The 89,401-nt window shown below is 71.9% G+C and carries 89 protein-coding genes (1 of these 89 running past the window's edge); 37 read left to right on the top strand and 52 right to left on the bottom strand.

All coding sequences use genetic code 11. The annotated features are described in order from the left end of the window. Positions 1-84: 84 nt before the first annotated feature. The 3 genes from ACIRSS_RS47245 to ACIRSS_RS47235 all read right to left on the bottom strand — a co-directional run bounded on the left by ACIRSS_RS47245 (position 85) and on the right by ACIRSS_RS47235 (position 1,552). Positions 85-657: a GNAT family N-acetyltransferase gene (locus tag ACIRSS_RS47245; protein ID WP_400908166.1), complete on the bottom strand. Its 573-nt coding sequence runs from the start codon at positions 655-657 to the stop codon at positions 85-87. Positions 658-697: 40 nt separating this feature from the next. Then, positions 698-958, bottom strand: coding sequence for a hypothetical protein (locus ACIRSS_RS47240; RefSeq protein ID WP_400908164.1), 261 nt, complete (start codon positions 956-958; stop codon positions 698-700). 138 nt (positions 959-1,096) lie between these two features. Beyond that, positions 1,097-1,552, bottom strand: a complete 456-nt coding sequence (locus tag ACIRSS_RS47235; RefSeq protein WP_400908818.1) for an Lrp/AsnC family transcriptional regulator — start codon at positions 1,550-1,552, stop codon at positions 1,097-1,099. Positions 1,553-1,632: 80 nt separating this feature from the next. Here ACIRSS_RS47235 and ACIRSS_RS47230 point away from each other — a divergent pair, with 80 nt between their 5' ends. Continuing rightward, positions 1,633-2,694: a Glu/Leu/Phe/Val dehydrogenase dimerization domain-containing protein gene (locus ACIRSS_RS47230; RefSeq protein WP_400908161.1), complete on the top strand. Its 1,062-nt coding sequence runs from the start codon at positions 1,633-1,635 to the stop codon at positions 2,692-2,694. Here ACIRSS_RS47230 and ACIRSS_RS47225 read toward each other — a convergent pair. The 8 genes from ACIRSS_RS47225 to ACIRSS_RS47190 all read right to left on the bottom strand — a co-directional run bounded on the left by ACIRSS_RS47225 (position 2,636) and on the right by ACIRSS_RS47190 (position 10,203). Next, a complete protein-coding gene (locus tag ACIRSS_RS47225) occupies positions 2,636-3,886 on the bottom strand; it encodes an ABC transporter substrate-binding protein (RefSeq protein ID WP_400908159.1) in 1,251 nt (416 codons plus the stop codon). The two genes, ACIRSS_RS47230 and ACIRSS_RS47225, sit on opposite strands and share 59 nt — an antisense overlap. After that, positions 3,883-5,016 (bottom strand): branched-chain amino acid ABC transporter permease, encoded by a 1,134-nt coding sequence (locus tag ACIRSS_RS47220; protein ID WP_400908816.1) that lies wholly within the window; start codon positions 5,014-5,016, stop codon positions 3,883-3,885. Before ACIRSS_RS47220 ends, ACIRSS_RS47225 begins: the two co-directional genes overlap by 4 nt. A gap of 16 nt (positions 5,017-5,032) precedes the next feature. After that, the gene (locus ACIRSS_RS47215) at positions 5,033-5,911 is read right to left on the bottom strand and encodes a branched-chain amino acid ABC transporter permease (protein WP_400908157.1); all 879 of its coding nucleotides are present in this window, start codon (positions 5,909-5,911) and stop codon (positions 5,033-5,035) included. Continuing rightward, positions 5,908-6,681, bottom strand: coding sequence for an ABC transporter ATP-binding protein (locus ACIRSS_RS47210; protein WP_400908154.1), 774 nt, complete (start codon positions 6,679-6,681; stop codon positions 5,908-5,910). Before ACIRSS_RS47210 ends, ACIRSS_RS47215 begins: the two co-directional genes overlap by 4 nt. Continuing rightward, positions 6,678-7,487 (bottom strand): ABC transporter ATP-binding protein, encoded by an 810-nt coding sequence (locus tag ACIRSS_RS47205; protein ID WP_400908152.1) that lies wholly within the window; start codon positions 7,485-7,487, stop codon positions 6,678-6,680. Before ACIRSS_RS47205 ends, ACIRSS_RS47210 begins: the two co-directional genes overlap by 4 nt. A gap of 118 nt (positions 7,488-7,605) precedes the next feature. Continuing rightward, positions 7,606-8,421 carry a PHP domain-containing protein gene (locus ACIRSS_RS47200; protein WP_400908149.1) on the bottom strand — a complete coding sequence of 272 codons (816 nt, stop codon included), beginning with the start codon at positions 8,419-8,421 and terminating at the stop codon, positions 7,606-7,608. A 13-nt stretch (positions 8,422-8,434) separates the two neighbouring features. Continuing rightward, positions 8,435-9,067, bottom strand: a complete 633-nt coding sequence (locus tag ACIRSS_RS47195) for a response regulator (RefSeq protein ID WP_400908146.1) — start codon at positions 9,065-9,067, stop codon at positions 8,435-8,437. After that, positions 9,064-10,203 (bottom strand): GAF domain-containing protein, encoded by a 1,140-nt coding sequence (locus ACIRSS_RS47190; protein ID WP_400908144.1) that lies wholly within the window; start codon positions 10,201-10,203, stop codon positions 9,064-9,066. Before ACIRSS_RS47190 ends, ACIRSS_RS47195 begins: the two co-directional genes overlap by 4 nt. Positions 10,204-10,287: 84 nt before the next feature. Here ACIRSS_RS47190 and ACIRSS_RS47185 point away from each other — a divergent pair, with 84 nt between their 5' ends. Further along, positions 10,288-13,023, top strand: a complete 2,736-nt coding sequence (locus ACIRSS_RS47185; protein WP_400908141.1) for an FAD-binding and (Fe-S)-binding domain-containing protein — start codon at positions 10,288-10,290, stop codon at positions 13,021-13,023. Here ACIRSS_RS47185 and ACIRSS_RS47180 read toward each other — a convergent pair. From ACIRSS_RS47180 to ACIRSS_RS47160, 5 genes are read right to left on the bottom strand one after another with little or no spacing between them, the layout of a single operon-like run. Beyond that, positions 13,000-13,902, bottom strand: coding sequence for a phosphotransferase family protein (locus ACIRSS_RS47180; RefSeq protein ID WP_400908139.1), 903 nt, complete (start codon positions 13,900-13,902; stop codon positions 13,000-13,002). The two genes, ACIRSS_RS47185 and ACIRSS_RS47180, sit on opposite strands and share 24 nt — an antisense overlap. A 30-nt stretch (positions 13,903-13,932) precedes the next feature. Then, positions 13,933-14,496: a TetR family transcriptional regulator gene (locus ACIRSS_RS47175; RefSeq protein WP_400908137.1), complete on the bottom strand. Its 564-nt coding sequence runs from the start codon at positions 14,494-14,496 to the stop codon at positions 13,933-13,935. A 37-nt stretch (positions 14,497-14,533) separates the two neighbouring features. Next, the gene (locus tag ACIRSS_RS47170) at positions 14,534-14,728 is read right to left on the bottom strand and encodes a ferredoxin (protein ID WP_400908134.1); all 195 of its coding nucleotides are present in this window, start codon (positions 14,726-14,728) and stop codon (positions 14,534-14,536) included. Between the two features lie 5 nt (positions 14,729-14,733). Then, the gene (locus ACIRSS_RS47165; protein WP_400908132.1) at positions 14,734-15,948 is read right to left on the bottom strand and encodes a cytochrome P450; all 1,215 of its coding nucleotides are present in this window, start codon (positions 15,946-15,948) and stop codon (positions 14,734-14,736) included. Beyond that, complete coding sequence (locus ACIRSS_RS47160) at positions 15,945-16,454, bottom strand: PadR family transcriptional regulator (RefSeq protein ID WP_400908129.1); 510 nt, start codon at positions 16,452-16,454, stop codon at positions 15,945-15,947. Before ACIRSS_RS47160 ends, ACIRSS_RS47165 begins: the two co-directional genes overlap by 4 nt. Positions 16,455-16,567: 113 nt before the next feature. On the opposite strand from ACIRSS_RS47160, the gene ACIRSS_RS47155 reads away from it, so the two are divergent. Together ACIRSS_RS47155 and ACIRSS_RS47150 are read left to right on the top strand one after the other, a co-directional pair. Continuing rightward, positions 16,568-17,758, top strand: coding sequence for a cytochrome P450 (locus ACIRSS_RS47155; protein WP_400908127.1), 1,191 nt, complete (start codon positions 16,568-16,570; stop codon positions 17,756-17,758). Positions 17,759-17,760: 2 nt separating this feature from the next. After that, positions 17,761-17,976: a ferredoxin gene (locus ACIRSS_RS47150; RefSeq protein WP_372671020.1), complete on the top strand. Its 216-nt coding sequence runs from the start codon at positions 17,761-17,763 to the stop codon at positions 17,974-17,976. Here the strand turns inward: ACIRSS_RS47150 and mtnA are convergent. Next, positions 17,973-18,938, bottom strand: coding sequence for an S-methyl-5-thioribose-1-phosphate isomerase (gene mtnA, locus ACIRSS_RS47145; RefSeq protein ID WP_400908124.1), 966 nt, complete (start codon positions 18,936-18,938; stop codon positions 17,973-17,975). The two genes, ACIRSS_RS47150 and mtnA, sit on opposite strands and share 4 nt — an antisense overlap. Positions 18,939-18,986: 48 nt before the next feature. Here mtnA and ACIRSS_RS47140 point away from each other — a divergent pair, with 48 nt between their 5' ends. Beyond that, complete coding sequence (locus tag ACIRSS_RS47140; RefSeq protein ID WP_400908121.1) at positions 18,987-19,382, top strand: RidA family protein; 396 nt, start codon at positions 18,987-18,989, stop codon at positions 19,380-19,382. Between the two features lie 122 nt (positions 19,383-19,504). Here ACIRSS_RS47140 and ACIRSS_RS47135 read toward each other — a convergent pair whose 3' ends face one another. Next, positions 19,505-20,299: a PIG-L family deacetylase gene (locus tag ACIRSS_RS47135; protein ID WP_400908119.1), complete on the bottom strand. Its 795-nt coding sequence runs from the start codon at positions 20,297-20,299 to the stop codon at positions 19,505-19,507. Here ACIRSS_RS47135 and ACIRSS_RS47130 point away from each other — a divergent pair. Further along, positions 20,298-20,651: a DUF664 domain-containing protein gene (locus ACIRSS_RS47130; RefSeq protein ID WP_400908118.1), complete on the top strand. Its 354-nt coding sequence runs from the start codon at positions 20,298-20,300 to the stop codon at positions 20,649-20,651. The genes ACIRSS_RS47135 and ACIRSS_RS47130 overlap by 2 nt on opposite strands. Beyond that, positions 20,618-20,767: a DUF664 domain-containing protein gene (locus ACIRSS_RS47125; RefSeq protein ID WP_400908115.1), complete on the top strand. Its 150-nt coding sequence runs from the start codon at positions 20,618-20,620 to the stop codon at positions 20,765-20,767. The genes ACIRSS_RS47130 and ACIRSS_RS47125 overlap by 34 nt, the downstream gene beginning before the upstream one ends. Here the strand turns inward: ACIRSS_RS47125 and ACIRSS_RS47120 are convergent. Together ACIRSS_RS47120 and ACIRSS_RS47115 are read right to left on the bottom strand one after the other, a co-directional pair. Further along, the gene (locus ACIRSS_RS47120; protein WP_400908113.1) at positions 20,764-21,561 is read right to left on the bottom strand and encodes an Fpg/Nei family DNA glycosylase; all 798 of its coding nucleotides are present in this window, start codon (positions 21,559-21,561) and stop codon (positions 20,764-20,766) included. The genes ACIRSS_RS47125 and ACIRSS_RS47120 overlap by 4 nt on opposite strands. A gap of 37 nt (positions 21,562-21,598) precedes the next feature. Continuing rightward, a complete protein-coding gene (locus ACIRSS_RS47115) occupies positions 21,599-22,651 on the bottom strand; it encodes a helix-turn-helix domain-containing protein (protein ID WP_400908111.1) in 1,053 nt (350 codons plus the stop codon). 148 nt (positions 22,652-22,799) lie between these two features. On the opposite strand from ACIRSS_RS47115, the gene ACIRSS_RS47110 reads away from it, so the two are divergent. Continuing rightward, a complete protein-coding gene (locus ACIRSS_RS47110; protein ID WP_400908109.1) occupies positions 22,800-23,435 on the top strand; it encodes a hypothetical protein in 636 nt (211 codons plus the stop codon). Positions 23,436-23,489: 54 nt separating this feature from the next. Here the strand turns inward: ACIRSS_RS47110 and ACIRSS_RS47105 are convergent, their stop codons facing one another. Further along, positions 23,490-24,644 (bottom strand): MFS transporter, encoded by a 1,155-nt coding sequence (locus tag ACIRSS_RS47105; RefSeq protein WP_400908107.1) that lies wholly within the window; start codon positions 24,642-24,644, stop codon positions 23,490-23,492. Positions 24,645-24,691: 47 nt separating this feature from the next. Between ACIRSS_RS47105 and ACIRSS_RS47100 the strand changes: the two genes are divergently transcribed. Beyond that, positions 24,692-26,104, top strand: coding sequence for a PLP-dependent aminotransferase family protein (locus tag ACIRSS_RS47100; RefSeq protein WP_400908104.1), 1,413 nt, complete (start codon positions 24,692-24,694; stop codon positions 26,102-26,104). Here ACIRSS_RS47100 and ACIRSS_RS47095 read toward each other — a convergent pair. Next, positions 26,090-26,719 carry a glyoxalase gene (locus ACIRSS_RS47095; RefSeq protein ID WP_400908101.1) on the bottom strand — a complete coding sequence of 210 codons (630 nt, stop codon included), beginning with the start codon at positions 26,717-26,719 and terminating at the stop codon, positions 26,090-26,092. The genes ACIRSS_RS47100 and ACIRSS_RS47095 overlap by 15 nt on opposite strands. Before the next feature lie 65 nt (positions 26,720-26,784). Then, entirely contained in the window at positions 26,785-27,339 is a 555-nt protein-coding gene (locus tag ACIRSS_RS47090) for an ester cyclase (RefSeq protein ID WP_400908099.1), read from the bottom strand. A gap of 55 nt (positions 27,340-27,394) precedes the next feature. On the opposite strand from ACIRSS_RS47090, the gene ACIRSS_RS47085 reads away from it, so the two are divergent. Then, positions 27,395-28,057, top strand: a complete 663-nt coding sequence (locus ACIRSS_RS47085) for a TetR/AcrR family transcriptional regulator (protein ID WP_400908096.1) — start codon at positions 27,395-27,397, stop codon at positions 28,055-28,057. Here ACIRSS_RS47085 and ACIRSS_RS47080 read toward each other — a convergent pair. The 7 genes from ACIRSS_RS47080 to ACIRSS_RS47050 form a co-directional block, all read right to left on the bottom strand. After that, positions 28,054-28,515 (bottom strand): phage tail protein, encoded by a 462-nt coding sequence (locus ACIRSS_RS47080; RefSeq protein ID WP_400908094.1) that lies wholly within the window; start codon positions 28,513-28,515, stop codon positions 28,054-28,056. The genes ACIRSS_RS47085 and ACIRSS_RS47080 overlap by 4 nt on opposite strands. 53 nt (positions 28,516-28,568) lie before the next feature. Then, positions 28,569-29,060, bottom strand: a complete 492-nt coding sequence (locus tag ACIRSS_RS47075) for a hypothetical protein (RefSeq protein WP_400908091.1) — start codon at positions 29,058-29,060, stop codon at positions 28,569-28,571. Further along, positions 29,057-29,425, bottom strand: a complete 369-nt coding sequence (locus ACIRSS_RS47070) for a GntR family transcriptional regulator (protein WP_400908089.1) — start codon at positions 29,423-29,425, stop codon at positions 29,057-29,059. Before ACIRSS_RS47070 ends, ACIRSS_RS47075 begins: the two co-directional genes overlap by 4 nt. Positions 29,426-29,491: 66 nt before the next feature. After that, positions 29,492-30,448 carry a hypothetical protein gene (locus tag ACIRSS_RS47065; RefSeq protein WP_400908087.1) on the bottom strand — a complete coding sequence of 319 codons (957 nt, stop codon included), beginning with the start codon at positions 30,446-30,448 and terminating at the stop codon, positions 29,492-29,494. Between the two features lie 82 nt (positions 30,449-30,530). Beyond that, positions 30,531-31,247, bottom strand: coding sequence for a phosphatase PAP2 family protein (locus tag ACIRSS_RS47060; RefSeq protein ID WP_400908084.1), 717 nt, complete (start codon positions 31,245-31,247; stop codon positions 30,531-30,533). Then, positions 31,244-31,918, bottom strand: coding sequence for a dienelactone hydrolase family protein (locus tag ACIRSS_RS47055; protein ID WP_400908081.1), 675 nt, complete (start codon positions 31,916-31,918; stop codon positions 31,244-31,246). Before ACIRSS_RS47055 ends, ACIRSS_RS47060 begins: the two co-directional genes overlap by 4 nt. Further along, complete coding sequence (locus tag ACIRSS_RS47050; RefSeq protein WP_400908078.1) at positions 31,915-32,772, bottom strand: arginase family protein; 858 nt, start codon at positions 32,770-32,772, stop codon at positions 31,915-31,917. The genes ACIRSS_RS47055 and ACIRSS_RS47050 overlap by 4 nt, the downstream gene beginning before the upstream one ends. Before the next feature lie 65 nt (positions 32,773-32,837). Here ACIRSS_RS47050 and ACIRSS_RS47045 point away from each other — a divergent pair, with 65 nt between their 5' ends. Beyond that, positions 32,838-34,190 carry a TrpB-like pyridoxal phosphate-dependent enzyme gene (locus ACIRSS_RS47045; protein WP_400908076.1) on the top strand — a complete coding sequence of 451 codons (1,353 nt, stop codon included), beginning with the start codon at positions 32,838-32,840 and terminating at the stop codon, positions 34,188-34,190. A 19-nt stretch (positions 34,191-34,209) separates the two neighbouring features. Here the strand turns inward: ACIRSS_RS47045 and ACIRSS_RS47040 are convergent, their stop codons facing one another. Then, on the bottom strand, positions 34,210-35,484 hold the full coding sequence (locus tag ACIRSS_RS47040; RefSeq protein ID WP_400908073.1) for a diguanylate cyclase: 1,275 nt from the start codon (positions 35,482-35,484) through the stop codon (positions 34,210-34,212). 208 nt (positions 35,485-35,692) lie between these two features. On the opposite strand from ACIRSS_RS47040, the gene ACIRSS_RS47035 reads away from it, so the two are divergent. Beyond that, on the top strand, positions 35,693-35,950 hold the full coding sequence (locus ACIRSS_RS47035) for a hypothetical protein (protein WP_400908070.1): 258 nt from the start codon (positions 35,693-35,695) through the stop codon (positions 35,948-35,950). A 31-nt stretch (positions 35,951-35,981) separates the two neighbouring features. Here the strand turns inward: ACIRSS_RS47035 and ACIRSS_RS47030 are convergent, their stop codons facing one another. The 3 genes from ACIRSS_RS47030 to araD form a co-directional block, all read right to left on the bottom strand. Then, positions 35,982-37,181, bottom strand: coding sequence for an MFS transporter (locus tag ACIRSS_RS47030; protein WP_400908068.1), 1,200 nt, complete (start codon positions 37,179-37,181; stop codon positions 35,982-35,984). A 51-nt stretch (positions 37,182-37,232) separates the two neighbouring features. Beyond that, a complete protein-coding gene (locus ACIRSS_RS47025) occupies positions 37,233-39,014 on the bottom strand; it encodes a VanW family protein (protein ID WP_400908065.1) in 1,782 nt (593 codons plus the stop codon). An 87-nt stretch (positions 39,015-39,101) separates the two neighbouring features. Then, a complete protein-coding gene (gene araD / locus ACIRSS_RS47020) occupies positions 39,102-40,814 on the bottom strand; it encodes an L-arabinonate dehydratase (protein ID WP_400908063.1) in 1,713 nt (570 codons plus the stop codon). A gap of 77 nt (positions 40,815-40,891) precedes the next feature. Here araD and ACIRSS_RS47015 point away from each other — a divergent pair, with 77 nt between their 5' ends. The 3 genes from ACIRSS_RS47015 to ACIRSS_RS47005 are packed head-to-tail and all read left to right on the top strand — an operon-like array spanning position 40,892 to position 43,041. Next, entirely contained in the window at positions 40,892-41,545 is a 654-nt protein-coding gene (locus ACIRSS_RS47015) for a GntR family transcriptional regulator (protein WP_400908060.1), read from the top strand. Continuing rightward, positions 41,542-42,045 carry a metallophosphoesterase family protein gene (locus tag ACIRSS_RS47010; protein WP_400908057.1) on the top strand — a complete coding sequence of 168 codons (504 nt, stop codon included), beginning with the start codon at positions 41,542-41,544 and terminating at the stop codon, positions 42,043-42,045. Before ACIRSS_RS47015 ends, ACIRSS_RS47010 begins: the two co-directional genes overlap by 4 nt. 9 nt (positions 42,046-42,054) lie before the next feature. Further along, positions 42,055-43,041: a PHP domain-containing protein gene (locus tag ACIRSS_RS47005; protein ID WP_400908054.1), complete on the top strand. Its 987-nt coding sequence runs from the start codon at positions 42,055-42,057 to the stop codon at positions 43,039-43,041. Here ACIRSS_RS47005 and ACIRSS_RS47000 read toward each other — a convergent pair. The 3 genes from ACIRSS_RS47000 to ACIRSS_RS46990 form a co-directional block, all read right to left on the bottom strand. Next, on the bottom strand, positions 43,031-43,666 hold the full coding sequence (locus ACIRSS_RS47000; RefSeq protein WP_400908051.1) for a L,D-transpeptidase: 636 nt from the start codon (positions 43,664-43,666) through the stop codon (positions 43,031-43,033). The two genes, ACIRSS_RS47005 and ACIRSS_RS47000, sit on opposite strands and share 11 nt — an antisense overlap. A 33-nt stretch (positions 43,667-43,699) precedes the next feature. Continuing rightward, on the bottom strand, positions 43,700-44,554 hold the full coding sequence (locus ACIRSS_RS46995; RefSeq protein ID WP_400908048.1) for a chitosanase: 855 nt from the start codon (positions 44,552-44,554) through the stop codon (positions 43,700-43,702). A 173-nt stretch (positions 44,555-44,727) separates the two neighbouring features. Further along, the gene (locus ACIRSS_RS46990; RefSeq protein ID WP_400908045.1) at positions 44,728-45,318 is read right to left on the bottom strand and encodes a TetR/AcrR family transcriptional regulator; all 591 of its coding nucleotides are present in this window, start codon (positions 45,316-45,318) and stop codon (positions 44,728-44,730) included. 66 nt (positions 45,319-45,384) lie between these two features. On the opposite strand from ACIRSS_RS46990, the gene ACIRSS_RS46985 reads away from it, so the two are divergent. Together ACIRSS_RS46985 and ACIRSS_RS46980 are read left to right on the top strand one after the other, a co-directional pair. Next, entirely contained in the window at positions 45,385-46,863 is a 1,479-nt protein-coding gene (locus tag ACIRSS_RS46985) for a flavin-containing monooxygenase (RefSeq protein WP_400908043.1), read from the top strand. Beyond that, on the top strand, positions 46,844-47,677 hold the full coding sequence (locus ACIRSS_RS46980) for an SDR family oxidoreductase (RefSeq protein WP_400908039.1): 834 nt from the start codon (positions 46,844-46,846) through the stop codon (positions 47,675-47,677). The genes ACIRSS_RS46985 and ACIRSS_RS46980 overlap by 20 nt, the downstream gene beginning before the upstream one ends. Here the strand turns inward: ACIRSS_RS46980 and ACIRSS_RS46975 are convergent. The 4 genes from ACIRSS_RS46975 to ACIRSS_RS46960 all read right to left on the bottom strand — a co-directional run bounded on the left by ACIRSS_RS46975 (position 47,650) and on the right by ACIRSS_RS46960 (position 52,958). Further along, the gene (locus ACIRSS_RS46975) at positions 47,650-48,579 is read right to left on the bottom strand and encodes a hypothetical protein (RefSeq protein ID WP_400908036.1); all 930 of its coding nucleotides are present in this window, start codon (positions 48,577-48,579) and stop codon (positions 47,650-47,652) included. The genes ACIRSS_RS46980 and ACIRSS_RS46975 overlap by 28 nt on opposite strands. A gap of 76 nt (positions 48,580-48,655) precedes the next feature. Then, the gene (locus tag ACIRSS_RS46970; RefSeq protein WP_400908034.1) at positions 48,656-50,752 is read right to left on the bottom strand and encodes a M4 family metallopeptidase; all 2,097 of its coding nucleotides are present in this window, start codon (positions 50,750-50,752) and stop codon (positions 48,656-48,658) included. A gap of 121 nt (positions 50,753-50,873) precedes the next feature. After that, positions 50,874-52,034 (bottom strand): saccharopine dehydrogenase family protein, encoded by a 1,161-nt coding sequence (locus ACIRSS_RS46965; protein WP_400908031.1) that lies wholly within the window; start codon positions 52,032-52,034, stop codon positions 50,874-50,876. A gap of 291 nt (positions 52,035-52,325) precedes the next feature. Continuing rightward, positions 52,326-52,958 carry a GPP34 family phosphoprotein gene (locus ACIRSS_RS46960; RefSeq protein WP_400908028.1) on the bottom strand — a complete coding sequence of 211 codons (633 nt, stop codon included), beginning with the start codon at positions 52,956-52,958 and terminating at the stop codon, positions 52,326-52,328. Positions 52,959-53,131: 173 nt separating this feature from the next. Here ACIRSS_RS46960 and ACIRSS_RS46955 point away from each other — a divergent pair, with 173 nt between their 5' ends. The 5 genes from ACIRSS_RS46955 (at position 53,132) to hrpA (ending at position 60,804) form a co-directional block, all read left to right on the top strand. After that, a complete protein-coding gene (locus ACIRSS_RS46955) occupies positions 53,132-54,589 on the top strand; it encodes an APC family permease (RefSeq protein ID WP_400908025.1) in 1,458 nt (485 codons plus the stop codon). Beyond that, the gene (locus ACIRSS_RS46950; RefSeq protein ID WP_400908023.1) at positions 54,586-55,152 is read left to right on the top strand and encodes a GNAT family N-acetyltransferase; all 567 of its coding nucleotides are present in this window, start codon (positions 54,586-54,588) and stop codon (positions 55,150-55,152) included. The genes ACIRSS_RS46955 and ACIRSS_RS46950 overlap by 4 nt, the downstream gene beginning before the upstream one ends. 49 nt (positions 55,153-55,201) lie before the next feature. Beyond that, entirely contained in the window at positions 55,202-56,365 is a 1,164-nt protein-coding gene (locus ACIRSS_RS46945) for a lactate 2-monooxygenase (RefSeq protein WP_400908020.1), read from the top strand. Positions 56,366-56,470: 105 nt separating this feature from the next. Further along, entirely contained in the window at positions 56,471-56,806 is a 336-nt protein-coding gene (locus ACIRSS_RS46940; RefSeq protein WP_400908017.1) for a hypothetical protein, read from the top strand. A 113-nt stretch (positions 56,807-56,919) separates the two neighbouring features. After that, on the top strand, positions 56,920-60,804 hold the full coding sequence (hrpA, locus tag ACIRSS_RS46935; protein ID WP_400908014.1) for an ATP-dependent RNA helicase HrpA: 3,885 nt from the start codon (positions 56,920-56,922) through the stop codon (positions 60,802-60,804). On the opposite strand, the gene ACIRSS_RS46930 is transcribed toward hrpA, so the two are convergent. Next, positions 60,801-61,550 carry a maleylpyruvate isomerase family mycothiol-dependent enzyme gene (locus ACIRSS_RS46930; protein ID WP_400908011.1) on the bottom strand — a complete coding sequence of 250 codons (750 nt, stop codon included), beginning with the start codon at positions 61,548-61,550 and terminating at the stop codon, positions 60,801-60,803. The genes hrpA and ACIRSS_RS46930 overlap by 4 nt on opposite strands. Positions 61,551-61,665: 115 nt before the next feature. Between ACIRSS_RS46930 and ACIRSS_RS46925 the strand changes: the two genes are divergently transcribed. Continuing rightward, on the top strand, positions 61,666-63,426 hold the full coding sequence (locus ACIRSS_RS46925; protein ID WP_400908008.1) for an exo-alpha-sialidase: 1,761 nt from the start codon (positions 61,666-61,668) through the stop codon (positions 63,424-63,426). A gap of 40 nt (positions 63,427-63,466) precedes the next feature. Here the strand turns inward: ACIRSS_RS46925 and ACIRSS_RS46920 are convergent, their stop codons facing one another. Further along, positions 63,467-65,155: a bifunctional 3'-5' exonuclease/DNA polymerase gene (locus ACIRSS_RS46920; protein ID WP_400908005.1), complete on the bottom strand. Its 1,689-nt coding sequence runs from the start codon at positions 65,153-65,155 to the stop codon at positions 63,467-63,469. A 153-nt stretch (positions 65,156-65,308) separates the two neighbouring features. On the opposite strand from ACIRSS_RS46920, the gene ACIRSS_RS46915 reads away from it, so the two are divergent. Next, the gene (locus ACIRSS_RS46915; RefSeq protein WP_400908002.1) at positions 65,309-66,943 is read left to right on the top strand and encodes an acyl-CoA synthetase; all 1,635 of its coding nucleotides are present in this window, start codon (positions 65,309-65,311) and stop codon (positions 66,941-66,943) included. Here the strand turns inward: ACIRSS_RS46915 and ACIRSS_RS46910 are convergent. Continuing rightward, positions 66,938-67,228 (bottom strand): nuclear transport factor 2 family protein, encoded by a 291-nt coding sequence (locus ACIRSS_RS46910; protein ID WP_400908000.1) that lies wholly within the window; start codon positions 67,226-67,228, stop codon positions 66,938-66,940. The genes ACIRSS_RS46915 and ACIRSS_RS46910 overlap by 6 nt on opposite strands. Positions 67,229-67,303: 75 nt before the next feature. Between ACIRSS_RS46910 and ACIRSS_RS46905 the strand changes: the two genes are divergently transcribed. Further along, complete coding sequence (locus ACIRSS_RS46905) at positions 67,304-70,234, top strand: LuxR C-terminal-related transcriptional regulator (RefSeq protein WP_400907998.1); 2,931 nt, start codon at positions 67,304-67,306, stop codon at positions 70,232-70,234. A gap of 457 nt (positions 70,235-70,691) precedes the next feature. Here the strand turns inward: ACIRSS_RS46905 and ACIRSS_RS46900 are convergent, their stop codons facing one another. Continuing rightward, complete coding sequence (locus tag ACIRSS_RS46900) at positions 70,692-71,612, bottom strand: hypothetical protein (RefSeq protein ID WP_400907996.1); 921 nt, start codon at positions 71,610-71,612, stop codon at positions 70,692-70,694. Positions 71,613-71,980: 368 nt separating this feature from the next. Here ACIRSS_RS46900 and ACIRSS_RS46895 point away from each other — a divergent pair, with 368 nt between their 5' ends. Genes ACIRSS_RS46895 through ACIRSS_RS46880 form a run of 4 tightly spaced genes read left to right on the top strand, consistent with a single transcriptional unit; the run spans position 71,981 to position 75,364 of the window. Further along, the gene (locus ACIRSS_RS46895) at positions 71,981-72,733 is read left to right on the top strand and encodes an SDR family oxidoreductase (protein WP_400907993.1); all 753 of its coding nucleotides are present in this window, start codon (positions 71,981-71,983) and stop codon (positions 72,731-72,733) included. Continuing rightward, a complete protein-coding gene (locus ACIRSS_RS46890; RefSeq protein ID WP_400907990.1) occupies positions 72,730-73,785 on the top strand; it encodes a phosphotransferase family protein in 1,056 nt (351 codons plus the stop codon). Before ACIRSS_RS46895 ends, ACIRSS_RS46890 begins: the two co-directional genes overlap by 4 nt. Beyond that, positions 73,786-74,442 (top strand): histidine phosphatase family protein, encoded by a 657-nt coding sequence (locus tag ACIRSS_RS46885; protein WP_400907988.1) that lies wholly within the window; start codon positions 73,786-73,788, stop codon positions 74,440-74,442. Between the two features lie 10 nt (positions 74,443-74,452). Further along, positions 74,453-75,364: an SMP-30/gluconolactonase/LRE family protein gene (locus ACIRSS_RS46880; protein ID WP_400907985.1), complete on the top strand. Its 912-nt coding sequence runs from the start codon at positions 74,453-74,455 to the stop codon at positions 75,362-75,364. On the opposite strand, the gene ACIRSS_RS46875 is transcribed toward ACIRSS_RS46880, so the two are convergent. Genes ACIRSS_RS46875 through ACIRSS_RS46860 form a run of 4 tightly spaced genes read right to left on the bottom strand, consistent with a single transcriptional unit; the run spans position 75,361 to position 79,130 of the window. Continuing rightward, entirely contained in the window at positions 75,361-76,188 is an 828-nt protein-coding gene (locus ACIRSS_RS46875) for an enoyl-CoA hydratase family protein (RefSeq protein ID WP_400907982.1), read from the bottom strand. The genes ACIRSS_RS46880 and ACIRSS_RS46875 overlap by 4 nt on opposite strands. Continuing rightward, complete coding sequence (locus ACIRSS_RS46870; RefSeq protein ID WP_400907979.1) at positions 76,185-76,877, bottom strand: SDR family NAD(P)-dependent oxidoreductase; 693 nt, start codon at positions 76,875-76,877, stop codon at positions 76,185-76,187. The genes ACIRSS_RS46875 and ACIRSS_RS46870 overlap by 4 nt, the downstream gene beginning before the upstream one ends. Beyond that, positions 76,874-78,385 (bottom strand): benzoate-CoA ligase family protein, encoded by a 1,512-nt coding sequence (locus ACIRSS_RS46865; protein ID WP_400907976.1) that lies wholly within the window; start codon positions 78,383-78,385, stop codon positions 76,874-76,876. The genes ACIRSS_RS46870 and ACIRSS_RS46865 overlap by 4 nt, the downstream gene beginning before the upstream one ends. Beyond that, positions 78,378-79,130: a creatininase family protein gene (locus ACIRSS_RS46860; protein ID WP_400907973.1), complete on the bottom strand. Its 753-nt coding sequence runs from the start codon at positions 79,128-79,130 to the stop codon at positions 78,378-78,380. The genes ACIRSS_RS46865 and ACIRSS_RS46860 overlap by 8 nt, the downstream gene beginning before the upstream one ends. A 47-nt stretch (positions 79,131-79,177) precedes the next feature. Here ACIRSS_RS46860 and ACIRSS_RS46855 point away from each other — a divergent pair, with 47 nt between their 5' ends. The 5 genes from ACIRSS_RS46855 to ACIRSS_RS46835 all read left to right on the top strand — a co-directional run bounded on the left by ACIRSS_RS46855 (position 79,178) and on the right by ACIRSS_RS46835 (position 84,006). After that, the gene (locus ACIRSS_RS46855) at positions 79,178-79,993 is read left to right on the top strand and encodes a PaaX family transcriptional regulator C-terminal domain-containing protein (RefSeq protein WP_400907970.1); all 816 of its coding nucleotides are present in this window, start codon (positions 79,178-79,180) and stop codon (positions 79,991-79,993) included. Then, the gene (locus ACIRSS_RS46850; RefSeq protein WP_400907967.1) at positions 79,990-80,784 is read left to right on the top strand and encodes a tryptophan 2,3-dioxygenase; all 795 of its coding nucleotides are present in this window, start codon (positions 79,990-79,992) and stop codon (positions 80,782-80,784) included. Before ACIRSS_RS46855 ends, ACIRSS_RS46850 begins: the two co-directional genes overlap by 4 nt. After that, a complete protein-coding gene (locus ACIRSS_RS46845) occupies positions 80,781-81,974 on the top strand; it encodes a kynureninase (protein WP_400907964.1) in 1,194 nt (397 codons plus the stop codon). The genes ACIRSS_RS46850 and ACIRSS_RS46845 overlap by 4 nt, the downstream gene beginning before the upstream one ends. 158 nt (positions 81,975-82,132) lie before the next feature. Beyond that, on the top strand, positions 82,133-83,206 hold the full coding sequence (locus ACIRSS_RS46840; protein WP_400907961.1) for a Glu/Leu/Phe/Val dehydrogenase dimerization domain-containing protein: 1,074 nt from the start codon (positions 82,133-82,135) through the stop codon (positions 83,204-83,206). Next, a complete protein-coding gene (locus ACIRSS_RS46835; RefSeq protein WP_400907959.1) occupies positions 83,203-84,006 on the top strand; it encodes a serine hydrolase in 804 nt (267 codons plus the stop codon). The genes ACIRSS_RS46840 and ACIRSS_RS46835 overlap by 4 nt, the downstream gene beginning before the upstream one ends. Here ACIRSS_RS46835 and ACIRSS_RS46830 read toward each other — a convergent pair. After that, positions 83,991-84,935, bottom strand: coding sequence for a LysR substrate-binding domain-containing protein (locus tag ACIRSS_RS46830; RefSeq protein WP_400907956.1), 945 nt, complete (start codon positions 84,933-84,935; stop codon positions 83,991-83,993). The genes ACIRSS_RS46835 and ACIRSS_RS46830 overlap by 16 nt on opposite strands. Positions 84,936-85,019: 84 nt before the next feature. On the opposite strand from ACIRSS_RS46830, the gene ACIRSS_RS46825 reads away from it, so the two are divergent. Further along, positions 85,020-85,946: an MBL fold metallo-hydrolase gene (locus ACIRSS_RS46825; protein WP_400907954.1), complete on the top strand. Its 927-nt coding sequence runs from the start codon at positions 85,020-85,022 to the stop codon at positions 85,944-85,946. A gap of 49 nt (positions 85,947-85,995) precedes the next feature. Here the strand turns inward: ACIRSS_RS46825 and ACIRSS_RS46820 are convergent, their stop codons facing one another. Together ACIRSS_RS46820 and ACIRSS_RS46815 are read right to left on the bottom strand one after the other, a co-directional pair. Next, positions 85,996-86,181: a DUF5302 domain-containing protein gene (locus ACIRSS_RS46820; RefSeq protein ID WP_086858770.1), complete on the bottom strand. Its 186-nt coding sequence runs from the start codon at positions 86,179-86,181 to the stop codon at positions 85,996-85,998. Positions 86,182-86,252: 71 nt separating this feature from the next. Beyond that, a complete protein-coding gene (locus tag ACIRSS_RS46815) occupies positions 86,253-87,209 on the bottom strand; it encodes a winged helix-turn-helix transcriptional regulator (RefSeq protein WP_400907951.1) in 957 nt (318 codons plus the stop codon). Positions 87,210-87,346: 137 nt separating this feature from the next. On the opposite strand from ACIRSS_RS46815, the gene ACIRSS_RS46810 reads away from it, so the two are divergent. Together ACIRSS_RS46810 and ACIRSS_RS46805 are read left to right on the top strand one after the other, a co-directional pair. Beyond that, positions 87,347-88,819, top strand: a complete 1,473-nt coding sequence (locus ACIRSS_RS46810; RefSeq protein WP_400907949.1) for a carotenoid oxygenase family protein — start codon at positions 87,347-87,349, stop codon at positions 88,817-88,819. Beyond that, on the top strand, positions 88,816-89,401 hold the start of the coding sequence (locus tag ACIRSS_RS46805) for a class I adenylate-forming enzyme family protein (RefSeq protein ID WP_400907946.1). 1,106 nt of this gene lie beyond the right edge of the window; 586 of the gene's 1,692 nt are visible here — the first part of the coding sequence; its start codon is at positions 88,816-88,818; its stop codon lies off the right edge, out of view. The genes ACIRSS_RS46810 and ACIRSS_RS46805 overlap by 4 nt, the downstream gene beginning before the upstream one ends.

The following is an 89,401-nucleotide window of genomic DNA, read 5'->3' as shown; positions in this document are numbered from 1 at the left end:
GCGGGGGGTGATTATCTGTTCGCGTGTACGCCCGTCGCGCGGGGGGTGTGGTGTGGAACCCGGTGTTCGCCCGGGTTTGCCCACTCACGACCCGGCGGCGGCAGACCACTCGTCGCGGGTGATGGCGTACTCGACTTCGCCGTGTTCGCTGCCCGGAGCGCGTTCGTGCTCCGGGAACTCCTCGAAGTACGCGCGGACGAACGTCATCCCCAATTTCTCCATCACCCGGCGCGACCGCTTGTTCACCGTCATGGTGCACGCCGTCACGCGGGTGACCCCCAGTTCGGTGAAGCCCTTCTCGAGCAGGGCCGCCGAGCCTTCGGTTCCGTAGCCCTTGCCCCACGCCTTCCGGTGCAGCCGGTACCCCAGCTCCGGCTCGTCCGGCGGGTCTTGCGGGCGCGGGCGGAAATGGAACCACCCCAGGAAATCGCCGGTGCTCTTCTCGATCGCCGCCCAGAACCCGTAACCGGGGAAACGCTCGTAGTAACCGAGGAACGCGGGGAGGTCGAGAGTGACGATCTCGGTGCGGTCCGCCGGCCGGCCCCCATTGAGGTACTTCATCACGGCCGGGTCGTCGTAGAGCTCGAAGAGTGCGTCGGCGTCGTTCTCGGTGAACCGGCGGAAGATCAGCCGCTCGGTTTCGAGGAATACGTGCATCGGGTGATGCTGGCAGGAACCCCAGTGGGTGGCAACGCGATTACGCGGCGGCGGCGGCGAAGACCTCGCCCAGCGCCAGCGAGCCGGCTTCGGTGAGCACGGCGGCCACGCGCTCGCCGCACTTGCCGGGGTGTGCGGGTGCGATCAGGCCGAGCCGCGCGAGGCGGTGCACGGTGGACTGGTCGCAGCAGCTCAGGCCGTCGATGAACAGGTCGGGCTCGCAGCTACAGCTGATCTCGGCGTGGCCCTCGGCCACGGCTCTCAACGTGGCCCGCTCACGGTGGTTCAATTCGGTGATCATGGCGGAGCCTCCTTCCCGTCGTGACCCATTAGACCGCCCACCACCGACAGTTTTCGCCTCTCAGCGTGCGAACAGGGGTATTTCGAGGGTTTCACTTAGGGGTGTGTCGCGTCCTTTCCGGGTGATCCCCGGATACCCCTACGCGAGCGGTTCAATCGTGGTCTTGCGCAGGTGGCGGAAAACGATCGACGTGCGGAAGCCGACGATCTCCCGGCGCAACGCCAGCCGGTCGGCGAGGAACGCGTGGAGCGCGTCGATGTCCGGTGTCGTCACTTCGATCAGGAAATCGTCACTCCCCGCGGTCACGTACACCGAGAGCACCTCCGGCAGCTCCGCGATCGAACGCTGGAACTCGTCGATGACCGCCCGGCTCAACGGCCGCACCTGCGCCGCTACGAGCGCCCGGACGCCGCGGTTGAGGCTCGGCAGGTCGATGTCGGCGTGGTAGCCGCGGATGACGCCGCGTTCGCGCAGCAACCGGATGCGTTCGAGGCACGTCGAGGGCGCGATGCCGACCTTCCGGGCGATGTCGCGGTTGGTCTGCCGCGCGTCCTCCTGCAGGTGGCGCACGATCGCCGAATCAAGTTCGTCCAGCACGCCGTCCTCCGCATCGCCGCCGAATTTCGTTCGGTAGTGCCCCGGCACCGCCGATGTTCACTCTAACTTCAGTCGGCATGACCGCACATGAGCAGCTCGTGGCCCGCCGGGGCCGTCGATCCGGCGTCACCACCATGGTCGCGATCCATTCGACCGCCCTCGGCCCCGCCGTCGGCGGCTGCCGCTTCAAGCCGTACGGCACGCTCGAAGAAGCCGTCGGCGACGTCCTCCGCCTCTCCGAAGCCATGACGGCGAAGTGCGCCGTCGCCGGGCTCGCGTTCGGCGGCGGCAAGAGCGTCATCGCGCCGGAACCAGGACGCGTCCTGTCCCCCGAGGAGCGCCGGGACGTCCTGCTCGACCACGCCGACCTCGTCGCCGACTTCGGCGGCACCTACCTGGCCGGCCCGGACGTGGGCACCGGCCCGGCCGACATGCTGGTGCTGCGCGAGGTCTCGGCGTTCGCGTTCTGCACCCCCGAGTCCGCGGGCGGAACCGGGTCCTCCAGCGGCCCGACGGCGGTCGGCGTGCTCGCTGCCCTGCGGGCGGCGACCGGCGCGGCGGACCTGACCGGGCGCCGGGTGGTGATCAGCGGCTACGGCTCGGTCGGCGCCCACCTCGCGGCGAGCCTGCACGCCGGCGGCGCCGACGTCGTCGTCTCCGACATCGACCCGGCCAAGCGGGCCGAGGCCGAGAACCAGGGCTTGACCTGGGTGGAACCGGAGAAAGCGCTCACCCTGACGGCCGACGTGCTGATCCCGGCGGCGGTCGGCGGCGTGCTGAGCCCCGAGACGGTGGCCCGGCTCGACACGCCGCTCGTCGTCGGCCCGGCCAACAACCAGCTCACCGACGACAGCGTCGCCGGTGAGCTCGCGGCGCGCGGCATCCTGTGGGTCCCGGACTACGTGGCGAGCGCGGGAGGGATCCTCTACACGCTCTCACGCGAAGCGGAGGGCCTGGACCACGCCGCCGCGCTCGCCCGCGTCGAGACGATCGAGCAGACCGTCAGGGACCTCCTGAGCGCCGCGAAGGCCAACGCGACCACCCCGCTGCAGGAGGCGGCCGCGCTGGCCGGACGCCGGCTCACTTCTGGTGCGGCGCCACGTACTCCTTGGCCTCCGGTGCCTCGAACAGCGGCTTGACGTACTTGACGCCGCCCTCGGCCGAAGCGTCCGGGGTGGCCGCGTACACCTGGCGCGTCGCCGGCGTCCCCGGCTTGGAGAAGTCGAGCGCCGCGACCAGGTTGTCCGTGTTCGCCGACGTCGTCTGCTTCAAGGCCGCGGAGATGCCGTCGCGCGTGAGGTCCTTGTTGTCGCACGCCTTCTTCAGCACCGCGCCCCACACTTCGCCGACCGCGTAGCCGTAGGGGACGCCGCCGTTCGGCGTCTCCTTGTACGCGGCCTTGTACTTCGCGGCGACGTCCTTGGCCTTGGGCAGGTCGGCCGAGAACGGCACGCTGCTCGCGACGACCGTGAGCTTGTCCAGCGCGCCCGCGGCGGGGCTCTTCAGCAGCGCCGGGTCGAACGTCGGGTTGTTGCCCAGCACCGGCACGTTCAGCCCGAGCGCCTTGTTCGCCGCGACCGCCGACCCGGTCTGGGCGGGGGTGGTGGTCAGCGCGATCAGCTTGACCCCGGCGCCCTTCAGCCCGGTGACGACGTTCGTGAGGTCGCTGTCGGTCGAGGTGATCTTGACTTCCTTGACCGTCAGGTTGTGCTTCTTCGCGTAGAACTGCGAGCCGCGCAGGCCGTTCTTGCCGTACTCGCCGTCGATGTAGACGTGCCCGATCGTGTCGCCGTCCTTGAGCAGCCCCTGCTCCTGCAGGTACGAGAGGCCGTCGATCATCTCGACGTCGTAGGTGGTGCCGACGATCATCACGTACGGGTTGTCGAGCAGCTCCGAGGACCACGACGCGGGCGCGGCGACGGCCTTGTCGGACGCCAGGTTCTGCTTCAGCGCGGCCACCACCGGCGAGCCGAGCAGCTGCACGAACCCGAGCACCTTCGGCTCGATCTGCGGGTACAGCGTCTTCGCCGTGTCGGCCTTGTAGCCGTGGTCGACCTCTTCGAGCTTGACCTGCCGGCCGCAGACGCCGCCGGCGGCGTTGAAGTCCTTGGCCCACAGCTCGTTGCCCTGGGTGACGCCGAGGCCGAGGTTCTTGAAGACGCCGGACTTGTCGGTCATCACGCCGAGCGTCACCTCGCTCGCCGTGACCCCCTTGCCGGTCTTGACGCCGGAGCTGTCCGAGCCCGACGAGCCCGAGTCGCCCGCTTTCGTGCTGCACGCGGAGAGGACGAGGGCGGCCGCCAGCGCCGCCGCCAGGTGTGTGCGTTTCATGGTTCCTCCGGGGGTTGACGGCGAGAACGGGTGAGGCGGCGGCCGATCGCGGCGAGCCCGCCCGGCTCGAACAGCACGACGAGGATGATCGCGGCGCCGTAGACGAACGAGCTGACCAGGACCGGGGTCAGCGCGCCGTCGCCGGTGCCGGCGAACCAGCCCAGGTCGGCCGAGTACAGGGCGAGCACCTGCGGCAGCCCGTTGACGATGAGCGCGCCGACCAGCGCGCCGCAGACCGAGCCGAGCCCGCCGATGATGACCATCGCGAGGTAGGCGATGGACACGTTGATGCCGTACGTGCCGTATTCGCTCTCGTCCGGCTTGAGGATGTCGAACCACAGCACGGTCATCGCGCCGGCGAGGCCGCCGTAGGCCGACGACACGGCGAACGCGCCCGCCTTCGCACGCAGCACGCTGACGCCCATCACCGCGGCCGCGGCCTCGTTGTCGCGCACCGCCCGCCACGAGTGTCCGACGCGGCCGCGGACGGCGCCGCGCGCGATCACGAACGCCAGCACCGTCAGCAGCAGGAACAGGTACCACGTGCGTTCGGCCTGCCGGATCGGCACGCCGAGCACGGTGATTTCGGGCCCGTCGTTGGTGAACGGGAAGCCGAAGAGCGAGAACGGCGTCGGCGCGCGCCCGGTCGACGTCCCGCCGGTGAGCTCCTCGGCGGACTGCCCGAAGTAGAGGCCGAGGAACACCAGGGCCAGCGAGGCGACGCCGAGGTAGATCCCGCGCAGCCGCCCGGCGACCGGCGCGAAGGCCAGGCCGAGCAGGGCCGTGACGACCACCGCGCCGAGCAGCGACAGGCCCGGGTCGAGGCCGAAGCCGACGACGCGGTCGTCGCCCGTCGGCCCGGACAGCACGGTGTAGGCGGTGGCCCCCGCGAGCAGGAAGAACGCGTGGGCCAGGGAAAGCTGCCCGGCCTGCCCGACCACCAGCGTCAGCCCGATCGCGCCGACCGCGCCGATCATCATGTACTGCCCGGCCTTAAGCCAGGCTGCGTCGAGGTAGAGCGGCAGCGCGAGCAGGACGACCAGCAGGGCGAGCCAGGCCGCGGTGCGCACGAGCTTCCGCCAGTCGCGGCGCGACGGCGGCGTCGCTTCGACGGCCGGTGGGGAGTCCACTTCGGACACAGCGCTGTCAGACACGGGTTCTCTCCCTCGTGCCGAACAGCCCGGAGGGCCGCACCACCAGGACCACCAGCATCACCAGGAACACCGCGCTCTTCGAGAAGTCGAACGAGACGTACTGCGCGGACAGCGCTTCCACGATCCCCACGACCAGGCCGCCGACCACCGCGCCCGCCGTCGAGTCGAGACCGCCGAGGATCGCCGCGGGGAACGCGGCCAGCGCGATCGAGTGCGTTCCCCGCGAAAGCCCGGCGCCGGAGAAGTCCTGCGTGGCGATGAACAGCACGGCCACGCCGGCCAGCAGCCCGGCGACGAGCCACGCGGTCGCGGTGACCCGCGAACTGCGGATGCCCATCAGCGCCGCGGCTTCCCGGTTCTCCGCCTGGGCGCGCATGGCCACGCCCCAGTTCGAGAACTTGAAGGCCAGCCAGAACGCCGTGATGAGCACCGCGGCGACGACCAGCGCGACCAGGTGGGTGCGGAACAGCGTGATCCCGCCGACCTGGAACGGCTTCGCGTCCCAGGCGCCGCCGAGGAACGGCAGCGTGACGCCGAGGCGGCGCACGATCTCCTCGGTGACGATCACGTCGACGCCGATGGTGAGCAGCGCCAGGCTGTTCGCGTCGGCGTGCCGGGAGCGCGACAGCAGCAGGCGCTCGACGGCCAGGCCGAGCAGCCCGGCCGAGACGATGCCGACCAGCGACGCGCCCACCCAGCCCAGCGCGTCCCGCGTCACGACGACGAGGTAGCCGCCGAAGAGCACGAGCGAGCCGTGCGCGAAGTTGACCACCTCGGTGGCCTTGAAGATGATCACGAACCCCAGCGCGAGCAGCGCGAACACCGCGCCCTTGCCGAGGCCGTTGACCGTGAGCTGCAAGAAGGTGTTCACGCCGCCTCCGTGCCCAGGTAGGCCTTGATGACGTCCGGGTCGGACTGGACCTCCGCCGGCGTGCCGTCGGCGATGCGGCGGCCGAAGTCGAGCACCGTGACCCGGTCGGCAATGCCCATCACCAGGCCCATGTCGTGTTCCACGAGCAGGATCGAGATGCCCAGCTCGGCCCGGATCCCGCTGATCGTGCCGGCCAGCTCCGCGGTCTCCGCCGCGTTCATCCCGGCCGCGGGCTCGTCGAGCAGGAGCAGCACCGGTTCGACGGCGAGCGCGCGGGCGAGGTCGACGCGCTTGACGACGCCGTAGGGCAGCGCGCCCACGGGGGCGTCGACGACCGCGCCGAGCCCGAGGAACGCGCAGATCTCGCGGGCCCGTGCGGCGTGCCGGCGTTCGGCGCGGACCGTCCACGGCAGCCGCAGCCCGACTTCGAGGAACCCGCCGCGGGTGAGCGCGTGCCGGCCGAGCATGACGTTGTCCAGCACGGTCGAGCCGGCCGACAGCGCGGCGTTCTGGAACGACCGCCCGACGCCGAGGCGGGCGAGCTTGTGCGGCGCGAGCCCGGTGAGGTCGGTGTCCCCGAGCCGCACGCGGCCGGCGTCGGCCCGGTAGAGGCCGCTGATCACGTTGAAGCAGCTGGACTTCCCGGCGCCGTTGGGCCCGATCAGCGCGTGCAGCGACCCCGGCGCGACGGTGAAGCTCACCTCGTCGAGGGCGCGGATCCCGCCGAACCGCAGCGAGACGTCCTGGACACGCAGTTCCGGCGGCGTCATCCGGCCCACCTCGACAGCGTCCGGCCGGCCAGCTGCTTGCGCGCCTGCTCGGCTTCGGCGTCGGCGGTCTCCTGCGACTCGGCGTGCCCGCCGAGGTAGAGCCGCCGGACGTCTTGGCTGGCGGCCAGCTCGGCGGCCGTCCCGGAGAGGGCGATCCGGCCGACCTCCAGCACCACGGCGTGGTCGGCGACGGCCAGCGCCATCACGGCGTTCTGCTCGACCAGCACCACGGCCGTGCCCTGTTCGTGGATCTCGCGGATGGTCGTCCCGATCTGCTCGACGATCTTCGGCGCGAGGCCCAGCGACGGCTCGTCGAGCAGCAGCAGCTTCGGCGCGGACATCAGCGCCCGGCCGATCGCGAGCATCTGCTGTTCGCCGCCGGACAGCAGGCCGGCGCGCTGCTTGGCGCGTTCGGTGAGCACCGGGAACAAGGCGTCGACCCGCTCGCGCGCTTCGGTCCGTTCGGCGGCGGTCCGGGCGCCGATGCCACCGGCCCGCAGGTTCTCCTCGACGGTCATCCGCGCGAAGACCTGCCGCCCCTCGGGCACACCGACGACGCCCAGCCGGACGATCCGGGCGGGGTCGAGCTTGCCGAGCGCGTGGCCGTCGTAGCGGATCTCGCCGGCGTCGACGGCGCCCCGGTGCATCCGGAGCGTGCCCGAGACGGCCCGCAGCAGGGTGGACTTCCCGGCGCCGTTGCTGCCGAGCACGGCGAGGACGCCGTCGGCGGAGACGTCGAGGTCGACGCCGTGCAGGGCGGGTGTCGACCGGCCGTAGCGCACCCGCAGACCACGCACGGTCAGCACGGACTCACTCCAGGACGCAAGAGGCCTCCTCCACTCGTGTGACGTGTGTCACGGTCGGTGGCGGCCATCCTGCGATCACGCGCGGCTCTCGGACACCCCCACGTGGAGACCCCGCGGGCTACGAAACGGACACGGCGGACTGCCGGAGCGCGGCGAACACCTCGGGCGAGGTCGTGCACTCGCCGAGGCGGACCGGCTTGCGGTCGCCGTGGAAGTCACTCGACCCCGTGGTGAGCAGCCCCAGGCCCGCGGCCACCGCACGCAGCCGGGCCCGCACCTCCGGCGACTGCTCCGGGTGGTCGACCTCGACTCCGGCGAGCCCGGCTTCGGCCAACGCGGCCAGCTGCGCGTCGGAGACCGATGCGCGTCGCTTGACCGACCGCGGATGCGCCAGCACCGCGACACCCCCGGCCGCGCGCACGAGCGAGATCGCCTCCACAGTGGACAAGACGTGCTTCGGGACGTCCGCCCGGCCGCCGTCGGCGATCCAGTCCGAGGTGAAGGCGTCGGTGATGCCCGCCGCGGCCAGCGCCGCGGCGATGTGCGGACGTCCCAGCGGCGCACCGGCGGCGATCTCGCGGACCTGCGCCAGACTGATCGGCGCGCCCAGCTCCTGGCAGCGTTCGACCATCCGCACCGCGCGCCGCTCCCGGTCGGTGCGGATCAGCTCCAGCTCACCGCCCAGCTCCGCGTGCCCCGGATCGACGAAGAGGCCGAGCAGGTGCACCTCCGCGTCGTCGAGCCGGCACGAGATCTCGACGCCGGGGACCAGCTCGACGTCCGAAGCGGCGGAAGCCGCGGCCAGGCCGGCGAACGTGTCGTGGTCGGTGAGGGCCAGCACGGTCAGCCCGGCTTCGGCGGCCAGCCGGGGCAGCTGCGCGGGCGGCGTCGTCCCGTCGGAGGCGGTGCTGTGCGCGTGCAGGTCGATCGTCACCCGGCCGAGGATCTCACAGCAGCCCGGCCTCACTGGCCTTCCCGATCGCCTCGACGCGGTTGCGCGCGCCCAGCTTGTGCAGCGCCGACTGCAGGTAGGTCTTGACCGTGTTGCGCGCCAGCCCCGTCGACTCCGCGATCTCGGGGTTCGTCTGGCCCTGCGCGGCCAGCCGCAGCACCTCGTACTCGCGGCGGGTCAGGCCGCTGCGGGCCAGCGCGTCCGACCGCTGCCCGGCGTCGGGCAGGATCCGCGGGTCGACGACGCGCTCGCCGCGCAGCACGCGCCGCAGCTCGGTCACCAGCTGCGCGCCGGCGGCGTCCTTGAGCAGGCAGCCGTGCGCCCCCGACTCCAGCGCGGCCAGCACGCCCTGGTGGTCGCCGTGCGCGGTGAACACGACGATCTTGCCGTCCGGGTGCACCCGCCGCAGCTCGGTGACTACCTCCGGCGCGAGCATGTCCGGCAGGCGCAGGTCGAGCAGGATCAGGTCCGGCGCCAGCGCCGCGACCCGCTCGATCGCCAGCCGCCCGGACTCCGCGGAGCCGACCACGCTCAGGCAGGGGTCCGAGCGCAGCAGCAGCGTCACGCCGTCGCGGACCACCGGGTGGTCGTCGACGACGAACACGGTCGCGGGCGTCGTGGGGGTCACCGGCGCACCAGCGGCACCCACGCGCGCAGCGTGCAGCCGTCATCGTCGTCCCGGACCAGGCTGATCCGCCCGCCGAGCCGCAGCGCGCGTCCGCTCAGCGTCCGCAGGCCCATCCCGGTGCCGGGGACGGGCTCGCCGCCGCTGCCGTCGTCGGCGACGACCACCTGGACCCCGTCGTCGCTGGGCAGCAGGCTGACGATCACCGAGGACGCCCCGGCGTGCTTCTCGACGTTGAGCAGCCCTTCGCGGACCGCGGCGACCAGCAGCGCGGTCCGTTCGGCGTCCAGCGGCGGCACCGCCGCGAGCTGCACGAACCGCGCCGGGACGCCGCAGCGGGCCTGGAACGAGCGGCAGTGCTCGGCCAGCTCGACCGGCAGCGCGCGTTCCGGGCTCGACTCCGACAGCGCCAGCAGCGACTCCCGCAGTGCGCCGGCCGCCGCCGAGACGTCGCCCTCCAGCCGGCGCAGCCGCGCCTCCAGCCCGGGGAGCTCGCGCAGGTCCGCGTGCAGGTCGCGCACCTGGACGCCGATGGAGAACAGCAGCGCCCCGACGGAGTCGTGCAGCGCGCTCTGCATGCGCAGGCGTTCGCCGGCCACCGCGGCGGTGCGGTCGGTCTCGGCCACTTTCGCCAGGTGCAGGGCCGCGCCGGCCTGGCAGGCGACCTCCTCCATCCGCCGGACGGCGTCGTCACCGAAGTCGGCGGGCTCTCGCATGGCCGCGTAGGCGATGGCGACTGTCTCGCCGCGCGCGACGATCGGGACGGCGAGCAGCGCGGCCAGGCCCTCCCCGCGGACCTGGACGTCGAAGTGGTGGGTGATCGTCGGCGCGCTGACGTAGTCGGTGACCTTCACCGGCCGGCCCAGCGCCAGCACCCGCCCGCCGACGCCCTGACCGGTCGGCACCTCGAGGTCCTGCAGCGCGTCGGTCCGGTTGCCCGACATCCAGCGGATCACGGCCAGTCCCGGCTCGGTGAGCTCGCCGACGAACCCGGCTTTCGCGCCGACGGCGTCCCGGACCAGGCGCGCGGTCCCGTGCAGCGCGGCGACGCGGTCGAGCGTGCCGAGCAGCTTTTCCCGCTCGCGCAGCAGCTCGCCCAGCACGGCGCTGTACTCGGCGACGTGCTCCTGTGCCGTCACGCGCCCACGATCGCACACGGACTGTGGTTTCGGACATACCCGGCTGGAGAGGTACGGGAGCGTCCGGTCGACTTGAATGGGGGCGTGGAGATCCTCACCGACGCCGCCACGCTCGCGCTGTACACGACCGACGCGTCCAACTACCGCCACGTGCCCCGCGGGGTGGTGCTGCCGGAGTCCGTCGACGACGTCGTCGCGGCGGTCGCCGCCGCCCGCGATCGTGACCTGCCGGTGATCGCCCGCGGCGGCGGGACGAGCGTCGCCGGCAACGCGTGCGGGCCGGGCCTGGTGATCGACACCTCGCGCCACGTCGGCGGCGTGCTCTCCCTGGACCCCGAGACCCGGCTCGCGCGGGTGCTGCCCGGCACGGTGCTCGACGACCTGCAGGCGGTCGCGGCGCCGCACGGGCTGCGGTTCGGGCCGGACCCGTCGACGCACAGCCGCTGCACCCTCGGCGGCATGATCGGCAACAACGCGTGCGGCTCGCACTCGGTGGCGTGGGGGCGCACGGTCGACGTCGTCCGCTCGCTGGACGTGCTGCTCTACGACGGCACGCGGCTGCGGGTGGGCCGGGACGAGCCCACCGAGGGCCCGATCTTCGACGAGCTGCGCGCGCTCGTGCGCGACAACCTGGCGTTGCTGCGCAAGGAACTTTCGACGTGGCCGCGGCGGGTGTCCGGCTACGGGCTCGAACACCTGCTGCCGGAGAACGGGTTCGACGTCGCGAAGGCGCTCGTCGGCTCGGAAGGCACCTGCGTCACGATCCTCGAAGCGACGGTCGAGCTGGCCGAGCTGCCTGCTCGTCGCGTGCTGGCCGTGCTGGGCTTCCCGTCCGACATCGCCGCGGCCGACGCCGTGCCGGCGATCCTGCCGTGGTCGCCGCTGACCGTCGAAGGCGTGGACGCCGAGCTGGTCGCGATGCTGCCGGGTCGCGCGGGCGACCTGCCGCCGGGCGGCGCGTGGCTGTTCGTCGAGCTGGCGGGGGACGACCCGGCTTCGCGGGCCCGGGCACTGGCCGCGTCGCTCGACCTGACCGGGTTCGCGATCGTCGACGACCCGGCCGCGCAACGCGGGCTGTGGCGCATCCGCGAGGAGGGCGCGGGGCTCGCGACCCGGCTCGCGGACGGCTCGGAAGCCTGGCCGGGCTGGGAGGACGCGGCCGTCCCGCCCGAGCGGCTCGGCGCGTACCTGCGCGAGTTCAAGGACCTCATGCGGGCGCACGGGCGGCGCAGCGTCGTCTACGGCCACTACGGCGAGGGCTGCCTGCACATGCGGCTGGACTTCGATCTGCTGTCTTCGGGCGGCATCGCGGACTTCCGGCGCTTCCTGGAGGAGGCCGCGGACCTCGTCGCCGCGCACGGCGGATCGCTGTCCGGCGAGCACGGCGACGGCCAGGCGCGGTCCGAGCTGCTGTCCCGGATGTACAGCCCGGAGATGCTGGACGTCTTCGCCCGGTTCAAGGCGATCTTCGACCCGGCCGGCCGGATGAACCCCGGCATCCTGGTGGCGCCGCGGGTGATCGACGCGGACCTGCGCGTACGGGCCACCTCACCGTCCTTCGAGGACAGTGTCTTCCTCGGCTACCCGGAGGACCGGGGGAGTTTCGGGCAGGCGATGCGGCGCTGCGTCGGCGTCGGGAAGTGCCGCAACACCAGCGGCGGCGGCGTGATGTGCCCGAGCTACCGGGCCACCCGCGAAGAGCAGCACTCGACGCGGGGACGCGCGCACTTGCTCGCCGAGATGATCAACGGCGAGGTCATCACCGACGGCTGGCGGTCGTCCGAAGTGCACGACGCCCTGGACTTGTGCTTGTCCTGCAAGGGATGTCTGTCGGACTGCCCGGTCGACGTCGACATGGCGACGTACAAGGCGGAGTTCCTGCACCACCACTACCGGCGGCGGCTGCGGCCGGCGTCGCACTACTCGATGGGCTGGCTGCCGCTGTGGCTCCGGGTCAGCGCGCGGATGCCGCGGCTGGCCAATCTCGTGGGGCGGTCCCGCTTGGCGGGTCTGGTGAAACGGCTCGGCGGGATCGCGCCGGAGCGTTCGCTGCCTTCGTTCGCCCCTTCGCCGTTCACGTCGTCGCGGGCGGATCTCCGGCGCCGGGCGGCGGGGGAGCGTCGGGTCGTCCTGTGGCCGGATTCGTTCAACAACTACCTGACGCCGTCGGTGCTGGAGGCCGCCCACGAGGTGCTCACCGCGGCGGGTTACGACGTCGTGCTGCCCGACCGCGGAGTCTGTTGTGGACTGACGTGGGTGTCGACGGGCCAGCTCGGCATCGCGCGCCGCGTCCTGGACCGGACGCTTTCCGTGCTGGCGCCCTACCTGGAAGACGGCTACGAGGTGGCCGGGCTGGAACCGAGCTGCACGGCGCTGTTCCGCGGCGACCTGCCCGCGCTCATGCCCGGCGACGCGCGCGCGGAACTGCTGGCGTCCCGGACGTTCACGTTCGCGGAGCTGCTGGAGCGGGCGCCGATCCCGTTCGCCGCCTTGGACGTCGACGCGATCACGCAGGTGCACTGCCACCAGCACGCGGTCCTCGGCTTCGGCGCCGACGAGTCGGCCCTCGCGGCGGCGGGCGTCCGCAACACGACGTTGGACTCGGGGTGCTGCGGCCTGGCGGGCAACTTCGGCTTCGAGCGCGGGCACTACGAGGTGTCGAAGGCGGTGGCGGAGGACCGGATGCTCCCGGCGATCCGCGCGGCGTCGGCGGACACGGTGGTGGTGTCGGACGGCTTCAGCTGCCGGACCCAGATCGAGCAGGAGTCCGGCCGCCGTCCGGTGCACCTCGCGGAACTACTGCGCCGCGCGTTGCCCTGAGCCCCACCAGGCGGTCGCCAGGGCGTCCAGCGTGGGCTCCGGCGGCGCCGGCAGGACGTCGAAGTACCAGGGGAAGTTGCTGTAGACGTGCAGCAACGCGTACGCCAGACACCGGCGTGGGTCGATCGGCTGCCCGTAGCCGTCCAGGAAGCGGCGCAGCAGGTCGCTGTCCCCGCGTGAGACGAACAGGCCCACCGCGACGAAGTCGTACTCGGCCGCGCCGCGCATCGCGGGCTCGAAGTCGAACACGCCGGTGATGCGGCCGTCGGCGACCATGACGTGCTCGCGCATGAACTCCGTGTGCAGCGGCACGACCGGCGGCGTCCCGAGGTCGACCGCGTCGAGGAACGCCGGGATCTGCGCGATCCACGTGTCGTCCAGGTCGGTCTTCCGGTGGTGCTCGACGACCTTCGCGCGTTGCGCCGCCACGAACTCCGCCCAGTCCGCGGGTTCGAGGACGGCCAGCCGCGGGTCGTCGACCGCGTGCAGGGTGGCCAGGAGCCCGCCCAGCTCGCGCACCAGCCGCCCTCTGTCCTCCGTGGACAGTTCCGGCCAGGTCTCGGCGAGCGTCCGCCCGGGCAGGCGTTCCATGAGCAGCCAGCCCCAGCCGTCGCGCTCGCCCGCGTCCTTCACCGCCGGTGTCGGCAGGGTGCCGTGCAGTACTTCGAGGACGGTGCGCTCGGTCGTGCTCTCGGCGAGGTGCAGCGGCGGGTAGAGCTTGAGCACCAGGTCGTCGCCGACCGCGTACACCGGCAGCGAGCCCTCGGTGAACGGGACGACGTCGTCCCGGCCCAGCAGGGTCGTGACCGCGGGGAGCAGCGCCGCGCGGGTGAGCGCGGCGAACTCGGCTTCGGTCGCCGCGGACGGGAAGGTCGCCATGATCCCGACCGTACGGCGGGTGTCGAGCGGTTATTCCGTGCGCTCCAGCAGCGTCCTGGTCGCGGTGACCACCAGCCGGCAGATGTCGTCGGGGTCCGCGCTGGCCAGGGGTTCCTTCCCGCTGACCTCGCGGACCAGCGCGATCCCCATCAGCCAGGCGAGCGCGAGGTCCGCGCGCAGCTCGGCGTCCGGGGCGTCGGTCAGCGTGGCCAGCACCCGCGCGTACTCCTCGCCGATCTCCTGGCGGATGGCGGCCGCGACGCCGTCGCTGCCCGAGGAGCGCAGGTAGGTCTCGAGCGTCCGGTTCCGCGGCCCCTCGGGGGCCAGCATGCTGCGCAGGGAGGCGCTGAACAGCCGCTCGGGCGGCGTGCTGGCCAGCTGCTCGCGGCCGTCACGGGCGATCACCGCTTCGAACAGCGCTTCCTTGCTGCCGAAGTAGCGGAACAGCAGCGCCTGGTTGACCCCGGCCTCACCCGCGATGTCGCGCACGGTGGTCCGGTCGAAGCCGCGCTCGGCGAACAGCTTCGCCGCGGCGTCCAGCAACGCCTGCTGCGTCGCCGCCGCGTCCCGTCGCCGGCCGGCCTGTTCGGTCACTGGAGCAGGCTAACCGGCAAACGGGACACGCGCGCTGCTACCCGGTGAGCCGGATCGCCGCGGCCGGGCAGGTCAGCTCGGCCTGGCGGACCGCGTCGTCCTCTCCGGACGCCGGTTCGTCGGCGAGGAGGACGACCGTGCCGGCCTCCTCGTCCTGGTCGAACGTCCCCGGCGCGAGCAGGACGCACTGTCCGGACGCGACGCAGGCTTCGGTGTCGGCGGTGATCTTCACCGGGCTCACCACGTCACCGGAACGGCGTCGACCCCGCCGGCGACGCGGTTGACGCGCACCGGGATGTCCTCGATCCCGGCCGCCAGCCGCAGACCGGGGAACCGGCGGAACAGCTTGGGGAACACCGTCCGCAGCTCGGTGCGGGCGAGGTTGGCGCCGATGCAGACGTGCGCGCCGGTGCCGAAGGCCAGGTGGACGTTCGGCGTGCGGCTCGGGTCGAACTCGTCGGGGTCGGCGAACACCGCGGCGTCGCGGTTGGCCGCGTCGCTGGAGACGAGCACCGCGTCGCCGCGCCGGATCCGCGTGCCGGCGATCTCGACGTCCTCGTGGGCGTAGCGCAGCAGGCCGGTGCCGCTGGTCGCGGTCAGCCGCAGGATCTCCTCGACGGTCTGGTTCACCTCGCCGTCGGGATCGGCGGCGAAGCGGTCGCGCCGGGCGGTGTCGCTGAGCAGGAACAGCGTGCCCATCGCGATGCGCGTCGACGTCGTCTCGTGGCCGGCGAACAGCAGGCCGGTCGCCATCCGGGAGAGGTCGTCGTCGGTGAAGGTCGGGTCGTCAGCCTGGGCGGCGACCATGTCGGAGATGACGTCGGGCTGCTGGTCCGCGCGCTTCGCCTCGGCGAGCTTCAGCATGTAGGCCTTGAACTCGGCCATCGCCGCCTGCGCGTCCTCGCCGCCGTCCATCCTCGCGATCCGCTCGGACAAGCCGCGGAAGTGCTCGCGGTCGGCGTACGGGACGCCGAGCAGCTCGCAGATCACCAGTACCGGCAACGGGAAGGCGAGGAAGTCGGTGAGGTCGACCGGCTCGCCGGGGTTCGCGTCGTGAGCGGCCTGGAGGTCGTCGAGGCAGCGGTCGGTCAGCTCGGCGATCCGGTCGCCCAGCGCCCGCATGCGCGGCGCGGAGAACGCGGGCGCGAGCATCCGGCGCATCCGCTTGTGCTCGGCTTCTTCGGTTTCGAAGTCCCCGCTCGGGCCGTCCTGGATCGCGGCGTTCGAGATGCGCGACGCCTGCTCCGGCGCGGGGTGCGAACGGCCGAAGCGCTTGTCGCGGAAGACTTCCTTGGCCTCTTCGTACGACGTCACGAGCCACGCCGGGTCGCCGGCCGGGGTCAGCACCCGGCTGATCGGCGAGCGGCTGCGGAGGGCTTCGTAGTCCGGGGCGATGGCGAGCGCGTTCGCCCGGGTGAAGGGGAGGCGAGGCGTCTCTTCGGTGGTGGTCATGCGTCTCTCCTCAGTTCGGTTTCGAGGTCGGCGAGCCAGCGGAGCTCGGCGTCGAGCTTGCCGAGGACGTGCCGCAGCGCCGCCCGGCCCCACGGGTCGGCCTGCCCGGCCGCGAGCGCGGTGAGCCGGGCGTGCTCGGTGGTCAGGGCGTGTTTTCGCACGTCGAGGACCCGGGCGCGTTCTTCTTCCCGGAGCCGGCTGAAGCTCCCGACGCGCGCGAGGAACTCCTCCTGGCTGAGCGCCAGCTCGGCCGGGAAGTCCGCGAGCATGTCGTGCAGCAGCTCCCGGCCGACGTCGGTGATCGTGTAGACGTGCCGCGGCGGTTTGGCCTCCTGTTCCTCCGCGCTGCGGCTCACCGCGCCCGCGTCGACGAAGCGCCGCAGGGTCGGGTAGAGCGAGTTGTTCGACAGGGTGTGCCCGGTCGAGGCTTCGACGGCCTTGCGCAGCTCGTAGCCGTGCATCGGCTCGCGGTCCAGCCTCGACAGCAAGAGGATCTCGATCCACACCTAGGTCACCGTAACCTAGTGATCCGTGACTGAGCAATGGCGGATCGTGACAGGTGGGGAGAAACTGTGTAGCTTTGTAAGCAGCTGCTTACAACCGAGCACGGGGGTTCCGAATGACCGTCACCCACACCGAGCCGCTCTCGTACCCCTTCAACGAGGAGGCCGGGCTCGACCTCAACGAGGCCTACGCGGCGGCCCGCGAAGCCGAGGGCATGGTCCGGGTCAAGATGACGTACGGGGAGCCGGCGTGGCTGGCCACCCGCTACGCCGACGCCCGGCTCGTGCTCGGTGACCGCCGGTTCTCGCGGGCGATGGAGAAGGAGAAGGACGCGCCGCGCCGCTCGCCCGTGCAGCGCGAGGGCGGCATCCTGCAGATGGACCCGCCGGACCACACGCGGCTGCGGACGCTGGTGGCGAAGGCGTTCACCATGCGCCGCGTCGAGCTGCTCCGCCCGCGCGTCGCTTCCCTGGCGGCGGAGCTGATCGCGGACATGAAGGCCGCCGGTCCGCCCGCCGACCTCGTCGACCTCTACGCGCTGCCGATCCCGGTCGCGGTGATCTGCGAGCTGCTCGGCGTCCCGGTCGCCGACCGGCCGAAGTTCCGCGTCTGGAGCGACGCCGCGCTGTCGACCAGCGGGTTGACGCCGGAGGAGTTCGAGCGCAACCGCGAGGAGCTGCGCGACTACATGCGCGGGCTGATCGCCGAGCACCGGGCGCAGCCCCAGGACGACCTGATGACGGCGCTGATCGAGGCGCGCGACACCCGCGACCGGCTGACCGAGCTGGAGCTGGTCGACCTGTGCGTCGGCATCCTCGTCGCCGGCCACGAGACCACCGCCAGCCAGATCCCCAACTTCGTCTACGCGCTGCTCGACCAGCCCGGGCAGTGGCAGCGGCTGGTCGACGACCCGGACCTGATCCCGGCGGCCGTCGAGGAGCTGCTGCGGTTCGTCCCGCTGGGCGCGGGCGCCGGGTTCGCGCGCTACGCCACCGAAGACGTCGAGGTCGGCGGCGTGCTGGTGAAGGCGGGGGAGCCGGTGCTGGTGGCGGTCGGCGCGGCCAACCGCGACCGGCTGCAGTTCGACGACGCCGATCAGCTGCGCTTCGACCGCGGCGACACCCACCACCTCGGCTTCGGCCACGGCGTCCACCACTGCCTGGGCGCGCCCTTGGCCCGGCTCGAGCTGCAGGAGGCGCTGCGCGCGTTGGTCACCGAGCTGCCGGGCCTGCACCTGGCCGGCGATATCGTGTGGAAGACGCAGATGCTCGTCCGCGGACCGCGGTCGATGCCGATCGGATGGTGAGCATGACCTGGCACGTGGAAGTCGACGAACACACCTGCATCGGCTCGGGGATGTGCGCCGCGCTGATGCCCGAGGTGTTCGTCCTGGACGGCGCGGTCGCGCAGACGGCGGCGCCGGAGGTGGAAGCCGACGAGACGGTGCTGGACGCGGCGGACTCGTGCCCGGCGATGGCGATCACGGTGACCGACGGCGGCCGCGAGATCGGCCCGCGCCCCTAGGGTTCGAGGCGGCCGTGCTCGGTGACCACGGCCGTGACGAGCTCGTACGGGGTGACGTCGAACGCGGGGTTGAAGACCCGGGTGTCCGGTGGCGTGACCGTCGTGCCGGCGTATTCGGTGAGTTCGCGGGCATCGCGTTCTTCGATGGCGATGCCCGCCCCGGTCTCGAGAGTCCTGTCCACAGTGGACGAAGGCGCGACGACGACGAACGGCACCCGGTGGTGCCGCGCGGCGATGGCGAGGCCGTAGGTGCCGATCTTGTTGGCGACATCGCCGTTGGCGGCGATCCGATCGGCCCCGACGAGCACGCAGTCGACCATCCCGTTCGCCATCGCGGCGGCGGCCGCGCCATCGGGTTGCACCCGGTAGGGGACGCCCTCCTGGGCGAGTTCCCACGCGGTCAGGCGGGCGCCTTGGAGGAGCGGGCGGGTCTCGTCGACGAGGACTTCTTCGACGAGCCCGCGTGCGTGCAGGTGCCAGACGACACCGAGGGCGCTGCCCCACCCGACGGTGGCGAGGCGCCCGGCGTTGCAGTGGGTGAGCAGCCTCAACGGCCGTCGCGAGCACTCCTGCAGCACGACCTCGGCGGCGTGCTTCGAGGCGGCTTTGTTGAGTTCTTCGTCCTCGTCGAGAAGGGCTTTTGCCTCTTCGAGGACGGCGTCCGGACCTTGGGCGAGTTTGGTCATGGCGCGCTCGACGCCCCAGGCGAGGTTGACGGCGGTGGGCCGGGCGGTGGCGATCAGCCGGGCATCGGCCTCGACGTCGTGACTGGTCCGGGCGGCAAGGGCGACCCCGAGAGCACCGGCGGCCCCGAGGGCGGGTGCCCCGCGGACGGCGAGCCGTTTGATGGCGTCGACGAGCTCACCGACGGTCCGCAGGTGCAGCAGCCGGAACTCCCCGGGCAAGGCGGTCTGATCGATGACGACGACGGCGCCATCGTCCCAGTCGATGGTCCTGCGCACGTGCCCTCCCAGGGGTTATCGGGTTGCGCGCCCGGCGAAGATGCGACGGTGACCATTGAACGGCAGAACCCGCCCGGCTTGCACACACCACCGGGCTACCACCACGTGGTGTCGGTATCGGCGGGACGCACGGTGTACTTGGCGGGCCAGTGCCCGCTTACGGCCGGGGGATCGGTGCCCGAGGGGGTGTCGGCCCAGGTCGACCAGGTGGTGGCCAACACGGCGGCGGCGTTGAAGTTCGCGGGAGCCTCGCCGAAGGACGTGGTGCGCACGGTGATTTACGTGGTGACGGAGGACCGCGAGGTGTTGTCGGAGGTGTGGGACCGGCTGACGAGTTCGGAGATCGGCGAGGCGTTCACCTCGGCGAGCACGCTGTTGGGGGTGGCCAAGCTGGGGTTCGAGGGCCAGCTGGTGGAGCTGGACGTAACGGCAGCACTGGACTGAGTGGGCGGCGGCCAGGCAGAGCGAAACAGACAGCCGGCCACTCGACAACGCATCCGGCCAGCCATCCTCTCCCCGGCCCCGGCCCCGGCCCCGGCCCCGGCCCCGGCCCCGGCCCCGGCCGCCTACAACCCGGCCATCAAATCCGTCTCCGTGATCCCCGGCCCCTGCCCCACCCGAATGAACCACTCGGTCCCGAAAGCAAAAGCGAAAGCATCATCCGGCATGGCCAGCATGAACATTTCCTCACTGATCTGACTCGGATGAGCCCGCATGGCCGCCCGCTTCACGCCCACGTACTTCGACACGTCCACCGCCGCCGTGATCTCGGCCTCCGGCTTCCCGAACTCCACGTTCTCCGGGGGCTTCGGCGCCGCCTCCTCGGGCATCAGCCCCTGCTCCACCGCCGCCTCGAAGCCGCGCTGCATGAACTCGCGGTTGAACGTCGCCTGGAACACCCTCGGAGTGCCGGCCAGCTCGGCCGCGCGCATGCCGACCCGGTGGACCTGGATGTGGTCCGGGTGGCCGTAGTCGCCGTTGTCGTCGTAGACCGTCAGCACGTCGGCCGACTCCGCGCGCAGGATCTCCGCCAGCTGCTCGGCCGCCTTTTCGACGTCCGCGCGCCAGAAGCACGCCGGGTCGTCGTTCGTCGGCTCGCCCATCATCCCCGAGTCGCGGTAGCCCAGGAACTCGACGCGGGCCACGCCGAGGATCTCCGCGGCCGCGTGCGACTCCCGCACACGCCGCTCCCACAGTTGTTCGCCGTCGGCGAGGAAGCCCTCGGGGACCTCGCCGACCTCGCCCTTCGTGGCGACGACGAGCACGACGCGGTGCCCCTCGGCGACGGCCTTCGCCATCACCCCGGCGGTGCGCAGGCATTCGTCGTCGGGGTGGGCGTGGAAGGTGACCAGTGTTGCCATGTCCGCCAAGCTACCGAACACCACCGACAAAAACCGCCCGCCAAGGTGCGCTCCCGCCGTTGAGGTCCCCGGTCGTGGCCGACGAGAAGAGCACCCTGCTGTCCTTCCTGCACGCCCAGCGCGCCGTGGTCCTGGCGATCCTCGACGGCCTCGGCGAAGACGCGCTGAGCACCGCGTCCTGCCGTCCGGCTGGACCCCGCTGGGCATGGTCGAGCACCTCGGGTACGCCGAGCGGCACTGGTTCCAGGAGGTCGTCACCGGCGCCGCGGACCCGGTGTCCTGGCCGGACGACGACCACGAGCCTTCGCCGCGACGCCGTTGTCCGCGCCGCCGAAGACGCCCACCCCGCTGACCGCCGACCTGCGCGGGGTGGTCCTGCACATGATCGAAGAGACGGCCCGCCACGCCGGGCACCTCGACGTCGTCCGCGAGCTGCTCGACGGGCGCACCGGCCTCGGGCCGCGCTAGGCCTGTTCCTTGGCGCACCACCAGGTCGACCGGCCGCCGACCGTGCCGTGCGCCATCTCGGCGCCGCAGCGCGGGCAGTGGTCGCCGGCCCGGCGGTGCCCGATGATCTCGCCGGTGTGCACGCCGCCGTGCTTGATCGCCGCGCGCAACGACTTCCGCAGCGCCTTGTGCAGCTCGGTCAGCTCGTCGCCGGACAGCTCGTTGACCGGGCGGGCCGGGCTCACCGCCGCCTGCCACAGCGTTTCGTCGGCCAGCAGGTTCCCGATCCCGGCCAGCACGGACTGGTCCAGCAGCCGCGCCTTCACCGGCGCCCGCCCCCGGCCCACGCGTGAGCGGAAGTCCGCACGCGACACCTCGCCGGCGTCCGGGCCCAGCGCGTCGAGATCGGGGTCGAGCCGCACCCGGCTGAGCCGCCGGGTGTCGAAGAGACGCAGCTGTTCGCCGTCGGCGAAGGTGAGCCCGAACCGGAACCACTCCGGCTTCTCGTCGCGGCCGCGAAACCGCCGCGGCCCGGGCGGTCCGCTGCGGCCGGCGAACCGCAGCTGCCCGGCCATGCCCAGGTGCAGGCCGAGGGTCGGGCCGGGCTCGCCGGCGCGGTTTTCGGTTTCGCACCACAGCGTCTTGCCCCGCCGGTGCGCCTCGGTGAGCCGCCCGCCCCGCAACGCGGCGGCGATGTCCCCGCGCGCGTGCGGACGGCAGACCCAGTCGTCGTGGTCGTCGACGTCCCGGATCTCCCGGCCGAGCGCGTCGGCGAGGACCTGGCGGGCGAGCTCCACTTCGGGCAGTTCCGGCACGCCGACCAGTCTGCCGACTCCGGCGCCCGGCCGCAGATCACTCCGGCCGCGTCCATTCGTACAGCCGGTGCTCGGGGTTGGTCAGGTCCGGCGGCGCCACCACCCGGTCGATGACGAACGCCCGCGCGACGAACCCGAAGTGCTGGTTGTCGCCGACCCGGCCGCGGAGGTACGCCTGGTTCGCGGGACCGAGCACCGGATCGGTCAGGCACCGCGCCGCGGCGAGCGTTCCGCGGGCGTACCCGCCCGCGCAGATCGTGATCGTGCGCCGCCGGTCGAGCGGGTTGACCCCGCGGAAGAACAGGATGACGTCTTCGTGGAGAATCTGCTTCCCGGTCCCGTACGCGTCGTCGCGGACGGGGCTGAACCGCCGCGGTTCGTCCCCATCGAGGACCTCCACGCCGAGCCAATCCGTTTCGTCCATGCGGACCGATATTTTCGCGGGCAGGTGCAAGGCGGAAAACATGTCGCGGGTCAGCTCATTGAAGTCCGACCCGCCGACCACCACGAGGTGACTGGTGTAGTCGGCGGTTTGGAGCTCGTCCGTCCGCGCGAACCGCACGTCGTTTTCCGGGTTCAGCGCGCGGATGTGGCCGAAGAGGTGGACCAGGGCGTCCGGATCGGCGTAGGTCAGCAAATCGACGTAGTCGGGATCCCGCGGATCGCTCGGCCCGAAATTGCCGGCCGCCGATTCCGGGATCCGCCCGCAGGTGATCATCACCGGCTCGTCCGGCGGGAACCGCCAGATGTCCGGCGCTTCCTCCGGATCGGCGATGACCTCCGCGGGCTGCCCGGCGACGGCTCTTTCCCACGCGTTCGTCCACGCCGCCCGGTCCCCGTCCGGCACCCCGAACGCGTCCAGCAGCGCCAAAAGCAGGTCTCGCCGCGGCCCGCGCCGGCCGGTCAGGACCCCGTTCACGGTCGAGCGGGGCAGCACGTGTCCCCGTTTCTCGCCGAGCCGCTCGATGTCGCGCAGAGACGGATTCCCGGCGCGCACCCGGCATTGCCGGAGCAGCGCGGCCAGCTGGGTGAGCGTCGTGACCCCGGACGGGTCAAGGTCACCGAATGGTCCGGGTCGGGAAAGCGGCATGGTGACATCGTGTCCCATCGCGGCCGGTTTTGTCCCACATCGTCTCACGCCTTCGCGTTCGTCTTCGTGTGTCCGCGGACGTGGTGCGGAAACCGCGCGCGACTGTTCAATCGTCTCAGGGACATCGGCTCTGCCGAGGGGACGGACAATGCTTCACGAAGGTCAGCTCGTTTACGGACTCATCGTCGCGGTCGACGTCGAAGGGTTCTCGCGCATGGGGATCCTCGACCAGACCGCGGTGCTTTTCCGGCTCGAGGAAGTGCTCGACCGCGCCGCCGGACGGGCCGGGCTCGCCCGCGCCGAATGGATCAGGCAACCGCGGGGCGACGGGGAACTGGCGGTGCTGCCCGCCGATTCCGACCTTTCCCGCGTGCTCGCGGATTTCGTCCACGAGGTCGTGGAAGAACTGCGGCGGGGGAGCCGGCCCCGGCTGCGCTTGCGGATTTCGATGCACCACGGCGCCTTGACCGCGGGCGTGTTCGGCCCGATCGGGGACGCCCTGATCGTCGCCTGCCGGTTGCTCGACGCGGAGTCCGCGCGCGAAACGCTGGCCCGGCACGCCGGCGAAGACGTCGTGGTCGTCGTTTCGGACCGGTTGTACGAAGACGTCGTCGCCACGCGGTTCCGCGGCCTGCGTCCCGACCGGTTCCGGCTGGTGACCGAACACGTGAAGGGCCGGACGTACTGCGGGTACCTCTGCGTGGGCAGCCCGAAAGCCGGGCCCGGACCGGGGGACGCGGTCCCGGTCGGGCACGGCACGGTGATCGAGCTGCCGGGCGGGTGACCCGGCTGGAGGACGGCCGCCGCGTCGTGACGAGACCACCGCGGCGGCCGCCGGTCAGGGGCGGCGGTCCCGGCGGACCAGGGCCAGCGCCGGGACGACGACCACGGCGGCGAGGACGAACGTCACCGGGTAGCCCACCGAGCCGATGACCAGCCCCGCGCCCAGCGCGCCGGCGGCCATGCCCAGGTCGTAGGCCGCGTTCCAGATCGCGCTCACCGCGCTCTCGCCGCCCGCCGGAACGCGGGCGTACATCAGCGTCAGCGTCGCGTTCTGCAGCGCGCCGAACCCCGCGCCCAGCACGACCGCCCCGCCGATCACCAGCGACGGCGTACCGGTGGCCGCGATGGCCGCCATGCCCACGGCGGACAGCACCACGCCGGGCACCAGCAGGACGGCCGGGCCGTGGCGGTCGCCGAGCCGGCCGGCGACCCAGCGGGCGGCGGTGGCCGCCGCGGGCTGGGCGAGCAACGCGCTCGCGGCGACCCACGCGGGCTGGTCGGCGGCGGCGAGCGGGAGGAACGTGACCAGGACGCCCACCGCGGCGGCGGCCACGGCGAAGACTGTCGCGGGGCGGGTCAGCACCGGGTTGCGCAGGCCGGCGAGGACGCCGTGGCCGCCGTCTTCCTTGGGCGTCGCGGCGTAGCGCGGCAGGCCGGGCACCGACACCAGGGCGAGCAGGGTGGCCACGGTCGTCGCCACGAACACCGGCGTGAAGCCCCAGTGCGCCGCCGCCCAGACACCGGCGGGCAGCGCCAGCAGACCGGGGATCCCGCCGACGATCCCGACCAGCGCCAGGCCCTCGCCGCGCCGGTCCGCCGGGATCAGCAGGGCGGTGACGGCGCCACCGGCCACGACGGCGATGGCGAACCCGATCCCGCGCACCACGCTGACCCCGACGATCACCCAGACGTCCGAACTGACCGTGAGCAGCAGCGTCGGCGCGCCGAGCAGGACCAGCCCGACGGCCAGCGCCCACCGGTACCCGACCCGGGCGACCAGCCGCGGCGTCACCAGCTCGGCGGCGACGGTGGCCAGCAGCAGCGCGACCGTCGCCAGCCCGGCGCCGCTGTCCGAGCCCGCCTGCTTCGCGAACAGCGGCACCACCGAAAGCGGCAGGTAGAAGCCGATCGACGACCCGAAGATCGAGACGAAGCGGATGAGCAGGGCGCGGGATACCAGCCTCGGCCGGATTTGCAGGTCAGCGGTCATGACTGAAACGGTAGAAGCGAACTGGGTCACCGGTAAGGTCCAGTTCCATGGCTGTGGAGTGGGCCGGTTTGAGTCCGGAGCTGCTGTTCACGATCGACCGCGAGAGCGGCGCGGGCCTGCGCACGCAGCTGGAGGACCAGCTGCGCGACGCGATCCGCGGCGGCCGCCTGGCGGGCGGGGAGAAGCTGCCGTCGTCACGCGAGCTCGCCCGCGGGCTCGGCTTGTCGCGGGGGCTGGTGCAGGACTGCTACGCCCAGCTGCAGGCCGAGGGCTACCTGACCAGCCGCGCGGGCTCGGCGACGCGGGTGGCGTCGGTCGTCCGGCCCGCGGAGCCGCCGCGGGTGAGCGCGCCGGAGCGGCCGCGGCACGAGGTCGCCGACTTCCGCCACGGCGTCCCCGACCTGCGCCTCGCGCCGCGCGAAGACTGGGCGTGGGCGGTGCGCGAGGTCTGCCGCACCGCGCCCAACAGCGCGTTCGACTACGGCGACCCGGCCGGCGCCCGGCCGCTGCGGGAGGTGCTCGCGGCGTACCTGCGGCGGGTGCGGGCGGTCGTGGCCACGGCCGACCAGCTCGTCGTGTGCACCGGCATGGCCCAGGCTCTCGGGCTGGTGCTGCGCGCGCTGGCCGCCGACGGCATCGGCACGATCGCCGTCGAGGACCCCGGCGTCGTCCGGACGACGACCGAGCAGGCGAACGCCGCCGGGCTGACCGCCGTGCCCGTCCCGGTCGACGAGGACGGCGTCGACGTCGGCGCCCTGGAACGCAGTGGCGCGCGGGCCGTGCTGGTGACCCCGGCCCACCAGTGGCCCACCGGCGTGGTGCTCGCCGGGCACCGCCGCCAGGAGCTGCTCGCGTGGGCGCGGCGGCACGACGGCGTCGTCATCGAGGACGACTACGACGCGGAATTCCGCTACGACCGCGACCCGGTCGGCTCGCTGCAGGGTCTCGACCCCGACCGCGTCGTCTCACTGGGGACGGTCAGCAAGTCGCTGGCGCCGGCGTTGCGGCTGGGCTGGCTGGTCGCGCCCGCCCGGCTGCTCGACGCCTTGGCGCGCGGCAAGCACGTCACCGACCGCGGGAGCCCCGGCCTCGACCAGCTGGCGCTGGCGCTGCTCATCGAATCCGGGCGCTACGACCGGCACCTGCGCCGCGCCCGCGCCGAGTACGCGGCCCGGCGCGAAACCCTGCTCGCCGCGCTGGCCGCCCACGCGCCGGGCATCCGCGTCACCGGGCTCGCGGCGGGGTTCCACGCGATCCTGCACCTGCCCCCGGGCGCCGACGAGGAGCGGGTGATCGCCCGCGCGGCCGAGCGCGGCGTCGGGCTGCACGGCCTGGCCCGGATGCACGCGACGCCGTCGGCGACGCCACCGCGGCTCGTCCTGGGCTTCGGCGACACGCCGCAGCGCTCGATCGAAGCGGGGATCGCCGCCATCGCGGACCTGCTGTCAGGCGTCGAGTGACTGGGACGTGGTGACTTCCCAGGCGAACCCGTCCGGGTCCGTGAACGCCCCGGCGGGGTGATTGACGGCGATCCGGTGCGAGCCACTGCCCTCGGGGGCGACCCCGGCCTGCTTGGCGAGCGCCTTGCGCCGGTAGAGCGCCAGCTTGATGGCGCTCTCGCCGCCCTCGAACTCGACGTACATCCGGCCGAAGCTCTTCGCGACGGCGAGCCCGTGGCCGACGTAGAACTTCTTGCTGGCGGCGACGTCGGCGACGCCGAGCAGCAGCACGAGGGCGTCGAACGCCCGCGTGACGGGGCCGGTGTCCTTCTTGTTCGAGGTGGCGACGGTCCAGATCGCGCCGTCGGGAGCCTGGACGCCGCCACCGTAGCCCCACATGTTCTTCGCGGCGGGCTTGAGCACGGTGGCCCCGGCTTCGACGGCGCTGGCCATGAGCGAGTCGACGTCACCCGGCTGGGCGACGGTGAGGGAGAGGGTGAAGCCGCGGAACCCGCTGGAGGGCTGCTGAGCGGTCCGGAAGCGGAGCTGGCTGGTGAGGCCGAAGGCGTCGGAGTAGAAGCGCTCGGCGGCGGCGGTGTCGGTTACTTCGAGGGTGATGGCGTCGATGTTGGTCATGCCGGTAACGCTAGGTCCGGCGCCGTGACCAGCGCTTCTCGATTCCTGATCGGTTGCCGCGGGCGCTAGCCGGCGGCCCGCGCGGCCCGCCGTTTGGCCAGCGCCATGCGGACCAGGTACTTCGGCGTGGGCGGGATCCAGCCCAGCTGCTCGGCCAGGCCCAGGTCGTCGCGGTTCGCCCAGTGCTCGACGACCTGGCCGTCCGCCACCCGGAACCAGTGGGACTGCGTCACGCTGAAGGCGTTTCCCTTGGGCGGCATGGCTTGCTTGACCGCGGCGCGCTCGTCGTAGGTGACGAACGGCCCGGACTGCCGGCCGGCCATGGTGGTGTGGAGCACCACCAGGTCGCCGTCGTGGACGGCGTCGTGGATTTCCCAGTGCAGGTCGGAATAGGCGGCGCGCAGCCACAAAGCCGTCGCGTAGAACGCTTCGGCACCGCGCCCGCGGCAAGCCGCGGGTTCGTCCTTGCCTTCCCGGTTGGTGGCGTCGGGGTGGATGACGGTGCGGAGGTCGGCGAGGCTGCCGGTGCCCATGAGGTGCATCGCGCGCACGCAGAGCGCGATGGCTTCGTCGTTCGCTGTGCCGGGTCTTTCGGCGGAACCTCGGGTCGTGGTGTCCATGACACCTCTCCTTGGTTATAGTAGAGATAGATTGAATCTAGGGAGACTATAAGCAATGCCACGAGAGGGCGTCAAGAAGCCGGCGGAGCCTCGCCGCTACGACAACTCGACGCGGGCCGAGCAGGCGAGAGCCACCCGGCGGCGGATCCTCGACGCGACCTACCGCCTGCTGCTCGAGAACGGCTACGCGGCGACCACGATCAAAGCCGTCGCGGGGGAAGCCGGGGTGTCGATCGACACCGTGTACAAGGCCTTCGGCACCAAGGGAAACCTGATCAAGGGCGTCTACGACGTGGTGCTCGCGGGCGACGACGAGCCGACGCCGCTCATGGAGCGTCCGGTCTGGCGCGAGTTCGCCGCCGAGACGTCGGCCGTCGAAAAGCTGCACAGGTACGCGGCGGTGTGCCGGATGCTGTCGGGCCGGCTCAGCCCGCTGCTGGCGCTGCTGCTGTCGGCAGCACGCTCGGGAAACCCCGAGCTGGCCGCGTTCGCCGACACGATCGAGGGAGAACGGCTCGTGGGCGCCGGCGCGGTGGTCCGGGCGCTCGCCGAAATCGGCGGGCTGCGGGCCGGGCTCGGCGTCGACCAGGCCCGGGACATCGTGTGGATGCTCAACTCACCGCAGGTCTACCAACTGCTGGTCGGCGGGCGCGGGTGGACCGACGACGAGTACGAGTCGTGGCTCGCGCGCACCCTGACCACGCAGCTGATCGGCTAGTACTCGCCCTTGATGACGAAGTAGGAGCCGCGGATGGTGCCGGCCAGCTTGGACTTCTGGCGGGCGAACTTGAACGACCCCAGTTCGGCCGGCACCTCCATCCCGTCGGAGAGCTTGAAGCCGACCGCGCGCTTGCCGCCGTCGTCCACTGTGTACATCACGTTGATCGACAGGCCGCTTTCGTAGAACACGTATGCCATCCGGATGTTCTCGACCTGGAACGCCGTCGCCTCGAGCGGGCGGGACGCGATGACGATCCCGCGTTCCTCTTCGAGGATCCGGTGCACCCAGTCGATCGTCGGCTGCGCGTCGGCCGCGGGCTCGACCGTGAAGACGTGGTCGTACTTGTTCTTGAAGTACCGGGCCTCGTTCGCCCGCAGGCCGGCGAGCGCGGCCGCGACCGGCGAGGACTCGAGGCCTTCGGTGGACACGGTGGTGAAGTCCACGGTGTGGGGCATGGTGCATTCCTCCCGGAGGACGAACTCGGCGGGTGCGCTGGTGGTGACTATAGTCAGGCGGACCCGGCTTCGCGGATGATCGCGACCGCGGCGCGCGGGTCCGGCACGGTGATCGTCACGCTCCGGCCGGTGCGCAGGGTGAGCCGCAGGGCGGTGCCGGTGCGGACCGTGAAGTAGGTGTGGCGCGGGGTCCACCAGTAGCCGAGGGAGACGCGCCACAGCGACGGCGCCAGGTCGGTCACCTCGGCGCGTTCGATGTCTTCCAGGCGGTAGGTGCGGTGCGGCCACCCGAACATTCCACAGTGGACGGAGATGCCGTTGGGTCCGGCCGCCGTCCGGACGCTGAGTCCGGTGAGGACGGCGACGAGCACCACGGCCGCGGCCACCAGCAGCGGGATCGCGGGACCGGCGGGGTCGAGCCAGCTGCCGGGCGACAGCGAGCCGAGCAGCACGAGCGGCAGGACCAGGGCGACGGCGAGGGTCACCACCAGCGGCCAGTTGGTCGAGCGTCCGGTGTAGATCGAGTACCGCGCGGATGCCGTCATCGGGCACCGTCCTCTCGAGGGGTCAGCTTCTCGATGAGCCGAAGGAGGTCATGGCGCCCGACGCCGTGCCGGCGGGCGAGGGTCACGAGGGCTTGCGCCGCCTCGGTGACGGGGGCGGGTTCGGTGACGGCGGACGCGACCCGGGCACCGCGGCCGCGCCGGAACTCCAGGACGCCTTCTTCGCGCAGTTGCCGGTAGGCGGCCAGAACGGTGTTGCGGTCGACCGAGAGCGCGCCGGCGAGTTCGGCCGCGGGAGGGAGTTGCTCCCCGACGGCGAGCTCGCCTGAAGCGACGCCGCGGCGTACGCAGGCGACGATCTGGAGAGGCAATGCCTCCCGCGACGAATGATCCACTGTCCATCTCATGGTGCTAGTATTATTAGCACCATATTGGGGTGATGGTCAACCAAGTACCTGGCTGACGAAGCGTCGTCAAACGCGCAACTGTCCCCAGGTGACGACGGCGTCTCCGCGGGTCCAGAAGTTCTTCGCTTCGCCTCTGGCGACCAGTTCGACACACGCTGCGTGCGCGCACTGGCTGACGCCCGGGCGCGCCGGGTGGAACTCGTAGTAATCGAGCATCTTGACTTCGACGCGGGTTCTGGCGTCGGACCGCCAGTGCCTCCCGGCGGGCGGTTGCGCGATCCATTGCACGCAGTCGATGGCGCCATAGGCGAACTGGAGGTCGGAGTCGCCGTAGTCGCTCTGCTCGAGCCTGGTCGTGCCGGCCAGGCCGCCGTGAGCGATCGAACGGCGGATCTTTTCGCGGACCCCGGCGGACCGGCTGATCATGTCCGCGACGTCGATGGCGACGTCGGTTCCGCTCCCGTCCAGGAAGTGCCAGAACAGCCGGGCGGCCAGCGGACCCGCGGCGAGGACTCTCGCCATGGCGGCGATCGCGACGGCCCGAGGCGGTCCTGCCGCGCACGCGCAGTCCACCGTGGACCGCGCGTCAGGGTGCGGGACGCGGCCGTGCAGGACGTCGTTCACCGCGCTGCCGACCGTTGATTCGCAACGTGACCGATACCCCCGTTGCAGGTCGTTCCACGGTGCCGTGGGTCGTAAGTCGTCCTGCACCGGATGACACGCGCCGAGGGCGGGTCGCGGCGGACCTGGATGCCTGCCTGCCGGTGCACCGTGTCCGTGTTGTTTGCGCTGGAGCATTGCCGGATCTTCCGGCTTGTCCTGCTTCTCGTCGGCGCAGGAGCAACCAGGGTGGACTTCGCCGCCGCAACGCTGTACCGCCGGCATCAGGCTCGACACCGCCTGATTTCCGGCGGCCTGCTGCAGTGCGATCAGGGCTGGTGTGTGCGCGTTGCCGGCGCTTCGAACAGGGGGAGAACCCGCGCGGACCACCGAGGTACGCACTTGGTCGTCCTCGCGGTGCATCACCGGGTCCTGAGCCGAAGGGCGCGTCGCATCAAAACAGTATGCGCGCGGAGCCGACATCTGCGTTTGCCCTTCGAGGCAGTCATACGGGCAACGTCGGGGCCGGTAGCCGGGGCGCGACTACCCGGCCCCACGCCCATGCCGCGGCGATCGCCGCGGCCAGCAATGCCACGCTCCCCACGACGTCCAACACGTAGTGGTTCGCCGTCGTGATCACGACCGCCACCATGAGCAGCGGGAACACCCACGGCGCCAGCGCCCAGCGCGTGCCCCGGAGCGCCGACCACGCCGCATACGCGCACCACAGTGCCCAGCCCACGTGCATGCTCGGCATCGCCGTGAAATGGCTGGGGTTCGACCAGCTCTCCTGACGGAAAATGTCATACCGGGCAACGATGTCCACGGCACCGGCCAACGCCAGCCGCGGCGGTGACAGCGGCACCGCCCAGTACACCGGCAGCACGAGGACCATCATCGCGACCATCGTCCGGCGGACCTTGCGGTACACCTCCGCGTGCCGGAAGAACACCCACACCAGCACGCCCGCGACCGCCACGTAGTACAACCGGTACACGTACACCGCCAGCCGGGCGATGACCGGATTCCCGGCCAGCCAACGGTTCGCGCTCAGCTCGATGTCGATGTGCACCGCGTGTTCCGCGGACTGAACGGCCGACGCAGCGGCGTTGGCGGCCACGACGTCCGTTCCCAGCAGAGCGGTGAGCCGCGCGAACACCACGAACCACAGCACCAGGAAAACCAGCTCGACGACCATCGCACGTCGCCCGCCGGAGGTCACGCCGGCAGGGTGCGCCGCAGGAACTCCATTGTCAGGTCCCACGCGCGGGCTGCCGCTTGCGGGTGGTGGAACATCGGGGCCACGTTGTTGTGGAACGCGTGCCCCGCCTCCTCCTGCACGTGGATCTCCGCGCCCTCGTGCCCGGCCACCGCCGCCTCGACGATCGCCACGTCCGTGCGCGGGATGTACGGGTCCTTGCCGCCGAAGTGGAACTGGATCGGGCACGTCACGCCGCTCAAGTCCGCGATCTGCTGCGCCACCGTCGATCCGTAGAACGACACGGCCACGTCGGGGTCGCCCGCGGCCGCCGCCGCGAACGCCAGTGAGCCGCCCAGGCAGAAGCCCAGTACGCCCACTCCGCCCGTCACCGACGGCGAAGAACGCAGGTGGGCCACCGTTTCCAGCACGTCCGACAGTCCCAGAGCCGGGTCGAACGCCGATGCCACCTCCATCGACGCCGCCACTCCGGCCTCGTCGTGCGTCGACGACCAGCCGGGCGCCGTCCTCCAGAACAGCTCCGGGATCGCCACCACGTACCCCGCCGCCGCGAGGTCCGCCGCCACCGAACGGAGGTAGTCGTCCAAGCCGAAGATCTCCTGGACCAGCACCAGACCCGGACCCCGACCGGACGGCGGGAGCCCCACCGGGAGGTCCGTCAGCACGCTCTTCATCGGAAGGTCCTTTCCAGGATGCCGGCGACCAGCTCGGCCTGGCGGCCGTCCGGGTCGAGGTCCGGGTCGAACACTGTCAGCTCGAACCCCGCCGCGCCCGGCATCGCCAACAGCCCGCGCAGCAACGAAACCAGCGTGTCCGGGTCGAGGCCGCCCGGGTCGGGACTGTCCACTGCGGACACGTACGCCGGGTCGAGGACGTCGATGTCCACGTGGACCCAGAACCCGTCCACGTCCGCGAACGACGGCAGGGAAACGCCGGAGGTCATCAGCTCTTCCGAAGTCACGTGGGAAATTCCCGCCGCGCGCAGCTGGGACGACTCCGCCTCGCGCACCCCGAGCACCCGCACGTCGTCGTCGCGGACGTACGGGCGCAGCCCGTCGATGTCGGCCAGGTCGTCGGCGCCTCGCCCGGTCATGATCGCCAGGTCCTCGCCCGCCGCCGCGCCCACGTGGGGAGCGATGCCCAGGTGGCGGAAGTCGTCGTGGCCGTCCAGGTACGCGATCCCGTAACGGCCGGTGCGGCGCAACGCCAGCATCGCGCCCAGCGAAATCGAACAGTCGCCGCCCAGCACCACCGGGAACCCGCCCGAAGCGCGGACCGAAGCCACTCGCGCGGCCAGGGCAGGCGTGTAGGAAGCGATGGCCGCGGAGTTGCGCACGCCGTCGCCCGGGGACCACGTCCCGACGTACCGCCCCGGCGTCACGACGCCGCCGTCGGACGCCCCCAGGCGGTCGAGGATCCCGAGGTCGCGCAGCACGCCGGGCGTCTTGTAGCACCCGGGCACGGCGCCCTCGGCCGGCGGCCGGAGGCCCAAGTTGGACGGTGCGTCGATCACGACGTAGTTCCCCACCCGGTCACCGTACTGGCTCCGCGGCCGGAGGCGTCCTAAGTTGAGGTGCCGACCAAGGAGGCTCGATGGCTGAGAAGACCAAGTACGTCCTCGACGAAGACGAGCTGCCGACCCAGTGGTACAACGTCATCCCCGACCTGCCGGAGCCGCCTCCGCCCCCGCTGCACCCGGGCACCCGGGAGCCCGTCGGGCCGGACGACCTCGCCCCGCTCTTCCCGCAGGCGCTCATCGCCCAGGAAGTGACGACTGATCGCTATGTCGACATCCCGGAGGAGGTCCGGGAGGTCTACCGGCTCTGGCGGCCGTCGCCGCTGTACCGGGCGCGGCGGCTGGAGAAGGCGCTCGGCACGCCGGCGCGGATCTACTACAAGTACGAAGGCGTCAGCCCGGTCGGCTCGCACAAGCCGAACACCGCCGTGCCGCAGGCGTTCTACAACGCGCAGGAGGGCGTCAGCCGGCTGACCACCGAGACCGGCGCCGGCCAGTGGGGCAGCGCGCTCGCGTTCGCCTGCGCCCAGTACGGCCTGGAGTGCGAAGTCTGGCAGGTCCGCGCGTCGTACGACCAGAAGCCCTACCGCAAGCTGATGATGGAGACGTTCGGCGCGACGGTCCACCCGAGCCCGTCCGAGCTGACCGAGTCCGGCCGGGCGATCCTGAAGGACCACCCGGATTCGACGGGCAGCCTCGGCATCGCGATCAGCGAGGCGGTCGAGCAGGCCGCGCAGGACCCGGACGCGCGGTACGCGCTGGGCAGCGTGCTCAACCACGTGCTGCTGCACCAGACGATCATCGGCGAGGAAGCGCTCAAGCAGTTCGAACTGGCCGGCGACACCCCGGACGTGCTGGTCGGCTGCACCGGCGGCGGCTCGAACTTCGGCGGGCTGGCGTTCCCGTTCCTGCGGGAGAAGCTGGCCGGCCGGATGGACCCGGTGATCCGCGCGGTCGAGCCGGCCGCGTGCCCGTCGCTGACGCGCGGGAAGTACGCCTACGACTTCGGCGACACGGCCGGGCTCACGCCGCTGCTCAAGATGCACACGCTCGGCCACGAGTTCATCCCGGACCCGATCCACGCGGGCGGCCTGCGCTACCACGGGATGTCGCCGCTGATCTCGCACATCTACGAGCTCGGCCTGATCGAGGCGATCGCGATCGGGCAGCAGGAGTGCTTCGCCGCGGGCGTCCGGTTCGCGCGGTCCGAGGGCATCATCCCGGCCCCCGAGCCGACGCACGCGCTGGCGGCGTGCATCCAGGAAGCGTTGCGGTGCAAGGAAACCGGTGAGGAGAAGGTGATCCTCACGGCGCTCTGCGGCCATGCGCACCTGGACCTGCCCGCGTACGGCGCTTATCTCGCGGGCGACATGGTGGACAACGAGCTGTCCGCGGCGACGCTCGAGCATTCGCTGGCGACGCTGCCGTGAAGCCCGGCTCGCCCGGAGATCAGAGGACGTCCGGGATCTCCGGGCGGGCCAGCTCGGTCCGCTTCTGCGCCAAGACAACCCGGTCGCGGCCCGCGGCCTTCGCCGTGAACACCGCGTCGTCCGCCGCCTGCAGCAGGATCGTGTACTCCGTCGCCGTTTCCGGGTACACCGCCGCGCCGATCGACGCCGTCAGGCCGTCGATCACCTCGGGCTTGCCCGGGCGGACCACGGGGACCGGCACCTCGACGCGGGCGATCGCCGCGCGGACGCGGTCCGCGATGGACACGATCTCCGCGCTCGTCGCGCCCGGCAGCAGCACCACGAACTCGTCGCCGCCGAAGCGCCCGACGTAGTCGCCGCCGCGGACCGCGCCCTGGATCGCCGCCGCGATCGCGCGCAGGACCTCGTCGCCCGCCAGGTGGCCGTTGCCGTCGTCGATGGCCTTGAAGTGGTCGATGTCGATCATCAGCACGCCCGCCGTCGACGCCAGCTCGGCGGCGCGGGCCAGCTCGTTGCGCGCCAGCTGCACCCAGAACTCCGGCGCGAGCAGCGCCGTCTTGGAGTCCGTGCGCGCGGCCGCCTGGAACTGCGGCAGCAGCAGGCCGATGTGCAGCGCCACCGGCGTCACCATGAGCACCGGCAGCAGCCACGGCCGGACCGTCATCACCAGCGCGATCCCGCAGCCGACGCCGACCGCGGCCAGCACGATCAGCACGTCCGACGGGTTCCCGAACGCCTGCCGCGGCGGCTTGCCCGGGTTGCTCATCAGGATCGCCAGGATCACCAGCACGTAGTTGAGTCCGAAGTAGACGATCCCGGACAGCAGCAGCGCGGTCATCCCGCCGAAGCCGTCCAGGTAGGGCACGTACGGCGCGAGGTGCCCGGTGCCGGCCGACAGCACGGCTCCCGCGGCGAAACAAGCGAGGATGACCGTGGCCCCGGAGAACACTTTCCGGTGAACCACGCCGCGTCGTTTGTACACGCGGACCCAGGAGTGGGCGTAGCTGACGACGATGACGAGCGTGGCCAGCGGCGGCGGCAGCAGGAGCAGCCCGGCGAAGATCCAGATCGACTGCAGGTGCATGTGCGGCCGGCCGTCGGCGGCGAGCTCGCGGATGCGCTCGATGCGTTGCGCCGCTTCGAGGTGCACGATCTCGCCCGCGAGGATCAAGCCACACCAGAGCACCGCCTGGGTGGTGACCGGCACGAGCGCGGCCGTGGCGACGACCGCGACCAACGCCAGCGCGTCGACGATGAGGACGTAGCCGAGCACCGGAGTGGCCAGCTTCCACATCGCCCACGTACGGAAACCCGATCGTGGACGTTCTGAGCTGGGCTTTCGCCCTTGGGACCCGGACAATCCCACGAAACGCCCCTCTTCTCAGGACGGATCTCTTCGCGGAAATCGTCACTGTAATCGAATGAACGCGGTGTGTCACTAGGCTGGTCGGGCTACCGTCCGGTCACGCACCGTGCAAGATCCCTCACGAACAGGAGAAGTCATGTCGCACTTCCTGCCCAACGCGAACATCGTCCCGTCCCGGCGTCGCGCGCAGCGGCCGACCGACTGGACGCGGCAGCTCCCCACCGACTGGACCCGCGCGATCCCGACGGACTGGACCCCGCGGCAGCTGCCGACCGACTGGACCGCCCGCGAACTGCCCACCGACTGGACCGTCCGCGAGCTCCCGACCGATTGGACCCGCCCCGGCGTCTCGCCAGCGCTGCCGCAGTGCCCGACCGACTGGACGCAGCGCTGACCAGTCCCCGGTGACCGGCCGCCAAAGCCGGTCACCGGGACTCCGGTTGCGCCCGGCGCCACAACATCGCCGCGCCGAAAGCCGCGACGACGCCGATCGCGCCCGCCCCGGCGACCACCCCGTGCGGGGCGGCGCGTTCGGCCGCGACCCCCGCCAGCACCACACCCAGCCCCTGCGACACCCGCAACGCCGTCAGCGCGAACCCGAACGCCTGCGCGCGCTGGGCGTCCGGGGTCAGCTGGACGAACGTCGTGTTGGCGATCAGGTTGTACGAACTGGCCACCCCGGACAGCGTCAGCAGCGCCAGCGTCGCCTCGAGGTCCGGCCGCAGCGCGCAGCCCAGCAGCGCCGCGCACGCCAGCACCGCCAGTGGCCCGAGCAGGCGGCCCCGCCGGGACGGCGGGATCCGCGACAGCGCGGCCATCCCGAGCACGTTCCCCAGCGCGTACGCCCCCAGCAGCAGCCCGACGACCACCGCGCCTCCGCCCAGCTCCGCCGCGTACGGCGCCGCGATCGCCTCGCCCGCGATGTAGATCCCGGACACGCACCCCAGCGCCACCAGCGCGAGCCGGCGCCGGTCGCCGACGACCACCGTCCAGCCCGCCCGCACGTGCGGCCACCAGCGGACGCCGGACGTCTCGCGCGGCGGCCGGGGGCGGACGCCGCTGACCAGGAACAGCGCCGACACCGCGAAACTCGCCGCGTCCGCGAGCAGCGCGCCGCCGGTGCCGGCCGCGGCCACCAGGAGCCCGCCGAGGGCGAACCCGGCGACCTGGCCCGCCTGCACCAGCATCATCAGCAGGCCCATCCCGGGCACGAACCGCTCGCCCGGCAGCACCTGCGGCAGCAGCGCCGCGCGCGCGGAGTTCCACACCGGGTTGACCAGCTGGACGCCGATCAGCAGGGCCGCGACCACCGGCAGCGGCAGGCCCGGCCACGCCATCACGGCGACCGCCGGCGCGCGCAGCACGTCGGCCAGGACCAGCACCGTCCGCGGCGGGTACCGGTCGGCCAGCCCGGACAGCAGCGGCCCGCCCACGAGGTCCGGCAGGAAGGTCAGCGCGTACGTCAGCGCGGCCCAGCCCGGCGAGTTCGTGCGGTCGTAGACCAGGATCGACAACGCGACCCGCGCGAGCTGGTCACCGGTGACCGAGACCAGCTGCGCGGAGAACAGCGCCCGGAACTCGGTCACGCCGAGGACGTCCCGGAACCCGACCGCGCGTACCGTCATGGGCACTCAGGGTACCGGCGCGGACGCCCAGCGTGAACGGCCGTTAGGAGGTCATTGCCCTTCGCCGCACGTGATTTTCGGCTGCGGGTTGTAGTGGACCGTCCGGGTCGACCGGCTCACCTCGCGGCCGGACGCGGCGTCCTTGAGCACGCGCGTGTCGCTCGTGGTGAACCCCGGCGCGCCGTTCGACGCGTGGCAGTTCTCCGCCGGGCCCGGCTTGGGCTGCGGGTCGCTCGGGTTCGAGCGGCCGCCGGGGATGGACTCGACGGTGTAGCGCTTGGTGCCCCACAGCTTCACGGTGATCGACGACGGCGTCCAGATCGCCTGGATCGCGATGCCGGTCGGGGAGTCGTTGGTGAACTTGAGGTCGATGACGCTGGAGCCGTCGGGGTTCTGGAACACCGTCGCCTCGCGCGCGGCGGGGTAGCGGCTGATGTAGTAGCTGTGCTCCTTGTGCCCCGCGTCCTTCATGCCCGCGAAGTAGGACGCGTTGTACAGCGTCGTCGCGAACTGGGAGATGCCGCCGCCGACCTCGCGGCCCGGGGCGCCGTCCTTGATCACGCCCGCCTCGACGTACCCCTGCGGCTTGCCTCGCGGGCCGGTGAACCCGTTGAGGCTGAAGGTTTCCCCGGGCTTGACGATGGCGCCGTTCACCTTCTGCGCGACGACGCGGATGTTGGTGCCGGAGTCGGGTGCGAAGCCGCCGGTGGTGAACTCGCCGACGACCTCCTTGACGCCCAGCTGGTTCGCCTGCTCGGTCGTCACCTTCGCCGGGGCGTCCTTGTAGATGGCCGGCACCTCGCGGCCGTCGGTCTTCTTCAGCACCTCGGGCAGCGGCTTGAGGCTCGGGTCCCAGTCGATGGTCCGGCCGTCGGTGGAGGGGTCGACCGCGGGCTTGCCGCCCTCGAAGACGATGGTCGCCTCCTTGCCCTCCTTCTCGGTGGACTTCAGCTGCGGCCCGGCGGCTTCGGCGATCTTGGCGTTGTCGATCTTCGGCGTGAGCCCGCCGCCCTCGGCCGGCTCGAACGTGATCGCCGCGGCGATCGCCTCCGGCTTCACGGTGGCGCTCTTGCCTTCGCCCTTGACGACCAGCGGGCCCGAAACGGCGGGGCGCGCGAACTGGTCCAGCGCGGCCTGGACGCCTTCGGGGGTGGTCCGGACCGGCGTGCCGGTCACCGGCAGGGCCAGCGGCGTGCCGCTCGCCCACTTCTCGACCACCGCGGCCTTGGCGGCGTCGACGTCGAGCTTCTGCCCGGGCTTCGGCGGCACGGCGACCGGGTTGACGCCCTCGAACTTCACGGTGCCTTCGGCCGGCTCGCGGTCGATCTGGCCGCGGAGGCCGTCGAGCGCGGCGGCGAGCTTGGCGTCGTCGGCGTGGCTGACGACGCCGACCTCGCGGCTGGAGAACAGCGACGCGAGCCGCGTGAACGGGTTCAGCGGCTGCTCGCCGGCCTGGTCGAGGGTCTTCGGCCAGTCGAGGCCCAGCCCGGCGGCCGTCGGCGAGAGGGTGCCCCGGACGTCGCCCGCGGTGACGGCGACCGGACGCGTCAGCCGCGGCTCGATCTGCCCGCGCAGCTCCTGCTCGGCCGCGGCGCGGTCCATCCCGCCGACGTCGACGCCGGCCACGGTCACGCCGCGCGGGACGCTGCCCTGGCTGACCAGCAGGTCGACGCCGTAGACCACGACGAGCAGGCCGAAGACCCCGCCCGCGATCCAGCCGGCCTTGCGCAGATCGCGCTTCTTCGGAGGTTCCGGGTCCGGCTCGGGCCGGACGACCGGCAGGACGTCCGTCTGCTCACCGTGTGACTCGGGCCAGCGCGGTTCGTACGGCAACTCTCCACCCCTTCAACGCGTGACGGGGATCAGCGTACGGGGCACCCGGACAAGCAGTACGACTCGCCCTAACGGGGGATGAACCGGTCACCGCGCGTCCGGTTCCGGGTTGTGCCCGGCTCGCGCCAGGAAGTCGAAGTCGCAGCCTTCATCCGCCTGCGTGATGTGTTCGCTGTAGAGCGCGCCGTAGCCCCGCTCGAACCGCGGCGCCGGCGCCGTCCACTCGGAACCCCGCCGCGCGAGCTCCTCATCGGACACCTCGAGCCGCAGCACGCGCGCCGGCACGTCGAGGGTGATCGGGTCGCCGTCGCGGACCAGCGCCAGCGGGCCGCCGACGTGGGACTCCGGCGCCACGTGCAGCACGCACGCGCCGTAGCTCGTCCCGCTCATCCGGGCGTCGGAGATCCGGACCATGTCGCGCACGCCCTGTTCGAGCAGGTGGGCCGGGATCGGCAGCATGCCGTACTCGGGCATGCCGGGGCCGCCGAGCGGGCCGGAACCGCGCAGCACCAGCACCGAGTCCGCGGTGATCGACGGGTCTTCGATCCGCTTCTTGAGGTCCGCGTAGTTCTCGAACACGACGGCCGGGCCCGTGTGGGTCAGCAGGTGCTCCTCGGCGGCGATGTGCTTGATCACCGCGCCCGAGGGCGCCAGGTTGCCGTGCAGCACGGCGACTCCGCCCTCGGCCGCCACCGGGTTGTCGCGCGGCCGGATGACGTCGTCGTTGTGCACCGGCGCGGCCTCGAGGTCGGCGCCGAGCGTGCGGCCGGTGACGGTGACCCGGTCGGTGTGCAGCAGGTCGGTCAGCCGCGACAACAGGCCGGGCAGGCCGCCCGCGTAGTAGAAGTCCTCCATCAGCCAGTCGCCGCCCGGGCGGATGTTCGCCAATACCGGCACGCGCCGCGCGATCGCGTCGAAGTCGGCCAGGCTCACCGGGATCCCGCTGCGCCCGGCCATCGCGATCAGGTGGATCACGGCGTTGGTCGACCCGCCCAGTGCCAGCACCGTGGTGATCGCGTCTTCGTAGGCGGTCTTGTCCAGGATCCGGCCCACCGTCAGGTCTTCCCAGACCATGCCGACGATCCGCGCGCCGCTCGCCGCGGCCATCCGGTGGTGGGCCGAGTCGACGGCCGGGATCGACGCCGCGCCCGGCAGCGTCATGCCGAGCACCTCGGCGGCGGACGTCATCGTCGACGCCGTCCCCATCGTCATGCAGTGGCCCGGCGAGCGGGCCAGGCCGCGTTCCAGTTCGGACATTTCGGCGTCGCCGATCAGGCCGGCCCGCTTGTCGTCCCAGTACTTCCACATGTCGGTGCCGCTGCCGAGGACCTCGTTGCGCCAGTGGCCGCGCAGCATCGGCCCGGCCGGCACGAAGATCGCGGGCAGGTCCGCGCTCGCCGCGCCCATCAGCAATGCCGGCGTCGTCTTGTCGCAGCCGCCCATCAGGACGGCGCCGTCGATCGGGTAGGACCGCAGGATCTCCTCGGTCTCCATCGCGAGGAGGTTGCGGTAGAGCATCGGTGTCGGCTTCTGGTAGGTCTCCGACAGCGTCGCGACCGGGAACTCCAGCGGGAAGCCGCCGGCCTGCCAGACGCCGCGCTTGACCTGCTCGGCGCGTTCGCGCAGGTGCATGTGGCACGGGTTGATGTCCGACCACGTGTTGAGGATGCCGATGACCGGCTTGCCGAGGTGCTCTTCCGGGTTGTAGCCGAGCTGGCGGCTGCGGGCGCGGTGGCTGAAGTTGCGCAGTTCGTCGCCGCCGAACCACCGGTGGCTGCGGAGCTCCTCGGGTGTTTTCATGCGATCCAGTATGGCATCTGATATATGATCTCGCGGGCCTGGTTGAATGGGTTCCGACACGATGCGAGGGAGCGACCATGACCGGGACGTTCAGCCTGCCCGCCTCCCGGACCGAAGTGGTCCTGGAGGAGATCCGTCGCGGCATCCTCACCCGGGAACTGGTGCCCGGCCAGCCGCTCGTCGAAGCGGAGCTGGCCGCGCGGCTCGGCGTGTCGAAGACGCCGGTGCGCGAGGCGCTCAAGGTGCTGTCCAACTCGGGCTTGGTGACCTTCAGCCCGTACAAGGGCGCTTCGGTCGTCACGGTCGACGCCGAGCTCGCGAAGTCCGTCTACGACGTCCGGATGGTGCTGGAACCGGAAGCCGTCCGGCGGACCGTCGAGCGGCGCGACCCCGAACTGCTGGAAGACGCCGCCGAAGCGCTGAAGGAAGCATCGACGGCCATCGCGGACAAGGACCAGGCCGCGCTGAGCCTGCTCAACCGCCGGTTCCACCGCGCCCTCTACTCGGGCTGCGGCAACCCGCTGCTGGTCAGCATCCTCGACGACCTCAAGGACCGCGCGGCCCTGATCAGCGTCGTCGGCTGGGAAGCCAACCCCAGCTGGAAGAAGGAGTGGACCGAGCACAAGGCGGTCCTCGCGGCGGCCAAGAAGGGCGACGCCGAGGGCGCCGCGGCCTTGCTCAAAGACCACATCGGCGGCTTCCTCGAGCGGGTCCTCAAGGCCATCGGATGAGGTTGCTGCTCATCTCGGACACCCACCTTCCCGCCCGCGCCCGCGTGCTGCCGGAGCGGGTGTGGGCCGAGGTCGAGGCGGCGGACGTCGTGGTGCACGCCGGCGACTGGGTCGAGGTCGGCCTGCTCGACGAACTGGAGAAGCGCAGCAAGCGCCTGATCGGCGTCCACGGCAACAACGACGGCGCGGACCTGCGGGCGCGGCTGCCCGAGGTCGCGCGGGCGGACCTCGACGGCGTCCGGCTGGCCGTCATCCACGAAACGGGCTCGAAGCAGGGCCGCGAACAGCGGTGCGACGCGCGGTTCCCGGACACCGACGTGCTCGTGTTCGGGCACAGCCACATCCCCTGGGACACCACGACGCCGGCCGGGTTGCGGCTGCTCAACCCCGGTTCGCCGACCGACCGCCGCCGTCAGCCGTTCTGCACGTACCAGACCGCCCGCGTCGAGAACGGCACGCTGACGGGCGTCGAGCTGCATGAACTGCCCCGGAGGGGGTAGGAAGAGTCCATGGATCCGGCATGGGCGTTGCGGGAGATCGCGTTCCAGCTCGAACGCGCGGGGGAACCGACCTACCGCGTCCGCGCGTTCCGCAACGCGGCCGCGACCGTCGACAAGACCGAAGCTTCGCAACTGGCCTCGATGGCGGAGAACGGCACGCTGACCTCGTTGCCCGGCATCGGGAAGGCCACCGCCGGCGTCATCGAGGACGCGCTGGCCGGCCGTGATCCCGCGTACCGGTCGAAGATCGTCGAGAAGAAGCTGCCGGACGGCGAACCGCTGCGCTCGGCGCTTCGCGGGGACTGCCACACGCATTCGGACTGGTCCGACGGCGGCAGCTCGATCGGGGAGATGGCCGTCGCGGGCCGGGACATCGGCCACGAGTGGATGGTGCTGACCGACCACTCGCCGCGGCTGACCGTCGCGAACGGGCTTTCCCCGGACCGGCTGCGGACGCAGATGCAGATCGTGGCGAAGGCCAACGAGCTGATGGCGCCCTTCCGGCTGCTGCACGGCATCGAGGTCGACATCCTCGACGACGGCGCCCTCGACCAGGAAGAGGAGCTGCTGGGGCAGCTGGACCTCGTCGTCGCGAGCGTGCACTCGAAGCTGCGGATGCCCGCGAAGGACATGACCCGGCGCATGCTCGCCGCGGTCCGGAACCCGCACGTCCGGGTGCTGGGGCACTGCACCGGACGGCTCGTCGTCGGCCGGGGCCGTCCCGAATCGGAGTTCGACGCCGAGGCGGTGTTCACGGCGTGCCGCGAGAACGGCGTCGCGGTCGAAATCAACTCGCGCCCCGAACGGCTCGACCCGCCGATGCGGCTGCTGAAGCTGGCCGCGGAGATCGGCTGCGAGTTCGCCATCGACAGCGACGCGCACGCGCCGGGCCAGCTCGATTGGCAGCCCTACGGCTGCGAACGCGCGGTCAAGGCGGGCATCGGGCCGGAGCGGATCATCAACACCCGCACGGCGGAGGAGCTGCTCAGCCGCTGATCTCGATGACGGGGTGCTTCGCCGGGTCGAGCCAGCGCAGGAGGGCGTCGAGGTCGGGCGCCGGGATCGCGACGCAGCCCGCCGTCGGCTTCCCGTTGGTGACGTGCAGGAAGAACGCCGAGCCCGCGCCCGGCACCACGGGCGCGCGGTTGTAGTCGATGACGACGGCGTGGTCGTAGACCGGGCCCGCCTGCCCGAGGTTCTCCCCGGCGGCCTCGTCGAACGGGCAGGTGCCGGGAGCGCACGAGAAGTGCGTGTTGTAGTACGGGGACTTCACGTCCGAGACCCACCAGTCCGCGGTGGTGACCTGCCGGTAGGGCAGCCGGGTGGTGGCGGGCCGGTGGCCGAAGGCCTCGGTCAGCGGCCACGTCCCGGCCGGGGTGCGGGAGACGGTTTCGCTCGCCTTGCCGACGCCGTCCGCGCCGACGAACGCCTCGACCGGGCCGTACGCCTTCGTCCAGTCGTCGCCGGTGCGCTGCCAGGCGGTGAGCACGGCGGTGGTCGCGTCGGCCGAGCCGGCGGCGACGGTGACGCGCTGCTCCGGGCCCGTCGGCCCCGGCGCGGCGGCTGCCCCGGAGAGCAGCGCGGCCGCGGCCAGCGTGGCACCGAGGGATCTCCTGCGCATGCCGGAGAGCCTAACGGTGCCACGCCGGACGCGTCAGTTGATCGTGTAGGAGTCCCCGTAGACCTTCCACTTCAGCGGGGTGTGCAGGTCGAAGTTGCCCGCGTTGAGGAACACCACCTGCTCGGTGTCGACGCGCGAGGTGTCGGCGTGCGCCTCTTCCTGTTTCATGATCACCTTGCGGGCGGCGAAGAACGCCTTGAGGTAGGTCGCCTCGTCGCCACCCTGGGCGGGGGTCTTCGCCTTCTTCATCGCGGCCTTGCGGATGCCGCCGAAGCTGTCGGAGCTGTCGCCGGGGCCGTGCATGACGATGGCGTCGTAGTAGGCGAACTGGCCGAGGTTGCTGAGGCCGTCGGACTTGCCCTGGCTCACCGCGGGGTCGAAGTACACGCGGTCGCGCTCGTTGTTCTGCGCGGTCTGGAACGCCGTGGTGGCCGCGGCCTGCTTCCAGGCGCTTTCGAACGCCGAGCCGAGGCCGGCGTGCGAGTCGGTGCCGTTCACCTTGCGCAGCGCGGGAAGGTACTTGGCGAGGGGGTTGTCCGGGACGGAGTTCGTGTAGGCCTCGACGAGCTCGAGCATGTCGCCCGTGCCGGAGCAGAACCCGATGATGCCGGCGGTGTACCCGCGGCCGTCGCCGATGTCCTCGATGTACTTGTACTGGGCTTTCCAGTCCAGCGAGGAGTTTTCCGCGCTGGAGACCAGCTTCATCGCGATCTCCTTCTTCGCCGGGGCCGACAGGTCGCCGACGGCGAGAGCGGTCGCGCTGGTGGCGCTGTTCGCGGCCAGGGGCGCGGGTGCCGCCGAGGAGAGCGCGGGGGTGGTGATCACGAGGGCGGCGACGGAGGCCGCGCCGAGCGCGCCGATGACGACCGGCCGCAACTTCTTGCTCATGGGTGGAGACCCTTTCCGCGGGGTGCGCCGTGGGGGATCACGGCGGGTACGGGTGATGAGGTGGAGCTGCGGCGTAGCGACACGGTAGCGAAGAGTCAGCACGCACCACAAGAGGCGGAAATCGTTCATGTTCGTGAACGGTCCAGACCACCCCGCGGGTCCTCTGAGGACGGTCAGCGCGTCCCGGTGAAGATGCGGATGACGTCCGGCAGCACGTTCACCGGGATCGTCGGGTCGATCGCCCGCTGCACGCCGAGGCCGATGCCGAGGCTGAGCAACGCCGTCGCGGCGTCGTCGGCCGGCATCGGGAGCGTGATCCCGAACCGCTCGGCGTACCCGCTCAGCAGGCCGGCGATGGTGTCGCGGATCGCCTTGTCCCGCGCGGCCAGTTCGGCGCGCACGTGCGGGTTGCGCCGCGCGTTCGTGGCGAACTCGACCTCCAGGGCCGTCCAGGCCTCGTCGCCGATGCTGCGCTCGGCCCAGGTCTGGAACGCGGCCAGCAGGTCGTCCACCCCCTCGGCGCCGACCAGCGCTTCCGCGATCAGCGCGACCTGCTCGTCGTGGATCCGGTCGAGAACGGCGAGGCAGAGCTCGTCCTTGTTGCGGAAGTTCGAGTACACCGCGCCCTTCGAGTAGCCGGCCTCGTCCGCGACCTTCTCCAGCGACGTCACCGAGTAGCCGTCGCGCAGGAAGAGCAGCTTGGCGGTCTCGATCAGCTGCTCGCGGGTGCGCGCCTGGCTTTCCGCGCGGGTGAGTCGGGCCATGGCGCCACTCTAGCCAGGCCCGGAATCGGGGTACCGCCAGTATTGAGATACTGCTAGTCTCCGAAAATGGAGCAACGCCACTTCGCGGTCCTCGTCGTCGGCGCCGGGGCGTCCGGGCTGGGGGCCGCCATCCGGCTCGGCCAGGCCGGCGTCGACGACCTCGCCGTGCTGGAGAAGGCCGGTTCGCTCGGCGGAACCTGGCGCGACAACACGTATCCCGGCTGCGCGTGCGACGTCCCGTCCGCGCTGTACTCGTACTCGTTCGCGCCGAATCCCGGGTGGACACGGGCCTTCGCCGGGCAGGCCGAGATCCGCGCGTACCTGGCGGACACGGCGTCGCGGTTCGGCGTCACGCCGAAGATCCGCTACGGCGTGGAGGTGACGCGGGCGCAGTGGAACGCGCGTGAGTCCATTTGGGAACTGGAGACCACCCGCGGCCCCTACTCGGCGCGGGTCCTGGTCGCCGGCACCGGGCCGTGGCACGAGCCGCTGGTCCCGGACCTGCCGGGGCTCGGCGGCTTCCCGGGCGAGGTCTTCCACTCCGCGCGGTGGAACCACGGCTACGACCTCGCGGGCAAGCGGGTCGCGGTGATCGGCACGGGCGCGTCGGCGGTCCAGTTCGTCCCGCGGATCGTGCCTTCCGTCGGCCGGTTGCACCTGTTCCAGCGCACGGCGCAGTGGGTGCTGCCGAAGCCGGACCACGCCGTCCCCGGCGTCGAACGGTTCCTGCTGCGGCGGTTTCCCGCGCTGCAGAGGGCGTTGCGCAGCGCGGAGTACGGGGCGTTGGAGACCCTCGGCTTCGGGTTCCGGCACCCGTGGCTGCTGCGGCAGGTGCAGAAGGTCGGGCTCGCGCACCTGCGGCTGGCGGTGCGGGATCCCGCGTTGCGCCGGGCGTTGACGCCGGACTACACGCTGGGCTGCAAGCGGCTGCTGATGTCGAACACGTACTACCGGTCGCTGACGCGGTCGCATGTGGACGTTCATCCGACGGCCGTGCGCGCGGTGTCCGGCAGCCGGGTGCTCGGCGCGGACGGTTCGTCCGCCGACGTGGACGCGATCATCTTCGGCACGGGCTTCCACATCCTCGACATGCCGGTGTCGTCGCGGGTCTTCGACGGCGACGGCCGGAGCCTGGACGACCATTGGAAGGGGAGCCCGCGGGCCTACGCGGGGACGACGGTGGCCGGGTTCCCGAACCTCTACCTGCTGCTGGGCCCGAGCCTGGGGACCGGGCACTCGTCCGCGTTCATGATCCTGGAGGCCCAGCTGCGGCACACGGTTTCGGCTGTGACGCGGACGTTGCGTTCGGGGTGGTCGTCGGTGTCCGTGCGGCCATCGGTGCAGGACGCGTTCAACGCGGAGGTCCAGGCCGCGCTGCCGGGGACGGTGTACCAGTCGGGCGGGTGCTCGAGCTACTACACGGATGTCAACGGGCGCAACAGCTTCAGCTGGCCGTTCTCGACCGGGCGGCTGCGGTCGCGGGTGGGCGCGTTCGACGAGGCGGACTACGAGATCGGGAGGGTCCGTGCGGTATCCGGCGATTGAGGTCCGGGGTGCAGTGGTCGCGATCACCGGCGGGGCCCGGGGAATCGGCCGCGCGACGGCCGCCGAATTCGCTGCTCGGGGCGCCACAGTGTGCGTCGGCGACCTCGATGCTGCCTCGGGAGTGCCGTCGTTACCGCTCGACGTCACGAACCGGGAGTCGTTCGACGCGTTCACCGCGGCGGTCACCGAGCGGTTCGGGCGGATCGACGTCCTGGTCAACAACGCGGGCGTGATGCCGCTCGGCGACTTCCTCGAAGAACCGGACGACGTCGGCCGCACGACCCTGGCCGTCAACGTGGAGGGGCTGGTCCACGGGCTGCGCTCGGTGCTGCCGGGGATGATCGCGCGCGGGCGGGGCCACGTCGTGAACGTCGCTTCGATGGCGGGGAAGATCCCGCTGCCCGGCATGGCCGTCTACAACGCGAGCAAGTTCGCCGCGGTCGGGCTCACCGCGGCGGTGCGGCGCGAGTACGCCGCGACCGGGGTCAGCGTCAGCGCGGTGCTGCCGGGCGCGGTCCGCACCGAGCTGGTGTCCGGGGTCCGGCTGGGCGGGGCACTGCCCACAGTGGACCCCGAGGACGTCGCCCGCGCGATCGCCGGCACGCTCCGGACCCGCCGCGCCGAGACGGCCGTCCCCCGGTGGCTCGCCGGCTGGGACCTCCTGGCCGCGGTGACGCCCGAGCCGGTGCTGGCGTGGGCGCGCGGCCTGGTCGGCGACGACCGCGCCCTGAAGGAACTCGACCCGGAAGGCCGTGCCGGGTACGTGAGCCGCGTGGAGAAACAGGTTCAGTCCCACTCCCAGCACAGGCCGTAGACGCCCGGCCGCGCGTCCAGCACCGCGATGTGGCTCGTCCCGCTCGGACCCACCGGCAGCTCCGGCCGCTCGGCCGAGGCCTCCCCGTCGTAGCGGTAACACCGCACCGGCACCGCCGCCGGGTCGAAGCACGCCTGCAGCACGATCTGGCGGGCCGGCGCCCGCACCCCGAACTGCAGGTAGGTCGTCTCCGGCGGCGGGCCGTCGTAAGCGAACTCGAAGTCGAACACGTACGTCTCGCCCGCCCGCAGCGGGTAGTCGAACCGCAGCTCCAGCGCCACCAGCTCGGACGCGGCGTCGCGGCGGACGCGGCCCGGGCGGCAGCAGCGCGCCGACCGCAGCACGGGCTGGTGGCCGCCGCCCGTCTGCGGCCGGAAGAACGACACCCAGCGGTCGACGCCGTCCTCGCGGCTGGTCACCACCAGCTCCGTGCGCACCGACCGCTCGGTGCGGTCCGCGCCCAGCGTCGCCCGCTGGTGCACCGACGCCAGCGCCAGCCGGGCGTTGCCGTCGAGGTCGATGCCGTCGCACGAGGCCAGTTCCGTCGGCTCGGACCCGAGCGCGCTGGCCAGGCTGACCCCGCCCGGCCACGGTTCCGCCCGGCGCACCCGGGGCCGCGCCACCAGGCTGGTCAACGCGGCCGCGGGCAGGCCGAGGCACCCTTCGGCGACGCCCACCGCGTGCAGCGAACGCGGTCCTTCGGGATGCCGCCGGCCCCGGCGCCAGTAGCTCAGCGTGGCCAGGCTGACCTGGGCGCCCCGGATCGCCATCCGCCGCTGCAGCGCCTCCAGGCTCAGCCCGCGGTGCCGGATCGCCAGGTCGAAGGCCACGTCGAACGGTCCTTCCCGGACCGCGTCGACGACTCCGGTGTCGTCCGTGTCGTTCTCGGGGAACGCATCCATTCGGGTAAGCATGAATACCGGACGCACCGGACGCAACGAGGCCTGCCACCAAAGTAGGTGGCAGGCCCCGTGGGGGTCAGCTGACGGTGACCCCGGTGTCGTCGACGGCGAACGACGTCTGCAGCGACTGGTCCTCCGTCCCGGCGAACTTCAGCGTGATCGTCTGGCCCGCGTACGAAGACAAGTCGAGCGTCTTCTGGACGTAGGCGGAGTTCCGGTCGAGGTTGGAGTACGTCGCCAGCGTCGTCGAACCGGCGGACACGACGAGGTTGTCGTACGCGACGTTCTCGGTTTCGGCCGTCCACACGCGCAGCCAGAACGTCAGGCTCGCCCGGCAGCCGGCCGGGATCGTGACGGACTGCGTGAGCGTGTCGGTGTGCGCCGAACCCCAGCCGCCGAGCCACGAGTCCCAGGTGCCCGAGCGCGCGGGCGCCTGGCCGCCCCACTGGCCGATGGTGGTGTTCGGGTCGGTCCACGACGCCTTGCCGGACTCGAAGCCCGGGTTCTGCACCAGCTGCCCGCCGCACCCGCCCGGCGGAGTCGTGGTGGTCGTCGGCGGAGTGGTCGTGGGCGGGGTCGTCGTGGTCGGCGGCGTGCCGGTGCACGTCGGGTCGCCGGACTGCGCCGGGACGCTCACCGCGTTCCACGCCGCCTTCACGGCGTCGAACTCGGCGCAGCTGTCCGGGTACAGGTTCTTCGCGGCCTGCAGCGTCCACGTCCGGTAGCGCAGGTAGTTGCTGCCGGACGTCTTCAGCTGCAGGGCGCCGTGCATGATGTTGATCGCCTTGCGGATGCCGATGCCGGCCACCGTGCTGTTGTTGCACGTCGAGCTCGTCGGCTGCCCGTCGGTCGGGTTGCTGCCCTCGGCGAGCAGGTAGAACCAGTGGTCGCCGGGCCCGGCCGCTTTGTGCACCTCCGCGTTCGGCGTCGAGCTGGAGTAGCAGCTCGGGTCGCCGACCTTCGACGGGTCGTACATGTACCGGATCGCGCCGGTGCCGACCAGGTTGACCTCTTCGCCGATCGCGTAGTCCGGCGGGTCGTACTGGGACGGCTCGTTCGCGTAGAACTCCGTCGCCGTGCCGAACGTGTCCGCGATGAACTCCTGCGTGCCGCCGCCGGAGAACCCGCCGGACCCGGAGTAGTCGTCGACGCCGTGGCCCATCTCGTGGCCGAGGATGTCGAGCGAGCCGACCCACTCGCCGCTCGGGTTGTGGCCGAGGTTCACGTACGCGGGCCGCGAGTTGTAGTAGTACGCGTTCTCGTCGTCGAGGCCCACGCGGATCTTCCACGCGCCGCCGTTGCCGGTGAACCCGTTGCGGCCCACCCACTCCGAGAGCATCTTCTTCTCGGTCTGGGCGACGAACAGCGCGTCCGCGCAGCCGGTTTCGATGTTCGTGCCGGTGCCGTTGCCCCAGCTGTCGTCCGGTCCGGTGAGGACGGAGTCGCTGCCGTAGTCGCGGCAGTCGAGGTTCGGCGTGTTCGGGTCGGCCATCGAGTACGTGCTGCCGGACTTCGTCGTGTTCAGCGGCAGCGGCGCCGGGCCGTTCCACTTGCCGGTGCCGGTGCCCGCGGCGACGTGCTGGACGGTCCGCAGCACGCGCCCGTCCACCGCGTCGACGTAGACGCTCAGGCTGCTCGGCTCGCCGTGTTCGTCGGTGCCTTCGACGTTGCTCTCGTACGCGAGCCGCCCGGCGCCGTCGGCGACCACGACGAGCTTCCCGCCAGGCAGGCTCTTCGGCCCGCGGACCTGCTTGCGCGCCACGGTTCCGGCCTGCGCGGCCGTGAGCTTCGCGCCGCGGACGTCGAGGTCGCCGAGCGCCTGCTGCTGCGCGACGGACGTGGTCTTGACGGTGCCGGCGGAGTCGGTGGCGATGACGAGGTCGCCGCCGATCACGGGCAGGCCGTCGTAGGTGCGGTCGTAGACGACGTACGACAGGCCGTTGGCCGACCGCACGTCCCGCTGGACGAACTCGTCGTGCGCGCCGGGGTGGAGGGCGGCGACCCGGGCGTTGACCAGGTTCGCGGCGGCGCTGGTGGCATTGGCCTGGGCCTGCGCGGCGGACGGAGGCGGTTCGGGGACGGGCTGGGCGGGCGCGGCGACGGCGATGCCGACCACCACCATGCCCGCCGCCGTCGCCCCGCCGAGCGCGGCGAACCGTTGGGGCAATCTCATGACGCTCCTTGCGAAAACGCGATGGGGGAAGGGAGAACCCGATCGACGTTAAGCGCGCTGCGGGAGCGGCAGAAGGTTCATCACAGCGGCGAACTTTCACGCCGCGGCGGTGTGAAATCGCTCAGAGGGTGTGGAAGCGCAGGCCGGCTTTGGTGAGGCGGTCGATGAGGGCGTCGCCCATCGCGGTCGCGGTGGTCACCTGGCCCGCGGTTTCCGGGAGTTCGTCCGTGGCGAGGCACAACGCCGATTCCGCGAGCATCTTCGCCGTTTCGTCGTAGCCGGGGTCGCCGCCGGAGACCTCGGTGACGACGCGCTCGCCACCACCCTCGCCGATGAACCGCACGGAAAACCACGAGCGCGCCCGGCGTTCCGGGCTGGGGCCGTTGCCGGGGGCCAGCAACCGGGAGAGCCCGCGCCGCGCGGGCGGGACCTGAGCGGCGGCGAGCAGCGCGCCGGCGCCGAGCACGCCGCCCGCCAGCACCGGGAGGTGTTTGACGGCGGCGAAGTGCCGGTAGGTGAAGTCGGGACCGTAGCGCTCGGACGCGGCGGCCGACCGGCGGACGACCTCGGGATCGATCGTCGGCAGCGGCACCGCCCACCAGCCGGCGTCGGCGACCCGGTGCGGACGGCCGAGCGGCGCGTGGGTGAAGCGCCCGGCGGGTCGCGGTTCGGCGGCCGCGCGTTCCTTCGCGACGCGGGCGCCGGCCGGGAGGCGGGACATGATGGTCAGCGCGCTGAGGAACGTGCCGCCCGACGGCATCCCGCTGGCCCGGACGTAGCCGTCCACCTTGAGCGGCACGCCTTCGGGCAGCTGCTTGACGGTGAAGTAGGCGCCGAGGTCGTGCGGGATGGAGTCGAAGCCGCAGGCGTGCACGAGCCGCGCGCCGGTTTCGCGGGCGCGGCGGTCGTGGGCGAGGTACATCCGGTCGACGAACTCGGGTTCGCCGGTGAGGTCGACGTAGTCGGTCCCGGCCGCGGCGCACGCGGCCACGAGCGGCTCGCCTCGGGTGAGGTAGGGGCCGACGGTGGTGATGACGACCTTGGTCGCCTCGGCGACGGCCTTGAGCGAGGCGGGGTCACCGGAGTCGGCGACGAGCAGGTCGAGGGCGGAGAGGCGGTCGTCGACGGTGGCAAGCCGCGCGCGGACGGCTTCGAGCTTGCTTCGGCTGCGTCCGGCAAGGGCCCACCGCAGGTCCGCGGGCGCGTGCCGGGCGAGGTATTCGGCGGTGAGACCCCCGGTGAACCCGGTGGCGCCGAAAAGGACCACGTCATGCGCGCGCATGTCTCCTCCAGGGGACGTCGACGGCGGATGGGGTCAGGTTACCCGCGGGTACGGAAGGGTGCCGGGTGTCGTTCGCGGGGTGCGCTCGGTCGCGGCGGTTACCTTGGGGCCGCCGGTGCGGGTGAGTCCCGCCGGCTGGTCGCCGGGTCGCGGGTGGTTGTTGCCGGCGTGGGAACCATCGCAGGCTGGTCGCGCCGGGTTGCCGGTGCGCGATGCCGGCCGCCGCGCGGTGGTTGCCTCGGAGCCCACCGGAGCAAGCGACCAGCGCCCACCCCTTCCTCACCGTGCGACCTACTTCCGGTCCCCCGTGTACACCACCGCCGCCGCGACCGCGGCCACTCCCGCGATCACGTCCGCTATCCGGCGCGGCAGGGCGTGGTGCGTGTCCTCCATCCACGCCCGCACCCGCGCCCGGTCCAGCTCCGGCTCGCACAGGTCGTCCACTCCCGCCGTCCACGCCAGCAGCGCCAGGCACGCCGCGTGCGGGTCCGGGCGGTCGATGCCGAACACCGCCGCCCGGGCCTTGCTGCGGGCCGCCGTCGAGACCAGCAGGTCCGCCGGTGGGTAGCGGGATCGGCGCAACAACGCCGGCGTCCGCCGGACCAGGCCGAGCGCGACCAGATTGTCCGCCGCCACCGACGGCAGTTCCGCGCGCAGGTGATCCACCCAGTCACGGACGCTGTGCGTCCCCGTTTCCGAAACGATTTCGGAAAACACGTGATCGGCGGTCGGAATACCCGGCGGCCGCGCGGCGATCACGCGCACCTTCCGGTCCTCGACCGTGATCCGGTCGGTGAACAGCAAGTCGCACAACGCCGAGCCCGCCAGGCCGATGCCCAACGACGTCCGGCTGAGCACGGGGCGGCCGGTGAACTCGTCGTGGCCGAGGAAGAAGAAGGAATCCACCAAGGTGAGCCGGCGCATGACGGAAAACGGCCCCCTGGGCGGTCGCGGTGAGGATGCCGAAGATAGCGGTTCGGCCTCGAGCCGCTTTCGGTGCCGTCACGTTTACCCCGAACGGACGTACCGTCGCACCACAAAAACCCCCTACTCTGGGTCGCCGCCGCCAAGATCACCTAGGCGCGGGGGAAAGGTCCATGGGAACCCACACGCCGGGGCGCGGCCTCGGCACCAGGCGGCTCGGCGCCGCCCAGATCGTCTTCTTCGTCGTCGCGGCGGCGGGTCCGCTGTACGCGATCGCCGGCGGTGTCTCGGCGACGTACGCGGTCACCGGCAGCGTCGGCGTGCCGTTGTCGTTCGTGCTGCTGGCCCCGGTGCTCGCGCTGTTCGGCGTCGGGTACGCCGCGATGAGCCGGTACATCACGAACGCCGGCGCGTTCTACCCCTATGTGGCGCACGGGATCGGGCGCTCCGCGGGCACCGCCGTCGCGTACGTGACCGTGCTCGCCTACAGCTCCATCCAGACCGGCGTCTTCGGCCTGTTCGGGCTCTCGGTGTCCACCTGGCTGAACACGACGTTCGGGACGGACCTGCCGTGGTGGCCGATCGCGCTGCTGATGGTGCTCGTCGTCGGCGCGGGCGGCGTGCTGCGGATCGACCTCAACGCGAAGGTGCTCGGCGTCGCGCTCGGCCTCGAAGTCGCGGTGCTCGTCGTGCTGAACGCGGCGATGTTCAGCCACCCCGCGGGCAGCGCGCTCACGCCGCTGGAGCCGTCGAGCCTCTTCACGGCGGGGGTCGGGGCCGTTTTCGCTTTCTCCATCGCGGTTTTCCTCGGTTTCGAGGGCGCCGCCACCTACGGCGAGGAGAGCCGCGACCCGCGCAAGACCGTCGGCCGGGCGACCTACATCGCGATCGGGCTGACGGCCGTGCTGTACATCGCGTCCTCACTCGGGATGGCGGTCGCGACCGGTCCGGACCACATCGTCGAGCGCGCCGCCGCCGAAGGACCGGGCCTGCTGTTCGGGCTCGGCGGCCGGTACTTCGGCACGGCCTTCGCCGACACCGCGTACGTGCTCTTCCTGACCAGCCAGTGCGCCGCGCTGCTGAGCCTCCACAACGCCGTCGCGCGGTACTTCTTCGCGCTGGGCCGCGAAGGGTTGCTGCCGGACGGCGTCAGCCGCACCAGCAAGCGCACCGGCGCGCCGATCGGTGGCTCACTGGTCCAGACCACCATCGGCTTGGTCGTGGTCTCGGTGTTCGCGCTGGCCGGCCGCGACCCGTTCACCGACCTCTTCACCTGGACCGGCGTCACCGCGTCGACCGGCGTCACGATCATCATGGTCGCGGTTTCGCTGTCGGTCATCGGGTTCTTCCGCCGCCGCCCCGGCCGCAAGACGTGGTGGCGGCGCGCGGGCGCGCCCGCGCTGGCGGCGGTGACGCTGACCGCGATCCTGGTGCTGATCGTCGTCAACTTCGACGTCCTGCTCGGCCCGGCGGGCTCGATCCCGTGGCTGCGCTGGGGCCTGCCGGGACTGCTGGTGCTCGCCGGCCTCGCCGGGTTCCTGCGGGCCGAGGCGCTGCGCACCCGGCGGCCGGAGGTCTACGCGGCGATCGGCGGCCCGCTGCGCGAAGACGAGCTCGTGGAGACGCGGTGAGCGACGTCCGCGCCGCGCAGCCGGCCGAACTGGACGCGGTGCTCGCGACCCTGGTCGCCGCGTTCCAGGACGACCCGATGAGCCGCTGGGTGTTCCCGGGCGACGAGCGCCGCCGGGACGTCGCGCACCCGGCGTTCTTCCGCGAGCTCATCCAGGCCGGGTTCGCCGTGGGCAGCGTAGACGTCACCGAGGATCACTCGGCGGCGGTGATCTGGCTGCCCGGGAGCGCCGGTGACGACGAGCCGGTCGCCGGGCTCGACCCGGACGAGCAGGAGCGGCTGGACGTCCTGCTCGCCCTCATGGCCGGTCGCGAGCCCGCTGAACCGCACTGGCACGCGCAGTTCATCGGCGTCCGGCCCGGCCGGCAACGCCGGGGCATCGGCGCGCGGCTGCTGCGTCACGGCCTCGCCCGCTACGACGCCGAGGGCGTCCCCACCTACCTGGAGGCCAGCTCGCCGGACAGCACGCGGCTCTACCGCCGGCTCGGGTTCCGCGACCACGGGCCCGCGTTCCGGCCACCCGGCGGACCGCCCATGCAGCCGATGTGGCGCGCCCCGGCCTGAGCCCGTTACCGGCGAGTACAGTGCCCCCTCGAACGCGAGGAGGAAAGCCGTGACCGAACGCTTCGGCAGCTACCAGAACGAGCTCTACCTGCAGGGACTCGGTGGGCAGCTGCCGCCGTGCTCGACGGACGCGACCAAGCTCGAAGCGTCGGCCCGCGAGCTCATGGCGCCCGGCCCCTTCTCCTACGTCGCGGGTTCGGCGGGCTCGGGCGCGACCGCCCGCGCCAACCGCGAGGCGTTCGACCGCTGGCGCGTCGTGCCGCGGATGCTGACCGGCGCGACCGACCGCGACCTCTCGACGACGGTGCTCGGCACCCGGCTGGCCGCGCCGGTGGCCGTCGCGCCCGTCGGCGTCCAGTCGATCGTGCACCCGGACGCGGAGTCCGCGACCGCCCGCGCGGCGGCTTCGGTGGGCCTGCCGTTCACCTTGTCGACGGCGTCGTCGACCGGCATCGAGGACGCCGCCGAGGCCAACGGCGACGGCCCGCGCTGGTTCCAGCTGTACTGGCCCGGCGACCCGGACGTCTGCGCGAGCCTGCTGGCCCGGGCGAAGGCGGCCGGCTACACGGCGCTGGTCGTCACGCTCGACACGTGGACGCTGGCCTGGCGACCGTCCGATCTGGACCAGTCGTACCTGCCGTTCCTGCAGGGCGAGGGGCTCGCCGTCCCGTTCACCGACCCGGTGTTCCTCTCGCGGCTGCAGAAGACGCCGGAGGAGGACCGCGGCACGGCGATCCTGACGTGGATCGGGATGATCACCGGCACCGACCGGACGTGGGACCAGCTGCCGTTCCTGCGCGAGCACTGGGACGGCCCGATCGTGCTCAAGGGCATCCAGCACGTCGCCGACGCGCGCCGCGCGGCCGAGGCCGGGATGGACGGCATCGTCGTCTCCAACCACGGCGGCCGCCAGGTCGACGGCGCGATCGGGGCGCTGGAGGCGCTGCCGGGCATCGTCGCGGCGGTGGGCGACCGCATGGAGGTGCTGTTCGACTCGGGCGTGCGCACGGGCGCGGACGTGCTGAAGGCGATCGCGCTGGGCGCTCGGGCGGTGCTGGTCGGCCGCCCGTGGGTGTACGGCCTGGCGCACGCGGGCGAGGAGGGCGTGCGGCACGTGCTGCGGAGCCTGCTGGCGGACTTCGACCTGACCATGGGGCTTTCCGGTCACCGCACCCTCGCCGACCTGGGCCCGGACTCGCTCCGGCGGACGTGAGGTAACGAATCGGGAAAGCAGGGGACAGCCGCGGGACCGGTGGCTACCGTTCGAGGCCCATCGCGGGCCGCCCGGTTCCCGCTCGCCTTTCCCCTGGGGGTTTCCATGTCCATTTTGGTGCGCGTCGGTGCGCTGTTCACGTTCCTCGGCTTCGGCTCGCTCGTCCTCAGACAGCTCGGCCGGACGTTCATCCTGATCGAGTGGGCCGACGACATGCAGCCGGGGTTCGGCATCGCGCTCGGCGTGGGCGGTCTGGTGCTGATCGCGGCCGGGCTGCTGCTCGGCCGGAGCAAGGCCGCCAAGCCGCAGCAGCAGTTCGCCCAGCAGCCGCCCGCCCCGCAGGCCTACCCCGGCCAGCAGCCGTACCCGGCCCAGGCGCCGCAGCAGCAGTACCCGAACCAGCAGTACCCGCAGCAGCAGTACCCGAACCAGCAGGGCTGACCCGGCCCGAAGCGCCCCGAGGCCACCTCGGGGCGCTTCGAGCGTGCGCCCGGTCACGCGGCGGGGATATTCGGAAGCCCGGTTCGTCACCCACGGCTATCCTTGGTCCAAGCATGTCCACGTCATCCCCCTTCGAAGCGCTGCGTGCGCGCCTGCCCGAGCTGATGCCGCGCGACGAGCAGCGGCTGCGCCGGCGGCTCGACGGCGCCCGCAAGGCTCGCGACCGCGATGCCGCCCTCGCGCGGATCTCCGCCGACGTCGAAAAGGCCGAGCTGCGCCTCGCGTCGCGCCGCGCGAGCGTGCCCAAGATCGAATACCCCGAAGAGCTGCCGGTCAGCAAGCTCAAGGACGAGATCGGCGCGGCGATCGAGAAGCACCAGGTCGTGATCGTCGCGGGGGAGACCGGCTCGGGCAAGACCACCCAGCTGCCGAAGATCTGCCTCGAGCTCGGCCGCGGCATCCGCGGCCAGATCGGGCACACCCAGCCGCGGCGCCTCGCCGCGCGCACGGTCGCCGACCGGATCGCCAGCGAGCTGAATACCGAGCTCGGCGACGCCGTCGGGTACAAGGTGCGGTTCACCGACCAGTCCGGGCAGGACACGCTGGTCAAGCTGATGACCGACGGCATCCTGCTGGCCGAGATCCAGACCGACCGCTCGCTGCGCCAGTACGACACCCTCATCATCGACGAGGCCCACGAGCGCAGCCTCAACATCGACTTCATCCTCGGCTACCTCAAGCAGCTGCTGCCGCGCCGGCCCGACCTCAAGGTCATCATCACCTCGGCGACCATCGACCCCGAGCGCTTCTCGAAGCACTTCGACGACGCCCCGATCGTCGAGGTCTCCGGCCGGACGTACCCGGTCGAGACGCGCTACCGGCCGCTGGTCGACCCGGACGACCCCGAAGGCGACGACGAGCGCGACCAGACCCAAGGCATCCTCGAGGCCGTCGAGGAGCTGTGCGCCGAGGGCCCGGGCGACATCCTGGTGTTCCTCTCCGGCGAACGCGAAATCCGCGACACCGCCGACGTGCTCAACCGCGCGAACCTGCGCAATACCGAGGTGCTGCCGCTGTACGCGCGGCTGTCGGCGGCCGAGCAGCACCGCATCTTCCAAGCCCACACCGGACGCCGGGTCGTGCTCGCGACGAACGTCGCCGAGACGTCGCTGACCGTGCCGGGCATCAAGTACGTCGTCGACCCGGGCACCGCGCGGATCTCGCGCTACAGCCACCGCACGAAGGTGCAGCGGCTGCCGATCGAACCGGTGTCGCAGGCGTCGGCGAACCAGCGCAAGGGCCGCTGCGGCCGGACGTCCGACGGCATCTGCATCCGGCTCTACTCCGAAGAGGACTTCGAGAGCCGGCCGGAGTTCACCGATCCGGAGATCCTGCGGACCAACCTCGCGTCGGTCATCCTGCAGATGACCTCGCTCGGCCTCGGCGACATCGCGGCGTTCCCGTTCGTCGAGCCGCCGGACCGCCGACAGGTGACCGACGGCATCGGGCTGCTGCAGGAGCTGGGCGCGTTCTCCTCGACCGGGTCCGACCGCACCCTCACCGACATCGGCCGCAAGCTCGCGCAGCTGCCCGTCGACCCGCGGATGGGCCGGATGGTGCTGGAGGCCGCGAAGAACGGCTGCGTCCGCGAGGTCATGATCATCGCGGCGGGACTGTCCATCCAGGACCCGCGCGAGCGCCCGGCGGAGAAGCAGCAGGCGGCCGACGCCCAGCACGCGCGCTTCGCCGACCCGACGTCGGACTTCCTCGCCTACCTCAACCTCTGGGAGTACGTCGCCGAGCAGCAGAAGGCGTTGTCGGGCAACCAGTTCCGGCGCATGTGCCGCACCGAGTACCTGAACTACCTGCGGCTGCGCGAGTGGCAGGACATCTTCAGCCAGCTGCGTCAGCTGGCCAAGCCGCTCGGCATCTCCCTGAACACGAACACGGCCCCGGCCGACCCGCAGCGCGTGCACACGTCGTTGATCGCCGGGCTGCTGTCGCACATCGGGCTCAAGGACCCGGCGAAGGGCGACTACCTGGGCGCGCGTGGCGCCCGGTTCGGCATCTTCCCCGGGTCGGCGCTGTTCAAGAAGCAGCCGCGCTGGGTGATGTCGGCGGAGCTGGTCGAGACGTCGCGGCTCTGGGCGCGGGTCAACGCGCGCATCGAGCCCGAGTGGGTCGAGCCGCTCGCGCAGCACGTCGTCAAGCGCACCTACTCCGAGCCGCACTGGGAACGCAAGCAGGGCGCGGTGATGGCGACCGAACGCGTCACGCTGTACGGCGTGCCGCTGATCGCCGACCGCCGCGTCAACTACGGCCGGATCGACCCCGAGATGTCGCGGGCGCTGTTCCTCCGGCACGCGCTCGTCGAGGGCGACTGGCAGACGCGCCACCACTTCTTCGCCGAAAACCGGGCCCTGCTGGAAGAAGTCGAGGACCTCGAGAACCGGGCGCGGCGGCGCGACATCCTCGTCGACGACCAGACGCTCTACGAGTTCTACGACGCCCGCGTCCCGGCGGACGTCGTTTCGGTGCGCCACTTCGACACCTGGTGGAAGAAGACGCGCCACGAGCAGCCGGACCTGCTCTCGTTCGAGAAGTCCATGCTCATCAACGAGACCGCGGGCGGCGTCCGCGAGGGCGACTACCCGGACTCGTGGACGCAGGGCACGCAGGTCTTCACGCTGACCTACCAGTTCGAGCCGGGCGCGGACGCCGACGGCGTCACCGTGCACATCCCGCTGCCGGTGCTGAACCAGGTGACGCCGGACGGCTTCGACTGGCAGGTGCCGGGCCTGCGAGCGGAGCTGGTGACGCAGCTGATCAAGTCGCTGCCGAAGGCGTTGCGGCGCAACTTCGTCCCGGCGCCGGACACCGCGGCGTATGTCCTATCGCGAGTGTCGCCTTCGGACGGTCCGCTGCTGGAGGTGCTCGGCCGCGAGCTGCGTTCCTTGCGCGGCATCACGGTTCCCTACGCGGACTGGGACCTTTCCTCGGTGCCGGAGCACCTGAAGATGACGTTCCGGGTGGTCGACGAGCGCGGCAAGCGTGTCGCCGAGGGCAAGGACATCGAGGAGCTGCAGCGGAAGCTGGCCCCGAAGGTCCGGGCCACGATCTCCCGGGCCGCCAACAGCATCGAGAAGGCGGGGCTGACGAAACCGGCGTTCGGGTCGCTGCCGAAGGTGTTCGAGTCGACGCAGCGCGGTCACGACGTCAAGGCGTACCCGGCGTTGGTGGACGAGGGCGCGTCGGTGGCCGTCCGGCTGCTCGACACGCCGGGCCAGCAGGAACACGCGATGTGGGCGGGCACGCGGCGGATGCTGCGGCTGAACCTGAACTCGCCGATGAAGTTCATCACGCGGTCGCTGTCCAACTCCTCGAAGCTGGTGCTCAACCGGAATCCGCACGGCAGCGTGGCGGCGCTGCTCGAAGACTGCGTCGACTGCGCGGTGGACGCCTTGATGGCGGCCGGCGGCGGCCCGGTGTTCGACGAGACCGGGTTCAAGGTGCTGCTGGAACGCGTGCGGGCGGGCCTGCACCCGGAGGTGCTGGCGGTCCTGACGGACGTCGAGAAGATCCTCCGCGCGGCGAACGACGTCGAGGTGGCGCTGCCTTCGTCTCGTGGTCCGGCGGAGTCGCTGTCCGACATCCGCGCCCAGCTGGCCGGCTTGGTGTACCCGGGTTTCGTGACGGCGACCGGTGCTTCGCGGCTGCGTCACGTCGTCCGCTACCTGCAAGGGATCTTGCGGCGGCTGGAGAAACTGCCGACCGAGCCGACGCGCGACCTGCAGCGGACCGCCGACATCGCGTGGATCCAGGGCGAGTACGCCGACGCCGTGGCCGCGCTGCCGCCGGGGACGTCGTCACCCGCGTTGAACGAGGTGCGGTGGATGATCGAGGAACTGCGCGTGTCGTTCTTCGCGCAGACCCTCGGCACGGCGCACCCGGTTTCGCTGAAACGGCTCACCAAGGCCATCGACGACGCGTTGGCCTAGAGGAAGACGCGCGCGACCTCCAGCCACTTCCGCGCGTCTTCGCCCACCGCCGTGAGGCCGGTTTCCGCCAGCGGACGGCGCTGGGTGACGCGGAGGCAGAAGTCGAACGCGCTGCCACGGATGCGTTGCGCGGCGTCGTCCGGGACCCACGTCCAGGTTTCCCCGTCGGGGCCGGTGAGTTCGACGCGGAACGGCTCCTGCGGAATCGGCAGCTGGGCCGCGTAGAACGACAGCGTCCGCCCTTCCACGCCGAGCGAAGCCACGTGCCGGAGGCGGCCGGTCGGCCGGTGCGGCGCGCCGAGTGCGTCGTAGACGTCCTGCCCGTGCGCCCACGTCTCCATCAGCCGGAGCGGGACCATCAGCGTCGCGGTCACCTCCGAGCCGTGCCACGGGAACGGCTGGTCCAGCGGCAGGTCACGCAGCGCCGCCGCCACCACGCCGCGGCCGGTACGCCAGCGTTTCAGCAGTTCCGCGCGCGGGAGTGCCGCTCCCGCCGCGGCTACGACGTCTGCGTCCTCCGGCTCGGGGGCGAAGGCCTCCGGGGTCCGGACGGCGACGAGCACGTTCGCGTCGGCCGCGGCGAGGTGCGCGATCTGGTGGGCGATCGTCCACCCCGCGGCCGGGGTCGGGCGGCTCCAGTCGGGCTCCGCCGCGACGAGGGCGTCGAGTTCGTCCCCTTCGGCCACCAGGTCGGGCAGCGCGAGAGCACGCTCCACCGCGGACAGGTCGAGGCCGTAGTCGATCACCGGGCCAGGCTACCGAAAAAACGGTATGTCCGGATCCGGACTTCCGTCGGTTGACCGTGCCCGCGCGGGCGTCAAGCCTGGGACGGCTGAAGACCTCCTGGGAAGGGACCTTCCGATGTCCTTGGGCGAAAAGTCCGCCAAACGAAGAATCTTCGCCACGCTCACCGCGCTCGTGTTGCCGCTCGCCGTCGTGCTCGCGCCCGCCGCGCACGCCGCCGGCGGGCCGCCGCTGCCCGGCGAAGCCGCGCACAGCAAGCACAAGATCGCCGAGGCGCACCACGACGTGCCGAACCCGCTGCTCAAGGAGCAGTTCGCCGAAGGGGAAGAGCAGGACGGCGACGATCCCGCGCTGTCCGCGCTCTGCCAGACCTACATCGGGAAGCCGAACCCCTACCGGCCGCTCGCGCCGAACAACGACGTCATCGACGGCGACACCATCGTGCCGACCGGCAGCCAGACCGGCTGCAGCACCGCCCAGAACGAGACGACGATCGCGGTCAACCCGGAGAACCCGCGCAACATCGTCGCCGGCGCGAACGACTACCGGCTCTACAACACGCGCGAGTCCCGCAACGACTCCGGCGGCTTCGCCTACACGTCGTTCGACGGCGGCCGCACCTGGGCGAACGTCCAGCTGCCGCACCTCGACTTCCCGACCGGCGCGGCGGCCCCGCTGTCCTACATGGACGCCGCGGGTGACCCGGCCATCGCGTTCGGGCCGCACGGCACCGTCTACTACGCGACGCTCGTGTTCAGCCGCGCCGCGGTGCCGGACGACCAGCAGCTCGCCAGCGGCATCGCCGTGTCGGTGTCGCACGACGGCGGCCGCAGCTTCGGCGACCCGGCGATCCTTCACCTCGACGGCGTCACGCCGGCCGGCACGCCGACCCCGACGAACATCTTCAACGACAAGGAGTGGATCGCCGCCGACCCGGTCACCGGCGACGTCTACGTGACCTGGACGCAGTTCACCTACGACGCGACCGGCGCGTTCGTCGAGTCGCCGATCGTGCTGTCGAAGTCCCGCGACTTCGGGCGGACGTGGTCGCCGATGAGCCGGATTTCGCCGTCGCTGACCGGGTTCCACGGCGGGATCACGCCGTTCGGCAGCGGCTCGAACCCGGTGGTCACCCGCGACGGGACGCTCCAGGTCGCCTACGAGACGTCGGTGTGCGCGACGGCCGCGTGCGACCAGCCCGCCGACCACGACGCGGTCGTCGTGGCGACCTCCCGCGACGGCGGCCGCACGTTCCGGCACGCCGAGGTCGGTCTCGACTTCGACTTCCCGGTGAACGAAGACGTCGCCAACAACGCGCTGACCGGCGAGAACTTCCGCGTCAACAGCTTCCCGCAGCTGACCTACGACCGCGTGACCGACCACCTGTGGGTGACCTGGGCCGACGACCGCAACGGCACGTACCGCGACGGCGAGTCGGTCAAGACGAACGGCGACGCGTTCCTGAGCGGATCCGACGGCCGACACGGCTGGTCGAAGCCGGTGAAGATCGGCAGCGGCGCGGACGAGGTGTTCCCGGCGGTCGCGGCCCTGGCCGGCCGGGTGGCGGTGACGTTCTACACGCGCGCGTACGACCCGCAGGGCATAGGGCTCGACTACGCGTACGCGACCGGCTGGGGCGACGGCTTGTCCCCGCTCCGCCGCATCACGACGCAGACGGCGAACCCGCAGGTCCAGTTCGTCGGAACGGGAGCGGTGACGGGCAAGGAGCTGCAGGGGGTGTTCATCGGCGACTACACGGCAGCGGCGGTGGGCGCGGACTTCCGCCTGCACCCGTGCTGGACCGACTTCCGCGGCAACCCGGGCCGGACGCTACCGAACCAGGACGTCGGAACGCAGACGCTGGCGATGTTCCCGTAGCGGCTGGAGCCGTGCCGGTCGGTACGCCGCCCGGCACGGCTCACTTCGCGTCGGCGTAGGTGTCCGCTACCGCGACCTGCATCGGGAACCGCACCGGGCACGCCGGGCCGAACAGCATCCTCGCCGCCTCCGTCACCGCGTCCGTGATCGCCTCCGACACCTCCGTTGCCAGCTCGGCCGGGGTGTGGACGATGACCTCGTCGTGCTGGAAGAACACCAAGTGCGCCGGCGGGGGCAAGCGGCGGCGCAGCGTTGCCAGCATCACCGCCGTCATGTCGGCCGCGCTCGCCTGGACGACGAAGTTGCGCGTGAACCGGCCCCAGCCCCTCGATGCCCGGCGGGCCTTCAGCTCGCCCGCCTCGTCCGACGCCAGACCGCCGGTCAGCGCCCGCCACGCCGCCGAGGGGGCCGGTGACGTCCGGCCTAGCCGGGAGCGGACCCGTTCGCCGCGCTCGCCCGCCTGGGCCGCACGCTCCACATAGGACACCGCGTCCGGGAACCGCTGGCGCAGCAACCCCAGCAGCGGTCCCGCTTCGCCGGACGTCCCGCCGTACATCGCCGACAGCATCGCGATCTTCGCGCGCGCCCGGTCGTCGCGGTCGTCGTCGGCGGCCGGGACCCAGCGGGCGCCCGAGAACAACGCCTCGCCGAGGCGCGCGTACAGGTCCGTCGCCGCCGCGACGTCGGCCAGCCGCCGGTCGCCCGACAGCGCCGTCAGCACCCGGGGCTCCAGCTGGGCCGCGTCGGCCACCACCAGCTTCCAGCCCGGGTCCGCGCGGACGCACGTGCGCAGCACCTTCGGGATCTGCAGCGCCCCGCCGCCGCGGCTGGCCCAGCGCCCGGACACCACGCCGCCGACGACGTAGTGCGGGCGGAACCGGCCGTCGCTGACCCACTCGTCGAGCCACGCCCAGCCGTTCGCCGCGTACAGCCGCGACAGCTCCTTGTACTCCAGCAGCGGCCCGACCGCGGGGTGGTCGATCCCCTTCAGCAGGTACTTCCGCGCCGCGGGGACCTCGATGCCGGCCCGGGCCAGCGCCCGCACCACGCTCGGCGGCGAGTCCGGGTTGACCGGCCGGCCGCCGAACGCCTCGCTGATCTTCGCCGCCAGCTCGACCAGCACCTTGGGCCGCTCACCGGGCCGGACCCGCGGGCCCAACCGCGACGTCAGCAGCTCCTCGTGCAGGTCGGCGCGCCACGGCAGGCCGTCGGCCGACATCTCCGCCGCGGCCAGCGCGCTCGCCGACTCCGCGGCGAGCAGCAGCCGCAGCCGGTCCGGGTGCTCGCCCGCGGCCACCCGCCGCTCCTGCTCCGCGAGCACGCGCCGGACCGCCGTGACGACCGTCACGCCGTCGGGCAGCGTCGGCACCCGCGTGTCGAACAACGTCGGCTGCGCCAGCTCCACCGCCGCCGAATCGGGCGGCGGTTCCTCACCGTTCGCCCTGGCCCAGGCCGCGCGCAGGCTCCGCGACTGCCCGTCGGCGCCCTCGTACGCCAGCAGCAGCCCCTCCGCCAGCGCGAGGTCGTAGCAGCGTTCGACCCGCAGCCCGGCCGCCACGAGCACCGGGTACACGCCCTCCACCGACGGGAACACCCAGCGCGGCCGCACCGACGTCTCGAGCTCCCGCGCCACCGCCGCGAAACCGGCCTCGTCCAGGCCTTTCGCCGTCGACGACGCCGACTGCACGGTGAAGCTCCCGTCCTCCTCCCGCCCGGCGATCACCTGCACGAAGACATCATGACGGTCACCACCGACAAAACCGGACCACGCGCATGGCTGGTGCACTCGCGGCGCGGTTGGTTTACTCTCCAGTAGCCCCCATACCGCCGGTACGCCCGCCGTCGGCGTGGGCACTCTTCCCGCAGCAATGGAGGTGCTTGGATGAGCCTGGTCGAGCTCGCCACGCAGGTGGCGGACAAGGTGGCCGAGACGGCCCGCAGCGTCGACGTGATGCGGCGGGCGGGACTCGTACCCTTCCCCCGGCTCGACGAGGGGGTCCGCTCACTGGTCGCGCTCCGGAAGTTCGGCCCGTTCGCCGGCGCGAACCACATCTCCGCGCGCCGCGACCCGACCGCCGTCGGCATCGTCGACGAGCTCGGCCCGCTGACCTACAAGCAGCTCGACGACCAGTCGAACGCGCTGGCCCGCGCCTGGTCCGAGCGCGGGATCCAGCCCGGCCAGGTCGTCGCCGCGCTCTGCCGCGACCACCGCGGCCTGGTGATCACGATGGCCGCGTCGGGCAAGCTCGGCGTCCGCCTGCTGCTGATGAACACCGGGTTCGCGAAGCCGCAGCTGGCCGACGTCGCCAAGCGCGAAGGCGTCACCGCGCTGGTGTACGACCAGGAGTTCACCGGCCTGCTCGACGCCATCCCGGAGGGCGTCGACCGCTACCTGGCCTGGGTCGACCCGGACACCGACCTCACCGACCGGGACACCCCGGTGCTGTCGGAGATCATCGCCAGCACCGACGACCGGCCGTGGCCCGCGCCGGCCAAGCCGGGCGGGTTCGTGCTGCTCACCAGCGGCACCACCGGCACGCCGAAGGGCGCGCCGCGGCCGCACACGTCGGCGCTGGCGTCGGCGCAGTTCCTCGACCGGATCCCGCTGCGCTCGAACGAGGCCACCTACATGGGCGCGCCGCTGTTCCACGGCACCGGCCTTTCGCAGTTCATCCTCTCCTTCGCGCTCGGCTCGAAGGTCGTGATGCGCCGCAAGTTCACGCCGGAGGAGGCGCTGCGCGGCGTCGCCGAGCACAAGTGCACCGCGCTCGTGCTGGTGCCGACCATGCTGCAGCGGATCGTCGACCTGCCGAAGGACGTCCGGGAGAAGTACGACACGTCGTCGCTGCGGATCATCTTCGTCGCGGGCTCGGCGCTGTCGCCGGACCTCGGCAACCGCGCGAACGAGGCGTTCGGCCCGGTCGTGCACAACCTCTACGGATCGACCGAGGTCGCCGTGGCGACGGTCGCGACGCCGGAGGACTGGGCGAAGGCCCCGGGCACGGTCGGCCGCGCGCCGGTCGGCTGCAAGGTGGCGCTCTACGACGAAAAGGGCCGCAAGATCACCGAGCCCCACGTCACCGGCCGGGTGTTCGTCGGCAGCGGCCTCAGCTTCGGCGGCTACACCGACGGCCGCCACAAGGAGATCATCGACGGCCTGCTGTCCAGCGGCGACGTCGGCCACTTCGACGACGACGGCCTCCTCTTCATCGACGGCCGCGACGACGAGATGATCGTCTCCGGCGGCGAGAACGTGTTCCCGATCGAGGTGGAGAACCTCCTGGTCGAGCGCGAGGACGTGCTGGAAGCGGCGGTGATCGGCATCGAGGACCCGGAGTTCGGCCAGCGGCTCAAGGCGTTCATCGTGCGCACGGAGGACTCGAAGCTCGACGTCGACGGCGTCCGCGAGTACGTCAAGGCGAACCTGGCGCGGTACAAGGTGCCGCGCGACGTCGAATTCCTGGACGAGCTGCCCCGCAACGCGACCGGGAAGGTGCTGCGGAACAAGCTGTCATGACCCGCGCTGGACGTTGACGATCAGCCAGCGTCCCTCCCGCACGGCCGCCACGACGGTGCAGCCCGCGCCGTCGCGGTGCCCGGTCGCCACGCCGACCGAGGGCGTCACCCGCAGCTGCGTCCACCGGAACGCCGCCGTCGGCGCCCGGCCGGGCCAGTGGTCGCGGTCGAGCACCAGCCCATCGGGGCCGTCGCCGCGGAAGTCGGCGGCCAGCAACGACGCGGCGCCGTCGCCGCGGGTTTCGGCGTCACGCCAGCGGGCCAGCAGGTCTTCGAACGTGTTCACCGGTCGAAGGTCGCAGGCGGCGGGCGTGCGGACATCTGCCACCTGGCCGAGATTCGCTGGCAGACTGGCCGGGCGATGAGCGAGACGAACCTGGTGCCCGCGGGCACGGTCACGATCCTGTGCGCCGGCGACGAACCCCCGGCGGTTTTCGCGACGCCCGAAGAGGCGCTCGCGGCCTTGACCGGCGGACCCGCCGCTCTCCACACCGGCGACGTGCTGCTCCGCGACGACGGCGCTCCCACCGGTCCCGCCGTCCGGCGCTGCCGGCACCTGCGCGAGCTGGCCGACGGCTGCACGCTCGTCTCCGCGCGCACCGCCGCCGAACTGCCGGGCCGGCCGCTGCACGACCTCGGCGTCCACCGGCTGCCCGATCTCACCGGGCCCGAACGGATCTTCCAGCTGGGCGGCCGCCCCGGCCCCCTGCGCTCGCTCGACACGACCCCGAACAACCTCCCCGTGCAGCTGACCGGCTTCGTCGGCCGCGGAACCGAAACCGCCGAACTCGAGCGGCGCCTCGCCGGGGGACAGCTCGTCACGCTGGCCGGGACCGGTGGCAGCGGCAAGACCCGGCTGGCGGCGCAGGTCGCCGCCGCCGGGGCCGGGCGGTGGCCCGGCGGCGTGTGGTGGGTCGAACTCGACACCGAGCCCGCCGAGGTCGCCGAGCTGGTCGCCGCGACCCTCGGGGTGCCCGTCGAGCCGCACGTCGGCGCCGTCCGGTCGGTGGTGACCCACCTGCGCGACCGGCGCGTCCTGCTCTGCCTCGACAACTGCGAACAAGCGCTCGACGCCGTCGCGGACCTCGCCGTCGAACTGCTCCGGTCCTGTCCCGAGGTCGCGCTGCTGGCGACCAGCCGCGAGCCCGTCGGCGTGCCGGGGGAGACGGTCTGGCGGGTGCCGCCGCTCGCGGTCGAGGAGGCCGTCGCGCTGTTCGCCGAACGGGCCGGCGCGGTCCGCCCACTGTTCACTGTGGACAGTTCCAGCGCGGCCGCCGTCCGGTCGGTGTGCACCCGGCTCGACGGCATCCCCCTGGCCGTCGAGCTCGCCGCCGCGTGGCTCGGAACCCTTACCCCGCACCAGATCGACGCCGGGCTCGACGACCGGTTCGCCCTCCTGACCCGCGGGCCGCGTGGGGTGCCGGCGCGGCAGCAGACCCTCGCGGCGTCGATCGCGTGGAGCCACGACCAGCTCGACGACGAGGACCGCGCGGTGTTCCGCCGGCTCGCCGTCTTCGCCGGCGGCTTCACGTTGGACGCGGCGGGCGGCCCGGCCGCGCTCGGCCGGCTCGTCGACAAGTCCTTGGTACTGGCTGAAAACGGCCGCTACCGCATGCTGGAGACCATCCGCGAGTACGCGGCGGCCCGGCTGGCCGAGGCGGGGGAGACCGACGTCGAGCGCGACCGCCACCTCGACCACTTCCTCGCGCTCGCCGAGGCCGCCGAACCCGACCTCGACCGCGACAAGGACGCCTGGCGCGCACGGATGGAACCCGAGCGCGACAACCTGCGCGCGGCCCTGGAATGGGGGCTGGCACAGGAAGATCCCACGCGCGGGCGCCGGCTCGCCGCCGCCGTCGCGTGGCTGTGGAACCTGCGGGGGCGCGGTCATGAGGGGCTCGCGTACCTGAAGCGCGCGGTCGCCCGGTGCCCGGACGAGCGGTCGACGCTGCAGGCGCGGCTGCTCACCGGGATGGGCCTGGTCGCGGACACGACGGCGCCGTTCGACCTCGAAGCCGCGCGGCTGGGCTTGGAGATCGCCACCGAACTCGGCGAAGCGAGCCTCCGCGCGCGATGCCTGGCGCTGACCGCCCTCGGGCACCTGTACACGGACTTCGACGCCGCTTGGGACGTCGCTCTCGAAGCCGAAAAGGCCGCGGGAGCCGACGGGTTCGCGCGCGACAGCGCGTTGATGCTGCGCGGAATCATCCTCCACGCGCGGGACCGCCACGGCGAAGCCGAGCCGTTGCTCGCCGAAGCGGCCGAAGGGTTGCTTCGCCGGGGCGACCGGGGGCTCGCGTCGACCGTCCTCAGTACCCGGTCCGCGATCGCGCTCGCGTCGGCGGACCTGCCGCGGGCGCGGGAGCTGGCCGAGCACGCCGTCGAGGTCGCGGCGCCGCTCGGGGACTTTCACCGCGTCAACACGACCTTGTGCCGGCTGGCGCTGGTGCACTGCCTGGCCGGCGAGGTCGACGCGGGGTTCCGCGTGATGGAGCCGTTCCTGCGGCTCGTCGAGACGGCGGGGGACGTCTTCGTGCCCGGCATGGCGGGGGTGATGGGCGAGCTGCACCGGCGTCGCGGCTCGTTCGAGGAGGCCGAGCGGTGGTTCGCCCGCGAGGCCATACCCGGGACGTACATGGCGTCGCAGGGCCTCGCCGAACGCGGGGCCGTGCTGCGCGCGCTGGGCCGGACATCGGAAGCCGAGGAGGTGCTGGCCACCGCCGTCGAGCTGACCCGGCGGTGGGGACTGCGGTCGGCGCTGGCCGACGCGCTGGACCAGCAGGGGTACCTGGCCGAGCCGGAGCGGGCCGCCGAGCTGCACCACGAGGCGCTGACGCTGCGGCTCGACCACGGCCTCCGCTTGGGCGTCCTGGACAGCCTGGACGCGCTGACGACGCTCCTCGCCCGCACCGGCCGCCCGGCCGACGCCGTGAGGGTGTTCGTCTCGGCCACCCGGGCGCGCGCGGAGCTGGGTTTCCCCCGCCGGCCGGCCGAGCAGCCCGAGCTGGAGATCACGACCGAGGAAGAGCCGATGAGCCTCGACGACGTGGTGGCGTTCGTCCGCCGCACGCGAGGCGCGCGCGGCCGCCCGTCGAGCGGCTGGGGAAGCTTGACGCCGACGGAGCTGGAGGTGGTCAAGCTGGCGGCCGAGGGCAGCACGAACCCGGAGATCGGCGCGAAGCTGTTCATGAGCCGGGGGACGGTGAAGACGCATCTGGCGCACGTGTACGCGAAGCTGGGTATCGCGAACCGCACGGAACTGGCGACCGTGGCGGCCGCCCACTTGACTTGAGGCCAAGTGGGCGGTCCGCTCGCGTAGTTGGGTGAACATCGAATTCTCGAATTGATCTGCCGACGAACAAGTTGGGCGACGGGAAGCGGAGACGGAAGTCGGGACTGCTTGAACACAGTTCCGGATCCCAGCAGGTCGGTGATGCCGAGCTCGATCGTTCAGCGAAGTGGGAATCTGTTCTCGCGCTCGGTTCCCCTGCCGTCGTGGAAGCCGGGAGAGCGTGGCATGAGTGTCTGTGGGAGCTTGAATGGCTCGCACACGGCAAGGAGATGGTCTCGGAGCACTGGGGTGACAAGCGGCGAGCTTCCGGCTCGTGATCCGGTACGTGGGTGTCCGACCACAAGATCGTTCCAGGACGCACGTGGCCAGCTAACCGGTCATTCGAGCCGCGTTGAGAGCAGGGCAGCCGCCCGGTGGGCACCTCGCGGAGCCGGCGGCCGCCCACCTGGCGTGAGGCTCAGTCCCAGTCGATGCCGAACACGCCCGGTCCGAAGTCCAACGCCACCGCGTGCACCCCGTCGCCGCCGTCGAGCTTCAACGGGCGGCGGGTGGCCGTTGTTCCGTTGCGGGCGTACTGCCAGCAGCGGTCCGGGGCCGTGCCCGGGGCGAACCGGACCTCCAGCAGGTACTCGCGCACCGGGCGGCGGAACTCGCGGTAGTACGTGTTGCGGCACTCCGGGTACGGCGGCCCGCCGTTGGTCAGCGTGTACTCGATCAAGTGCGTCTCGCCCCGGTCGATCGGCCGGTCGAACACCAGCTCCGCGACGAGGAGCCCGTGCGCGACGTCGACCTCGGCGCGGCCGATCCGGCAGTTGCGCACCGCGTGCAGGTCCGGCGGGCCAGCCGCCGGGTCGTCCTGGGTGTACACCAGCAGCCAGCGGTCCTGGCCGTCCGCGGCCGCCTGGAACACCGCCCGCGCGGTGACCGCCCGCTGGCCGCCGTCCGCGGCGATCTCGCACAGGTCGTGCAGCCCCACCAGCTTCAGCGGGTGCTGGCGCTCCAGCGCGTCCGGCGCGCCGACCTTGTCCAGCAGCGGCTGCAGGACCTCGCGGGGGAACGTCAGGGGCTCGCCGCCCGCCTGGCGCTTCCCCGCCCCGCCCCGGGGCCGCGGCGGGGGCAGCAGCCCGAGCAGGGACCCGGCGGGGACGTCGAGGATTTCTTCCAGCGTGCGGACGGCCGACAGCGAGCTCTGCCGCTCGGGCTGGCGCTTGCCGGACTGCCAGTAGCTGAGGGCGGTGACGCTGACGACGACCCCGCGGGCGCGCAGCCGCGCCTGGATCCGGTCGAGCGAGAGCCCGCTGGTCGCGATGGCCGCGCGCAGGTGGGTGGCGAACGCGGTGCGCTCACCCTGCTGACCGCCCGCAGTGCTGCCCGCCATGGCCGACCCGCCCCGTAACGTCCCCCCGACGATCCCCGACACGGTGCACGTTAGCAGGACGCGCCACCCCCCATCGCCGGGCAGCCGGTGACCCGGAACGCGCCGCCACTCGGGCGAACGGGCTAGTACTGGCAACTGTGAACCATTGCCCCGGCCTGGGCGGACGCGCTTGTATGACTTGCCCGCGCCGGTGGCTCCGCCTCCCCCTCACGGCCCATCCGCGTGCGGGCCGCAGCCGTGGACGAACGGCTCCGGCTCACCCGGCCGCGTTGTGCGACCGGCCGGGGTGGCCGCGCGATGACCGGTGGCCCGGCGACGCCCCCAGCGCCGGGCCACCGGTCTTATTACCAGCGGGTAGGCTCCGAGCCATGACGGTCCGGAAGAACATCCTGATCACCGGTGCGAGCAGCGGGTTGGGCGAAGGTATGGCCCGCCAGTTCGCCGCCAAGGGGCGCAACCTCGCCCTCTGCGCGCGCCGCACCGACCGGCTCGAAAAGCTGGCCGGCGAGCTGACCGCCGCGCACCCCGGGATCAAGGTCGTCACGCGCAAGCTCGACGTCACCGACCACGACAGCGTCTTCACCGTCTTCGAGGAGTTCCGGGCCGAGCTGGGGTCCCTCGACCGGGTGATCGTGAACGCCGGGCTCGGCAAGGGGCAGCCGGTCGGCAAGGGCCGGTTCGACGCCAACCGGCAGACCCTCGAGGTCAACTTCGTCGCGGCCGCCGCCCAGATCGAGGCCGCCGCCGGGATCCTCCGCGCGCAGGGCGCCGGGCACCTCGCCGTCGTCTCCTCGTTCAGCGCGATCCGCGGCCTGCCGGGCAACCTCACCGCGTACGCCGCCTCGAAGGCCGGGATCTCGGCGTTCGTCGACGGCACCCGCCTGGAGCTCAAGCGCAAGGGCATCACCGTCACCGACATCCGGCCCGGCTACATCGAGTCGGAGATGAACGACCGGATCGGCAAGAACCCGTTGCTGGCCAAGGCCGAGAGCGGCGCGCGGGCGCTGGCCAAGGCGGTCGAGGCCGAGCGGGCGCGCGCCTACGTCCCGGCGTGGCCGTGGGTGCCGCTGAGCGTCGCCATGCGCGTCGTGCCGGCTTCGATCCTGCGGAGGTTCGCATGACCACCATCGAAGTGCGCGAAGAGGACGCCTTCGACGCCGCCGCGGTGCACACCTGGCTGGCCACGCGCGTCGAGGGCCTCGGCGCCGAGCCGCCGCACGTCCGGCAGTTCCCGGGTGGCGCGTCGAACCTGACGTACCTGCTCACCTACCCCGACCGCGAGCTGATCCTGCGCCGCCCGCCGGCCGGGCACAAGGCGGCCTCGGCGCACGACATGCGGCGCGAATACCGCGTGCAGCACGCGCTGAAGCCGGTGTTCCCGTACGTGCCGCGGATGCTGGCCTTCGGGGACGACGAGAGCGTGCTCGGCGGCGACTTCTACGTCATGGAGAAGCTGGACGGCCTGATCCTGCGAGGCGACCTGCCCGCCGGTCTTGAGCTGAGCCCGGAGCAGGCCCGTGAGCTGTCCGGCAAGGTCGTCGACCGGCTGGTGGACCTGCACGCCGTCGACGTCGAGGCGGCCGGGCTGGCCGACCTGGGCAAGGGCGCCGGGTACGTCGAGCGGCAGATCCGCGGCTGGTCGGACCGGTACGTCGCGGCGCGCACGGACAACGTCGGCGACTTCGCCGAGGTCCGCGCCTGGCTGGCGGCGAACCAGCCCGAAGAGGTCAAGATCTGCCTGATCCACAACGACTACCGCCTCGACAACCTCGTGCTGGACGGCCCGTCGACGCTGAACATCACCGGCGTCCTCGACTGGGAGATGGCCACGCTCGGCGACCCGCTGATGGAGCTGGGCAGCATGCTCGCCTACTGGGTCGAGGCCGGCGACGACGACGTCATGAAGGCCAGCCGCCGCCAGCCGACCCACCTGCCGGGAATGTTCACGCGCGAGGAGTTCGTCGCGCGGTACGCGGAGAAGACCGGGCTGGCGATCGGGGACTGGCGGTTCTACGAGGTCTACGGCCTGTTCCGGCTCGCGGCGGTGCTGCAGCAGCTGTACCGCCGCTACCACGACGGCGGGACCCGCAACCCGGCGTTCAAGGACTTCTGGCAGTTCGTCGGGTACCTCGACTGGCGGTGCCGCGAGATCATCGCGAAGGGGAGTGTCTGAGTGGGCGCGATCTACCTGGTCCGGCACGGGCAGGCGTCCTTCGGCGCGTCCGACTACGACGCGCTGTCGCCGCGCGGCTTCGAACAGTCCACTGTGGTCGGTGCGGAACTGCTGCGGCGCAACGTCTCCTTCAGTCAGATCCGGTCCGGCACGCTCGCGCGGCAGCGGGACACCGCGGCGACGGCGCTGAAGGTGCTCGGCACCGACGTCCCGGTCGTCGAGGACCCGCGCTGGAACGAGTACGACCACGTCGACATCGCCCGCCACCACGCCGGTGGCGCGCCGCAGGAGGATTCCCGGGCGTACCAAGGGGTTCTGGACGCGGCACTGACGGCGTGGACCACGGCCGGCGCCGACGGGCCGTGCGCCGAGCCGTGGCCGGCGTTCCTCGACCGCTGCCGGTCCGCCTTGGCGGACCTGGTGGCGTCCCTGGGCAAGGGCGAGCACGCGCTCGTGTTCACCTCCGGCGGCGTGATCGCCACGCTCTGCGGGCTCCTGATGGGCACGCCCGAGGTGGGGCTGCTCAAGCTCAACCGCGTCACGGTCAACGGCGGGATCACGAAGCTGGTGTCCGGCCGCGGCGGCGTCACGATGCTGTCGTTCAACGAGCACCCGCACTTCGAGGCGGACGCGGCCCAGTTGCTCACCTACCGGTAGGAGGCGCCCGATGCGGTTCGGCGAGGTCACGGTCATCCCGGTGAACGGGCACGGCCCGGAGGACGTCGTGGTCGACGGCGAGGGCCGGATCTACGCGGGCGTCGACGACGGGCGGATCCTGCGCCTGTCGCCCGATGGACGGCACATCGACGTCGTCGCCGACACGGGCGGGCGTCCGCTGGGGCTGGAGCTGTACGGCGAGGACGAGCTGCTGATCTGCGACGCGCGGGCCGGTCTGCTCGTGGTGCCGCTGGCCGGTGGCGCGGTGAAGACCTTGGCCACTTCCGCGCTGGGGCTGGACTTCGTGTTCTGCAACAACGCGGCGGTGGCGTCCGACGGGACGATCTACTTCACGGACTCCTCGCGCCGCTTCGGCATCGACAACTGGCGCGACGACCTGATCGAGCAGACCGGCGGCGGCCGCTTGCTGCGCAGGTCCCCGGACGGCGCGATCGACCTGGTCCTCGACGGCTTGCAGTTCGCCAACGGCGTGGCGCTGGCCCCGGACGAGTCGTTCGTGGCGGTGGCGGAGACGGGCGCGTTCAGCGTGTCCCGCGTCCGGCTCTCGGACGGTCACGTGGACGCGCTGGTCGAGAACCTGTGGGGCTTCCCGGACAACATCTCGACCGGCACGGACGGGCTGATCTGGATCACGCAGGCGTCCCCGCGCGTGGCGGCGCTGGACGTGGTCCGCAGCCTGCCGTCGTTCCTCCGGGCGGGGGTCCGAGCGCTCCCGACGTGGCTGCAGCCGAGCCCGGGCCGCGAGGTCGGCGTCCTGGGCGTGGCACCGGACGGCAAGGTGGAACGAGAACTGCGCGGCGAGATCGCCGGGTTCCACATGCTGGTGGGCGTGCGGGAGTGGCGGGGTCAGCTGTACTTCGGCTCGCTGGAGGAGAACGCGATCGCGGTCACCCGGCTCTAGCGGCCGGTCCACCGCGGTTCGCGGCCCGCGGTCCACGCCGCGTAGAACTCCTTGTGGTCCTTCGCCGTCATCAGCAGTGCCTGGGTCATCGCCTCCAGCTCGATCGCGCTGCCCAGGTCCATGTCCAGCTCGCGGGTAAGCAGCACCTTCGTCGTCGAATACGCCAGCGCCGGGCCGTCGGCCAAGCGGCGGGCCAGCGCCGACGCCGTCGCGGGGAGGTCGGCGTCCGGAACCACCTGGGAGGCCAAGCCGATCTCGAAAGCGCGTGCGGCGGGCAGCTTGTCGCCCAGCATCAGCAGTTCCGTCGCCCGGCCCAAGCCCACCAGTCGCGGCAACAGATAAGCCGAACCCATGTCCGCCCCCGCCAAACCCACCTTCGTGAACAGGAACGCGAACTTCGCCGACTCCGCCAGCAGCCGGAAGTCGCTCGCCAGCGCGATCACCGACCCCGCGCCCGCCGCCACGCCGTTGACCGCCGCGATCACCGGCAGCGGACACTCGCGCAGCGCCTTGACCACCGCGCCCGTCATGCGCGTGAACTCCAGCAGCCGCGCCGTCTCGAACTTCTGCAGCTCGCCGATGATCTCCTCGACGTCACCGCCCGAGCAGAACCCGCGGCCCTGCCCGGTGATCACCAGCACCCGCACGTCCTCGTGCTGCGGCAGCTCCAGCACCAGGTCCCGCAGGTCGGCGTAGACGTCGAATGTCAGCGCGTTCAGCTTGTCCGGCCGGGTGAACGTCACCGTGGCGACGCCGTCGTCCACCGTGAACTCGAAGTGCTCCCACTCCTTCGTCAGCGGTGCGGTCGCGCGGAACGGGCTCATGACTGGATTCCTCCGCCGTCGAGTACGAGAGTCTGGCCGTTGATCGCGGCGGCCTCGGGCGCCGCCAGGAAGGAGACGGCGAACGCCACCTCCGAAGGTTCCAGCAGCCGGCCGAGCGGAGACGCCGCCGCCAACGCCGATTCGGCGTCATCGACTGAGCGGCCCGTGCGCTCCTGGATCCGCGCCACCGAGGAAGCCGTCATGTCGGTACGAACGAACGCCGGGCACACCGCGTTCGCCGTGACGCCGGTGCCGGCCAGCTCGGCCGCGACCGCCCGCATCAGCCCGGCCGCCGCGTGCTTCGACGCCGTGTACGCGGCCGTGTAGCGGTAGCCGACGTGCGACGCCGTCGACGCCACCGTCACGATCCGGCCGCTGTCCCGGGAGCGCATCCCCGGCAGGACCGCCCGCGTGCACAGGAAAGCACCCGTCGCGTTGACGTCGATCTGCGACCGCCAGTCGTCGAGCGAAGTCTTCGAAAGCGGTGCGCTCGACGAGATCCCGGCGTTGTTCACCAGCACGTCCACCGGCCCGGCAGCGGCGAAGTACGCCGCGACGGCATCCTCGTCCGTGACGTCGCATTCGGCCCGGCCGGGCGCGAGCACCTTGTCGCCCGCTTCGGCGAACCGGGCCGCGATCGCCGCGCCGATTCCGCGGGTGCCGCCGGTGACGACGACCAGCCGGCTCACGGCCGGCCCGCCAGCGCGCGCCGGTCGAGCTTTCCGTTGGCGGTCCGGGGAAGTTCGGTCATGAACACCACTTCACGGGGGTACTTGTGCTTGGCCAGGTGGGCTTTCGCGTGGTCCTTCAGCTCGTCCGCGGTCACCGGGGCGCGCACCACGACGTACGCGCGCGGCACGACCAGGCCGCCGACCTCCTGGCCGACGACCGCGCAGTCCACCACCGCGGGGTGGCCGAGCAGGCAGTCCTCGATTTCGCCGGGCGCCACGAACACCCCGCCGACCTTGAGCAGCGCGTCGGCGCGCCCGTGGTGACGGAAGAACCCGTCGGACCGGCTGAACAGGTCACTCGACGTCAGCGTGTCGCCGTCGAACGTCCCCGCGGACTTCTCCGCATCGCCGTAGTACTCCAGGGCGATCGTCGGCCCGGTGACGCGCAGCGGCCCGATTTCCCCGTCCGGCAACGGGTTCCCGAGCTCGTCGACGACCTCGGCGGTGTAGCCGGGAACGGGTGTCCCGAGCGTCCCGATCCGCGCCGCACCCGGCCGGTTCGACAGGTAGATGTGGTACGCCTCCGACGAGCCGATCCCGTCCACCACCGGCACCCCGAAGGCCGCGTCCCACTTGCGGTGCAGCTCCGACGGCAGCGCCTCGCCGGCCGACGTCGTCATCCGGAGGCAGCTCAGGTCCTGCTCGGCCGCGGCCGGGTGCGCGACCATCGCGCTCATCATGGTCGGCACGTTGACCAGCACCGTCGGCCGGTGCTTCGCGATCAGCTCGAACATCAGGTCCGCCGTGCTGCGCTCGGGGAACGCGATCCCGGCCGCGCCGACGCCGAACGGGAACAGCGCGACCAGATCGCGCGCGTAGCCGAAGAACAGCTTGGGCACGGCGAGCACGCGGTCGTCCTCCCGCAGTCCCAGCACCCGCACGGCGTACCGCTCGAAGCTCTCGATCGGGCTGCGCAGCGTGTGCACGCACGCCTTGGGCGCGCCGGTGCTGCCGGTGGTGAACTTCCAGATCCCGACGTCGTCCACAGTGGTCGGAGCGGCTTCGAGGGTGTCCGGCGCGGCGTCCACCAGGGACCGGAACGGACGCTCGCCCGGCAGCAGCTCGCCTTCGGGAACACCGGTGACCAGAAGCCCCTTGGCTCCGGCCGTGCGCAGCGCGGGCAGCGTGACGGCGTCGGCGACCACCGCGACGGCCTCGGTGTAGCCGAGGTAGTACTCGTAGTCCTTGGGCTGCAGGAACGGGTAGACCTCGGCGGTCACCGCGCCGATCTTCTGCGCGCCGTACCAGGTCGCGACGAACTCGTCGCCGTCGCTCAACGCCAGCAGCACCCGCTGTCCTTTTCGGACACCGGCGTCGCGCAGGACGTTGCCGACGCGGTTGGCCAGCCGCGCCAGCTCGGCGTAAGTCACTGACCGATCCCCGACGAACAGTGCGACTCGCGAGCCGCGGCCGTCAGCCACGTGCCGGTCGAGGAAGTGCGTGGCGAGGTTGAACGGCTCACTCACGGGCCAGCTCCCGGATCGCTTCCACCAGCAGGTCGGTCAACGTCGAGAAAGTCTGTTCACCTTCGGCCGCCGTCGCTTCGGCGGGCGTCCCGCAGTACGCGTCGGACATGCCCATCGCGAGGAAGCCACCGTCCTCAGGAGCCGAAGCCAGGCTGACGGGCACGTGCGGCAGCGTCCGCATCAGCGGCTGGTCGACCAGCTCGGGCCGGTCGGCGAGCACGAGCGACGTCTCGTACCGCCCCGCGTGGCACTCGCCGGACCGGAACTCCTCGGTCAGCCGTTCCGCGTGCCGCCGCCGGACGAGGTCGAGCAGCGCGACGCGGCCGTCGTAGGCGAAGTTCAGCGTCTCCACCGCGCGCCGCAGCGTGACCAGGTGCGCGGGCTCGAAGTGGTTGTTGACCAGCAGGATCCGCCGGAACCTCTGGCCGATCAGCGCCGACCCGATGTCGACGAGCAGCGAGTGCAGCGTCTCCTCGCCGATGTGGACGCCGCCGGCGAACCCGGCCGCGAACCGCGTCACGCCGTAGGGGACCTCCGGCAGCACCAGCACGTGGACGTCGTCGTCGGCGGCCAGCCGGTCGGCCGCCCGCTCGCACATCCCGCGCGAGATCAGCGGGTCGGTGCCCAGCGGCGCGTGCGGCCCGTGCGGCTCGACCGCACCCAGCGGGAGCAGCAGCACCGGCACGCGCGGGCCGTTCACCACGTCCGCGACCTGCCGTGAGCTGAGGTCCGCGAAGTACGTCACGCAAATCAAGCTACACCGCAGCGGCCTGGGGTGTATAGAGTTGCCGCATGCCCGGAGATGCCTTCGACGCCAGCCCCCAGGAGCTGGTCGTGACGTTGCTGGGCAGCTACGTGCACCCGCGTGAGACCCGGCGGGTGTGGTCGGGCGGCCTGGTCGCGGTGCTCGCCGAGCTGGGCTTCTCCGACGGTGCGGCCCGGATCGCGCTGACCCGCCTGGTGCGCCGCGGCCTGCTCCAGCGCCACCGCGAGGGCCGCACTGTGCACTACTCGCTGACCCGCCGCACCATCGCCCTGCTCGCCGACGGCGACCACCGGATCTTCTCCCTCGGCCGCCGCGAGCGCGCCGCGGGCGAGTGGACGGTGCTCTGGCAGAGCATCCCGGAGAGCCGCCGCCAGGCCCGGGAACGCCTGGTCCGGCGGCTGCGGTTCCTCGGCTTCGGGCCGTACCAGGACGGCACCTGGATCGCCCCGCACGACCGCGAGGCCGAGGTCGTCGCCCTGCTCGGCGAGCTGGACGTCACCGAGCACGCCGGCCTGCTGCTCGGCCGCCCGTCGGCCGCGCTGGACGTCCGCCGCTTCGCCGGCCGGGCCTGGGACCTCGACGACCTCGCCGCGCGCTACACGGCGTTCGTCGCCCAGTTCGGCGGGTACGCGGAGAAGGAAACCCCGGACGCCGAGGCGTTCGAGGTGCACGCGCGCCTGGTGCACACCTTCCGGGCGTTCCCGTCGCTCGACCCGGAACTGCCCGCCGACCTGGTGCCCGCACCGGATCGCCGGGCGGCCGCGGTCGAACTGTTCCACGATCTGTACACCGCGCTGGCTCCGGCCGCTCAGCGCCATTTCGACGAGGTGACCAAGGGATGACCGAAACCAGCCAAGCCACGCAAGAAGCCCTGAGCTACACCTCGTACCTCGCGCTGGACGAGGTGCTGAACGCGCAGCGGACGCGTTCGGACGAGCACGACGAGCTGCTGTTCATCGTGATCCACCAGGTGTACGAGCTGTGGTTCAAGCAGATCCTGCACGAGGCCGAGTTCCTCCAGGAGAACCTCGTCGCGGGCAACACCGCCCACTCGATCCGCGTCCTGCGGCGGATCCTGACGATCCTCAAGGTCGCCGTCGCGCAGATCGACGTCCTGGAAACCATGACCCCCAGCCAGTTCACGAGCTTCCGCACCCGTTTGGACGCCTCGTCCGGCTTCCAGTCGGCCCAGTTCCGCGAGCTGGAAGCCGTGCTCGGGCGGCGCGACGAGCGCGTGTTCGCGCACTACCCCGAGGGCGGGGAGCAGCGGAAACGCATTGCCGACGCGATGGCGCGACCGTCCTTGTTCGACTCTTTTCTCGCGTACCTCAAGGCTTCTGGCTATTCCGTGGAGTGTGACCGAGACGTCACTCTCCCGGTGGAGCCGTCCCCGGCCCTGCAGGCGATATTGCTGGACGTGTACAGCGACGACGGCGGACCGTCGGTCGTCGCGGAATGTCTGGTGGATCTCGACGAAGGGATGCAGGAGTGGCGCTACCGGCACGTGAAGATGGTCGAACGCACCATCGGCGACAAGACCGGGACGGGAGGATCATCCGGCGCGACCTACCTGCGTACCACGCTCTTCCAGCCGATGTTCCCGGATCTCTGGGCCGTACGGAGCCGACTGTGACCACTTTGGACGACTTGCGCGCGGACGACAACGCGCTCGCCCCGCACTACTCCCGCTTCGGCGTCGCCGAGCGCCTGCTGCTGTCCGGGCACTCGCACCAGGCGTGGCCGGACGTCGCGGAGGAGGGCCTCCGGGAGTCCTTCGCGGACGCCGCCCGCGACGTCGACGAGAAGTGGGGGCGCGCGTTCGCGAAGGCCGACGAGCTGCGCGCGGGCTTCCGCCTGCTGCTCGGCGACCCGCACGGCGAGTACGCGCTGGGCGCGAGCACGCACGACCTCGTGCTGCGGTTCCTCTCGGCGATGGAGCTGCCGCGAAGACCGCGGCTGGTCACCACCGACGGCGAGTTCCACACGCTGCGCCGCCAGCTCGCCCGCCTCGAGGAGGAGGGCGTCGAGGTCGTGCGGGTGCCGCTCGACCCGGTGACGACGCTCGCCGAGCGCGTCGCGGCCGAAGTCACCGACGACACCGCCGCCGTGCTCGTGTCGGCGGTGCTGTTCGAGACGTCGAGGCTGGTCCCCGGGCTGGCGCACCTCGCCGACTCGTGCCGCGGCCGGTCGATCGAGCTCGTCGTCGACGCCTACCACGCGCTCGGTGTCGTGCCGTTCGCGCTGCACGACCTCGGGCTCACCAACGCCTGGGTGCTCGGCGGCGGCTACAAGTACCTGCAGCTCGGCGAGGGCAACTGCTTCCTGCGGCTGCCCGCGCACGCCCAGGAGCTGCGCCCGGTGATCACCGGCTGGTACGCCGAGTTCGGCGCGCTCGCCGACGAGCGCAACCCGGGCCAGGTCGCGTACGCCACCGGCGGCGACCGCTTCGCCGGCGCGACCTACGACCCGGCCAGCCACTACCGCGGCGTCCGGGTCCAGCGGTTCTTCGCCGAGCAGGGCCTCACCCCGGAGTTCCTGCGCGAGGTTTCCCAGCACCAGGTGGGCCTGCTCGCGTCGGTGTTCGACTCGCTCGGGTTGCCCGAGGACGTCGTCACACGCGACCGTTCGGTGGAGCTGGAGCGCCTCGGCGGGTTCCTCTCCCTGCGCTGCGCCGACGCGTCCGGGCTGCAGGCGGCGCTGGCCGCGGAGGGCGTCCGCACCGACAGCCGGGGGCCGTACTTGCGCTTCGGTCCGGCGCCGTACCTGTCGGACGTCCAGCTCGAGACGGCGATGCGCACCCTCGGCAAGGTGATCACCGGCTGATTACCGGTCCGTATGGCGAGACCTCCACTGGTCTCGCGATCATCGGGGATCTAGGTTGGTCCCGGGCACCCGAGCGGACGACCTCCGCCGGGCTCCCGCCAACCCGTGAAGCGCGTCCCGGCCACGAACCGGGCGCGGATGACAAAGGAGTCACCACCGTGACCGAAGGAGTGTTCGCCCGGGGTACCGGGCACGAACAGGTCGTGTACTGCCACGACCAGGCCAGTGGCCTCAAGGCCATCATCGGCATCTACTCCACCGCGCTCGGGCCCGCCCTGGGCGGGACGCGCTTCCACCCCTACGCCACCGAAGCGGACGCGCTCGACGACGTGCTCGCGCTGTCCAGGGGCATGGCGTACAAGAACGCGCTGGCCGGGCTCGACCTCGGCGGCGGCAAGGCCGTCATCATCGGCGACCCGAAGACGCTCAAGTCCGAAGCGCTGCTGCGCGCGTACGGGCGCTTCGTGCAGTCCTTGGGCGGCCGTTACATCACGGCGTGCGATGTCGGCACGTACGTGCAGGACATGGACGTCGTGGCCCGCGAATCCCGGTACGTCACCGGCCGCTCGCCCGAAGACGGCGGGGCCGGCGACTCGTCCGTGCTCACCGCGTTCGGCGTCTTCCAGGGCATGCGTGCCTCGGCCGAGCACCTCTGGGGCAGCCCGGACCTCGCGGGCAAGCGCGTCGGCGTGGCCGGCGTCGGCAAGGTCGGGCACATCCTCGTCGGGCACCTCGTGGACGCCGGCGCGCAGGTGACGATCACCGACGTCTACGCCCCCGCCGTCGAGCGCACCCGTTCGATCTACCCGGACGTGCAGGTGGTGTCCGATGTGGACACCCTGCTGCGCACCGAGCTGGACGTCTTCGCGCCGTGCGCGCTGGGCGGCGTCCTGAACGACGCGACGGTGCCGGTGCTCGGCGCGAAGATCGTGTGCGGCGCGGCGAACAACCAGCTCGCGCACCCGGGCATCGACAAGCAGCTCGCCGACCGCGGCGTCCTGTACGCCCCGGACTACCTCGTCAACGCCGGCGGCGTGATCCAGGTCGACGACGAGCGCCACGGCTTCAACTTCGAGCGGGCGAAGCGCAAGACGACAGCCATCTACGACACGACGAAGGCGGTGTTCGCCCTGGCGGACGCCGACGGCGTGCCCCCGGCGACGGCGGCCGACCGGCTGGCGGAGCGCCGGATGGCGGAGGTCGGGCGGCTGCGGTCCATCATGACTGTGTGAGTCTTGCCGCGGTGTTCGAGGCGGTGGGCGTGCGGGGGTTCCTGCACGCCCGCCGCCTCGGTTCTTCTTCCTCTGTCGGCCTCGACCCGGACGAGCCGGTGGTGCTGGCGTCGGTGGTGAAGGTGCCGCTGGCGTACGAGTTCGCCCGCCAGGTCGCGGCGGGGCTGCTGGACCCGGCGGACCGCGTCCGCGCGACGGCGGCGGACCGCCTGGGCGGCACCGGTTCGGCGGGCTTCGCGGACGACGTCTCGTACAGCCTGCGGGACGCGGCGCTGCTGGCGTTGACGGTGTCGGACAACACGGCCGCGGATCTGCTGTTCGACCGGGTCGGCGTGGAGAACGTGCGGTCCTTGCTGGCGGAACTGGGTTTGTCGCGGACGTCGGTCATCGGCCCTCCGCGCGAGCTGCTGCGGACGATCATGGAGGACACTTCCGCCGGGGTGCCGTTGCGGGCGTTGGATCCACTTCGGACATCTTCGACCACGCCGCGCGAGATGACGTCGTTGCTGGCGGCGATGTGGGGCGACCGGGGTCCGGGTGCCGAGGTGCTGGGGTGGATGTCGGCCCAGGTCAGCTGGCACCGCCTGACGGCGGGCTTCCCGCCGACGGTGGCGGTGGCGGCCAAGACGGGGACGATGCCGGGGATCCGCAACGAGATCGGCGTGGTGACGTACCCGGACGGAGAGGCGTACGCGGTGGCGGCGTTCACGGCGGGAGGTGCGGAAACGCTGCGACGACCGGACATCGACCGCGCGATAGGCGACGCGGCCCGCGCGGCGGTGGATCAGCTGCGGTCGTAGAAGACGTCCCACGGGCGGGCGCTCTGCGGTTCCGGCACGATCCGCGACACCCCGTCGTCCTCGAGGACACCCGCCGCGATCTCCGCCAGCTTCGCGGCCTGCGGGTGCTTGCTCGCCGGGGGCCATGCGAAAGCCATCCGGGACCGCAGCACCTCACCGGTCAGCGGCCGCCACACCACGCGTGGTTCCTTGCGCGGCCCGGGCTCGAACGCCACGCCGTGGCCGGCCAGCACCAGGCCCAGCGCGAACTCCGGGTTGCGGGCGTGCCGGACCGCCGCCGGGCGGAAACCGTGGTCCCAGCACGTGCGCAGCAGGGCGTCGTAGCTGCCCGGCGCGGCCGCTCGCGGCGCGTGCACCAGCCCTTCGCCGGCCAGGTCGGCGAGCGCCAGCTCCGACCGGCGCGCGAGCGGTGAGTCGCGGGGGAGCACCACGCCCAGCGGCGTGTCGATCGCGGGGCCGAGCTCCAGCCCGACGACGTCCACCGGCAGCTGCAGGAGTCCCGCGTCCAGCGAACGCTCGGCGAGCAGGCGCGTCTGCTCGGCCGTGGTCAGCTCCTGCAGGTCGAGCCGGACGTCGGGGCACTCGCCGGCGAACTTCGTCAGGATCGCGGCGAGGACCGCGCCGGGCAGCTCCGGCGGCACGCCCGCGCGCAGGGCGTCCAGCTCGCCGCGGTCTGCCTTCGCGACGAGCGTCGTCATGCGGTCCCAGCGGCTCAGGAGGTCGCGGGCCTCCGCGCGCAGCACTTCGCCGGCTTCGGTGAGCGTGACGCGCCGGCCGCGGTCGAACAGCTTCGCGCCCAGCTCGGCTTCGAGCCGTTTCACGCGCTGGCTCAACGGCGGCTGCGCGATCCCGAGCCGGTCGGCGGCGCGCCCGAAGTGCAGTTCGTCGGCGACGACGAGGAAGTACCGCAGCGAACGGAGGTGGTCCACGCTGCGACGATACTCGTCCGCATATCGACATGCCGACGTGCCGATCTTGGACAGCGCCGCCGGGTTCGTGGTCTGGTGCCCGGCATGGATGTCAGCAGACGAGGACTGTTCGGCGCGGGGGCCGCGGCGGCGGCGATCCTGGCGGGCGCCCCGGCGGCGGTCGCCGCCCCGGGTACGTCGGGGATGACGCTGCGGTGGTGGGGGAACAACGGCTGGGAGATCCGCATCGGGACGAAGACGGTCCTGATCGACCCGTGGCCGACCCGCTTCAAGACGGGGACGTACACCCCGGCGGGCGCGGACCCGCGCACGCCGCTGTCGGTGAACCGCGCGTTGATCGACGGCTACCTGGACCGTGGCTTCCTGCGCGCGGACCACATCCTGGTGACGCACGGCCACTACGACCACCTGACCGACGTCCCCTACCTGGCGAAACGCACCGGCGCGACGGTGCTGGGGACCGAGACCCATTTGAGTCTCATGGCGGCCCTGGGTGCTCCGGAGGACCAGCTGTCCCTCGCGACCGGCGGCGAAGACCTGACGTTCGACGGTTACTCGATCCGAGTGCTGCGGTCGTTGCACTCGGCGGTCGGGGCGCGGGCTCAGGTGCCCTTCCCGGGGACGCGGCCGCTGTCCCGCCGGGATCGGCCGCGGGTCATTGCGGACTTGGTCGAGGGCGGCACGCTGGCCTACGCGGTCACGGGCGGCGGGGCGAGCGTGCTGAACTTCGGCGGCTCGAACTACGTGGAGTCCGAGCTGACGGGGTTGCGCCCGGACGTGGTGCTGCTGCCGGTGGGCGGCTCGAAGGTGACCGGCTACGTCCCGCGGCTGCTGTCGGCCCTCGGCCACCCGAGGTACGTGGCGGCGACGCACTGGGACGACTTCGACCTGCCGCTCGGGCAGGCGCACGACCCCAACGGTGGCTTGGAGGTGCTGCGCAAGGCGGTGGCGGCAGCGAGCCCGGCGAGCGGGTTCGTGGTCCTGGACCACCTGGGGGAGTTCACCCCGTAGACGCGCCGAAGGCCCCCACCCGATCGAGGTGGGGGCCTTCGAAGAACACTCAGCCGCTCTTGCGGCGGAACGTCCGCTTGTTGGCCGCGGGCCCGTGGGCGTGCTGGTTCTTGCCGCCGCCGTTCTCGTGGGACGCTCCTGAGCGGGCGTGCGCCTGCTTGCGTTCGAGTGCCTCGCGGAACTTGCGCTTGACGTCGTCCTCCTCGCCGCTGGGCGACGGGGTCGGTTCACTCATGACTACCTCCGAAAACGACGACGTGTGACCACTCCAGCCTGGCAGCCGCGCACCCGCTTGGCGAGTCGATTTCAGCGTTTCGGGGACGGAACTCCGCCGAACTGCACCGACTTGCGCGTCAGGGGGCGGCCGCAGTGGTCGCACAGCAGGATCGGCCGCAGCCGGTTGCCGCACTCCACGTGGTGCAACGTGATGTCCGGCTCCTGGCCCGTCACCTCGAACCCGCGCGACCACTCCGCGATGAACGCCAGCGCCGGGAAGAACGCCAGCCCCTTCGCCGTCATCCGGTAGTCGCGCGCGTCCGTCCGCGTCGCCGCCGTGCCCGTCCGCAGGACGCCCACCTCGACCAGCTTGCTCAGCCGCGCCGACAGCACGCTCGGCCCGATCCCCAGCTCGCGCTCGAACTCCGAGAAGTGCCGGCAGCCGAGCAGCGCCGACACCAGCAGGCCCGTCGACCAGCGGTCGCCCAGCAGCTCCATCGTGTCGGGGAAGAACATCATCGGGTCGCCGGCCAGGGACTCCGCGTCCTTGCGGCGGAAGCGCTTGGACGCCGTCGCGGCCGCGACACCGGTGCTGTCCAGCCGCGACGCCCGCACGTCACGCGCGTCGACGCGACGCCCGCACGCCCCGCAGCCGAGGGGCGCTGATGTAGCCAGCTCGCAGTCGAGGTGGATCAGCGTCGGCAGCACCTCGCGGCGGCCTTCGACCCACTCGCGCTCCCACGCCCAGATCGAAATCAGCAGCGGCCACAGCTCCAGGCCGCGCTCGGTGAGCCGGTACTCGTGCCGCGTGCGGCGCGCGTCGCGGTACGGCACGCGCGTGAGCATGCCCGCGTCCACCATGTCCCGCAGGCGCCCGGACAACGCCGTCGGCGAGATGCCCAGCCGCAGCCGCAGCTCTTCGTACCGCCGGAAGCGCAGGAACAGGCTCTGCAAGATCAGCAACGTCCACTGGTCGCCGACCAGCTCGAGCGCCCGGCGGAGCGGATCCCCCGCCGGCCGGACGCGCTGTGCAGTCGCCTCGACCAAACCATCCCCCTTGTTACTAACGGCCTCAGAGTAGCACCTGACTACACCAAAAGAAGCCTATTGACAGCTGGGTACACAAATCATAGTCTCATCCCCATCAGCCAGCGCGGTGAGCCCGAGAGTCAGGGAGCAGCCCGATGACCAGCACCTCCGAACAGCCGCTGATGGTGGCCCGGACGGCGGACACCGGCGAGGAAAACCCCTACCTGCTCGGCGTCTACGCCCCGGTCGGCACCGAGATCGACGCCGAAGACCTGCAGGTCATCGGCGAGATCCCGAAGGATCTCAACGGCGTCTACCTGCGCAACGGCCCCAACCCGCGGTTCGCCCCGGAAGGCCGCTACCACTGGTTCGACGGCGACGGCATGATCCACGCCGTCCACCTGGAGAACGGCAAGGCGCGCTACCGCAACCGCTGGGTCCGCACGAAGGCCTTCGAGGCCGAGTCCGCGGCCGGCAAGGGCCTCTGGACCGGCGTCATGGAGAACCCGGCGGGCAACCCCTTCGGCAACAGCCACGGCCTGGGCCTCAAGGACAACGCCAACACCGACGTGATCTTCCACCGCGGCCGGATCCTCGCGACCTGGTACCTGTGCGGCTCGCCGTACGGCATCGACCCGCTCTCGCTGGAGACGCTCGGCGCCGAAGACTTCCTCGGCACGCTGGTCGGCGACATGATGGCCCACCCCAAGGTGGACGAGGCCACCGGCGAGCTGTTCTGGTTCGACTACGGCCCGCGTCCGCCCTACCTGCGCTACGGCGTGATCAGCGCGGACGGCCGGGTCGTCAAGACGACCGAGGTCGAGCTGCCCGGTCCGCGCCTGCCGCACGACATGGCCATCACCGAGCACCACGCGGTGCTGATGGACCTGCCACTGGTCCAAGACGCCGAAGCCGCGAAGCTGGGCCGCCACAAGCTGCACTTCGACCGTTCGATGCCGAGCCGCTTCGGCGTCATGCCACGCTACGGAGACGGTAGCCAGATCCGGTGGTTCGAAGCGAGCCCGTGCTACATCTACCACGTCGTCAACGCCTGGGAGCAGGGCGAAGAGGTCGTCCTCGACGTCTGCCGCGTGCGGAAGCCCGCCCCGCGGGCCGACGCGCACACGCCGCTCGCGAAGATGCTCTCCTACCTGCGTCTCGACGCCCAGCTGCACCGCTACCGCTTCAACCTGCGGACCGGCGCGTGCCGCGAGGCCCCGCTCGACGACGCCAACACCGAGTTCCCGACCGTCGACTCCCGAGCCGTCGGCCGGACGAACCGGTACTCCTACGCGGTGCACATCTCGCCCGAGTCGACGCTGAAGTTCGACGGGCTCGTGCGCTACGACAATCTTGCCGGCTCCAAGACCGAATACCGGTTCGGTCCCGGCCGGTGGGGCAGTGAGGCCCCGTTCGCACCCCGCGACGGAGCAGCCGCCGATTCGGCGGACGGTTATCTGGTGACGTTCGTGCAGGACGAGCGTGAGGGACGCTCGGAACTGGACATCTTCGACGCCGCCGATCTCGCTGCCGGACCCGTGGCCAGGGTCCTGCTTCCCCAGCGTGTCCCGCTCGGTTTTCACGCGACCTGGGTCCGGGCGGACCAGCTGGAAAACCTCCGTTCATGAGATGCCATCGAGAGGGTCGCGCCCGGGACTTCCGGGCGCGGGGATGGTGGAGTGCGGAGACGATCGACCGGCTCGTGAAGGAGCGGGTCAGTGCCGACCCGGAGGGTCTCGCGCTGGTCGATCCACCGAACACCGCCGCACTGGTCGGACGCGACCCGGTGCGGTGGACCTGGAACCGGCTCGACGAACGCGTCGACGTCCTGGCCGCGTTCCTGCTCGCCAGAGGGGTGCGAGCAGGCGACGTCGTGGCCGTGCAGCTGCCGAACTGCTCGGCCCTGGTCCAGGCGTTCCTCGCGATCGTGCGGATCGGCGCGATCGTCACCCCGTTCCCGGTGTCCTACCGGGAGCACGAACTCGGCCCGATGTGCCGGCGCACCGGGGCCGTGGGAGTGGTGACCGCATCCAGATACGGCGAGCACGAGCTCGCCGGGGCGGCCCTTGGGCTAATCGGCGCTGCGGCGCCGTCGGTCCGGTTCGTCGTCGCCCGGGGGGACGACGAACCGGCCGGCGCCCTGGCCTGGCCCGAAGACCCGCTTTCCGAAGCGGAGCGGTCCACTTTGGACTCGCACCTGACCGAAGCCG

It is taken from the genome of Amycolatopsis sp. NPDC101161 (assembly GCF_044768185.1).
Taxonomy (GTDB): domain Bacteria; phylum Actinomycetota; class Actinomycetes; order Mycobacteriales; family Pseudonocardiaceae; genus Amycolatopsis.
The sequence above is the reverse complement of the archived record's forward strand: the minus strand, read 5'-3'. Positions and strand labels throughout refer to the sequence as shown.

What these genes read in the sequence shown, in the direction of transcription:
- ACIRSS_RS47180 (WP_400908139.1), bottom strand. Translation starts at nt 13,902, where the DNA reads ATGGCGACCTTCCCGTCCGCGGCGACCGAAGCCGAGTTCGCCGCGCTC.
- ACIRSS_RS46810 (WP_400907949.1), top strand. Translation starts at nt 87,347, where the DNA reads ATGACCAGCACCTCCGAACAGCCGCTGATGGTGGCCCGGACGGCGGAC.
- ACIRSS_RS47130 (WP_400908118.1), top strand. Translation starts at nt 20,298, where the DNA reads ATGTCCGCCAAGCTACCGAACACCACCGACAAAAACCGCCCGCCAAGG.
- ACIRSS_RS47110 (WP_400908109.1), top strand. Translation starts at nt 22,800, where the DNA reads ATGCTTCACGAAGGTCAGCTCGTTTACGGACTCATCGTCGCGGTCGAC.
- ACIRSS_RS46875 (WP_400907982.1), bottom strand. Translation starts at nt 76,188, where the DNA reads ATGAGCCCGTTCCGCGCGACCGCACCGCTGACGAAGGAGTGGGAGCAC.
- ACIRSS_RS46900 (WP_400907996.1), bottom strand. Translation starts at nt 71,612, where the DNA reads ATGGCGGGCAGCACTGCGGGCGGTCAGCAGGGTGAGCGCACCGCGTTC.
- ACIRSS_RS47240 (WP_400908164.1), bottom strand. Translation starts at nt 958, where the DNA reads ATGATCACCGAATTGAACCACCGTGAGCGGGCCACGTTGAGAGCCGTG.
- ACIRSS_RS46915 (WP_400908002.1), top strand. Translation starts at nt 65,309, where the DNA reads ATGAGCCTGGTCGAGCTCGCCACGCAGGTGGCGGACAAGGTGGCCGAG.
- ACIRSS_RS47115 (WP_400908111.1), bottom strand. Translation starts at nt 22,651, where the DNA reads ATGCCGCTTTCCCGACCCGGACCATTCGGTGACCTTGACCCGTCCGGG.
- ACIRSS_RS47155 (WP_400908127.1), top strand. Translation starts at nt 16,568, where the DNA reads ATGACCGTCACCCACACCGAGCCGCTCTCGTACCCCTTCAACGAGGAG.
- ACIRSS_RS46975 (WP_400908036.1), bottom strand. Translation starts at nt 48,579, where the DNA reads ATGGATGCGTTCCCCGAGAACGACACGGACGACACCGGAGTCGTCGAC.
- ACIRSS_RS47000 (WP_400908051.1), bottom strand. Translation starts at nt 43,666, where the DNA reads ATGCGCAGGAGATCCCTCGGTGCCACGCTGGCCGCGGCCGCGCTGCTC.
- ACIRSS_RS47095 (WP_400908101.1), bottom strand. Translation starts at nt 26,719, where the DNA reads ATGACCAACATCGACGCCATCACCCTCGAAGTAACCGACACCGCCGCC.
- ACIRSS_RS46990 (WP_400908045.1), bottom strand. Translation starts at nt 45,318, where the DNA reads ATGGCCCGACTCACCCGCGCGGAAAGCCAGGCGCGCACCCGCGAGCAG.
- ACIRSS_RS46940 (WP_400908017.1), top strand. Translation starts at nt 56,471, where the DNA reads ATGTCCATTTTGGTGCGCGTCGGTGCGCTGTTCACGTTCCTCGGCTTC.
- ACIRSS_RS47035 (WP_400908070.1), top strand. Translation starts at nt 35,693, where the DNA reads ATGTCGCACTTCCTGCCCAACGCGAACATCGTCCCGTCCCGGCGTCGC.
- ACIRSS_RS46955 (WP_400908025.1), top strand. Translation starts at nt 53,132, where the DNA reads ATGGGAACCCACACGCCGGGGCGCGGCCTCGGCACCAGGCGGCTCGGC.
- araD (WP_400908063.1), bottom strand. Translation starts at nt 40,814, where the DNA reads ATGAAAACACCCGAGGAGCTCCGCAGCCACCGGTGGTTCGGCGGCGAC.
- ACIRSS_RS46960 (WP_400908028.1), bottom strand. Translation starts at nt 52,958, where the DNA reads ATGCGCCGGCTCACCTTGGTGGATTCCTTCTTCTTCCTCGGCCACGAC.
- ACIRSS_RS46890 (WP_400907990.1), top strand. Translation starts at nt 72,730, where the DNA reads ATGACCACCATCGAAGTGCGCGAAGAGGACGCCTTCGACGCCGCCGCG.
- hrpA (WP_400908014.1), top strand. Translation starts at nt 56,920, where the DNA reads ATGTCCACGTCATCCCCCTTCGAAGCGCTGCGTGCGCGCCTGCCCGAG.
- ACIRSS_RS47055 (WP_400908081.1), bottom strand. Translation starts at nt 31,918, where the DNA reads ATGAAGAGCGTGCTGACGGACCTCCCGGTGGGGCTCCCGCCGTCCGGT.
- ACIRSS_RS47005 (WP_400908054.1), top strand. Translation starts at nt 42,055, where the DNA reads ATGGATCCGGCATGGGCGTTGCGGGAGATCGCGTTCCAGCTCGAACGC.
- ACIRSS_RS47165 (WP_400908132.1), bottom strand. Translation starts at nt 15,948, where the DNA reads ATGACCACCACCGAAGAGACGCCTCGCCTCCCCTTCACCCGGGCGAAC.
- ACIRSS_RS46905 (WP_400907998.1), top strand. Translation starts at nt 67,304, where the DNA reads ATGAGCGAGACGAACCTGGTGCCCGCGGGCACGGTCACGATCCTGTGC.
- ACIRSS_RS47245 (WP_400908166.1), bottom strand. Translation starts at nt 657, where the DNA reads ATGCACGTATTCCTCGAAACCGAGCGGCTGATCTTCCGCCGGTTCACC.
- ACIRSS_RS46995 (WP_400908048.1), bottom strand. Translation starts at nt 44,554, where the DNA reads ATGAGCAAGAAGTTGCGGCCGGTCGTCATCGGCGCGCTCGGCGCGGCC.
- ACIRSS_RS46825 (WP_400907954.1), top strand. Translation starts at nt 85,020, where the DNA reads ATGGATGTCAGCAGACGAGGACTGTTCGGCGCGGGGGCCGCGGCGGCG.
- ACIRSS_RS47085 (WP_400908096.1), top strand. Translation starts at nt 27,395, where the DNA reads ATGCCACGAGAGGGCGTCAAGAAGCCGGCGGAGCCTCGCCGCTACGAC.
- ACIRSS_RS47080 (WP_400908094.1), bottom strand. Translation starts at nt 28,515, where the DNA reads ATGCCCCACACCGTGGACTTCACCACCGTGTCCACCGAAGGCCTCGAG.
- ACIRSS_RS47210 (WP_400908154.1), bottom strand. Translation starts at nt 6,681, where the DNA reads ATGACGCCGCCGGAACTGCGTGTCCAGGACGTCTCGCTGCGGTTCGGC.
- ACIRSS_RS46965 (WP_400908031.1), bottom strand. Translation starts at nt 52,034, where the DNA reads ATGCGCGCGCATGACGTGGTCCTTTTCGGCGCCACCGGGTTCACCGGG.
- ACIRSS_RS47045 (WP_400908076.1), top strand. Translation starts at nt 32,838, where the DNA reads ATGGCTGAGAAGACCAAGTACGTCCTCGACGAAGACGAGCTGCCGACC.
- ACIRSS_RS46855 (WP_400907970.1), top strand. Translation starts at nt 79,178, where the DNA reads ATGCCCGGAGATGCCTTCGACGCCAGCCCCCAGGAGCTGGTCGTGACG.
- ACIRSS_RS47075 (WP_400908091.1), bottom strand. Translation starts at nt 29,060, where the DNA reads ATGACGGCATCCGCGCGGTACTCGATCTACACCGGACGCTCGACCAAC.
- ACIRSS_RS47225 (WP_400908159.1), bottom strand. Translation starts at nt 3,886, where the DNA reads ATGAAACGCACACACCTGGCGGCGGCGCTGGCGGCCGCCCTCGTCCTC.
- ACIRSS_RS47015 (WP_400908060.1), top strand. Translation starts at nt 40,892, where the DNA reads ATGACCGGGACGTTCAGCCTGCCCGCCTCCCGGACCGAAGTGGTCCTG.
- ACIRSS_RS47010 (WP_400908057.1), top strand. Translation starts at nt 41,542, where the DNA reads ATGAGGTTGCTGCTCATCTCGGACACCCACCTTCCCGCCCGCGCCCGC.
- ACIRSS_RS46895 (WP_400907993.1), top strand. Translation starts at nt 71,981, where the DNA reads ATGACGGTCCGGAAGAACATCCTGATCACCGGTGCGAGCAGCGGGTTG.
- ACIRSS_RS46820 (WP_086858770.1), bottom strand. Translation starts at nt 86,181, where the DNA reads ATGAGTGAACCGACCCCGTCGCCCAGCGGCGAGGAGGACGACGTCAAG.
- ACIRSS_RS47100 (WP_400908104.1), top strand. Translation starts at nt 24,692, where the DNA reads ATGGCTGTGGAGTGGGCCGGTTTGAGTCCGGAGCTGCTGTTCACGATC.
- ACIRSS_RS47230 (WP_400908161.1), top strand. Translation starts at nt 1,633, where the DNA reads ATGACCGCACATGAGCAGCTCGTGGCCCGCCGGGGCCGTCGATCCGGC.
- ACIRSS_RS47030 (WP_400908068.1), bottom strand. Translation starts at nt 37,181, where the DNA reads ATGACGGTACGCGCGGTCGGGTTCCGGGACGTCCTCGGCGTGACCGAG.
- ACIRSS_RS46850 (WP_400907967.1), top strand. Translation starts at nt 79,990, where the DNA reads ATGACCGAAACCAGCCAAGCCACGCAAGAAGCCCTGAGCTACACCTCG.
- ACIRSS_RS47090 (WP_400908099.1), bottom strand. Translation starts at nt 27,339, where the DNA reads ATGGACACCACGACCCGAGGTTCCGCCGAAAGACCCGGCACAGCGAAC.
- ACIRSS_RS47150 (WP_372671020.1), top strand. Translation starts at nt 17,761, where the DNA reads ATGACCTGGCACGTGGAAGTCGACGAACACACCTGCATCGGCTCGGGG.
- ACIRSS_RS46880 (WP_400907985.1), top strand. Translation starts at nt 74,453, where the DNA reads ATGCGGTTCGGCGAGGTCACGGTCATCCCGGTGAACGGGCACGGCCCG.
- ACIRSS_RS47065 (WP_400908087.1), bottom strand. Translation starts at nt 30,448, where the DNA reads ATGCACCGCGAGGACGACCAAGTGCGTACCTCGGTGGTCCGCGCGGGT.
- ACIRSS_RS46970 (WP_400908034.1), bottom strand. Translation starts at nt 50,752, where the DNA reads ATGAGATTGCCCCAACGGTTCGCCGCGCTCGGCGGGGCGACGGCGGCG.
- ACIRSS_RS46925 (WP_400908008.1), top strand. Translation starts at nt 61,666, where the DNA reads ATGTCCTTGGGCGAAAAGTCCGCCAAACGAAGAATCTTCGCCACGCTC.
- ACIRSS_RS47135 (WP_400908119.1), bottom strand. Translation starts at nt 20,299, where the DNA reads ATGGCAACACTGGTCACCTTCCACGCCCACCCCGACGACGAATGCCTG.
- ACIRSS_RS47040 (WP_400908073.1), bottom strand. Translation starts at nt 35,484, where the DNA reads ATGTGGAAGCTGGCCACTCCGGTGCTCGGCTACGTCCTCATCGTCGAC.
- ACIRSS_RS47105 (WP_400908107.1), bottom strand. Translation starts at nt 24,644, where the DNA reads ATGACCGCTGACCTGCAAATCCGGCCGAGGCTGGTATCCCGCGCCCTG.
- ACIRSS_RS46985 (WP_400908043.1), top strand. Translation starts at nt 45,385, where the DNA reads ATGGAGCAACGCCACTTCGCGGTCCTCGTCGTCGGCGCCGGGGCGTCC.
- ACIRSS_RS47070 (WP_400908089.1), bottom strand. Translation starts at nt 29,425, where the DNA reads ATGAGATGGACAGTGGATCATTCGTCGCGGGAGGCATTGCCTCTCCAG.